This is a genomic window from Photorhabdus sp. RM322S, assembly GCF_042879395.1.
GTDB lineage: Bacteria > Pseudomonadota > Gammaproteobacteria > Enterobacterales > Enterobacteriaceae > Photorhabdus > Photorhabdus khanii.
On the sequence record NZ_JBHFKW010000009.1, the window covers coordinates 1 to 115,343 of the forward strand.

Below are 115,343 nucleotides of genomic sequence, written 5' to 3' on the forward strand. Positions count from 1 at the left end.
ATAGCTCAGTGTCTCAGCCCCACACACAAGTGCTGTCGCATTCGGTGTCCTTTGCACTTGCTGTTCAAATAACTGATGAATACATAACTGTTCCGGATAGGTGTGCTCCGTTGCATTCCACGTTTCCAGCTGCAACCTGCGCTCCTCTGATGTCAGAAGATCCACTTCATCTACCCGTTGATCGTGCTCTGCTACCATCGCTTTCAGCATTGTCTGCAAATACCCGGTATGCCGCTCTATTGTTGTGCGATCAAACAATGCTGTTGCATATCCCATACCGCCAACAATCCGACCATCCTCCTCGGATAAAGCCAATTCAATATCGAATTTGGCAGTATCATGCACTTGCTCCATCGGAGAAATAGCGATACCAGGAAGATGCAATTCCGCACTCTCATTGTTCTGTAAGACAAACATAACTTGAAACAACGGGGTATGCGCCAGACTTCTTACGGGTTGCACCACCTCTACAATTTGTTCAAACGGCAGCATTTGATTATCCTGCGCCGCCAGCACAGTACACCGCACCCGATTCAGTAACTCAGAGAAACTTGGGGAACCTGTTAAATCTATATGTAATGGCAACATATTGACAAAGAAACCTATCAATGACTCAGTTTCCAGCCGGGACCGGTTCGCACTCGGCGTGCCAATAATCAAAGCCTCTTGTCCTGACAAACGAGAGAGAACTGCGCCCCATGCCGCCAATAGTGTCATAAATAATGTGCATCCATGCTCTACACTCAGGTGTTTTAACGCTTGAGTCAGTTCCCTGTCCAAATTGATCGGAACCATATTCCCGGTAAATGACTGCTCAACAGTACGTTCCCTGTCCGTTGGTAAATCCAATAATGCAGGAACCTCTGACAGCTCACTGCGCCAGTAGTCTGACAGTTGTTTTCCACGTTCAACCGAGAGCCATTCACGCTGCCAAACCGCATAGTCCGGATACTGAATATTCAATAATGGCAGTGGATCAGGTTCCCTCTGTAAGAAAGCCGTGTAAAGTACGCTAAATTCCCGCAGCAATATCCCATACGACCAACCATCCGACACAATGTGATGCTGAGTCAGTAAAAGGACACTTTCTTTCTGATGCTCAAGGATTAACCGGCCCCGAATAAGCGGGCCATGGCATAGATCAAACGGTGCATGGGCTTCTTCATCAATGAAATGTGTTATTTTAGTTGCAGTATCTTTTACCCCCCGCAAATCATGCAGGTGCAGAAGAAAACCCCTATCCGGCGACAGAATCTGAACCTGCGGCTCCCCCCCAACACTGACGAATACAGTACGCAAACTTTCATGCCGGGCAAACAAAGTATCTAAAGCCCACTGTACAGCCTCAACATCAATATTTCCCTGTAAACGCAAAGCCAGAGGAATATGGTAAGCTCCGCTGCCTCCTTCAAGTTGAGCCAGAAACCATAACCGCTGTTGGGCAAATGAGAGTGGTAATACGCCGCTTCGCTTAACCGGCTTAATCGGTGGTAATATCCCTTCTGTCGGTTGCTGTTGTTTTCTAAAGAGTTCAGCAAACATAGCCAAAGAAGGCGCTGAAAATAATGAGGCTAATGGTAATTCCATGCCCAGCGCATTGGCACGATTCAACATTCTGACTGCAAGTAATGAATGGCCTCCCAGCACAAAGAAGTTATCATGCCGGCTTATCTGTTCTACCCCCAGTAACTCACGCCAGATAGCGGCCAATGTGCACTCGATTTCCCCCTGTGGCGCCTCATAAACCTTATGAGTCAGGGCAGTCTGCTCAGGAGCCGGCAGCGCCCGGCGATCCAACTTGCCGTTCCGGGTCAACGGGAAAGCATCCAACCTGACAAACGCTGACGGTATCATATATTCGGGTAATCGGGCTGACAGATACAGACGCAAGTGTTGAGCAAGCTCTTCCTCAGCCTCCACGACCACATAGGCCACCAGGTGTTTATCCTCTCCTTCACCGAGGAGGATAACCAGTGACTCCCGAACCGAAGGATATCCCATCAAACAGGCTTCTATCTCTCCCGGCTCTATACGAAACCCACGAATTTTCACTTGCTGATCATTGCGCCCAACATAAACCAGGTTACCATCAGGCAGATAACGGGCAAGGTCGCCTGTCCGATACATGCGAGCACCCGGGATCGCTGAGAATGGGTCATCCAGGAAACGTTCTGCGGTCAGATCCGGCCTGTTCAGATAACCACGGGCGACACCCGTTCCACCGAGATATAACTCACCCACCGCACCCAGCGGCACGGGCTGCCCCTGTATATCAAGCAGGTAGACCCGCATATTGTCTATCGGCCTGCCAATTGGCGGTGTATGACGCCAATGTGTCAAAGTCCCAGCCAATCGATAATCTGTCGCAACATGTGTTTCTGAAGGTCCATATTGGTTGTATAAATAACATTGGTGCTGCAAAACAAATGATTTGATTTCCGGCGAAATGATTAGCTGTTCGCCAGAAGCAATCAATTCTTTTAGGCTTGGGATTGAGATCTGCGCATCAATAAATGTGCTGAGAAAACCAGCCGGTAAATAAACACGTTCAACAGCATGTTTATTTAAATAATCAAACAGCGTTTTGATATTTAGTTTTATCTCAGAGGGGATCATGACTAACGTCAAACCAAAAGAAAGTGCAGTCAGGACTTCCTGTAAAGAGACATCAAATCCCTGAGCCGCAAATTGCGATGAGGATTTCACTTTCTGATAGCGTCGGTGCTGCCACTGCACCAGATTACTCAAGACCTGATGGTGTACCATGACACCTTTCGGCTGCCCAGTTGATCCTGACGTGTAAATCACATAGGCCAGATTTTGTGATGTTAACGCAGCCAAAACCGGATTACTCTCCGCCATGTCTGCAATAGCCGGACTGTTGATCGCCAGACCTGCCACGACACCATCAATAGCTTCCCCCAAAACCTCTTTGCCCAGTGCATCGTATAGCACCAAAACCGGTTCTACATCATGAAGAATATAATGTAAGCGTTCTTGCGGATAAGTCGGATCGAGAGGGATATAGCCTGCTCCGGCTTTTAATATCGCCAATAGACCAATCACCATTGTTACATTGCGATCAACGCAAATCGCGATCCGCTCTTCTGGCTTCACACCCTGTGCAATTAAATAATGGGCCAGTCGATTAGCCTGTTGATTTAATTCAGCGTAAGTCAACCGCTCATCGTTATAGACAACCGCGATCGCCTGTGGTGTTTTAACAGCCTGTTGCTCAAATAAGTGATGTACGCAGCCATCGTAATCATTATCAAAACAGGTCACATTTTGTGTTTCCAACAGAAACTGGCGTTCTGCATGAGGTAAAATATCCAGCGTATTTACTGCTCGTGCAGGTTCCCTGTTTAACCATAAGGCAAGCTGAGTCAATGCCTGCTGCATATAGCGACAAATTCTCTGTGCACTGAGAGAATTCACTGTTTGTGCCGTTAGCGCCAGCGTATCGCCATCATCATCAATGGAAAGAATAATGGGGTAATTAGTTTTATCCTCACCATCGATAATATCAATTCCCTGTAAAGATTGAGCATCCAACTCGCTGTCACTTCGATTATTGCGATAATTCAACAACGCCGTGAATAGTGGTGTTGATGCACTGACACCACTGCAACGCTGGGCTTCTAATAACGGCGTATGTTCATAGGAAAGTAACTCAGATAACCGTTCATGAGTTCGGTAAACCGCATCAATGACGGTCATATCATCAATATCCAAACGCAGGGGAAGCGTGTTAATAAACAGCCCCATTCCCTGTCCATTCCCATCTTCACCAAACAGACGACCAAATAAAACGGTCCCCGTGACTACGGCCTCCCGTGCACTGCATTTAGCTAATACGACTCCCCAAGCTAAATGACATAAACAGGCCAGACTGACACCTAATTGACGCGCTTGATTGCGTAACTGCTGGTTCACCTCTTCAGATAGGGCAATACGATCTTCATTAACTTTTCCCATATCGCCTTTTTCATCATAGATATTGAATGGCGCTGTCGGCTCATCAATATCACCGAGCATACGCTGAAAATAGGGCTGATAAGCTTTTTCTGCATTAGCCTGATTGACATAAGCAATAAAATGGCGAAAAGGGATAACCGGAGGCAGTGCTTCGGTCTTTCCTGACAAGATAAGGCTAATTTCCTTATGCATTACCGCCAGCGTCGTATGGTCACCAATTAAATGGTGCAAAATTTCCAATGCAAACCAACGTTGGCTTTTGGGATCTCGAGCAATAAAAAAACGTAACAGCGGCGGTTGGGATAAATCCATTCGATGCCGGTTCAAATCATAATGTTCAGCTAATTGGTCAATGTAAGGTTCAGTACCATCAGGATCAAGCGTCACTTCTGTCACCGACAAAATCGCCGTCCTTTGTACTACCTGCAATGACCCGCACGTTAAATTTTCCCAAAAAAAGCCGGTACGTAAAATATCATGCCGATCGACAACCTGCTGAATTGCTTGTAAATATGCGGTCAGGCGCTGACGATCACTGAATTCCATTTTAAAGATGACCTGATAAGGATCACCCTGTTTAGCTAAGAGATGATGAAATAGAATTCCATCCTGCAATGGAGAGAGTGAATAGATATCCTGAATATTGTTAATTCCGTTATCCACCAGAGAAACAACCGTGTCGATATCAGCTTGAGTCACCTGAACTAACGGCAACAATTCCGGTGTGATATGCGTGGTCTCTGGCCCGATCTGATTCGGAGGGATGGATATCTGCTGCGCTTTCCTGAGTAATGCAGCTTGCTGGAACAAGACCGGCGTTAAAAAGAGATCGCCTGCATTGATAGTATAGTGCCGCTGCTTCAACATGCTCATGAGTTGCACAACCAACAGGGAATGCCCGCCCAGCGTGAAAAAGTTATCGTGCCGGCCAATATTCTGTATTTTTAGCAACTGGCTCCAAATCGTTGCCAGCATGCGCTCGGTATCATTGATCGGTTCTTCATACGTTTGATGTTCATAGTCCGTATCTGCTGGCGCGGGTAATGCATGGCGATCCAACTTGCCATTCGACGTCAGAGGCAAATTCTCCAGCACCACAAACGCCGACGGCAGCATATAATCAGGTAACGTCGCTGACAGGTAATTGCGCATCAGTCCCGCTATCGGCCCCCTTTCTTCAGGAGATTTAAGCGTAATATAGGCAATTAAACGAGGGATATTATCATTTTCAAGCGTAACAACTGCCGCTTCACGAATAGCCGGATGGGTAACCAGCCGATGTTCAATCTCCCCCAATTCAATCCGAAAACCCCGTACTTTTACCTGATAATCGTTACGCCCAATGTATTCAATACCCCCATCCTGACAGTAACGCGCCAAATCACCACTTTTAAACATCCTGGCACCTGGCTGCGGATTAAAAGGATCAGGCATAAAACCTGCCGCTGTCATCTCAGGCTGGTTCAAATATCCCCGGCTAACACCACTACCACCAATATACAGTTCTCCTATCACCCCGAAAGGCACTGGACGTTCCTGTTTATCCAGTAAATAAATACGCGTATCAGCAAGCGGCCTGCCAATACAGTCAATATGTCTATCCTGTGATTTGGGAAAGTGTAATGTTGCTGTAATTGTTGTTTCCGTCGGCCCATAGCAGTTGACCAGTTTTATCCGGCTGGCACGGCTACTCAGCCAGGCTTTGATCGCACTGGCTGAAACTTTCTCTCCGCCGATACAGACACACTGCAAACTTGAGTGTTCTTGAGGAAATCCTGTTTCAATCAGCTTTCTCCAAAATTGAAATGGCAGTGAAACATGGGTAATAGCGTATTTTTCACACTCCTGCCAGAATTGTGTCAAATCACGTCTATTCTGATTATCAATCAGGTGAAGTGTGCCACCAGCAATCAACGGACCAAAGAACTCTGATACAGACACATCAAATGAGAAATTACAGAATTGCAGCACGCTGCTGGAGTGATTAATGGCTAATGCTTTTCCTAGTGTCAGCAATTTTTGCGCCGCAGAGACATGCTCAACCATCACCCCTTTAGGTTGCCCGGTCGATCCAGAAGTGTAGATAACATAGGCCAGATGGCGTGGGGTCAATAAGCTGATATCCGGGTTTTTCGTTGGCGTTTGTATTGCGGGAAAATGACACAGATCCAGCATGGGCAACTCTCGCCCACAAGTTAATGTCAGCGCTTTTGCGCCTGCATCGTCATGTAACACCCATCGCGGGGCCGCATCCTGGATAATACAATCCAGCCGTTCCTGGGGAGATTCCGGCTCCAAAGGGACATAAGCCCCTCCCGCTTTCAAAACCGCCAACAAACCTGCCACCATTTCCGGACTTCTGTCAGCGCAAATCGCTACCCGATCATCCGGCCTTATACCCTGAGAAATCAGAATATAAGCCAGCTTATTAGCTCTATCATTTAATTCCGCATAGGTTAACGTTGTGTCATTAAATACTAAAGCGGTTGCATCCGGTTCAATAGCAACACGCTGTTCAAATAAAGAATGAATAGTCTGTTCATGCGAATGGCTCACCACATGATTCCATTCGTTTAACAATAGATTGCGTTCTTTATCGGAAAGAAGATTGATATTTTCGATATATTGCTGACTATCCTGCGTAATCGCCTTAAGTACCGCATAATAATAATCAAGATGTCTGGCAATTATCCCCTTATCAAAAAGATCAACAGCATAATTGACGCCGCCGCTGATGCTACCAGCCTGATGAAATAAAAACAGTTCCATATCAAACTTGATGCTTTCAGCGCGATCTTCACACGCGACGACATCAATATCACTAAAAGTAATTTTGCCTTCGTCAAACTCCTGCCAGGAAAACAGTACTTGAAATAATGGTGAAAAAGACAAGCTCCGTTCAGGATTAATCAATTCTACGATACGATCGAAAGGAACATCCTGATTATCCTGCGCACTAATAATGCGAGCCTTCACTTGCTGCAAAAGCGTGCCTATCGTCATTTCCTGACTGAAATCAATACGGACTGGCAAAGAATTGACAAAAAAGCCGATCATTTTCTCAACTTCACTCATTCCCCGATTAGCGGAAGGCGTGCCAATAACAATACTATCCAAACCAGAAAGACGATGAAGAACAACCGACCAGGCAGCCATCATGATCATAAATAATGTCATTCCCTGCCGCTGACCAAGCTGCAATAATTCTTCGCTCAAGTGCTTATCGAGAGTAAAAGAAAGTGTTTCCCCCTGCTGTGAAGGCTTCTCCGGCCGGTCTGAGTGAGTAGGTAAAGTCAATAATGGAGGAATATCAGCAAGTTGAGACTGCCAATATTCCAGTTGGCTTGATAATCGTTCATCAGTCAAATAACGGTTTTGCCAAATTGCATAATCTGTATACTGTAATTCTACCGGAGCCAGTGAAATTTCTTTATGGTGAATAAGATCATCATAAAGAATACTAAGTTCGTTGAAGAAGATACCGATAGACCAGCCGTCTGTAATAATATGGTGCTGGTTTAATATAAATAGAAAATTCTCATCAGACTCTTTAATAAGATGAGTCCTGATTAAAGGCCCTTGTGTAAAATCAAATGACTCTGATATCGTCCTCTCAATAATTCCCTCTACTAACATCTGTCTGTTTTCTTCATGGCTTAGATCTGTAAACGCCAGAGGAAAACAGATATTCTCATTTAACAGGTTAACAAACGGAACACCTTTTTCTACCTTAAAGTAAGATCGTAGCGAATCATGCCTTTTAATAAGTTCGTCAAGTGATCGCCTAAAAACATCAACGTTCAGATTACCACCAAATTTATAGATTGAAGGTACATGGTAAGCGACTGAATGCTTATCCATTTCATAAAGTAACCACAACCTTTTTTGAACAAAACTCAAGGGAATATTAGTGACCACATTTGTTTTATTTATTATATTTATTTCATTACGTTCAATATTGAAATCGGTTTTATCATCGTAAAGTTCAATGCGATCTTGCTGTACTTTTTTCAATAGCGCACCAAGTTTAAATTTCTTCACTCCGTCATTCTGCATAATATTAAACACCTTACTTATAGAACATAATTGACATAGTAATAAATATCCATTTACCCAATGGATAATTTATTTTTCAAATTAAAGAGTGCGATGAATTAATAATTAAAACTTATTCACCACCATGAACAATTGACAACCGATATAGATATTCAGACATGCTTTTCAGCGTGGAATATTTAAATAAATTACTCATTGGAATTTTATATCCAATTTCACTTTGTAAAATAGATATCAGTTTTACCATACTTAAGGAATGACCACCCAGTACAAAGAAATCATCATTACGTCCAATTCTTTCTATATTAAGCAGTGCACTCCATATTTCAGCCAATATTTCTTCTAATTCGTTTTGCGGTGCCGCGTAAACTTGTTGTTCATAATCAGTATCAATGGGTATCGGCAACGCTTGACGGTCTAATTTACCATTCGGTGTCAATGGTAAATGCGCCAGGACGACAAACGCCGATGGAACCATATAATCCGGTAATGATGCAGACAAATATTGACGCAATATTTCGGCAAGTTGTGGTATTTCTTCTCCTTGCTTAAGCGTAAGATAAGCGACAAGTCGAGGAATATCATCAATATCACGACGGGCAATAACAGCAGTTTCATAAACAACGGGATGTGAAGTTAACAGTTGTTCGATTTCACCTAACTCGATCCTAAAGCCACGTATTTTTACCTGGTGATCATTACGCCCAATATACTCTATACCACCATCCGGATAATAACGGGCTAAATCACCACTCTTATACATGCGGGCCCCCGGTTGAGAGCTGAAAGGATCTGCCATAAAATGTTCAGCCGTCATTTGTGGCTGGTTTAGATATCCCCGGCTGACGCCGTTTCCACCAATATAGATTTCCCCGATCGCCCCCAATGGCACTGGTCGCTGATATTTGTCTAACAGATAGATACGGGTATCATCAAGGGGCCTGCCAATACTGTCGATATATTTATCGTGTCGCTCAGGGCAATATAATGTTGCTGTAATCGTCGTTTCAGTCGGCCCATAACAGTTAACCAATTTAATACTGCCGGCACGACTCTCCATCCACCTGTTGATGGCATCAGCCGGAATTTTTTCACCACCAATACAAATAGATAATAAGCTTGAGTTATGATCAGGGAACCCGATCTCAGTAAGACTATTCCAATACTGAAACGGCAACGACATATGAGTAATTCCCTGTTGCTTACACAACGCCCAAAATTGTGTCACATTCTGACGCGACTCGTTATCAATCAGGTGAAGCGTCGCACCACTGATTAACGGACAAAACAGCTCAGAAACGGATACATCAAACGAAAAATGACAAAACTGTAGGATATGACTGGCCCGGTTGATACCCAACGTGTGACTCAACGTCAGCAACTTTGGCACTATAGACGAATGTTCAACCATGACGCCTTTAGGCCGTCCGGTCGAGCCCGAAGTGTAAATAACATAAGCCAGATGATGCGGCAAAAATGAAGCAATCTGAGGGTTATGTTCTAATTCGGTGGTTTCTGCATGATCATCAAGCGACTGCATTGGCAATCCATGTTCCAGCCACTGTAACGCGCTTTTACCGACTTTATCGTGCAGTATCAGTACTGGAGCCGCATCCTTAACGATAAAATTGAGTCGATCCTGTGGATAATCAGGATCAAGGGGAACATACGCTCCACCTGCTTTCAAAATAGCTAATAAACCCATCACCATTTGCGGATTTCTGTCAGCGCAAATCGCTATCCGGCTATCAGCCTTGACGCCTCGGGCAACGAGTTGATGTGCCAGCCTGTTTGCCCGGCGATTCAGTTCTTCATAAGTGATGACCCGATCTTTAAAAGCAAGAGCGACAGCATCCGGCACCGCAGCGGCTTGCTGTTCAAACAGGAAATGAATACCACATTTGCGATAATCATTGGTCACCGGCGGATTCCACGTCTCCAGCAATAACGTCTGTTCCGCAGGCGGTAACACATCGATCAGACAAACCGGCTTATCCGGCTGCTCCTTCAACGCCCACGCTAACTGTGCTAAAGATTGCTGTAAATAACCACATAAACGAGAAGCCGAAAGCGGCGCTATCACTTGAGCAGTCAATGCCAAACTCTGACCATCATCATCAACGGAAAGCCCGACAGGATAATTACACTTCTCCTCTCCACCTTCCAGCATTTCAATATTCTTCCATCCTTCAGACGCGGTATCTTCGGTGTTGATTGCCCGGTTATGGCGATAATTGAGCAAGGCCGTAAACAGTGGTGCCGGCGCTGCTACACTACTGCATCGCTGGGCAGCGGCCAGAGGAGTATGTTCATAGTTAAGTAATTCCGACAAACGCTGGTGGGTTTGTTCTAACGCTTTCACCACACTGCTATTGTCAATGTCCAACCGCAGCGGCAACGTATTGATAAACAGCCCCATTCCTTGTTCAGCGCCACTCTCACCGTTTAAACGCCCAAACATTACCGTCCCGGTCACCACGTTGGTTCGCCCACTGCTTTTCGCCAATACCACTCCCCAACCTAAATGAATCAGGCTTGCCAAGCTAACGCCATAACGACGTGCCAACCCACGCAGCTCAGTATTACATTCTTCGGAAAGCGCAAGATGATACTCATCAATCTGACTATTCGCCTGCACGACGTTATAAAGACCAAACGGTGCTGTAGGTTCATCTATATCCGCCAACATACGCCGAAAATAAGATTCATAGGTTTTATGCTGGTTAGCCCTACGCGCATAAGCAATGAGATTACGGTAAGGCACCGCAGGGAGAAGTTGTTCTGCACGGCCTGATAAAATGTACCCTATCTCATGATGCATAACGTCCAAAGTGGTATGGTCGCCGATGAGATGGTGCATAACTTCCAGCGCCAGCCAGCGTTCACTGCCCGGTTCCTGTGCCACGAATAAACGCAGTAATGGTGCATCGGAAAGCGTCAGACGATGATCTGACAGCGTATGATGCGCAGCTAACTGTTCGATAAACGGTTTAGATTTATCGGTTGAGAGTGTTATTTCATTGACCGGCAATAACGCCTTCTTTAACACAATCTGTACTGGGCCACCGGATAACCCTTCACTAAAGAAAGCCGTTCGCAAAATATCGTGACGATTGATGACTTGTTGCAGCGCATCAATATAAGCATCCAAACCCGCCCGATCGTTAAATGCCAGACGGAATATCACTTGATATGAATCACCCTGATTTTCCAACAAGTGATGAAACATAATTCCATCCTGCAACGGCGAAAGTCCATAAATATCCTGAACGTTCTGGAGCCCTCCCGTTATCTGGTTGATAAGCCTATCAATGTCAGACTGATTTATTTCAGCCAGTGGCAGCATTTCTGGTGTAATGCATTCGATATCCCCGGTAATTTGGTTCGCCGGGATCACGGGTAAATTATCATTCTTCTTAATGAGCGCTGCCTGTTCAAACAATCTTGGCGTAGAAAATAGAGCACCAGCCGACACCGTATAAGCGTGTTTTCTGAGTAAGCCCATAAGTTGTATGACCAGCAAAGAGTGACCACCCAAAGCAAAAAAGTTATCATGCCGACCAATTTTATCCGTTCCAAGCAGCTCCCCCCAAATTTCGGCCAGTAACATTTCCATATCATTCTCAGGTGCTTCATAACGCTGATGTTGGTAAGCCAAAGCATCCGGTGCCGGCAATGCTCGACGATCAAGCTTACCGTTTGGTGTCAATGGAAAGTGAGCTAATGCCACAAAAGCAACAGGAACCATGTACTCCGGCAAACCAGACAGCAGATACTGGCGTAAAACTACCGCTGCATCATCGGCATTCAATTCAGCTGTCAGCACCAGATAAGCAACTAAACGTTTGTCTCCTCCTGCACCTTCACAAGCAATCACAACCGATTCCTGCACCGCAGGATGCGATTCAAGATGGGCTTCAATTTCACCCAGCTCAATACGAAAACCACGGATTTTTACCTGGTGATCATTACGACCAATATATTCGATATTACCGTCATAATTACCGTCATAGTGATAACGAGCCAGATCGCCAGTTCGGTACATTCTGGCGTTGGGTTGGTTACTAAAAGGGTCAGCAACAAAACGTTGTTCTGTCAAATCAGGGCGATTTAAATAACCGCGGGCCACCCCCACCCCACCAATATACAGCTCACCCACGCCACCTAACGGTACAGGTTGTTGACGGTCGTCCAACAAATAAATACGCGTATTCGCAATCGGTTTTCCGATCGGAACGGTTTGGCCGTTAAAATTTTCAGGACAATGCCAGTAGGTCACATCGATTGCAGCCTCTGTTGGGCCATATAAGTTATATAACCTGGTCCAGGGCAACAAAGCCTGACATTGTTTAACCGTACTGGGATGTAATACTTCGCCACTACAGAACAGATGTTTTAACGTTACACAACCAGAAAGGTTAGGCTGTTTTAAGAAGGCATTGAATACAGAAGGAACAAAATGCAGCGTCGTTACCCCATTTTGACGGATAATATCGGCTAGCTGCGAAAGATTTTTTTGCTGATGTTCAGTTGCCAGCACCATACTCGCCCCAACCATAAACCCCCAGAAAAACTCCCACACCGAAACGTCAAAACTAAACGTTGTCTTTTGTAATACGACATCATTTTGTGTCAATAAATAGGTTTGCTGCATCCAATGCAGTCGGTTTATGACGCCACGATGTTCGTTCTGAACACCTTTGGGGTTACCGGTAGAACCCGAGGTATAAATAACATAGGCAAGATGACGCGAATTCATCCCAAGAACGTGCGGGTTGACCTCTAAACAATCACCAAATGACGCTTTGTTCAAATCTACACACTGATATCCGACTAAAACATCTTCCAGTGCCTGCTTTCCTATTTCATCGTGCAGGATCAGCACTGGTTCAGTATCTTTAAGGATATAACCTAATCGCTCCTTCGGATACGCCGGATCAAGGGGAACGTAAGCGCCGCCAGCTTTTAAAATCGCCAATAAGCCAATGACCATATTAGGCGTTCTGCTTACACAAATTACGACCCGGCTATCAGGTACAACACCAAGATCGATAAGACGATGTGCCAATCGGTTCGCTTTACGATTCAGTTCGTCATAACAGATTATCTGCTGGTTAAACACCAGTGCCGGCGCATTCGGAGTCTTGATCACCTGCCGCTCAAATGTTTCATGAATCAAACACTCAGTTGGAAAGTCACTACGGGTTGAGTTCCAATGATTCAAAAGCAGCTCACGCTCTGCAATAGGCAAGATATCGATATCTTTAATACATTGCGATACGTTATTCGCTATGGATTCAAGCGCCATTAAGTAATAGCCTAAATGTCGCTCTATGGTCTCTTTATCAAATAAGTCTGTAGCGTAATTAATTGCACCAACAAGCGTGTTGTCCTTTTTCTGCAACGCAAATTCCAAATCAAATTTGGACTTAACGTTATCAGGCTGTATCGGTTCCAAAACAACATCAGCAAAAGAAACAGGCTCTCCATTATGTGACTCCCAGGAAAACATAACCTGAAAAACAGGCGTATAGGCAGAACTACGCTGTGGATTAACCGCTTCAACAATACGTTCAAACGGCACATCCTGATTATCCTGAGCCGTAATGATTTTATCTTTCACCTGTAAGAATAAATCTGTAATTTGAGTATCATTGTTAACATCAATCCGTATAGGTAACGTGTTGACAAAAAAACCTATCATCTTCTCAACTTCAGCCATTCCCCGGTTAGCCGAAGGGATCCCAATCACAATACTGTTTTGCCCTGAAAGCCGGCTGAGGACGATCCCCCAAACAGACATCAACATCATAAAAAGCGTAACGCCTTGCTGTTGGCTAATTTGTTCAAGTTTTTTTGTCGTATTACTGTCAATTGTAATCGAAACAATCTCTCCTTCTGACGATTTCTGTTTTGCTCTTGGTCTATCCGTTGGCAACGCTAATAATGGTGGTAGATCAACAAGCTGTGCTTTCCAATAGTCTAATTGTGTAGATAACTTCTCTTCTGTAATACTCTCCCGCTGCCAAACAGCATAGTCTGAATACTGCAATGGCAAAGGTTCCAGTGAAATTAACTGCTTATTAATAAGCTTATTATAAACATGTTCCATTTCTTTGAGAAAAATGGCGATAGACCAACCATCAGTAATAATATGGTGTTGATCTAAAATGAATATATATTTATTTTCATCGATATGGAGCAATTCAGGACGAATTAAAGGGCCGAGACTCAGATCAAAGTCCAAATTAATTATCTTATCGATAATTCTTAAAATATCCTCATCTCGCAGGGTTGAATTGCGCAAGTCGCTAACAACCAGCGGCACATGGGTATCCACAGGCAAAAGACGCACATTAGGTACCCCATCGTTTAAAACAAACGTAGAACGCAGAGAATCATGCCGCTTGAAGATAAAATTTATTGCTTCCTCAAATAGATCAATATCTAACGCCCCCGTTATTTTATATATAATGGGTATATGATAAGCGCCTCCCCCTTCTTCAAGCTGACTAATCATCCATAATCTATTTTGCGAAAATGATAATGGGAATATCTCTGCTTCAAATTTCTTATGAATAACTTGTTGCCCCTCTTTATTTTTCACCAAAGAATAAAACAACTCCCTTTCACTCCCATCAAGAGCACTTAAATATTCATCTGACATGTTTTTACCTTTAAATATAAATAAAATTAAAAAGTGATTGTAAACTATAATTCAAATTCAATATTTGTGATTAAGTCTAGTTGAAAAATAGCTGATAATATTTCTGTCTGATATAATGTAACCTCTGAATAACTGTTACAAATAATAGATTACTTAAAGGAATTTAATCCTAATTGGGCGATCTGTTCGATCGTGATCAGAAAAGACTCCGGCAGAGAAAAATGATTGCCAAAGTTTTTGCAGTTTTCAGAATAAACTTTTCCTGCCTTTATAATTTCCTTATTCTGTAAAAAATCCGATTTACGTCCTTATTAAAACTATTTCTTTTGTTTACTACTCGTTATACTTTTCTTTTCTAAAATCGTCTGGTAAACAGTTGAAATCTCCTTTTTCATTTGGTGATGTTGTGTTGCGTATAGTTATTTACCATGCTACCGCCCCCCTGGTTTTTTAGGATAAACCTTATCAAGATCAAGATTAAAATTAAAAAAATTCAATAACATAATAAATTAAAAAATCATCGTAACTTATTAATGTTAAATATGTAGATTGTCAATTTAAATTGAAATATTTTTTGATTTTGATGCTGTTTTTTTCATTAAATTATTTTAAAACAAATAAATATATTCGGTTTAATAAATTGTTATTTTAGTTTAATTATTACATATATTTATTTTTTAACTTTAACAAAATGTTAATATTTGTTTTATTATGATTAATATTGTAAACCACCAGCAAACCTGAGGTCACTTCGGCCAGAAACTGGTCGAGTTAGCTTTTGATCCGTGCAGCCCAGGCAGCGCACTTTCAACTTGAAATTCCAATGAAAGTGTCAAATTTACGTTAAACCACACCAAGCCTGATTAAATAACCGAACAAGATGAAATAAACGAAGAGAAAAATTAACGTCTATTTATAGCAATCTAATATGCTGTGACACATTTAATGATATTTAAAAACCACCAGGGGTCGGCTGGTAAATAAGTTCTCACACATATTAATTTAATGCAACATTTTACGGGATTAAATATAATATCGAAAACCATTTAAATTAACCTAACTGATTGTATTTAAAGGTTAAATTAAAAATAACACATTGTAATTAAACTGTGTTTTCATACTTGTCCTATTTTTCAAAATATTATTTTTAGCCGTAAGGTTCTGATTAGTCAGAAAAACAAAAATATAGGTGTAATTAAATGATTAATTATGACTTCCATCATGATCAACCAGAAATAGTTATATTGATAATCGATTTGTTAGATTTTAAAGTATTTAATAGGAATATTTTGCATAAGAATAATCATAAGTTATATGAAATCTATGCAAAATATCCGCCCTGTGAAATTCGCCAATTAACACTGAGTTATTAAATGGCTTATCTGAAACAACTATAACTCAAAATCTCTATACGCCTGATTAATAATGGCTTTTGCCATCCATTTAGTGATTTCAATAACCTTCTCGTTATCCATATTCCAAATATCTTTCATTACCAGAAAGACTTCAGAGCCATAAATCAGGGAAAAAGAACGAATGACATTTTCCAAAGTCTCCGGTGGGAAATGCCCTTTTAATGGTTCAACAACCGTTGCAAGGACCTCCTTACGATGCCCGCGTACCAGTTTCTTCTCCTGTTTATGCGCAGACAAATCACTCCCCTGAGCCCATTGCTGTAAGGAAACCAACAGAGCCGCCCGCAATGCGCCTTCATGTTGAAACATACGGGGATAGGCAAAATCCAATAGCTCAATAATCCGCTCTTCAGTTTTTTCACCGGAAGGCTTCCAGGTGAGAATCGGCCCAAGGCTGGCACCAACAATTGCGTCAATTAAATCACTTTGGGTCGGAAAATAGCGGTACGCCGTTGCTCTGGAAACACCAGCATACAGTGCCAATTCGGAAACCGAAGGTATCGCTCTCTGCTCAAAAAGTTCCAGTGCAGCATTTATCAGCAATGCATACGTTTTTTTCCGGGTCCCGGTAAAGTGAGGTTTAGTATTCGAATCCATCATTGCCACAACTCTTTCACAATAAAAATCTCTAGATAAAGCTTATGGTTAAAATTCTTCTTCGCTATCATCACTCTACTTAACTATCTACAAAACACCCAAATTGATTCAGTTTATTTATGGGTAAAATGAGATGATAGTCTCAATTTGGTAATATAATAGTGATACTAGAGTCTCATCTTGTCTATAATCTGTCCATGAATTAGTAGTCAGCACCAGGGAAGTATTCATAATTATAATGAAAAAAAGCCAAGGCTGTGTTTATATCGCCACTATTTTTGATACCAAGAGCGCAGAAATCTTCTACGTCAGGGATCTGATAGAAAAAGCTGGCCTTGCCGTTCGTACTGTGGATTTAACTACTAAATCTGGCCCGCTCGAAAGAGGTGCGGACATCACTGCATTAACAGTAGCAGAGCATCATCCACAAGGCAAAGATGCCGTTTTCTGTGGTGATAGGGGGAAAGCGATATCCGCAATGTCAGTCGCTTTTAATATTTTTTTATCAAGACAAACTGATGTTTTAGCGATTCTAGGTCTGGGGGGTTCCTGCGGGACAGCACTGATTACACCCGCGATGCAATCTTTGCCTGTCGGTATACCAAAACTGATGGTTTCTACTATGGCTTCCGGTGATGTTTCAGGTTATGTCGGTGTCAGTGATATCGCCATGCTCTATTCAGTCACTGATGTGTCCGGCCTTAACCGTATCTCCCGTCAGGTATTGAAAAACGCGGCCAATCAAATTGCAGGCGCAGTTTATTTCTACCAGGAGAACAATGTTGAAGATAAGCCGGCTATCGGTCTGACAATGTTTGGCGTCACAACACCTTGCATACAATTACTGACCAAAGAGTTAGAGCAACAGTATGACTGTCTGGTTTTCCATGCAACCGGCAGCGGCGGCAAAACAATGGAAAAACTGGCCGAAAGCCGTCTGCTAAATAGCCTGCTGGATATCACCACAACTGAAGTCTGTGACTATCTGTTTGGTGGTGCTCTACCCTGTGATGCAGACCGTTTGGGGGCGATAGCACGCACACAAATACCTTATATTGGCTCTTGCGGCGCATTGGATATGGTAAATTTCGGGCATCTGAATACTATCCCGGAACGCTACAAATACCGGCAATTTTACCGCCACAACTCTCAGGTAACATTAATGCGCACCGTACCAGAAGAGAACCGCCAAATGGGAATTTGGATTGCGGAAAAACTTAATCGGTGCGAAGGAAAATTAAAATTTATTATTCCTGAAGGCGGTTTTTCCGCTCTGGACATTGAAGGTGGCCCCTTCTGGAATCCTGATGCGACTCAAGCCTTTATCAACGCTTTTGAGTCTACATTTATAGAAACGGAAAACAGACAACTAATTAAAAACTCTCATCATGTGAATTCACCTGAATTCTGCCAACAGGTGATTAGCGAATACCAACAGATGATGATGACTTAAGTTGTGACTCAACACGAACAACCACTGAAACAGGAGTAAACATTAATGGGCCTGACCAGCAACGATAATACCGGTTCAGAAGCAGTACTTACACTGAAAGATTGTATACAACTAATTAATGACTAAGCAAAAAGTTGTCAAAATAGTGCATTCTGATGCTATTGTTCTATTAGTCACAGCTTCTTACGATATGTCTGTCAGGAGTTGTACTAAATAAAGCAGTCAGGTGCTCATGTTCTAAAGGGAAGCCATAAGAACTTCCTGTTAATAACCTTGCTGTAAGATGTTGGGAGTTAACAAACTAAATTAAAACATAAATACACCTGCTTTGTTTTCTTCCTTTTCGGAGCTTATCTCCGTCAACACCAGGCTCCTGCGGCACCCACCGCAGGAGTTTTTTTATGAATAAACGGGCAGTAGATTAAAACTTGATAAGATATGAGCAGTGACATTCAATACGCCAAACAGCAAAATCAAGCCGATCATCGCATTGCCGCCCCAAACCCGATAGGCTGGGCTACCAAACCGTTTACGGGATGCTCTGGCGAGTAAAGCGGGAACGATAGCAGCCCAAACTGTCGCAGCAAGGCCGGCGAAGCCAATCGCATAAATAAAACCATTCGGGTAAATCATCCCTCCAACCATTGGCGGAAGAAACGTTACCAATGCGGTTTTAAAACGCCCCAGTTTGGTATCATCAAATTTAAACAAGTCGGCCAAATAATCGAACAGTCCCAGCGTGACACCAAGAAATGAGCTGGCAACAGCAAAGTTAGAAAAAAGGGTCAACAATAAGTTCAATGTTGAACTGTTTAAGCCTCCACTTAATGACTGGACCAGAACATCAATATTTCCCCCTTGTTCCGCAACTTTAATAAAATCTGACCGGGGAATATTTCCCATTGTTCCAATCAACCAGACTAGATAAAGAACTAACGCCATTAACGTCCCAATAAACAGACATTTCTTTATTTTCTGAGGTTCTTTTCCATAATATTTCATCAGACTAGGAACATTGCCATGATATCCAAAAGAAGCCAGACAGAAAGGCAAAGTTGCTAATACATAAGGCCAATAAGTCGGATTAATCTCAACAGTATTAAATAAAACCGCAGGTTCAACGTTATAAATCAAGCCACCAAAAGTCATAAAGAAAGTTAATACTTTGGCACCAAGAATAATAGAGGTTATCCGGCTAACCGCTTTTGTACTTAGCCAGACAACAAACGCAACAGCAAAAGCAAACAAAAAACCAGCCAGTCGCGGCGAAAAATCTATCTCCATATCCCCTATGACATGCTGAATAATCGATCCACTGGCAGAAATATAAGCATAAGTTAGAATATATAAGACAAACGCAATCGTAATACCATTAATGATATTCCATCCGTTGCCTAAAAGATCTTTTGTTATCGTTCCGAAACTTGAGCCAATCCGATAATTAAGGTTGGCCTCCAATATCATTAATCCTGAATGCAACATGCAAAACCAGGTAAAGACCAAAGCAGCGATTGACCAGTAAAACCATGCTCCTGACATGACAACCGGTAAGGAAAACATGCCTGCGCCAATAATCGTTCCGCCAATGATCATTGCGCCGCCAAGTAAAGAGGGAGACGATTTTTTTATTAGTAAAGTAGCCATGTGCGTAATCCTAGCGTGGCTTTATGATATACGAAATAAAATTTGGGATGCTTTCAGATAGAAGCACCCCGTTTTTTATTATTTAATTGGCTTTAATCTTGCAACAAAATGCCGTAATACTGAAGGCTCATAAGTAAATGTTAATCCTCTAATTTGAGTCGCTCTCTCTTTCAGGGAAATAAAAGCCTCTGCAATATAATCCATATGATCATTGGTATACACCCGGCGAGGAATAGTTAAACGCAAAAGTTCCATTGGTGATTCTTTTTGCTTTCCTGTTTTCGGATCACGACCTAACAATAAAGAGCCAATTTCGACACTCCTTATTCCTGCATCCAGATACAGTTCATTATTCAATGCATGAGCAGGAAATTGCTCTCCTGGAATATGTGGCAATAATAATTTAGCATCAACGAATACAGCATGACCACCGGTAGGATACTGAATAGGAATACCCGCATCTCTTAATCTGTTGCCTAAATAAGCCACCTGATTAATACGATATGCCAGATAATCTTCATTCATACCCTCTTCAAGGCCAATTGCCAGAGCTTCCATATCACGCCCGGCAAGGCCGCCATAAGTAACAAACCCTTCCATTGGCACACAGCGGGTACGCACTTCGTTAAATAGATCTTCATCGTCACGGAAACAGCAAAGACCACCAATATTGACCATCGGGTCTTTTTTAGCTGACATTGTCAGCATATCACCATATTGATACATCTCTCTGACAATTTCTTTGACTGATTTATTCTCGTAACCTTTTTCTCTTTGCTTAATAAACCAAGCATTCTCACAGAAACGAGCGGAATCAATCACTACAGGAATATCGTATTGCTTCGCAATCTCATACACAGACTTCATATTAGCGATAGAGACAGGTTGACCACCAGAACTATTACAAGTCACGGTTGTGATAATTGCCACAATATTATCAGCCCCCTGTTCCGCAATCGTTTTTTTCAATTCATCAATATCAAAATCGCCTTTCCAATCGTAATACGTCGTTGTATCAAAGGCTTTTGGCGTAACAACGTTAATCGCTTTCGCACCATTTAATTCAACATGGGCAGCCGTGGTATCAAAATGGAAATTAGAAATAAAGACCGGATGTGTTGCGCCCCCTTGCGCTTTTTTGCGGGCAATCAATGATGGGAATAAAATTTGCTCTGCGCCACGGCCTTGATGGGTTGGAATAGTATATTGATAGCCAATCAGCGCATTAACTTTATCACACAAATGATAATAGTTGCGGGAACCCGCATAAGCCTCATCACCCATCATCATTCCCGCCCACTGGCGATCACTCATTGCACCGGTACCGGAATCTGTCAGCAAATCAATATAAACAGCATCACTTGGCAACAGGAATGGATTATATCCAGCCTCTTCTAATGCTTTTTCACGTTCCGCACGCGTAGTCATGCGGATATTTTCTACCATTTTAATACGGAAAGGCTCTGGAATACGTTTCATAAATATTTTATCCAATAATTGTCTATACTGCATAATTCAGGAAAGCCCCTGAAAAACACACAGAAATACGCCACAATAAATGCAGTGATTAAAAATAAAGATTTAATTAAAGATACAATTAGAGGAATTAATTAGGGAAATAGTTAGAAATACGGTGATCGACATTAAACCATGCCTGTATATTACAAGAATAAATAAAATGATAACGTAAAAATATAGAAATCATAAAATGAACTTATCCCCCAGTTAAAACTGTTCAATAAGATATAGATAATATTTAAATTATCCGTGACCAATCACGCAAAAAACAAAAATTATAAAAAATAGAAATTTATATACACCTCAGTAAATCGATTATATACTCAAGAAAAAACAGTTAATAAACATCGTATAAAAACCAATGAAAAAAATATAACAACACAATTAAACTAAATCAATAAAACTAAAAGTTAACACAATAAGAATATTTTTAATTTCTGCATTTTCCTATATAGTATAGCAATTACTACGAAAAACAGAGCTGTTCATAGAGTGAAAAATACTTATAATATCACAGAGCTAAAGAATAACGTATGAGCCAACATAAACCCTATTGGAATCGTATGGTCCCAGAACTGACCGTCACTGATTTTTCTCGATCTCTGGATTTTTATCAAAGAATCCTCGGCTTCCAATTACTTATTCGCCGAGATACCCCAGATTTCGCGTATCTAGAATTGGGCGAAGCACAACTAATGCTTGAAGCACTACATGATGATGGCTGGAATACTGCCTCACTAAATTATCCTCTGGGAAGAGGTGTGAATTTTCAAATTGAAGTTGATGATTTAACTCCTCTACTTAACAACTTAAAAGCTAATGGCATAAAACTATATCGAGAAGTTAAAGACAATCATTACCGTGTTGATGAAATACTGGCCTGCCAAAGAGAATTCCTGGTGCAAGATCCCGATGGCTATCTGCTACGTTTCAGCCAATTCATAGAAAACATAAACAATATACCAATAAACACATTACTTGTTATTGATTAATTATATTTCAGTTTAATAAATTGTTCTAATTACTTAAATCTAAAACAAACTCATTTAGATTATTTTCATTAGCTTAAATAGAACACCTTAGAGTCTGATTTATTTATAAAACCCGCCCTTATTAAAGGGCGGAATAGAAATAACAGAAATAGAATTCTGTATAGCACAATAACTGTGCTATCTGAAAATTAATTAATTCCAGTCTCGATTAATTATTTATTCTTAAATACAACAGGGGTTGATTGTTCAGGAGTTGAATTATTAGGACTATCAGAACCGATAATACATGTCGCCGTATGGGATGAAAAAATAACACATTTTATTGCGCATATAGGGAAATGTGGCTTTAATACACAAGCATAGGTAGATGCAGAAAAAGTAGAAAAAAAAGTCAACATCAAAATAGTCATTATTAATCGACGCTGTAGTCTATTTATCATCATATCACCTCGTTAAATGGTATATTTTTATTTCCATATATTTTACTCCTGCAACTGATTATAGAACAAAATTTAACCAGGTAAATTTTTTTATCTTTTCGTTGATGAAGCGTTTAAGTTTTAATGAAGAAATAAAATTATTTAGATAAGTTAAACTTTAAATATTACCCAAACACAAAAATACAGATATTATTTGGGAAATTTATCAAACATAAAAATAACAATCTCTAATTGTACCAACTTCTATATCAGTGTTAATCATATGAAAACGTTACCAAAACAATCAAATAAAACATATAAATTTTTTTACTTTCTACTGTTATCAGACAACAATCTACTTGATATAGATCTGAAATTATTCACAAATCTACCTGGTATCTCAACAGTCAGATACAGACAAATTGAAAAATAGCATTCACCTTTTTATTCTTATCCTCTCGCTGTTAACAGATGAATAAACCATGTACAATGTATGAATATTTTCTGAGTACGCTGCATCTCAAGAAATTACTTATTTTACCTTTTTCAATAAGCAGGTTTTTCAAATGCATCAAACTGATGTTACTGAGCGTTCGCTCTTTTCATTAAGCTGGCCGATTTTTATTGATATTCTCCTCCATCTGGCCACTTTATTAATTAACACCTATATGGTGAGCCATGTTTCTACTTCTTATCTGGCTGCCATGGCAGTAGGTAATCAGGTCTTTGACCTGTTTATCACTATTTTCAGCTTTATCAGTGTCGGTTGCAGTGTTGTTATTGCGCAATACATTGGTGCTGGCAAACAGAATAAGGCCAGTCAGGCAATCCATATTTCTATCGCATTCAACTTCTTACTTGGGCTTAGCTGTGCACTGATTACCCTCTTCTTCGGCTATAAGATATTACATATCATGAACATGCCAGAACACCTGATGGAAGACGGTTTCAGCTATCTGCACATTCTGGGGATCTGTCTGATCCCGGAAGCCATGTCGCTTATCCTGGCGACTTGTTTACGGGTTTACGGAAAATCCAAGCCGGCAATGTATGTCACGCTGATTGCTAACTTGCTGACGATATTAGGTAATATGATTGTCCTGTATGGTTTCTTCGGATTACCTCAATATGGTCTGGAAGGTGTTGCCTGGTCTACCGTCTTTGGCCGGATTGTTGCCGTTATCCTGTTATTCTGTCTGCTCAGTTATGGCCTGCGGATTAAATTTAAGTTGTCAGGTTTCCTGCGCTGGTCGAAGAATATGTTGGGCAAAATCTTACATATTGGGTTACCCGCCGCGGGTGAAAACGTGGTGTGGGTCCTGCAATATATGACTGCCATAGCATTTATTGGACTGATGGGTGAAACCTCACTGGCAGCACAAACCCTCTATTTCCAGTTGTCACTGTTTGTGATGTTGTTTGGAATTTCTATCAGTATTGGTAACGAAATTATGGTTGGCCATCTGGTCGGGGCCAAACGATTTGAAGATGCCTATATTCGCGGCTTTAACAGCTTGAAAATTGGTTGTGTCGTAACCATTGGTGTTGTCGCCATCTTCTGGCTGTTCAGAATACCGATTCTGCATTTCCTGACGCAAGATGAAGCCATTATTAAACTCCTATTGCCATTATTCTTGCTGTCCGTTTTTATGGAGCCAATTCGTACCGCTAATATCGTTATGGTGAACGCATTACGAGCATCCGGTGATGCCCGTTTCCCGTTATATACCGCTATGTTCTTTATGTGGTGTGTTGCTATTCCTGTGGGATACTTTCTAGGCATCAAGATGGAAATGGGGATCTTAGGTATTTGGATCGGTTTCTTCTGTGATGAATGGCTGCGTGGATTCGTTAATACCTGGCGTTGGAAATCTAAAAGATGGCAAACCAAGCGATTAGATATTTAATACAGATTATTGGTGATTGAAGTCACCATATAACCCCCACTCCTGGGGTCCCCTTCATCGGGAGCCCCAATGTTGTATCCTTCCCAATTGATGATTTTATAATTCCACTACCCTCTACAATGGAAGACACCTTTGTTTTTAATATCAACGAGGCAAGCAGAAAGTCGAGGATTAGATGGTCTAGGAGTAAAACCTAATACATCTCAAATGCATTGATTTTCGATTATTTCGTTTATTGTATATTTCGATTATTTCGTTTACAATCAAGGCAACACAATTAATTAGGAGATAACGATGACAACCAAGCAACTGACCAATGTTAATCTGCCGGACAAATTCGAAACGGAATTAGCCCAGCAAAGCCAACGCGAATTAGCGGCCTATCTGTCAACGAAACTGGAAACCCAGAAAATCGAGATTATGGGCGAAGACCAGCAATCTCATACAATCGAGCTTCCAACCTCAGCGATGATGTTGCTGATGGAAATTTTAGGTGAGCTAGCTGCTGGCAATGCGGTTCAGATCGTGCCAGTTCATGCAGAACTGACGACGCAAGAGGCGGCAAATATCTTGAATGTGTCACGTCCACATATGGTGAAATTACTGGAAGAAGGATTGCTGCCTTTTCATAAAACAGGCCGGCATCGTCGCGTATTGTTTGCCGATCTAATGGCTTACAAGCGTCAACGTGATCAGAACAGCCTAGAAGCTATGCAAGCGTTAGCAGAGCAAGCTCAAGAACTGGGGATGGGTTACTAATGAGACATTCGCCCTATCCTGTCCTTCTAGACGCCTGTGTTTTGTATCCGGCCAGACTGCGTGATCTGTTAATGCATCTGGGGATAATCGGCCTTTATCAACCTAAATGGAGTGCTCAAATCCACGATGAATGGCAACGAAACCTTTTAAAACAACGGCCTGAAATTACAGCGGAAGCTTTAACCCGAACTGTTCAATTGATGAACAGGGCACTGCCCGATGCCAACGTGGCGGGATACGAGCCTTTGATTACGGGTCTGACACTTCCTGACATGGATGACCGCCATGTACTAGCTGCTGCGATCCGAGCTAAAGCCGAAGTGATTGTAACGGTAAATCTGAAAGACTTCCCGGCAGAGGTATTAGCTGCTTTTGACATTGAAGCCTTGCATCCTGATGCCTTCATTTCTGATCTATTCGATTTAAATCCTGCGTTTGCTCTAGAAGCAGTCAGAAGACAGCGTAAGTCGTTGAAGCATCCCCCAATGGATGCCGACGAGTTTCTGAATATGCTCTTTAAACAAGGGCTGCCTATGACGGCTAAAGTCTTGGAAGGTTATAAGTATACGTTTTAAAAGAATTCTCTCGTATCGCATGGTTTTATGAATAATAACTGTCTTAACGATGGTTAATTTAAAAAAATAACAAAATTACAGGTAGGCGATAAAACTACATCTATTAACCGAGCTTATTTACGACTTATATTAAAGAAGCACAGGATACTCCTGTAAAAAAACTTAAACGAAATAACAGCAAAAAATAGTAAAAATATAACCATAATAATGAGCAGGATATTTACCTGCCCATTATCACCTTGTACCCATTACTTCGAAATTAAATGCTCTTCTTTACCATAATGCTCAGAACGGGGACCATAAAGTAAACCGCGACTACCGCCAGCTGTCAGTAAACGATTACTTGTAATGCCGGCAATTTCATGGCCTTTATCCGTAATGGTATTCGCGATTTGTGAAACGACCGCAGACACCAAGATTCCAATAAGACTACTATTCGAGTTATCTTGATTTTCAGTCGATGAGGCAACTGCCCGGCCATTCCACAATTGTTTACCACTACGCAGATCCACCAGTTTCGCGGAAGCCGTTACGCGGGTATCGCTGTTGATAATCTGATATTGCGTGCCGTACTCTTCAATATCCAGATAGAGCGCGGAATCTGCACCAAAAATATCATGCAGTTTTTTATAACTGATATTCTGAATATCCTGCGCCACTGTCACGCCATTTTGCTGAAATGTCTCTTCCACCACCGCAGCCGGAAAAACATAATAGCCAGATTCTGCTAATGGATAAGTCACTTGAGACATCAGGCTGTGACCTGCTTTTACTTCCAAAGATTTATTCACCGCCGGCAATACCAGAATGGATTTTGGCTTGCTCTCTTTAAATGCTGTGTAATCATAAGGAACAGATTTACTGCTACACCCAGTCAGCACAAGCGTAGCTAATAAACTTAACGCCACAAGAATACGGTTCATTGCATAGTTCCTTTATTTTTACTTAATAAAAAGTCCATAAATGGCGCTGATTCAGGAAACAGTTTTTTCTCTGCTTCAAACTGATGGAACGCGTCTGAAACACGACCCGTTTTGCTATACAGCAAACCCATCTGTGCATGCAACCCAGGCGGTACAGATTTATCTTTCGCTTTCGCTTTTTCAATCACTTTCTGCAAAGCCTGTAACTGTTCTTCAAACCCCATCTTATCCTGCTGATAATACTGATAAACTGTAGGTTCGTATTCATCCCATTCATAAATCGTTTTCGGCTGATTGATACAACCCGCCAAAACCATCGTAGCCAGTAATAAGCCCGCTTTTTTCATTAATACCATGAGAATATATCCCTATATTTCTTAGTTAGAAGGTTTCCATGCACCCGTTTCAATATTTTCGACCAAGCTATTTACCGCTTCACGAATTGCCAGATCCAGCACTTTACCATTCAGCGTGGAATCATAACTGGCAGTGCCACCGAAGCCGATAATTTCACGGTTGGATAATTTATACTCACCCGCGCCTGCCACAGAGAAAACCACTTCGGACGTTTCCACATTCACCACATTCAGCATGACTTTTGAATAAGCCACCTGTGATTTACCGCGTCCAAGCAGGCCCCATAACTGATGATCGCCGACTTCTTTACGGCCAAATTCAGTCACATCGCCGGTAATGACGTAAGTAGCACCTTTCAGCTTCTGTGATTTACCCTGTAAACCCGCTTCCGCTTTCAGTTCCGCCATGTTGGTACGTTCCAGAACGGTAAAGCGCCCGGTCTGCTGTAAATGGGTGATTAAAATCGTTTTAGATTGATTACCGAGACGATCAACGCCGTCAGAGAAAATCCCGTTTTGATAACTGGAACGGTTTTCAAACTTACCGATAGCAATTGGACTGCGCACACCTTGATATACAGTGTTATAAGCATTCACTTTTTGCACCTGAACGGTATTGGAAGATTCCGTTGCACACCCTGATAATATTGCCGAAGCCAAACAAATTGAAGATAAAATCAACTTACTCTGCATAAAACATATTCCTACATAAAATTATTCGCCTATCCACCTAAAATGCAAAAATAGGCAGATGACATATTCCAATGAACAACCCCGCCGCAAGCAGCGGGGTATCAAACCAATGGCCAACTACAGAGTAGTTCGCCCCAAGGGGCGGGGAATTAGACCCTAAGAGATTAAAAATCTATTTATATCAGAAATTATTATGAATAAGCCTGAGCTATGTGACCAGAATTTTATGCTAAAAAAATAAAAAACCATTCGTTATATCACACTTTCATTATTAAATTTTATTTCCCTAGCGAATAAAATCACATTAACTTAAATTATAATTTAAATATTTTATTAATATTTATACTGTTAATGAAATTATTGGTATTTGATATCAAAAAATCTATTTGTTGATGATTAAATATCGTTCAAAAATAACCAATTAATTAAGCTAAACAAGTAAAACAGGAATATTTCTATATATAGCAAACAAAATGGAGAAAAACATGAATATTGTTGATCGTTTTATTTCTTATACCAAAATCAATACCACCACCAATAGCAAGCAAGGGGCGGCAGGTATTATGCCCTCTTCTGAAGGTCAGAGAGTATTAGCTGAAAAATTAGGGAAAGAGCTCGAACAACTGGGATTACAGAATATTATTGTGCGTGATACCGCAATTGTCACTGCAACTCTGCCCGCCAATGTTGACTATTTCGTTCCGACGATCGCATTTTTTGGTCACCTTGATACCAGTGCCGAGCTGACCAATGATACCAAGGCTCAAGTCCTACCCTATAACGGCGGAGATCTCTGCCTGAACAACGCGCTGAATATTTACCTGCGCCAAAGTGAATTCCCTGAGTTAGCAAATTATATTGGTGACGATATTATTGTAACTGACGGCACCAGTTTGTTAGGTGCAGATGATAAAGCCGCTCTGGCCGCTATCATGAATATGTTGCAATACTTCCGGCAAAATCCTGATGTTAAACATGGCACAATAAAAGTGGGTTTTGTGCCTGATGAAGAACAAGGGCTGCTGGGTGCAAAAGCTTTTGATGTAAAAACTTTTGGTGCTGATTTTGCCTATGCCCTTGATTGCGGAGGAATTGGTGAACTGGTTTATGAGAATTGGAATGCCGGTGATGTAGAAATTATCTTCACCGGACAACCAGCACACCCAATGTTCGCTAAAGGCAAACTGAAAAACTCCCTGCTGATGGCACACAAATACATTGCCATGTTGCCAGGCGGTGAGGCCCCTGAATATACCGAAGGCCGGGAAGGTTATTATTGGGTAAAACAGATACAAGGAAACAACGCCTGTACTGTGCTGAAACTGGACGTCCGTGATTTTACTGAAACGGGTTATGAACATCGGATGACGTTCCTGAAAAATTTGTCAGATAGCTGTGCCGCCCTGTGGGGAGAAGGCAGTGTGCAATTCAAGATGACTGATCGTTACACCAACGTTTACAACAGTCTGCAAGGGGAAAACCGTTACCCAATTGATATCGCTATTGCCGCTTATGAAAAATGCGGTATTCCCCCCCGCCCGATTCCGATGCGCGGTGGCTATGATGGCGCCGTTCTTTCCCAAAAAGGTTTACCTTGCCCGAATCTCTTTACCGGCGCACATAATTTCCATTCAATTTATGAATATTTGCCGGTGAAATCCCTGCATGCAGCCAGCGAGGTTGTGAAAACGATAGTGGAACTAACGACAGCCCGATTTGCTCCGGGAGCGGATATATAATGCTAATCCTCTCGATACAGTCAGAATGATTTACTGGGCGATAAACATTGGGCAACTCACTTGGTTAAACTGCCCAAGTTTTTTTGGGGCAGTTTAACCACAGCCGGGAACAAGTGCTACCCGGCTATCTCCTGCATGGATTGCTTCACAAATTCCGCAAATGGCTTCACGTTCTTTCCTACCGAAGCCGATTCCAGCGCCGATAAATACTGAGTTCTATTTTTAAGCTTAATCACCGTCCAGGGGTATCCACCAATTACCAGCAAGAAGTTCATTAAAAATCTGGCAATGCGGCCATTACCATCAGGGAACGGGTGAATGTAACCCAGGAAAAGATGGCCCAAGATAGCCTTTACCGCAAAATACTCCTCATTAGCGATCAGCTCTTTCAGTACTTCCATACAGTCCATTAGCTGCTCACTGGCTGGCGGTACATGCATTGAAGTACGGATATAGATCGGCCCTTTCCGGAATCCCGCCAAATCCAGCCTGTTGATAATTCCAGCATCCACACAGGGGTTAAACAATGCTGTGAACCAATCAGTCAGGCCAACATCGACCAAATAGCGGATGTCCAGGCTCTCCCCATCCTCATGCGCCTCACGCAGCAGCTCTTTGACCTTATTGAAAGCATCGTAATAGCCTCTGGCAGCCAGTGCGTCCTTTTGCTCCTTATCCTTTTGGATTGTATCCGGCGACCAGTCACCATTAGATAAGCGCTCGATTAACTCTGGCGTAACTTTGTAACCTTCGATAGATAGCGAGTTGTAGGCATCGCTCACGTAGAGACTGCTCATCATCGCGTGTGTCTCTTCGATTGAGCGCACAAAGAAGTCAAAAGGGGGGAGGAAGCCGTCAAACACCTCAATAACGTCCTGTCTCATCTCTTGCCACAGAATCCGCACACGAACTGCACTTGGCGATTCTCCCCGACCAGCACCGACAATTATCGGAGCATGGTCAAATGGGTTAACCCGCTTAACGCCTTCAAAACCGGCTCCCTCCATAATGGTTTGTAGTTTCCGGCTTTCGGCTTTCATCTTTAATTGTTCGTAGGCACCAATTAACCTGTTTCCCGATGCAAGGTTCTTAGTTGTCAGCAACGCCTCTGAAAGCAAACTCAGATCAGCATTCCGGAGCGCCAATTGAATATTTAAGGGATTAGCTCTGAAGGTTTGTGGGCCAGTTTCAACTAACGCGCTTTCCAATGAATGAGCATTAATACCATTCACCTTGGCAGTCTTACAGGGAATTCTTCCCTTGATGATCACCATGCTCATGTTATGAGGCAGGTTAAGCGTACGCGGCGTCGTATCTGTGGTGTAGACGATCACTTGGTTTGATAAGGCGTTGTTTGCCGTATGCACGTCGAGAGAGGCTTCTGGACTCAGCCAATAGTCATCCCCGAAGATACTTTCAACGTACTGCCCTACAAACGACCAAATAGACTCATACCAAAGCACTGAGTCGCCAGCTTTCTCAGTCGTGAGGTCTGCATCCAGGAGATACCATCCCCTGATAATTTGCTTAAGATAGCCTTTCTTGACGAGAAAAGTGCGTTGCTTATCAGTGATTGATCTGGAGTTGAGCACATTGCCCACAGCCGCATTACTCGCCGCTTTCAGTGCTTCTGCTAACCTTTCGTTTCCAGTTTTTGCCATATTCTTTCCCCGCCAGATGCTTAATAATTAGCTGTTATGAGAATTCAAAATTAGTTTTTACACTATTACATTTATAGCTTTTATGCGCTTATATTTCTAGCTTTTACGATCTTACATTTCTAGCTGTTGCGCTAAGATGGGGTAGTGACCAGCTACCCGGTCACTCCCCCAAACTCCAGTAAACAAAAGGGGTTTAGCGTGCGCTGGAACACAAGCTTTTGACTCAAATATATCGCAATCTTGCTACCAACAATTACATAACATAAAAATAAAATATAGTTAACATCATAAATCATATTGAAACCATCTTATCCATATTTAGCAACATAATGCGCTTTATGATATTATGGATAATGATAACCTCAGGTAGTTTATAACTCATCAATGCAGTGGGTTCTTCGCGATACCCAGGAATGTTTTGAATGAAAAACGGGCCGGGCTATGAAAGCAATTTCGCCTGATTCGTCAAGGCATTATTGCATCAGAAGTAAAGCAATGTCGTCATTCAAAAAAATAAGGAGAAGACCGATGCAGGTCAGCAGAAGAGCTTTCTTCAAGATCTGCGCGGGTGGTATGGCGGGAACAACAATTGCCGCGCTGGGATTTGCTCCAGCCGTAGCGCTGGCTGAAACTCATCAGTACAAACTACTGCGCTCACGTGAAATTCGTAATAACTGCACTTATTGTTCCGTTGGCTGTGGCATTCTGATGTACAGCCTGGGCGATGGTGCGAAAAACGCCAAAGAAAGCATTTTTCATATCGAAGGTGATCCGGATCATCCGGTCAGCCGGGGTTCTCTCTGCCCGAAAGGGGCTGGAGTGCTCGATTATATTCGCAGTAAAAACCGCCTTCATTACCCCGAATACCGCGCTCCAGGTTCTGATAAATGGCAACGTATCAGTTGGGATCAAGCGATTGAACGTATTGCCCGTCTGATGAAAGATGATCGTGATGCCAACTTTGTTGAGAAGAATGAAAACAATGTCACCGTCAACCGTTGGCTGACTACGGGTATGCTCTGCTCCTCCGCTGCCAGTAACGAAACCGGTATTCTCGATCAGAAATTCACCCGCTCCATGGGCATGATCGCCATTGATTGTCAGGCACGCCTCTGCCACGGTCCAACGGTATCGGCCCTGGGGCCAACATTTGGCCGTGGTGCGATGACCAACAACTGGGTCGATATCAAAAACGCTAACGTTGTTTTGATCATGGGCGGAAACGCCGCTGAAGCGCACCCGGTAGGTTTTAAATGGGTGATTGAAGCAAAAATCAAAAACAATGCTCAAGTGATCGTGGTTGATCCGCGTTTCAATCGCAGTGCCGCCGTAGCTGATTTTTACGCGCCGATCCGTGCCGGCTCAGATACCGCTTTCTTACTGGGTGTGATCCGCTATTTGATACTCAACAACAAAATCCAGTCTGAGTATGTTAAGGCTTACACCAATGCGGGTTTGATTGTTCGTGAAGATTATCAGTTTACAGACGGTTTATTCAGCGGTTTTGATCAAGCCACCAAAAGCTATGACCGATCTTCATGGCATTATGAAACCGATGAACAAGGTTATGCCAAACGAGATGACACCTTGTCTCATCCACGCTGTGTCTGGAACTTGTTGAAAAATCACGTTGAACGTTATACCCCGGAACAAGTTTCCAGCCTGTGTGGGACTTCAAAAGAGGATTTCCTCTATATCTGTTCCCAACTGGCAAGTACCTCAGTCACCAACCGCACCGCAACCATTCTCTATGCACTGGGCTGGACTCACCACACTGGCGGTGCTCAGATTATCCGTGCCGCCGCAATGGTCCAGTTACTGTTAGGTAACGTGGGAATGCCGGGCGGCGGTGTTAACGCATTGCGCGGTCACTCCAATATTCAGGGCTACAGTGACCTTGGTTTATTATCGCTTAATCTGCCCGGTTATCTGCCTCTGCCGAGTGAAAAACAGCAGAACCTGGCAACCTATCTGGCGCAAACCACACCGAAAGCCTTGGTGCCAAATCAGGTTAATTACTGGAAAAACACACCAAACTTCTTTATCAGCTTGTTAAAAGGTTTCTGGGGCGAACACGCTACAGCAGAAAATGACTGGGGTTATGACTGGCTGCCTAAATGGGATAAAAGCTACGATATCCTGACTCAAGCCGAATTAATGACTCAAGGCAAAATGAACGGCTATATCGTTCAGGGCTTTAATCCGCTGGCAGCATTCCCGGATAAAAATAAATCAAGCAGAGCATTAGCTAAACTGAAATATCTGGTGGTGATCGATCCGCTGGTCACAGAATCATCTAACTTCTGGCAACACCACGGTGAGATGAATGATGTGAATCCGGCTGATATTCAAACCGAAGTTTTCCGCCTGCCCTCTTCCTGTTTTGCCGAGGAAAATGGATCGATTGCTAACTCAGGTCGCTGGCTGCAATGGCACTGGGCGGGTGCTCATCCACCGGGAGAAGCCCTGCACGACGGTAAAATTCTTGGCAAGTTGCTGATGCGTCTGCGTGAACTCTACCGTGAAGAAGGCGGCGCTTATGCCGATCCTATTATGAATCTGTCGTGGGATTACCAAAATCCTGAAGATCCGACACCAGAAGAGATTGCCCGTGAAGCTAACGGTAAAGCATTAGCGGATATTAAAGACGAAAACGGCAATATCATGCTGAAAAAAGGTCAGCAACTTTCCAGTTTCTCTCAACTGAAAGATGATGGTTCCACATCCAGCTTCTGCTGGGTCTACACCGGTTGCTGGACCGAACAAGGCAACCAGATGGCCCGCCGTGATAACTCAGATCCATCCGGTTTGGGCTGTACCCCAGGCTGGGCGTGGGCGTGGCCACAAAACCGCCGGGTGCTCTACAACCGCGCATCAGTTGATCCACAAGGCAAACCGTGGGATCCGAACCGTGAGCTGATCAAATGGGATGGCAGCAAATGGCATGGCTTTGATGTTGTTGATTACAGCAACGCCGCACCGGGAACCCATGTCGGGCCGTTTATCATGCAGCCAGAAGGCGTCGCTCGCTTATTCTCCATTGATAAAATGGCTGATGGGCCATTCCCTGAACATTACGAGCCGATTGAATCCCCTATCGGCACCAATCCACTCCATCCGAATGTGATCTCCAATCCGGTTGCCCGCATCTTTCATGCCGATGTAGCTTATATGGGAGACGCGAATGAATTCCCTTATGTCGCAACGACTTATTCCATTACCGAACTGTTCCGTCACTGGACAAAACACGCTCAGCTTAATGCTGTGATTCAGCCCGAACAATTTATTGAAATCGGTGAAAAACTAGCGGCAGAAAAAGGCATTATTCAGGGGGATGAAGTCAAAGTCTCTTCCAAACGCGGGTTTATCAAAGCCAAAGCCGTTGTCACCAAACGAATTCAGCAACTGACCATTAATGGTAAGCAAGTTGAAACCATTGGTATTCCTTGCCATTGGGGTTTCGCCGGGGCAACCCAGAAAGGTTTTCTGGCAAACACTCTCACACCTTCCGTGGGTGACGCCAACGCGTATACACCAGAATACAAAGCGTTTCTGGTGAATGTGGAAAAAGTCTAACAGGAGCGAATTATGGCAATGCAATCTCAAGACATTATTCGTAAATCTGCTACCCATTCCTTTACCCCAGCACCTGGTGTGCGTGATCATCAGGAACAAGTGGCAAAATTGATCGATGTCACCACCTGTATTGGCTGTAAAGCCTGTCAGGTGGCCTGTTCAGAATGGAACGATATCCGTGACGAAGTGGGTTTTAATGTCGGTGTTTATGATAACCCAACCGATCTGACCGCTAAATCATGGACCGTGATGCGATTCTCTGAGGTGGAAGAGCACGGCAAACTGGAGTGGCTTATCCGCAAAGATGGCTGTATGCACTGCGCGGATCCGGGCTGTCTGAAAGCCTGTCCGTCAGAAGGTGCGATTATCCAGTATGCGAACGGCATTGTGGACTTCCAGTCAGAACACTGTATCGGCTGTGGTTATTGTATCGCGGGTTGTCCATTCAACGTACCGCGGATCAATAAAGAAGACAATCGGGCATATAAATGTACCCTATGTGTTGATCGTGTTGGTGTCGGCCAGGAACCTGCCTGCGTGAAAACCTGTCCGACCGGGGCAATCCATTTCGGCACCAAAGAAGATATGAAAAATCTGGCGTCCGAACGGGTAACTGAACTGCAAGGCCGTGGTTATCAGAACGCCGGGTTATACGATCCCGCAGGTGTTGGTGGTACGCACGTTATGTACGTCTTGCATCATGCGGATAAACCGCAGCTTTATCACGGTTTGCCGGATAATCCGACCATCAGCCCAACCGTGACTTTCTGGAAAGGTATCTGGAAACCACTGGCAGCGGTGGGTTTTGCCGCAACATTCGCCGCCAGCCTCTTCCACTATGTCGGCATTGGTCCAAACCGCACCAGCGAAGAAGACGAAGAACATGCCCGTCAAGATGATGAGGTACCGACAAAATCAGCTAATCGGGAGGAGTTGTAATGAAAAAGAAGGATACGATTCTCCGCCACTCACCGATTGAACGGGTGAATCACTGGTCAGTGGTGCTCTGTTTTCTGTTTACGGGGATCAGTGGGTTGGGGTTCTTCTTCCCATCCTTTAACTGGTTAATGAATATTTTCGGCACACCTCAGTTAGCACGGATATTACATCCGTTTATCGGCTCCATGATGTTTTTCTTGTTTATCTTTATGTTTTTCAGATACTTCAAGCATAACTTTATCGACAAAGAAGACATTGTCTGGCTAAAAAACATCCATAAGGTCCTGAAAAATGAGGAAGCCGGCGATATCGGCCAATATAACCTGGGTCAAAAAGGTATTTACTGGTCTATCAGCGGCTGCCTGATCTTACTGGCTATCAGTGGCGTGATTATCTGGCGTCCCTATTTTGCCGATTTCTTCTCTATCCCGCTGATCCGGCTTGCGCTTCTGGTGCACTCTCTGGCCGGAGTTGGCCTAATCCTGCTGATTATGATACATGCCTACGCCGCATTTTGGGTGAAAGGCTCTATCCGATCGATGGTGGAAGGCTGGGTAACCCGCGGCTGGGCGAAGAAACATCATCCTCGCTGGTATAGAGAAATTCGTCAAAAAGAGCAGCAGGAAGAGAAAAACTCTTAGCCCATTTTCCTGCTGAATTTACCTGAACCATGCCATGTGAATAACTGACAGAGATATTCCAGCATGGTTCTTTATTTGCAACAATACCCGATACCGGCAGTGAAACATTTTGATATTTTATATTTAATTGACATAAATCATTATCTTATTCTGTTATCTCTGTTTAAACTATCTAATGTGAAAGCCACTTACCATTATTTTTTATAATTGTTGGTTTTTTTTGCTCAATTTTCTTCTTTTCACTGTTTATAACAGAATAAAAAGAAACTAAAATCAGTTAATTAAAATACTTCACTATGATCTATCAATTTATGTCATTAAAAAATAATTTCTATTTTTCACTTATACCTGATCGATTATTCTGTAACGCGAAAATGTACACCCGTTATCTTCTTACTGACGACTAATCTGCATAGTGAAATACACTGATATATACGAATCTCAAAAAATAGGGTTGGCATCATCATGCTGCATCTCTTCCCTATAACACTTACATTTTTAACGTAAATAATAAGCGAGAGCCATTTTGGAAACGGCAAAAAATAACCCTATCATGGTCGCAGATTCTCCTGCGGCAAAGCGGGCAAACATGACTGAAAATGAATGGCGGGAAGCTATCAAATTCAACAATCTTGATGTTGGCTGGATCATCATGAGCATCGGCATGGCAATCGGTGCCGGTATTGTCTTCCTGCCGGTTCAGGTTGGTTTGATGGGATTGTGGGTTTTCCTGCTGTCATCGGTGATTGGTTATCCGGCGATGTACCTGTTCCAACGTCTGTTTATCAATACGTTGGCGGAATCCCCCGAATGCAAAGATTACCCTAGCGTTATCAGCGGTTATCTCGGTAAAAACTGGGGCATTCTGCTGGGTGCGCTCTACTTTGTTATGCTGGTAATTTGGATGTTTGTTTACTCAACAGCCATCACCAATGACAGCGCTTCCTACCTGCAAACTTTCGGCGTCACTGAAGGTTTATTATCCGACAATCCTCTCTACGGACTGGTACTGATTTGTATTCTGGTTGCGCTTTCATCCTGTGGTGAGCGATTCCTGTTCAAATTATCCAGCTTTATGGTGCTGTCCAAACTGTTTGTCGTCGCGACGCTTGGCTTATCCATGATAGGTATGTGGCACTTATATAATATCGGCGCGCTGCCACCAGCAGGAACGCTGATAAAACAGGCGATCATTACGCTGCCATTTACCCTGACTTCCATTCTGTTTATTCAAACCTTAAGCCCAATGGTTATCTCTTATCGCCATCACCAGAAAAATCGTGAAGTTGCCCGCTATAAGGCATTAAGAGCGATGAATATCGCCTTTGGCGTCCTGTTCTGTACGGTCTTCTTCTATGCAGTTTCATTCACCTTAGCAATGGGACATGATGAAGCGGTTCAAGCTTATGAACAAAATATCTCTGCTTTGGCGATTGCGGCAAAATTCTTTCCCGGGGGCTGGGTAACGGCTATCAGTGTCTTGCTGAATATCTTTGCTGTGATGACCGCCTTCTTTGGCGTTTATCTTGGCTTCCGTGAAGCAACCCAAGGCATAGTGATGAATATTCTGGCGCGTATCATGCCAGCAGAAAGAATCAATAAAAACTGGGTACAAAAAGGCATCATGATTTTCGCTATCCTGCTGGCTTGGGGAGCGATTATTCTGAATGCACCGGTACTGAGTTTTACATCAATCTGTAGCCCAATATTCGGTATGGTTGGTTGCCTAATCCCGGCTTATTTGGTCTACAAAGTGCCAGCGTTGCACAAATATAAAGGAATATCGCTGATCCTGATTATCTTTACCGGATTCCTATTGTGTATCTCACCATTGTTGGCATTTTCCTGAATTAAAAAAATATTAATTGGGTGAATCGCAGTCTGTTACCAGACTGCGTTTACTCAATTACCCTGTGTTTTAATCCTTTATAATTAATCTTTCCAATAAGATTATTTCACATTATATGTTTTCAAATTAATGAAATTAAAAATATAAACCACCAACAAAGTGATTAATGAAATTACATATTCGTAATTATATTAATATTAATGATAAAATAGACACCTGTCATAATATATATGAATATAAACAGACAAAGCAACCAGCAGAATTAAATTATTTAAATTTATTCACTTACAGTCAATATGATTCATTTATTTAATACAGACTACAATATATAAAACATTTACCTAAAAAAAACAGCATTACTTATTGTTAGGTGATCAGCATATTGATTAAGAGTAATCAATCCTCCTATTTAAAATAAAGTCAGTGTTGATTTTCAGCACATTTCAACCGAACTTATATTTCTCCAATGACAAACTAACTCTTATTAAGTAAATTATTAATTAAACATGAGATTCAGCAACCGAATAAAGCCATATAATTTATTTAATTCGTTATAACTATGTTGAGAAATTTTTTCTTTCCATTACTATGAGTTGATGAACGATTAACTTGAATCATTAATTAATCTGTTCATTTTCAAAGAACCAAGAAGAATCTCTGTTAATTAAGTTACAACCTATAATTGAATTAATCACATATTGTTATTAGTTTATAAATTATATATTTGGGATTATTTAGGTGAATCTAATGATAAGTAAGGAAACATTTGAGGTCTTTCCCTCTGTTGATATTGTTGACGGCATAGCGATGACATCGAATTCTGCGATTCGATTAACCCGTGGTGAAAATTCAACATTGCGGAGACCTTTAGGTACCCCGGTAGAGGTCGCACTGGCCTGGCAAAATGCCGGGGCGAAATGGATACATGTTGTTGATCTTGATGCGGCATCAGGGCGAGGTTCAAACAGCCATTTGATTGCTGATGTTATTGCCGCAGTCGATATTCATGTCCAGGTCTGTGGCGGGATCAGAGATGAAGCGATTTTGAGCAAAGTATTAGCAACCGGATGCCAGCGGGTTAATTTGGGAACCGCCGCATTAGAAAAACCAGATTGGTGTGCCCGGGCTATTGCAGAGCATGGCGATAAAATCGCAATCGCCTTAGATGTAAGAAGCACATCAGAAGGTTATCAACTGACAACCCACGGATGGAATGTCAACAATGGCAATCTCTGGGATGTACTTGAACGCCTTGATAGACAAGGTTGTCAGCGCTACGTCGTGACCGATGTTGAGCGGGGCGGCATGATGAGTTCACCAAATTTCACCCTATTACGTGAAGTCTGTGCGCAAACTTCATCACCCGTGATTGCCGGCGGCGGGGTATCAAGCATAGATGATCTGCGTGCTTTAGCGGACATGTACACGCTGGGTGTTGAAGGTGCAATTCTTGGTCAGGCTTTACATATCGGTAAAGTTTCTCTCGAAGATGCCCTTGCCGCAACGCAATCGCCGAGGAGTTGAATATGTCCTGGACATTCTCTTTATCTCCGGCTTTGGATCTTCGCGCTATTGGTTTATTGGGTGAGTTGCGCGGCATACCTGAAGCAGGCTATTTAGCAAAAGAAGTCGTGTCGCTTCCGGGCTTACTCACAGAGACATCGGAATTCGTCGGTTCCCGCGGCGTTGCCTATTACGAACAAAAATCTTGCCAGGACCTATTAGCGACAGCGAAATATTACGCGGAGCACATCACTCAACTCCAGTGTACAGATGAGCTGTGTGCCACCCCATCAAAATATATATTAGCCGATCATATCCTGGCAAAGTTGCTCAGAGTTATTGATAGCTTATTAAGCTCTCCGCAAACCGTTAACGAAGATATTGTGCCGTTCATTGATGGGGTCAAAGAGTGCGCTAAAGTCGTCAGCTCAACACTGACAGGCACAGCATTCACTTTTTCATCCTCCTCGATCCGTGACCTGAAATTGCCGTTTTCTTCGGAACACAAAGTGCCCAGACCGTATATTGAAGGGGATAATCACCTGTTAACGTTAGCCGTGGCACAAATTGATGCATGCCCAAACGCCTCGGTTGTTGGCATTATGTTGGGAGGATCATCGGCGGCGGCAGTCACCGCAGCGGCATGGGGCAGCGATCTCAATTTAGTGAAAATCTCACGCTACGACGATGCATCTAATAAGAGCAATCGCCTGTGGGGACATGACATTCCGTCTGGGCAAACAGTGACGATTATTGATGATAATTGTGGAACAGGAGATACCTTACGTCAGGCGATCGACTTGGTGATAACGGAAACCGGGCAACGTCCGAAAGCACTAGCCATCGAACTACACTGGGAAAAACTATTACGTACCCGTACTTATGGGCATCCTGATCGTATATTTAGCCCCGAAACTTTAGATGTATTGACACCTTGGTGTTTCAGACATCATCGGGTACTAAACAGTTTGGTTACCCAGCTCTTAACTGATGGTAAATATGCTCATACAACCACTGCGGATTGGGTCGCCTATTCATACAGTTTGTTATCTGTCCTTCATGACACCCTGGCAGACTCAACATGGGCAACAAAATTATTGCGTTTTCTATCGAATCTGGAATCACAAACACCACTGAATTGTGAGCAACCAATAGATGCATTTAAGACCTTGGCACATCAATGCCCTGAATGTTCTGCTCGGAAAATTAGTTTGGAAAAGGGAAATAATTGATTATGGCAACAGCACATATTATTTGGGATTGGAATGGAACATTGCTTAATGACGTCAACGCAGCGTTAAATGCAACGAATTTTGCACTTGCTGAAATTGGCATTGGACCACTGACGCTGGAACAATATCGGGAATATTATTGTGTTCCGGTACAAGCGTTCTATAAACAAGTGATTGGGCGTGAACCCTCATCCTCTGAATGGTCAGTGATCGGAAACACATTTAATCTTCACTATCGACCGGGCCTGCAAAAAGCCAGTTTAACTGAAGGCGTAAGCCAGTTACTTGCTTCCCGCTATCAAGCTGGTGCTACTCAATCATTATGCTCACTGATGCAACATGATGAATTGTTGCCTATGATTGACAATCATGGCATTGGCAAATTCTTTACCTGTATAGATGGCAGAAATACGCCATTATTGACAACCGGCAAATCAGTGCAATTGGTTAATCACGTAAAAAACCTCAATATTTCCCCTGAGCAAAGTGTTGTTATTGGTGATGCTACTGATGATGCCATTGCGGCATTAGCGGCAGGTACTCATGCCATTCTATATACCGGGGGAACCCACAGCCGTATAAGTCTTGAAACCGCAGGTGTCCCCATTGTTGATACCTTAAGTGAAGCATTATTAATAGCCGATTCGCTGGTATATAAACAATAAAAAGGGATTTATTAAAAATAACTGCCAAAAATAACCATAATAAAAAGAAATCTGTTTGGTCATTTAAAAATAAATGATTAAAGATAAAGTTTAACTATTATCTATGCTAACTCCATAAATAAAAGGAATAAATTTATGTTAATTTCTGTCGTTGGACTCCAATTCGGAGATGAAGGGAAAGGAAAATTTGTTGACTATTTATCCGTTAATATTAATAACGTCGCCAGATTTAATGGCGGAGCAAATGCCGGCCATAGTGTACAATGTGGAAACATAAGAGGATCATTCTCCCAATTACCCTCATCATTGAATGAAAAAAATTTATATATATGTCAAGGAGCGTTAATTAGCCTACCGATACTCATTAAAGAGATTGATTTCATACAAAAAGAAAACATTAACTCTAACATATTTATCGATCCCCGCTGCCATATTGTTTTACCATTACATGCCGAGCTAAATAAAGCATCAGAGAAATATAAAGGTAAAAATAAAATAGGCTCGGTTGGTATCGGCGTCGGTGCCTGTGTTGAAGATAAATCTAATCGTCATGGTATCCGGCTTATTGATACCTTAGATAAAGAGAAATTAAGAACTAAATTAGAATTTCTTTGGGATATCAGGGAAAAACAGATTAATCATGTTTTTAATGAAGAAGCCACATTAGATTTTGAAGAGATGTTAGAAAAAACGCATCAATATGGCAAGAGAATAGAGCCTTATTTCACATTCACCAATGAAGTTATCGGTGATTTACTGAATGCTGGAGAAGATGTTTTACTTGAAACATCACAAGCCACTTTCTTAGATAATAGTTTCGGTACTTATCCTTATACCGTAGCGTATCAAACATTAGTTCAAACTTGTTTTGCTATGATAGGTATACCGGCGCAGAAAATACATATTGTCGGTGTGATGAAATCCTATATGATCCGCGTAGGCAACGGACCATTCCCCACAGAATTATCTGACGAGAAAGCTGACTATATTCGGGAACGTGGAAACGAATATGGTACCGTTTCAAAAAGACCAAGACGTTGTGGCTGGTTGGATTTATCTCTGATTAAACATGCGGTAAAACTCAATGGGGTAACCGAACTGGCAATCACGAATGTTGATGTTCTTGCTGGCTTACACGAAATAAAAGCGGCTATTGCATATGACATTGACGATGAAATCGTGAGTTGTGATAACGCATTATTACAGTTAGATAGAGCAAAACCTATCTATAAAACCTTTAAATGCTGGGGAGAGCTTAACGGATCATATACACACTTGGCAGAGCTTCCCACCGAATTGATTAACTTCTTGTCTTTTATTCAAGACTATGCTGGAGTTCCTATCAAGTACGTCTCATATGGACCAGATAGAAATCAAACATTAGTCATTCAATAATAATAGTGGAAAAAATAATGATTCATTATGTAACTGGATTTATGTTTTCTAAAGATAAAAAACATGTCGCTTTAATCTCAAAATTACAACCCAGTTGGCAAACAGGGAAACTTAACGGGATTGGCGGTAAAATAGAGGCAGGTGAAAACCCTCAACAGGCAATGGCAAGAGAATTCGCTGAAGAAGCAGGAATTGAAACACGCCCTGAAGAATGGCGACTATTTACTGTCTTAACTCGCCCTGACGTTTATCGGGTAAATTTTCTCTCTATGTGTGATGATCGGGTTTATTCTGCAAAATCTATTGAAAAAGAGATCGTCAATATCTATGAAACAAATGCATTACCCGATAATGTTATCTATAACTTACGTTGGTTAATTCCAATGGCTGCCGATGAGCATTTACGTTTCGATAAAGAAATTGAAATAACAGAAATGCGGGGTTAGATGCGGTGTTATTGGTATAATGTATATTTTATGTAATTAATACTGTTGCAAATACGGAAGCACCTGTATCTGAAATGGGTGCTTCCGTAGTCAGAGAACACATTTTTTAATGATGGGAATGTCAGATAAACACGCTGAGTATCACTCATCACAAAAAACCTTTAAAACAAAAAGCTTTCTAATTTTATCGTGGAATTTCAATAAAATAGAACAACCAACAAAAAACCAATAATTGCTTCTATGAATTTAAAAAAAATTGATAATACTCTTAATTTTTTCACTCTTGTGACTGCTCCCCGCCGTAAAGAGGGTGTCGTAAAAGCTCAATGAATCTTTCAGTTATATCATTAAATAAATCAACATCCGTATCATACTCTTTAACTGCTTCCTCACCATTGGCAAGTAAGAAAAAGTTGAATTCAAGTTTATTTGTGGGCACAATGTACTCACAACATAATGAGGAGGATATCATGCAAACAAGTATTAAGACACGGATCTCCGAAGAGCTGAAAAACAACGCTATGACTGTCCTGAATGATTGTGGCCTCACCGTCAGCAGTGCCATTCGTCTATTCTTAGAACAAGTTGTGCAATCTCAAGGGTTACCCTTTGAAGTTAAACGACGCCCCTCTACTAAGACACTGGCAGCCTTACAAGAAGCCAAAGAACTGGAAATAAAAGCAGAACATCGTTATCACTCTGTAGAAACCATGCTCAAGGGACTGAATGATAAACAACAAACGGAGTAAATTACCCCGACGGATAGAGTATACACGTACTTTTGCAAAGTCTTGGGAACGTTATAATCGGGCTGGTCGTAGAAATATGAACGATATGATTGAGGTTATGAAACTGATTTTTTCAGATAAAGAGTTACCGGAAAAATATCTCGATCATGAGTTAAAAGGAGCAGAATGGGAAGGCGCAAGAGAGTTACACGTTGGTGGTGACTTTATTCTAAAATTTCAATAAATATTTCAGTTATAGCATTAATGATTGTTAAAAAAATAAAATAAATAGATAAGAATAAACTATTCATTTATTGTGGCGATATCACTGACAAAAAACCATTAAAGTGACCGTTCCGTCGGTCACGAAACTCAGCCATCAACCGGTTTATATCTTCCCCCTATTTAAGCCATAATCAGTTAACATCCAAATTTACCCAATGTCGCTTCCGCAATAGGAATATATTGGTCTGTTAATTTACTGACGCTGTTATTGGTTGCAGGATAACAACAATCAAGGAAAAACCAGTTTATCGGTGTATCCAATATTGAAGCAATCTGCACCAAATGGGATAAATTAATGCGGTTTATCCCTCTCTCATAGCGTGAAAGTTGTTGTTGGCTGATAGCTATTTGCTCCGCCAATTTTACTGCGGTCATGCCTAATTCTTTCCTTCTTTTCTGAATACGCTTCCCTACTAATAGATGATCTTGTCTCATTTTCATCCCAACCTTTAGCTTAAAATAACACCCTATTTTATGGCATTGCCAAAATTATTGCCCCTGATCCAGAAAAAGGACCGGCTTCTACTTTGCCATTTTTCTGTAAAACTGATTTCACCATAACTGGTACGCTTCCTCCAGCCGGTACAAAAACAGAAACACCCTCTTCGCCTCTTCTATTATTTAATAACAACTGGGCTTTTAAACTACCATCACTTCTCAACGGTACGAATCCCCTATCAGGACCCGTCGCTGTCACAACAATCTCTATATCTCTATTACAGGTCACATTAATATTCTCAGTTCTGCTTGCGCCTTCCAATTCTGCTTCATCAATATTACCGTAATTAAGTTCAACTGACCCCTCACTTACTTGACAAAAACCTATCGGAGGGGGTGCAACACCACATAAAGATCCCGGCAATAGTCTCCCTCTAAAACCATTTCGATCAGTTTCATAAAACAACCCCACACATTCCTGATGAAACTGAATAGCCGGGCCAACATGTTTTGCAATTCCGGTAATTGGAAAACTGGTTTGTTTCAATATCTGAGCCTGAACTTGTTTCATCGTCCTGTATCTCTCTACACGGATATTGAATAGTTTATATGGCTGCCCTGAATAACCGTCTACACTATGACGATGGTTAACAGACACCCAACACGCAGAATAACCATAACAAGGATTTGGCGTAAAATCGTTTTCTTCGTCCCAACGTTCAATCACAAAAGTATAATAGGCATTTGTCGGAACACCTTCAGATTTAGTGATATATGAAAATATTGATGCCGCAGCACCTGATGAGAACAGCGATAAAAATACCAGACAAGCAGAGAATAATTTTTTCATTTACTTACCTAATAAAATAAAACCAAAACTGTGCGATTAGTCATAGTTGAGATTAAATGTCACAATAGCATGAAACACGCCCCGTTTTATCGTCTGGTTAACCAACGCCGTTGGTTCAGCCTGCACATACGCTTTCAGGATAATCACGTTTTCACCCTCTTTTAGCGGATAGGCATCCCCGTCTTTATTCAACGGCAACCGTTTGCCTTCAGCCGTTTCGATACCAATGGCAATCCCGGAAGCCTGGCTACCCGCGCCTAATGCTAATAAACCCGGAAGTTGTGTATTTTCCACCCCATTGAATGTCAGTTTAATAGATTTCCCCACACTCATATCACAGCCAGACAGCTTTAGCTGAAAAGGCTCACTATGGGTCCTGCCATGCATATACAAATATTTTTCAGCAATCGTGCCCAAATCGAGCCGGATATCTTCATCACCCGGTTTAATCGTGCAGGGTTCTTCAACCAATGCGCCGTAAAAACGCATATTATCCGCAGCCTGTACCAGCTGATTGCCATAAACCGCCGTAGTAACAATCATAAAACTAACGCGCAACACGAATAACTTGAAATAGTTCATTGGCTTTCCTTTCACTGGTATTCCGCCAGTAATGTCGCCGTCACTTCAAATGCCCCTTCTGGTAACGTGCTTCCCGGTTTTTTCACCGGCACAGCCTGTATCACCGGCAGTTTCTGTGATGTCACCGGAACACGTTTGTTAAGAGTGAATGCTTTACCATCCAAAGTCAGACGAATACCCAAATTGGTGATATTCGTTTTCAAAGCAGCAGCATCAAATGAAGTCTGTGGGCCAATCACCGTCAATCCTAAACTCCAGCCTGAAACATTAGGCGCACACACCAATTGATAATTCACCGGTTGGGTATAATTCACCCCATCCACCTGATGTATTCCAACGTTATGACCGAAATAGATGTCAATCATATTACCGTCATTAATAATGCAAGGGGGCGGTTCAAGCAGTGTGCCATGAAACCACATATTATCTGCCGCCTGCCCCGGCATCACGCTGATCAATCCCAGGAAAACCGTCCAGAAAGCACAATAAATCAAATGCTTCATCAGTGTCTCCTGTTCATTGGTATTCAACCATCATCGTGGCAGCTGCGCCAAAACCACCACCTTTCAATACTGCCGTCATATTTTTTACCGGCACCGCATGTAACTCAGGAAAATCCGGGTAGGTAAATTTCATCCAGTCATTGACGAGTAATCTCTGTCCGTTATGAATAACCGCGATACCAAGCCCAGAGTGATTGGTTTGTAACACTGCCCGGTCAAAACTGGCAGTGTTACCCGATATCATCATTTTCATCGCATTGGCCGGCATTTTTTCACATTTCACCGTGTACTTAACCGGCTTCATGTAATTAACCCCATCAATACGAGTAATCATCACTTCACCAAAATCCACATCAATAGTATTACCATTATTAATCACACAAGGTGGAGGCGCGATAACAACGCCATAAATATTGACCGGCGTTTTACCCGAAAGACTACTCACTGGCGTTGCTGCGACGTTTACCCTTTTTGTCGGTAAATCAGCCTGAACACCAGCACTCAGCAGACAACCCAGCAGTAATACAACCCATTTTTTTCGCCTGCGGTATGGCTTTCTTATTCGCAGAGGCTTAGTCATAATTCACCCTAAAATCCACCACTGCCCAGTAATGCCCGACCTCCAATGCTCCCGACGTTCGCACCGGCGTCACGTAATACACCAGACTATCCTGCCCCGCTGCCACAAAATGCGGGCGTCCCCGTTCTCCCAATCGGACATCATTGTTAGCAGTATCTGTGATCTGCAATCCCAACCCGGTGATACCCGCCACCCGTACCAGATGAGGATAATCCCGATCCGCCGCAGCCACAAAACTGACGGTCACCACCGGCTGCAAGTTACTCCACGTCAGATTGCCTGTCCGGGTATCTCGCACCGCCCCTTTGGTCCGTAAACAGTCGCGGAATTTCAGGGTGAACGGTATCGGCGTGCCTTTATCTCCCGGCTGGCGTAAATCACTGTTCAGCGTCGTCCCCAAACTCACTTCCTGCCACTCAGAAGTCATATCCAGACGGCACGCCGCCTCAGTTAACATACCAAACACATGCAGTTCACCGTGGTGACTATCTATATCCGCAACCCGGTTCTCCACCGCCTGACTCACCGTCACCGGTATCAGTAAGATCGCCAACACCAGTGCGCAACCTGCCCGCTTTATGTTCATTGTCGCTCCTCGCGGCTTCGCCCGTTACGACGAACGTTCAGCCACCTGACACTGGTTTCCTGCACAGCTAAAAGTCAGTTGTGGCCGGCCACCAAAATCATTGACGTAGGTCAGTACCGGCGCACTTCCCAAAGCCCCCGCACTCCCACTCAGCACCGCACTGCTTTTTGGCGCCACCATCAATGGCTTAAAATCCGCCACAGTTTTCCCTTTAAGCTGATTCGACGCATCCACCACGGTGATGTAATACGGAGTCGGGTTGTTCACCTGATATTGATCCCCCTGACGTGTCAGTGTCATCTTCTCCTGCCACGGGTTATCCAGATCAGTGCGACTGGCAAAAATCGCCTTTGGCCGATAGAACAGTTTTATCCGAGTTTGCAGCGCAATTTGCAATGTGTTCGGTTTCTTGCTGCGCGGCGGAATTTCACGCAAATTAAAATAGAACAGGCTTTCCCGGTCCTGTGGCAGCTGTGCTATTGCCGGCAGTGACTGTATTTTCACCTGGCTCTTTGCCCCCGGCTCCACTCGCTGCACCGGCGGTGTCACCACTAACGGACCATTGATTTTGTTACCCTGTTCATCTTCTATCCAGCCCTGAGCCAGGTACGGCAACTCTTTGTTCTGGTTGCTGATATCCATACTGGTGGATTTATCCTCACCGTTAAACACTATCCGGGTACGATCCAGTGCAATGGCCGCCATTGACTCACTGACCACTGACAAACTCAGGGCTGCGATCGTTACTGCATTCATTGTTTTCTTCAATTTCATGCTCAATTACTCATTCTCAGAATATGTCATTTCAGCGTCATTACGGGTCACCGCGATAAGTTCTGGTGACAGCAACAAGGTTTTCACGCTGCCTGTTAGTTGAAACTATGGCTGCTTATTACCGCCAGCCAACTGGCAAGGCAGTAATAACGAGGCCATCTCTTCGACTATTGATAATTCATGCGGCAGTTCAATCACACACTGCAACTCCCCATCCCAGCGTACATCCAGTTTCTCCCCCGGATTTATCCCGCTCAGGTAGGTATTCCCACCATCATTGACGATGCCAATCTCCCGTTTATCCTGATTCAATACGGTGGCCCCAAACGGAGGTATACTCCCGTCCGACAAACGGATCATGCTCATCGCTTTCTCACCGGATATCACCTGAAATTTACGGTAGCCAATCGCCCCTTCCGTCAGCGTCGCTTGTTGTACCGACCGTATTGCTTCCACATTGTCCGGTAGCTTATTCAAATCAATACTCGCACTGTTGCGGTAATAGTTGTTTACATCAGAGATCACCGCCTTACCGAACATATTGGTATGGGTAATCGCACCGAAGCCTTTCACCGGGACACCCCCGACACCATCGGTATCTACCATCAGACGCGTCGTACCCGGCGTATTGATGCGATGCAATGCCGCACCTTCTGACGTGACAGTCACCCCACCCTGAACAGCAAGCGCCGCCGAGGTATAACGCCCATCCTGATAACTCGCACTTGTCGTCAGTTGGGCAAGATCACCGTAATGGGTTAAATAGCCGTTAGCCGCTGCCTTACCGTCAATACTGGTACCCGCCGCTAAACGATAGCTGCTGTTTTCATTAATCCGGTCGTAATAACCTACCGTATTGGAATTACCTTTGCGGTTGACCATCGCGTTATAACTGATCGTTCCTGAATTCCCCCACGGCAGGGATAACGTCATATACATGCCATCGTCATTCTTACCTTCATATTTATTACGATAAGCCGATAGGTTCAGGTTAATATTCTTAATGGTTCCAATACCGAAATAGCGTGATACCGATATGTTGTAGCGATCATTGTTCGACTGGTTCCAGTAAGTCTGGTGGCTGTAGTTCAGATAAGTACTGATCCCTAAATCCGTGAACTGTTTATTCAACATAATGGTATAAAGTTCTTTATTACTCTCCGCATCCCCATCGTGATAACGGCGATCCAAATACTGGCTCATGCTCATGAAGTCACGTTCTGAGAAGCGATAACCCGCAAACGTCACCTGACTGTCATATTCCTCAAAACGCTTGGAATAACTGAGACGATAAGAGCCGCCGGTCAAAGTTTTACCCTCATCCGGTAAGCGGGCACGGGATTCAGTCACATCAAACGACAACGCACCGAAGGCCATCAGATCACGCCCTACCCCCAACGACAGCGCGTTATAATCTCCGGCCCCCAATAACCCACCATACAGTGACCAACCGTTGTTTATCCCCCAGGAAAATTCGCCCAACCCAAAGCCGTTCCCCTCACTATGGTGCTTCCAATTGGTCGGCTTACCCGCCGCCAGTTTGTACTGCACCCGGCCCGGACGGGTCAGATAAGGAATGCTCGCTGTATCGACCTGAAATTCCTGTATGCCACCATCCTGTTCTTCCACCCGGACATCCAGTTTGCCACTGACCGCATCATTGATGTCCTGAATACGGAATGGGCCGGGCGCAACCTGAGTCTCATATAACACCCGGCCCTGCTGACGAATGGTCACTCTGGCATTGGTTTTCGCCACGCCAGTCACCTCCGGCGCATAACCACGCAGGTTTGGCGGCAACATATTGTCATCCGTCACCAGACTCGCCCCGGTAAAACGAAAGCTGTCAAAAATACCTGAATTGAGATAATCCTCACCCAGTGTCAGTTTGGCCTGCCAATGCGGTATCGCCCGATACATATAGTAACGGCTCCAATCCCAATTTCTCTCTGTACTCCCTTCCCGTCCAGTGATGTGGTTATATTGTGACTGCCAATCTGCCCGCAGACGCCACGCCCCAAAGTTTATCCCGGTTGTGCCGTTGGCACTGATATTATGATTCTCATTTCCCTTAGCCGGCTTAGATACCTGAGCGTTGACGTTATAATCAAACATCATTCCCAAAATCCCTTCATCCCAACGTGATGGCGGATCCCAGTCTGATGAGCTGTATTCAAGATAAGCTTGCGGCACACTCAGATATAACGTATCGCTGCCCAAATCGCCGCGCACCATCATTCCTGGCAGCGTGTTAATTTCCAGACACTGATTATTGTTCCACCAAGTAATCTTTGATTCCCATTCCGCCCGCAGTCCTAGCTGCTTCACCATATCAGGCGGCAGACAGGCCACACTGCCCTTCGGATCATCCGGTGGCACCATAAAAGTCACCGGCATCTCAGACAGCTCGTTTTTATTCAGGCGTATCATCATCTGGTAATCCCCCGGCATAATATAACCAGCACGGGAAAACTCTTTTAAATCAATCCGCGAACGATCCTGAACATCCAATACGTCGGTATTAAATTCAATTTCTTCTTCCGCATACGCAACATGAGTCCCAACCAAGGCAAGTAATCCCAAAACAGTAAAAGAATTCAGGACACGCCGAACCGGGACCACCCTGTCATGTTCGGCGGTCAAACCAAAAAACAAAACCATAACATTCTCTGATCGATGATTAGTGATAATCCAGCTTGAACCGGACAGTGGTTCGATACTGCCCCGCCTGCAATAACTGGTGATTACCCACCAATCGCATCGCGTAACTAAGAGTCATATGCCCTTCCTGTAAATCCCCCACAGGTAATGGCGTTCCCGGATAAGCCTGATTGCCGTATATGTCAGTAATTTGCAACGCGACACCTCGTGCTACACCATACAATCGAAAATTATTCCCATCAGGCATGCCGTCAAACGTCATCTGAAAGCGATGCCAGTCAGGCTTCCCCAATGTGGCAGAGGTCAGTACGCAATTAATCAGGTGGATGGAAAAGGGGCGAGCAGGTACCTGTCCATCATGTACTATCCGGCTTACCGGAGCCGTGGCTAACGCGATCGTCTGGTCACGACTACCTGCGTCAATCGCACAAGCCGAATCAATAATGGCGCCTTGCATGCTAACGCGACCATGCCCTTGTGTTCCTCGTGGTACAGTCGCTTCAGCGCCGGCAGCAATGCAGGAAAACATTAGCAGGCAGGGCACCACCACAACGGCAGAATATCGGCTCATGACTTCTCTCCGACCAAATTCATTCAAAATTTTTGATTAGGAAACACCTGCCTCCCTGTAGGCGTTTCCATGCATGAAAGAGTTATTGATAAGTCAGTTGGAAATTGGCAATGCCGGTGAAATCACCCGGAACAACTGCATCAAGCCCGGTATCACCCTGAAGATAAGCAGCGAAGTTCAGATCATTACTACCATCATGCAGTGCTACTGCGGGAGAAGGGGTACCCAGTTTAATCTTATTGCCACCCCCATCAGTGATCGCAATGCCTGCGCCTTTAGCCGATCCTTCAATACCCAGCAGATCATCACCGCCAGTGATACTGGATTTGGCACCGGTAAACGTGGTTGTTACTGTATTTATCGTTTCAGTCGTGCAGTTCTCTAAAGAAATTTTGAACGACTTAGAAGAAGAACGACCGCCGTTTTTCAAAGACGCGTTAGAGATAGAACCCAATGGTACAATCTGATCAACCGTTTCCGGGGTGATTGAACAAGGCGCATCAATGATAGAACCCGTAAAAGTCACAGTCCCATGACCTTGGCTAGGATTAGCCGCATTTACAGAACCCGCGACCAAAGCCATGCCCAATCCCAGAGCCATAACCAATTTATTCAATTTCATGTAAATTAATTCCTTGAATTTAAGGATAAAATACCCATAACCATAAAAAAATAGCAGCGCAGGATTCCCGATCCATGCACCCGATATCCGGCACAAAATAGGGTTTCAAAATTTCGGATTAATATTTTTTAAAACCAAACAAAATGCACCAAACTGTTTTATTTGGTTAAAAATACTAATAAGACATAATAATTTAGAGTAAAAATTCAAAATTTCATATTATTTAAAATTAATAACCCAAGTAATTAATTAATATCTGACTGAATTCAGATGAATTGACTGATATTTTACAATGTAATTTAAATTACTTACTGAAAATAGTAAAAAATATCTAAGAAAATATATATATTATAAATAGTTAAATATTGGCAATCTGGAATTACACTAAATTTGACTTAAGAGGTAGTTTTGTAGGAACATATTTACAGTTTGGTGCATTCTGTTTAGTTTCTTTTTATTGTCTAATAGTTTCCAAATATATAATTACAAAGTTTACAAGCTGATATTTTCTATTAAAAAATGACGATTTATAACTATCTGAAAAAGGTATTTATAGATTTTGTCCAAAATAAATAGAATTACCAGCCAATAATTTTATAAAAGCTCTATTAATTGATATATTCCGGTAGATTAATATTATTTTCTACCAATAACTATCTGCTCAAATTTCACAGGAACTATTTTCATGAAGAAGCGTAAATTCTTAACAAGACATGAAATTAATGCGATTTTAGAAAAAGCACGTCAAGGTCGTCACGCTGAGAGAGATTACTGCATGATACTCATGTGCTTCATTCATGGGTTTAGAGTCAGTGAACTCTGTAATCTAATGCTATCCGATCTTGATCTTAACTCGGAAATTATTCATGTAAGGCGGCTAAAAGGAGGATTATCAACAACACATCCACTGGTTCCAGAAGAAATCAGCGCGTTAAATCAATGGCTTAACATAAGGAAGCAGTGGAGAGAATCAGATACATCGTGGGTCTTTTTATCGCAAAAATCAGGTGCGATTTCACGCCAGCAAGTTTACGGTTTATTAAAACGTTATGGCAAGCAAGCATTAGTTAATATTTCACCTTACCCACATATGTTAAGACATGCTTGCGGTTATGCTCTCGCTGATTTGGGAAAAGATACACGCCTTATTCAAGATTACCTCGGGCACAGAAATATATCTCATACCGTTATTTACACAGCAAGTAATGTAAAACGGTTCTCCAGAATATGGGAAACACCTTCAAAAGGGCTCGACTAATCTCAATTAACGCAAGAAAAGTTGGCTCAAGTCATAGTGTTAACAAAATGCGGATGATGGTAAGAGGACTTTTTCTCCCTGAATTTTATTCAAGGAGAAAACCCGCTCACCTCATTTAATTTTACACAACAGTTTAATAATCAATAAAATTATTATTTAAAATAATTAAAAATAGATTAATGACTATTTTTCACCGAGACGAATTGTGTATCGAGGAAATCTTCATTCAACTCATCATAATCTTTAACTTCATTTTCAAATGTAATAATCTTACCTTGCCCACTACATTGGCTATTAGATATCATATTGCAATCATCGGGGATCTTTTTTTCCTTTATTCCAATCCATTGAGAAAATAAAGTTAGAAAATGTAATCCACTTCTTTGCGCTGTTATTTTTTCACGATGAAAATAATCGTTTCCGGTAATAAAAAAAGGCACCTGAAAACTCTGTTTATTCTTGTCATTATGTGTCAGATTTTCCTGCTCGGTTCCTTCATCAACATGAGAAAGACCATGATCTGAAAAATACATCATAGTCCATTTTAAATGATTATCATTCGCCTCAGACACAATTTCAGAAAGAAGCTTGTCTGTATTAGCGATACTTTTTATATAACAGGAAATTTCTTTCGATTGTAAAAAAAGATCATATTTTCCATTAGTTCTGACGCATGCCTGTGGATGAGACCCCATCAGATGAATAACAATCAGCTTTTTCTTCTTTTCTGACATTAACGCCTTTTTAATATAAGGCATCAATTTATCATCAGGTAAATAAAGCCTGTCATCAGAACTGCCGCTTTTCAGAAAATTAAAACTATCTGCCTGCTGCCCAATTAAAGCGACCGGAGAATCAAAAGCACTCTTCATACCTTGGTTAGATATCCAATAAGTATAAAACCCTGCTTTTTTCGCCAACGTTATGACACTGTTGTTTAAATTGATAGTATTGTCGTCTTTCAGAGCAAGTGAGTTCGTCAAAGACAGCTGGGTAGACGCCGATGATGAAATATAATTTGTAAATATCTTGCCATTGGCTTTGTCCAGCCACGGCGTATTATTATAAGGAAAACCATATGTATTCATAAAATCTTTTCTAACACTTTCACCAATTACCATTATATATGTTTCATATTTATCCTCTTCCACCACCGGCTGCCATGAATCCTTCTGTTTTATTATTTCAGCAAATTTAACCCTTTCAGAATTAACTTCATTATAGCTCTCCACCAGATCGCTAAAAAATCTGACTTCAGGTAAACCAGAAGCTAATATACTAAAATCAGGATTAAAATCAGACTTTATATATCCTCTCACCGGTGACCAAAAAGCTGACAATACAAAAAAAAGAGACAGAAATATGACACTATTTCGCTTAAAAGTTATTTTTAGCTTGAAAGAAAAAAACATTAAGACAATGATTGCCAACGCAACTAAATAGGTAAACAAAGGAAGCCCACTGATGAATTCAATAGCTTCATTTTTGTTGGTATAAATTAAAGATCCTACTGAATTAATATCAGGATAACCATAAGTCAACCCTACTGGAGAATAAACCACACCAGTTAATCCAATAGCAAGTATAAAGATACAATATATAGAGAAGCTAAAATTAGATAACAATATTAGAATCGAAAAAGCACTGAATACATATATAAACTTTAATTGATACCCAAGACTTAAATGGGCTAAGGTGAGAAAGCTAAATAAGCACACCAAAGTGAACGCGTCTCGGAATTTTTTACTTAATAACATAACTAACTCGTTTCCTTAATTTATAGAAGAGATACTCAAAAATTTATAATTTTTTCTTACCAATATGGATAATTTTGCAAAATTAAAATATCTATGGTTGATCAATCCCCAGCTTGAATGCAATCCGTTGTGCTAATATTTTGTTCAACACGATTATATTCCACATATCATCTATTCTTTATGCAACTTTAAACGACATCACTCAGATTTTTATACTAAATAGTAAAACGAATACCTAAAAAACACTTTATCATCTCTCTGTCGTTTAGTTCAGAACTTCTTTAGTCAGTTAGGATATAAGATTTTTAGTTATTGATCTGCAATATTTGATTAAAAATATGTAAATAAATTGCGTTTTCCTATTAATAACAAAAATTCTGGGATTTTCTGGTTGTGCTCATTATCTGTGAGCTATAATTATGCACATAAATTATGATCTGGAGTGTGTTATGAAAACAGCTGCAAGTAGTAGAAAAAAGGGTCAAAATCAAAGATAAATAATGTACTTAATCCATAAGATCTAAAAGCCCTGGCGTTCACCATCAAAAAATTGCCACTATGATAGCAAAAAATGGCAAAAATACCCTATTTTTGCTATCATAGTAGCAATATTTCCAATTCAATAGGTGCTGAAATGCTATCACTAAATACCCCATACGACACTCAGATTGCGTTTAAGACATATCTGAAGAAAGTTCGCAAAAACCGTAAGTTATCCATTGAGGCACTAGCGCAACATTCCGGTGTCCCTAACAGTACGATTCGAAAGTTTGAAGCAACAGGTAATATCTCTTTAAGACAATTCTTAATGCTTTATGATGCACTGTGCAATCTCAATGATATTCATCAGATAACCAAAATAAAACCCCATCCCCAAAGTATCGAAGAGGTTTTAAAACATGCTTAATATCCCTTTACTGGTAAAGCGCAGATTCAGTAATGGAAACGTGGAGAACGTCGGTAAATTAGCTGAAAACAGCAGCGGAGTTTACTTTCAATACGATGATAATTATTTATCAGCACATAAAAGCTCTATTGCTCCATTTAATCTCGAGTACGATGATTCATTGCAAAAAGCACCCTATCAACCTCACTACGGATTACATGGCGTTTTTGGTGATAGCTTGCCCGATGGATGGGGATTATATTTGATGAATCGCGTTTTCCGCCAAAATGGTTATATTCCCCAAAATATCACAGCATTGGAAAGACTGGCGTTTATCGGCAATCGTGGCCCTGGCGCTTTATCCTATGAGCCTGAAATACAAATTGAAAACAGAGACAAATATCAAGATATAGAACTCATTACATTAGGTACAGAAGCCGTTAAAGAATTTGAAGGAACGGAATCTCACCTAATAGCACACCTAATGAACGCAGGGAGTTCAGGTGGTGCAAGACCAAAACTTAATGTAACCAAACTGGCAAATGGGACTTTTACCACAAAACAAGATGCTATTGGCGAAAAACTGATTATCAAATTGACCTCAGAAAAATTTGCGCTAGGGCATCATGAAAGCCTTGTTGAATATATCTATATGAAAATAGCAGAACGCGTAAATATTGAAGTTTCCGATTTTGAGTTATTTGATGCCGGGAATGGGCAATATTGGTTACAGCAATCCCGTTTTGACTGTATAGGTGAACAAGGGCGTTTTCATATGATTTCTGCTTGCGGGTTACTGGATGCTCCTTTCAGAGAACCTTCGCTGGATTATATCGAATTGATCAAAGCGACCCGAATGTTATGTAACACTAATGAAGCCAAGAAATTTCTCTACAGAGCCATATTTAACTATCTGATGATAAACCAAGATGACCATGCAAAGAACTTCGCTTTCCTGGCCGACGATAATGATAACTGGCGTATTTCCCCTTTCTACGACATTATGTATAGTCCATCACGCTATAATGAACATATGACAGCTTTCAATGGCTATGGCTCGAAAATAACAAAACAGACAATGGGATTAATGGCAGGTCAGGCCGGGTTAGCAGGCGCAAAAGCGATTATGAATATAGCCGCTGAAATTTATGACATAGCCAAAGATTTTCATACAGAAGCAGAACATGTTGGTATTCCAGCAATTTTAGCCAGAGAAATTCAACGAAATATTGACAACAGATGGAACACATTGAAAGAATAATCCTACAACTATAGGAGATTAGTAATGAACGAGAAATTCTATCAGTTAAAAATAACGCTTACAGACTCACAACCCGCTATCTGGCGACAATTTGTCGTTCCCGCCTCTATTTCACTCGACAGGCTGCATGATGTGATACAAATTGTTATGGGATGGCAAGATAGCCATCTACATGAATTTCGTATTGGCAAACTGCGACTAACAGAAATGCCAGAAAGCCCGTCTGATAGCAAGGAAGAATGTTTATATCGCTTGGTTGATCTGATTAAACAAAAAGGTCGAGCGTTTACCTATCTCTATGATTTTGGCGATAACTGGGAACATGAAATTGTTTTAGAAAACAGTCATTATCCTGAGAATGATCTTCCGCTGCCTTTTTACTGTCTGGATGGTGCCCGCGCATGTCCTCTTGAAGATACCGGTGGTATTTATGGCTATGAAAACCAAATAGAAATACTTAATGATCCTGACCATGAAGAATATGAAGAAACACTACAATGGATAAATGAATCGCTTGGTTTGCCTGAAAATGAACATTTCGACCCAGAGCAATTCTATCCGGACAATATTAATGCCTTTTTAGCGCTCTATTATCGCTGGTCACGAGACCGTCACTATCCCTTATGGAACTACGAAGCCTAATCATAGGATAAACCTATCATCACAGAGAAAAATTTCAGATGAATCACTACTACGGACACTGGTGCTTAATTTGAACTTATTTTTCTCACGGAATAGGTGATACATAATTCAGTATCGAGTGCAGTTTCAGTGGTGTTTTCAGAGTACTGCCAGTCAAACTGCACCTGCACTTTACACAGCGTCATACCTTCCATAGCGATGTGAAAGAGATATATCGTCATTCCTCTTGTTTAGGCTGCCCAATCGCATCCCGACAACGATTAATGCACGTCCAGAACAGTAATAATATTGCTGCAATGAAAATATAATTGGAATGAACCAATAATTGCGGCCAAAGTGCGATACATATCCCATAAACACCCAGTAAGAAAGCCCGATCGCTTTTCCCTAGAGGTCCTTTATAACTGCGTATACCAGTCAAGGTCTGCGCAACAACACCACAAAACTCAGTAGATATGGCAAATATCACAGTAAAAATAACTAACCAAAGCGATGTATTCGCTAAAAGAGCAAAAGGTAAATATAACGCAAAATCAGACACGATATCACCTATTTCATTTAATACGGCACCCAATCGGGATTGCTGATTAAACTCTCTTGCCAACATGCCATCAATAGCATTAAGCGCCATACGGAAAAATAGAAAAAGAGGTAAGAGAAGAAAAAGATGTGGATAAGGAAAAAATGCCAGAATTCCGCCTACAATCACCGAGGTTATCATTGCACACAGCGTCACCTGATTAGCAGTAACACCACGTTGATAAAGGCGTATCACCCAAGGTCTGAGTAAGTTTTGAAACTTTGGTTTTATATCATATAATGTCATAATTCACCTATTGTTAAAGTTTCTTAAATAATAGTGTATAAATCGCCGATAACTTTCATTGTTTTTACTATCATCATTAAAGATAAATCAGATTCATCAAAATACCATGAAAGAGACGTCATTAGATCAACAAAAGATTTTTATATCTCGCAGATTGTTTTTTACTGAATAGGTTATTATTATCATTTTCATACTTCATCAGATTTACGATAAAGGAATCCATATGAATTATGAATGACATGTTCTCCGAATCAACGGAGATGAACCATAAATGATGTGATAATTCGATTGACTTCAAATACTGTTCCTCGCGTCCACGGGGATGAGAATTCATTGGCATCCGTTTTTGCTTCATCGATGACTTTTCTTACAAGCCGCCATTGCTTTCAGCGTAAATTGTGCTATGCACGGCAACCAATCTCAGGTTATCTGTATTTCTCTCCACGAAAATACATGAGATAACCTCAGAATCCTTATTACCGACAGGATGACTTTCGGCGTCTGCCGGCTATTTTATTTCAAGAGGGTGGATAATTTTTACTCCTGTTTCTACTGTCATCACCAAAGGGTAATATCCTTACTTACCCCCGGTATTTAATGAATAATGAGATATTAGTGAAACAATTAAATAGATAACGTTATTGGTTATCACAACAGGTTGGGGAAAGTATATTTTTTTGATTAAAAATCAATGTATTATTCTACCAAAATGATAATTTGACGGAATTTAAATGAATGAGAAACTGTTTTATCTATCGTGGATTATTTTTCTGATAAAATAGTATATTACTGTCCTTTTTATAGCTTATTAGATTGAAAATAATTGAATCCGTACTGAGTTTGTAACATTTCCTTACAAATTTATATTTTTGTAAATTTATAAAAAACGCTTGCTATCTGATGAAAATTTAATAACTATTACTTTAATTTACATCATATGAACAATATGAAGGGAATTTCAACTTCTGTTCCCTTTATTCAAAGGGATTAATCGATTGGAATACATTGCTGTCTTCCTGTCGTTCAATTTTTTATTACTCACGGCATAGAGCTGGGCTTTCTGTCTGTGGTAATAGGATTTTTGCTACCTTTAATAGCAAGCAGAGGAAACAACACTGATGAGTCAATTAGATCCGCGTGAATGTCTTGATTGCAGGCGTTTGAAACACTGGGTGGAATTTCAGTTGGTGGATGAGCAGGGAAAACCGCTCATCAATGTGCCTTATAGCCTGATAAGCCGGGGACTACCGAATCATGTACGCAAGGGGACGACGGATGGTTTCGGGGTGCTCAGGGAAGAAGACCTGTCAGCTTATCCTGTGACCTTGTATATTCACGCCCAATCGTTAGCGGATGAAATGGAACAGCGCCCGTTGCGGGAAATACGCGGTGAGGAAGCGTCGATGGTGAAGCCGAAAGCGGAAGCGGAAGGCCATTACTATCACTATGTGACTATCGGGCAGATCAGTGATGGGCTGCCGAAGATTGATGATTGGAATGATCCTAAAAAAATTCCACCTCCCTATCATTTTCCGGATCCGGAACCCAAAGGGTTTTATTCCCGCCATCTAAACTGCCGACATGTTCTGGAAATATGCCCGTTTCGGGCTTGGGTATTACAACTACATCATCAAAAAGAGTATTCCATTGTCAATGCGCATAACCAGTGTTTAATGAGTGTGCTGGCCTATGCCGGTGGGGATGTTGATGTTGAAGGTTCTGTGACTCATTTCTTTAACCGGCAGATGGTGGATATTTCGAAGCTGCCTTATAAGGTGGAAAAAATATCAGCCACTCCTGTGGTTTATGATGTGCCGTTCAGTGAGCGTTATACCCGGGTAGAGTTTATTGATTCAAAAACGGCAGATAAACAGGGTGATACCCGACTGTTTTATGTAGCCAGTCAAAATGATGTTCTTGTCAGCTGGCGGGGCACTATTAGTCTGGAGAATGTCCTGACTGATATCACCTTTCGGCCGTTAAGTTTGAGTTGCGACGATGAAAAAGCCCTATGCAGCGAGTTTATTCACTGTGGCAAAGTACATAAAGGGTTCTGGGAAGCATTCAATCTGGTTGGAAAGCTGAAAGTCCCCGGTGATAAAAATATAATAGTATTCAGTGATATTCTGGACTTGGTTAAAGAAAAAAAGCTATTTATTTGTGGTCACAGCTTGGGAGGCGCACTGGCATTACTGCACAGTGCACAACTGAAAGAACACAATCCTTGCCTCTACAGTTACGGGATGCCGAGAACATTAACCCGCAGTGCAGTAGAGGAATTGTCTTCCATTACCCATTATCGTCATGTAAATGAAGATGACCCTGTTCCTTCGGTGCCCTTTGAGAAAGATATGGATAATGGTTTTTTCAATTACTGGGCACCGGTGGGGTATGACTGGGAAATAATGAAGCTGGTTTCTCCGTCACCGATTGTTAAAGCCATTAAACAAGCGACAGCCAGTAAAGAAATTTATCTGCATCATGGCAAAGTGGTTCATTTTTTAAAAGCCGGTGCCTGCCCGGAATGGCTGATTGCCGCCAGTAATGTCTCGTTGATAACCAGATTAAGTGCAGAGGACATGTTAAGTAATACGACAAAGCTGTATTTAATTCCTGAGCTGGATAAAGAAACAGAACACTCTTTCGCGCAGGCAGGTGAACAGCAAAACGCCCTGTTTAACCAGCTCACCCCGCAAGAAAAGGATAAACTGTTTGCTGAAAATAAAAATCCTGAGTTAAAAGACAAATTAAGTATTCTTAACCACTTTTCATCTAAATATGCCGGTTATATTAATGCACGTCTTAAAGAGCTATGCGAACCGGATAAAATGACGGTTTATCAGGACAGTCAACGTCAATTTAAGGAGAAAATGGATGTTTATAAGAGGCTGATCCCAGATGCTATTTACTACCGTAATCTCTGTTTTCTGGAAATAGACAAACAGTTAATAACATCATTGGCCGTTAGTCAGCAAACAGAGAAGGGGAAACTGGCTTTACAGCATTATTGCGATAGTAAGGAACTCCCAGTATGAAAATATTAAAGGTCTCGTTGTTATTGTTATTGCTGTCTTTTATTTACTGGGCTTTTAGCGATACCTTTTTTAACTGGCTTTTTCCCTTTTCATCTGCGGGAAAGGGGCCATGGATAACCGTGGAGGGTGTTGCGCCGAAATACACCGAGCCGTATATATCGGCTGTGTATAAATCAAAAACTTGTCTTGATTATGAGGTTGATTCGCAGATGTCCCCTCATAAGGTACCGACCTATAACGGATTAAGTCTCGATGTGAAAGCTGATCCAAAAACCGGCCATTTTCAGGCTAAATTACCCTTCAGTGGTGGAGGGTGGTGTAAATGGAAAATTGACCGGGCGTTTGTGTCCGTAAGTTATACCAATGTCAGCCACCTGGTAAAAGATGCTATACCCTATGGAGGAACGGGTCTAACGGCCTTTATCAACGATGCAGCGCGAACAAATTATTCTGAAGCCTCTGAGACTCGTGCATTGAATACTATAGACTTCAGCCCGGTTATTTACCCTGTGTTGAAATTAGTTGAAGGGAGGCCAAAAAGAATTTCCTTACAGGGTGTGGTGCGTTTGTTTCCTTTTCGGCTGGAATTAACTCCAGGAGAGGAATGGAAAATTACCTTTAAGCCTAAACTGGATGAAACCAAAATGCCGAAGATCACCGTGACTGACGGGAAAGGAGAATGGGTTGAATATCCAAATGGCCGAATCGACCTTAATCGGCAATCAATAGATTACTGGAAAATAACGTCATCAAAATCAAAGCTTCCAGAAAAATAAACGGGGAAATATAGCCTTAATACGCTATACGGATAACACTGTAGGAATTGAGAAAAACTGACCATGATAAATATCAAGCAATGCTTATTAGTTTTGTTAATCACATTAATATCAGGTTGTGCTGACCCAAATGAGCCGCTTTCTCCTCCTAAAAAGAATCAGTGGATCACGGTAGAAGGCGTCGCGCCGAAATACACAAAACCGTATGTGTCGGCAGAATATAGTTCAAAAGATTGTCTTGAATATGAGCTTGATACAGGTATGTCGCTTTATAAGGTGCCAACCTAACCAAGGCCATGACTCATTTACCTAAACACTAACACCAGAAATAAGGAGTCCATATGAACGATGAATGACATGTTCTCCGAATCAACGGAGATGAACCATAAATGATGTGATAATTCGATTGACTTCAAATACTGTTCCTCGCGTCCACGGGGATGAGAATTCATTGGCATCTGTTTTTGCTTCATCAATGACTTTTCTTGCAAGCCGCCATTGCTTTCAGTATCAATTGTATTCTGCACGGCAACCCATCTCAGGTTATCTGTATTTCTCTCCACGAAAATGAATGAGATAATCCCAGAATCCTGCTTACCGACAGGATAACTTTCACGACTTCTGGCGTCTGCCGGCTATTATTTGTCAATATAGTAGATAATTTTTACTCCTGTTTCTACTGTCATCATCAAAGGGTAATATCCTTACCTACCCCCGGTATTTAATGAAGAATGAGCTATTAGTGAAACAATTAAGCAGATGGCGTTATTAGTTATCACAACAGGTTGGGGAAAGTATATTTTTTTGATTAAAAATCAATGTATTATTCTGCCAAAATGATAATTGGACGGAATTTAAGTGAATGAGAAACTGTTTTATCTATCGTGGATTACTTTTCTGATAAAATAGTATGTTGCTATCCTTTTTATAGTTTATTAGATTGAAAATAATTGAATCCGTACTGAGTTTGTAACATTTCCTTACAAACTTATATTTTTGTAAATTTATAAAAAACGCTTGCTATCTGATGAAAGTTTAATAATTATTAATTCAAGTTCCATCAGATAGACAGTATGAAAGGGACTTCAACTTCTGTTCCCTTTATTCGAAGGGATTAACCGATTGGAAAACATTGCTGTCTTCCTGTCGTTCAATTTATTATTACTCACGGCATAGAGCTGGGCTTTTTGTCTGTGGTAATAGGATTTTTGCTACCTTATTTTTAGGGTGGTGAGATCCATTATTTTAATTCCTGACGGGATATTTATGCTGAAAAATATCATACGACAAGGGGATAAAACCTCTCATGGCGGCTCTGTTTTAGCGGGTGATGACAGTTTCCAGATCCTGGGTAAAGGGGTGGCACGGATTAACGATCCGGTGTCCTGCCCAAAGTGCGGTGGAGATCAAACTATTGTGGAAGGCACTTCGGCTGCAATGGGAACCCATCAACAGGGGCTTGCTCTGGAAGGCATGAAAACCTCTTGTGGCGCTACGTTGATCGCTTCGCAGACACTTTTTCAGGTCAAAAATATATAAGGGCAGAGTGTGATGAACAGAAGAATGTCGCTTTTCCTGCAAGAACTGAATTATATGCGGCAACTGGCGCAGGAAGCCGGAAAAGAACACCCTCATTTAGCCGGTTTTTTGTCCGAAGGGGCCGGTGATCCGGACGCTGAACGGGCAATACAGGTCTATTCCCTGTTCGCTTCCCGTCTTCGCCACAAAATTGAGGATGATTTTCCTGAGGTGACGCTAAATATGCTAACGCATATTTGGCCGCAAGCGCTGCGCCCGCTACCGCCAACGAGTCTCGTTCAATTTTCACCGCAAGAAGGTAATCACCTGGGAGCGACGACTCTGCCGGCGGGTACGCCAGTTTTTGCCGGCGAAGGCGAACAGGAAATACGTTTTGAAACCTGTTGTCCTCTGCATATTGAGCCCCTGACGGTGATTGACCGGCAATTGAGCGCCACCGCAGAGTACAGTGAGATAACGTTAAAACTGCGCTGTTCGGGTAATACCCTGGAATGGCAAAGTCAGCCGCTGCATTTCTTTTTGGGCCGTGATCGTGAGCAGGCGGCACTATTAGCCTTATGGCTTGATTTTCATCTCTGTGATATCCAGTTACGGACGCAGGACAAAACCGTCACGCTGCGTGACAGCTACCCGGTATCGGCGTGGTGGGGGACAGAGCGGCAGGTGGCCATTCTTCCTGCCAGGGAAAACTCACCATTTTCCATTTTGCAACTGATGATGGAATATTACTATTTCCCGCATGTGCATGATTTTGTGACGATTGATATCAAGGAGGGTTGTTCGTCAGTGACGTTGAACGCTGACCGGACATTCGAGCTGATTTTGCGGTTTGAAGGCAGTCTGGAACTGACTGATATTGCCCAAACCTTTCTGCTGGATTGCGTACCGGTCAGACAACTGGAGCAGATGACCAGTGCGGCAATCCCGGTGAATAGTGGCATCAGCGATTATGACATCCCATTAGAGCCGACAAAACGACTGTTCAGCCTGGATCAGGTTTACGTATCGACAGAGCCGAAACTGGAACGTGGGCAGCCCTATCGCTATCTGCCGGTGAAACAATCTACCCTAACCTCTCATTTCCTGCCGGATGCGGAGTTTCTCTATTATTATCAGTTGAATACGGAATGCGATATTTTGCAACATACCCGCTATCAGCTGCGTTTCTTTGACTGTCATGGTAAAGCGGCGAATAACCTGCCGTCGCAGTCCATTTTTTGCCAGTTTACCGGCTATCAGTCGCAGGCGGCTGACCTGGGTATCGGCGATATCAATCTGTCGGGCGAAAGTGCCACCGGGTTGACGGTCAGCAATATCACCCCGGTTTCCGCCTGTTATCCTTCCATGATAGAGGAAAGATCAGCCTGGCCGTTGATTTCCTGCTTTGCCGGCTCGCCCTGGATAATATTTCAAACCCACTCGTTACAAGAGTTTCTGAAAATATTTGATTTTTCACCTGATCAGGCCTTAAGCCGACGTCTCCAGGCCCATATTAGCGGTATCGTCCGGCTGGAGAACATCCCGATAGATCGCCTCGACAAGGGGGTTCCTGTGCGGGGTCATCAGCTTATCCTGACGCTGAACCCGGATTGTTTCACCAATCAGGGGGAGATGTATCAGTTCTGCCTGGTGGTGACACGCCTGATGACCTTTTTCATCAGCATGGGCGCGTTTCTGATGATGAAGGTAGTTGATGGTCAGACAGGCGAAGTCTTGTGGGACTTTCAAGAGATGATGTTCGGGCTGCGGGCCTATATTTAATGTTAAAAGAAGGAAATAAAACCCATGGGTATATCCGATCCGCGTTTATGTTTCGATTGTAAGCGGTTTTTGAAAAACTGGGTAGAATTTCAGTTGGTGGATGAACAGGATAAGCCGCTGGTCAACATGCCTTATCGCCTGATCAGTCGTGGAACCCCAGGTTATGTGCGTCAGGGGGTAACTGATGGTTTCGGGGTGCTTAGGGAAGAGATGCTGTTACCCCATCCGGTAACACTGTATATCGCGGCTCAACCCTTGGCGGATGAAATGGAACAGCGCCCGTTACGGGAAATACGCGGTGAAGAAGCGTCGATGGTGAAGCCAAAAGCGGAAGCCGAAGGTCATCAATATTGCTATGTGACCATTGGGCAGATCAGTGATGGGGTGCCGGCGCTAGACGATTGGAATGATCCTAAAAAAATTCCGCCTCCCTATCATTTCCCAGACCCGGAGCCAAAAGGCTATCAGGTTCACCCGTTAAATCGACGTTATGTACTGGAAGTATGTCCTTTTCGGGCCTGGGTTCTGCTGCTGCATTATCAAAAAGAGTATTCCATTGTGAATGCTTATAACCAGTGTTTGATGAGTGTATTGGCCTATGCCGATGGGGATGTTGATATTGAAGGTTCTGTGAAACACTTTTTTAACCGGCAAATGGTGGATGTTTCGAAGCGGCCTTATAAGGTGGAAAAAGCATCGGCCACTCCTGTGGTTTATGATGTGCCGTTCAGTGGACGTTATTCCCGGGTGGAGTTTATTGATTCAAAAACGGCAGATAAACAGGGTGATACCCGATTGTTTTATGTAGCTAGCAACAGTGATGTTCTTGTCAGTTGGCGGGGTACAATTAGTCTGGAGAATTACCAGACTGATTTTACCTTTCAGCCGTTAAGTTTGAATTGCGACGATGAGAAAGCCCTGTGCAGCGAGTTTATTCACCGAGGTAAAGTGCATAAAGGGTTCTGGGAAGCATTCAGCTTGGTTGAACGGTTAACAGTTCCCAGTAATAAAATCAAAACTATGACAGTATTCAGCGATATCTTAGATTTGGTGAAAAACAAGCGGTTATTTATTTGCGGGCATAGTCTGGGTGGCGCACTGGCATTACTGCACAGTGCACAACTGAAAGAATATAATCCTTGTTTTTACAGTTACGGAATGCCGAGAACATTAACCCGCAGTGCGGTAGAGGAGTTGTCTTCCATTATCCACTATCGCCATGTTAATGAAGATGACATAGTTCCTGCTATACCATTTGAGCAGGATATGGATAATGTTTTTTTCAATTACTGGACATCAGCAGGGTATGACTGGGAAATAGCGAAGCTAGTGTCTTCGTCACCGATGGTTAAAGCCATTAAACTTGCGACAGCCAGTAAAGAAATCTATTTACATCATGGTAAAGTAGTTCATTTCTTTCAAGCCAACAGTTGCCCGGAATGGCTGATTTCTGCCAGGAATCTCTCCCCTATAACAGGTGTGGCTAAAGAAATACTGAATAACACCACAAAGCTCTATTTAATTCCTGAATTAAACCAGGAAACAGAAAAGGATTTTTCTCTGGCCGGTGAACAGCAAAATGCGTTGTTTAATCAGCTCAGTCAACAAGAACAAGACCAATTGTTTGTTGAGAACAGAGGTGCTGATTTAAAAGGAGGATTAGGCTTTTTTAATCATAGCTCGTATAAATATGCCGGTTATATTGATAAGCGGCTCAGAGAGTTATGCGAACCAGATAAGATTACGGTCTATCAGAACAGTCAGCGTCAATTTAAGGCAAAAATGGATAATGAGAAGATGCTTATTCCTGATAATATTTACTACCGTAACCTCTATTTTCTGGATATGGACAAACAGTTAATAACATCACTCACCGTGAGCCAGCAGGAGGAGCAAGGAACACTGGCCTTACAACATTATTGCGATGGAAAAGAACTTTCAGTATGAAAATAGTAAAAATCACGCTGTTATTGTTACTTTTGTATTTTATTTACTGGGCGTTAGGCGATACCTTTTTCAACTGGCTTTTTCCTTTTTCATCTGCTGAAAAAGAACAGTTGATTACCGTGGAAGGAATCGTGCCGAAATACACAAAACCGTATGTATCCGCGGAATATATCTCAAAAAACTGTCTTGAGTATCAGTTGGATGCAGGAATGTCGCCTTTTAAAGTACCGACTTATTATGAATTAGACTTGGATATAAAAGCCGATCCGCAAACAGGTTACTTTCAGGCGAAATTACCTTTCAATGGTGGAGGGTGGTGTAAATGGAAAATCAACCGGGCGTTTGTGTCCGTGGGTTATGCCGATGTTAGCCACCTGGTGAAAGATGCTATACCCTATGGAGGAACGGGTCTAACCGCCTTTATCAACGATGCAGCGCGAACAAATTATTCTGAAGCCTCTGAGACTCGTGCATTGAATACGATAGACTTCAACCCGGTTATTTACCCTGTGTTGAAACTAGTTGAAGGTCGGCCAAAAAGAATTTCCTTACAGGGTGTGGTGGGTTTGTTTCCTTTTCGGCTGAAATTAACTCCAGGAGCGGAATGGAAAATTACCTTTAATCCTAAGCTGGATGAAACCAAAATGCCGAAGATCATCGTGACTGACGGGAAAGGTGAATGGGTTGAATATCCTGATGGCAGAATTGATTTAAACAGAGATTCCATTGATTACTGGAAAATAAAATAACGTCACCAAGGCCATATTACGACTTGACCTAAACATCAACACCCGAAATAAGGAGTCCCTATGAACGATGGGTTACACTTTCTCTGTCAGATTACCGATTTGCCGGAGAAAACATTTGCGGTAGCGGAATTCTCTTTACAGGAAGAATTATCCGAACTGTTTACCCTCTCTTTAACTCTGGTCAGTAAACGGGCGGATATTGACCTAGAATCACTGTTATTACAGTCGGTGAAATTCCGGGTGGTTTTCAACGGCGTTGAGCAACGCCAAGTCAGCGGCATTATTGCACAGGCTGTACTGGGTGACACACATACTCACCGTACCGTTTATTACCTCACCGTCCGGCCTGCGCTCTGGCGGATGAACCTGAATCAGGACAGCCGGATTTATCATCGGCAAAGCGTACCGGAAATCCTCAACAGCTTACTGAAAAAACACTATATTCTGGCCGATTCCCAACTGAATGAGTTTCATTACACACGCGAGTATGTGACGCAAAAGCGCGAGTCCGATTATGACTTTTTAGCCCGGTTAGTCGCCGAAGAAGGGCTGAATTTCTGGTTTGAAGACGACAAATTGTTTTTCAGTGACAGCCACTTAGGCATGACGGCCAATTTACCGCTGGTCTACAACCCTCAGGCAGAGTTAGCCACTGAAATGAATGTGATTAATCAGGTGCGTCTGGGTGTCTCCATGACCCCGCAACGGGTGATCTATAAGGACCGAAATCCTCAAAATCCCGCTTACCGCCTGACACACCGGGCCAATGTCGATCCGCGTGTTATGGGGCAAGAAACCCTGTTTTCAATTTTTGAAAGCTACGGCCGTTTTCAGAAAGACGCGGAGGCGAAACCGTTTGTCCAGCGCCGTCAGCAGGCAGTCCAGAATCAACGTCAGTCCGGCAGCGGGCAAAGCAACTGTTTTAAACTAATGCCCGGTAAAATCTTTGATCTCAGCGAACATCCGGTTGATGCCATGAACACCCGCTGGCAAATCGTGACCATTCACCATTACGGCAAGTGTCCGCAGGCACTGCAAGAAACCGGTGGCGGCTCAGGAACTTCTCTGCATAACGAATTCAGTTTTATTTCCGGCTATAAGGACTGGCGAGCGCTTTATCGTTATAAACCGTTGGCGGATGGTGATGAAGTCGCGACCGTGGTGGGCCCGGCAGGGGAAGAGATTTATGTCAACAAAGAGGGTTGTATTCGCGTCCATTTTCACTGGGATCGTTATGATAAAGCCGATGAAAACGCGTCTTGTTGGGTCCGGTTCGCACAGGGCTGGAATGGCAGCGGTTACGGTTTTATGGCGGTTCCCCGTATCGGTCAGGAAGTGATCATCTCCTATTTGAACGGCGATATTGATCGGCCGATTGTCACCGGCTGCACCTACAACGGCTTAAACCGGCCCCCGCTGGATTTACCCGCCGAGAAAACCCGCACCACGTTTAAAACCCGGACCCACAAAGGTGACGGTTTTAACGAATTGCGGTTTGAGGATGCCAAAGATCAGGAAGAGATTTATCTGCACGGGCAGAGAGATCTGACCGCCCATATTCAGCACGATGCTTACTGGCATATTAAACACGACCATAAACAAAGGATCGATAATAACCGGTACAGTGAAATCCATGCCGATGACCACCGGAAAATCGCCGGCTCCGGTAAATACAGTACCGATGGGGATGTATCACACCGTATCACCGGCAGTCAGCATTTACAGACCGGGGAGGCGTTGATCGCTGAAAGCGGTCAGGAAACGCACCTGAAAAGCGGCGGTAAAATTGTGTTGGAAGCCGCGTCAGAAATTACCTTAAAAATCGGCGGCCATTTTATCCGGTTAACGCCCGGCGGTATTCTAACCTCCCCCAATTTATCCGTCGGGCAAGGCGCTGCCGGTGTCGGACGTGGTTTGTCTCTGCAATTACCAGAAGGTGTAGAACCGCTGCCTGATGTGAAATCTCCAGTCAAACCGATTTGTGCCTTACAAGCCCAGAGGGACGTTAATTTGACTATCAATAACCAGGAGGATAAATGAACACTTCCATAAACTGGCAACAATGGCTGACCACGCCTAATAAGCCGCCTGTTTTCTTTATGCTCAATTCATTGGCAGAACCTAACCCAATCGGTCGCTTTTACAAAAACAACTGGGTAGAACAGGCTTTTCCGCTATACAGCGGTACACCGATGGATCACCTGTTAGCACAAAGCCCCTGGCTGGTTCAGCCCAAGTCAGGCTATCTGTCAGTCATCGGTCATCTGCTTGATAACCATACCCTGAGTGATAACAGTTGGGGCTGGGCTTACCGCAGTGAGGATTTATGGCCCCAACAGCTTAATCACTGGCGTTCACGCCAACAGGTGATATTGCGGGAGAGGCAGATGATTTTACGCAGTATGGATCCCCGAATTCTCAGTCAGTTATTACCGGCAATGATAATCAGCGATTGGTCAGCATTTTTGACACCGGTAAGTGAGTTAATGATCGACGCACCTGAGCCCCAGTGGTATTCCCGTCCTGAAAATTGTGGTCACGGTGGCAATGAACAACCCTTCGTTCTGGGTAGTCATTTACTACATGCCTGGCATCATTCCGATTACGCCCTTAAAGGGATGGCATCTGTGATTGGTGATAATTTATGGGAAAACCACGGAGAATTAGCTGAAAAACTGGATGAGCCAGAGGGGCGGTTAGTGGAACAGATTATTCATTGGCTGAAAGCGCATTTAGAAAACGGCGATGACATTAGCAACCTGACCAGTGAGGATTATTCGCAGGCGCTCAATGAACAACACACAACTACGCTATCCCCGTAAGTACAGGAAACATGTCATACTCGTTGCCCAAATTGTTTCTATTATCGGGGTTATCCCCGCAAGCACGGGGAACCTTTTTACTCTACTACCACCACAAAACCAGAATCTGGTTAATCCCCGTAGATACAAGGAACTTCAGCACTATTGCGGGAATTTCCCTCCCCGATGACGGTCCATCCCCTCAAGTTGCAGGGAACGCAGTGACAACAGACGAAAATGACTCTGTATTTAGCGGTTTATCCCCGTAGCAACAGGGAACATGTATGTTTCCGCTAACTCAACCGCTAACTGTTCGGTTTATCCCAGTAAATACCGGGAACGTTTTTCCAAACCAGATATACAACAGTATCAGTTCGGTTCATCCCCGTAAACGGGGATACTTTATTAACTGCCTTTAGCGGTAATATCCAAAACAACTTATCCCTGTAGATACAAGGAACACCGATTACCACCCATTACGCCCCTGTTACTGTCCGGTTTATCCCCGCAGGTTACAAGGAACTTATTCCTGGCTTTTATGCTATTTGGAGCACTGCTAGGTTCATCCCTGTAATGACAGGGAACGTTTAGTGAATTTACTAAAGCATCACTCATGACGCGGTTTATCCCCGCCAATGCAGGGAACATATAAATTCGTTCATTGATAAGATTTATCGAGTTAGGTTCATCCCCGTAGGCACAAGGAACATTCACCAACACGACCTTCTTATGGTTAATTATAGCGATTTATCCCATTAAGCAAAGGGAGCATATTCTTCCTGGTTTAAATGCATACCAAAATTCGGGTTTATCCCCACAGATGTGAGGAACACAGTAATCATTTTATCAATACTTTTAGAGTAGCGACTGCACCCAACGCGACAGAATATCGCGGCACGAATACATTAATTAACAATATCGCCTTTTACCCTGCTTTCAAAGCATAACACGAACACCTAATAGCACAAATGAACTATCTTCAACAATCAATCCCCTTAAGGCGATTATATTACGATCCCCAACAGAAATAGATTTAAATGAAGTCAATACCATTATACTGTTCTGATTAACATCAATCCGCATCCCATCGCTTTAGATCGACCAAAACCTCTTGCATACTGTGCCAAGAATAAATCACCATTGGTAATCGTCAGAAGCCCCTGAAAATCGACACTGGAGAACTGGATTTTTTGTCCCTTCTTTTTTACGCTTCGATGCTGAGTATAACCTTCAATATTCAGTAAATCATCAAACTGGATACCCCATTGTTGCATACGACGATTATCCAGGAGCCAATTACGGGCGGCATCCTCCATCATGACCTTTATTTTTCCCTGTTCAATTTCACCTTGCCGTCTTGCCTGAAATTTAGCATGCATCAAGACATCATGACGTCGACGTTTTCCAGAAGTATCGGTAACACAGATTGTTGGATTAACACGTAATTTGAAAGCTAAACGCTGTCCCTCATGCAACAGAGGGTAAAATGATTTCGTTTTAACATCAAACAATGGCGACTGCATTTGAGGTGATGTTTTAGATAAAACATAGAATACAGGTAATCCCATTATTCCGATTTCTTGCCGGAATAGAAATTGACGCTGTACGTCTTCCGAAAATAATTTCCATAGCAATTGATGAGAGGTATAAACTCCATTTGCACCAAGCTTCGCCAATATGTTTGCAGTCTGGCCTGATTGCCGAAGTGTAATTTTAGACAAATACATTAACACCCTCCTCGACAGAAAGTTGATACATAGTACGTTGCCTGAATTGCCAACGCCCCCGGTTGATCGGCTCATCCCAAGGATGGCTTATTAAGATATTTGAAGAGATAATTTCATCTCTCTTTCCCTCCCAAAAATAAGTAACAAGACCATTTGCTCCCAACCATAACTTATCTTCTTCATTAGAATGAATCAGTGGTGGAAAAGAGATATCCAACGCCGCTTTTAATATCGTTCTCTCAGTTAACTTAGGACAGAGAGGTAAAGCAGGTGGGCAAGATTTACGTCCAAGATGCAAGACAAATACCGGTTTAAGTAAAGCATCCCGCAATTGTTCCAGAGTAAAAGAAGCATGTCGGGTTAATGCAATGGCAACGATCCAAATACCATCACAACGATAGTCACGATTAGACAATATGGTATTCAGTTTATCTGAACTTAATTCACTTTTACGGCTCTGATGAATCACATTATTCTCGTGGGTTGGTACCTGCGTCGTATGGTAATCACGGATTAAAGAACTGGGAACAACTTGCTTAATTGCAATCAACACACTTTCTCGTAATTTGGTTAATTCAGACTCATTATCCCGCCGAATACCTAACGCTGCCCCTAATAACCCCAAAATCGCAGAGCGACCAGGATATAATCCCGTTGGCCTTTCCCCACCAACCGCAGGCTGGCCCCAACTTGCCATCGGGCCATATAATCGAAAGACTAAATACGCTTTCATTATGCCCCCATTACTGCACAACAAACTCAAGCAGCTTGATCAAACTTCCTTCCCCTGTAAATGTGTTGAATTTATAGCGGGCATCGGCACATGTACCGTAAACCAGATCAATATTGTGCATTTGGCTTTCTAATGCATGAATTGCCGATGGGCCCTGGTCACTGTCATGAATCGGTTTTAAAAATGCGACAGATAAAGAACGCGGTTGTTGTTCGCCTTTTTCAGCGAGAGCAAAACTGGCATAAGCACGGGAAGCAAAACTACTTTGTTTACCCGTCGGCGAGACTTTCACCGCCGCTTCTGTCAATGCTTTAATCGCTTTATTAGCAAGTGCTTTGTTACCATCCAAATTCTCTATTAATTGCGTTTTATTAATGCAGATATAACTGTAGAACAACGCAGCCGCAAAACCCGATTCCCCTATATGGGCCGAACCGGTGTCTTCCTTACCATCATTTAAATCATCCACCGCCGTAAAATAATCATCTTCAACGACAACACTGTGCACACTAATCGCATGAGCAACCTGGCAAGCGGCTTCGACGTTAAATGCAGGGCTTGAAGCTAACATTCGACCAAACAAAGCAATATCCACAGCGGTTTGTTCAGTTTTTAACAGATTAAGCTCTTCCGATGTTGGTGCCCGGCCTTCTTCTGCCAGCACAGCGACCAGCGACATGACAGACCGCTGCTCTGCCGGGCTGATATGTGCCAATTGTTCAGTCTCTAAAGCATCTTTTTTAGTTTTGCCAAAAACACCGGCAATACTTGCAGCCAATGCCTTAGCTGATTTTTCTTTCACGCCGGCACTGATCAAGGCTTCAAATACCTTGATACCAAAGCGCTTTGTGCGAATACCAATATTCTCTGATAACGCTTGCTCAAATAATTCAGAAGTGCGCCAGTGACGTTTCAAACTTTGAGAACTCACACGTAAACGTTCAAAACCACCCATTTTCGCGGTCTTAGGCCGGCCTAAATCATCACGATTAAGATTAGATGGTGCATAGGAGGTTAATAGGTGTAATTGAATAAACTGACTCATAGTCATTCTCCTAAATTTGATTAATAAGAATCTGATAAATCAACCCATTTACTACTGGCAGCACAGTAATAATCCATCACCCACTTTACATTGATACGTTTATTCGCTTTACATGGCCGTAATTGTCCATATTCAGCAAACCATTCCTCAATATCCTGAGCTAAAGCCAGAACAGAAATATTGCCTTTTACTTGCTGTAGGATCCGACGTAATCGACGTAATAATTCGTTCGGTGTTTTCGCATTTTGTAACTGTGAGAATCGCAATTCACTGACAACCGGTTTATTCCCCCCCCCTTTCTTACCCGCCGCGACCGCCAATTTAATGCCATTGTTGTTTCTGACATAAACTAATACCGCCGCCATCGTAGCCCAATATTCTATTTTTACCGGGTTATCAGATAAACTAATCTCGTCAGGTAAACTGAGCCATAAAGCCCGAAAACCTTCAGTTAACATCGCCATTTCAACATTTTCACAGCGCTTTAACTGGGCTCTATAAGTAGAAGGAACTGGAATAATATCTTTCTCTTTTAACTGCTTTGGTGACAGAAACATACTTTGCCACCAACGCAATAATATCATTTCAGTCTTACTGTCCATTACGCCTCCTCTTTGCCAGAGTTAATATGATTATTGGTAATAAATGTTTTGATCTCTTTTAAAGCTTTTTGCCCATATAACCCCATGATTAACTGCTGACGCGCTCTTATACGTTTCGCCATTGAACGCTCATTACCAAGTTCAGATAAAGCAGCATGTTCATCAAATAAACCCAGACAGAGATGACGCAAAGTATTGAGCCAATGTTTGGCCTGTTCCGGGGTAAGAAAAGGATCATTCGAACGTGCATTGTCGATAATTTGATGAACCACTGAAAAAAATAACGATTCACTTTGTTGCCAAAAAGCAAGGTCAATAAAAGAAGTGTCTCCTTTCACCTCTGCGGGCTTTTCAAACCAGGCAGCTTTTATTTGGTTTCGGCATAACCAAATTATTGTGGTTGCCAGCTTTTGTAGATCTTTAACTTGACACAGAATATCTTCCTGCTGTTCAGGTAAGACAAAAAACAGCGGCATGATAACGGAATACCAGCAACGTGCTTTCATATTATCCATATCGTAGCCAAACACCCACAAATAAGGCATGGCACTTTGAAGTTCAGCAAAATCACGACATAAAGAATAAAAATGGCTCACTACCGGCGCACAGCGTTGCCCTCTTTCATGATTGCTAAATACCAAAGTATCCCAAGTTTTGTAGGTCACGCCTCCTGGCTGACCTTTAACAGATAAATGTTCCGCTGATTTTTTGGGGTCCCATTTATAGGGCGTTAATGGATGAAACCAATCACCTGAATAATTGCCACCATAATTCTGTGTGCGATATTCAGAAACAGTTAATGCAGAATGCTTGCCTGAAATTTTACAAACCTGTTCCTTCTCTTCCACCACAAAACGTATACGTCTTGGCATCGCCCAATACATATGTAAGGGATGAACATCTGAAAAATAAATTTCCGTTCCTTCCTTAACACTTGCTTTTGTTGGCGCTAACCAGGGAAAAACCTGAGCACTGGTTAAATCAGGTTCGACATAACGCCATCCATTTCGATTAATGACGTTTAACCACAGTTTTTGCCATAGTGTTACATCAGCCTGGCCTGGCAATATTAACGTAGTTAATGGCCCTCCCCCCCGCAACCCGACCCGATGTCCCACCCCGCCCGATGGCGCGTTAATTTGTAAGGTAAAAAGCGCCAAAGCGGCCATTTCAAGAGACATCACATCACCAATGCCACGCTTAATGAAATGATCAGTATTCAGTCTTAAACCATTGGCTCCTGGCGCTTCAATTAACAGTCCAGCGACAGTGGTTGATTTTACCTTTCGCAGAGGATCAAAATCCTGCATAAAAAGGGGCCCTGTACCGGTAATATTGAAAGCATGTTCAGCTTTATCAAAAGCCTGTTGTAATGCTTTCTTATCAGGCGATGTTTCATACAGGGAATGCCATTGATATTGATCTTCCGGCGCAAAAACAGTTTGCAATAAGCCAATAGCGAATTGACAAGCCGCTCCCTGAAAATCAGCTCTCGGTAAAGCAAAGTCCATAACATCATGGTCACATATCGCATTAATGGGCAGTACTTTTTCACTGCCATCACGTAATCGGAAAGGCAACCACGGGTCCTGAACTAAGTTCATAACACCTCCTGCTTTTATTTTTCACAAAAGCCCATTGTTGAAGAATAAGTAAAGTTTGGGTCCTGTTCTGGCAACCAAGGTTGCAAGTATTTAATTTGGCGATATCTCTGTTGTAATGCATGGAGAGCGGGAATTAACTTCCTTGGAATTGGCGCTAATTTATCCGCATATTTATTTTTAGATAATGTAACCGTACTCAATAACACTGAAAATTCGGCGGAATTTACCCAAGGTACAAGTTGTCCAGAATCAGTCTTTTTCAGTAATAACACCTCAACGGTTTCAATATCGCTGTAGCGGGTATGAATATCGGCATCATCTTCATACCAATTATCAGCACTTCGATCACAATAACCATATAACTGCCACTGTAACCAATAAGACTTCGCTTTGGCTTCCTGACTTCGTTCCTCATCAATTAATACATTTTCCTGACGCTTTAACTTTTCAGGCGCTTGCTCATAAGCATGACCATAAACCTCATCAATTAACTTACGGGTTTCCGCAGGCATGCGTATTGCACCCAGCTTTCTCAACACACGCATGCTTAACCACAAACGAGCAGGCGAGCGATAAACATATTGTGTGCTACGGAAATTATGGCTTAACCAATCTGATTCGGGTTGCTCCCTCCACTCAGGCGCGTGGATAAAGAGTATTGGCGCAGAACGTGAATCTTTAATTCCATGTTGATAAACGCCATCACTATCACGAGTATGGCGTTGCAAACGCCCTGCTCGCTGAATCAGGTCATCAATAGGGCAAATATCTGAAATCATCACATCGGCATCAGCATCCAAACTTTGCTGGAATACTTGTGTAGCAATTAACGCTTTACCGCGGCGTATCTCACTATGACTATTTTTACCAAAAATCGTCATGACATGATTTTCAATTTCTTTCCGGTGTTGCAATACAAACCGGCTATGAAATAACAGACAACGTTCAGGTTCAGTGAGCAAGCTTCGTAGCGTCTGATAAGCCTCAATGGCATCGTCTACTGTATTTCGGATCCAAACAACACATTGCCCTTGTACAATCGCAGCCAATACTTTTTCAACACAACAGACAAAGCTATTTAAGAAATCAACTTTAACTTCCCGGCTAACATCTTTTCGACTTGATAACGGTTGTTCAATAACAGGCGATATGGCATTCAAGCTTATTTTTGTCGCTAAAGGAAAATCCGTTTTTTGCAATAGTTGTGAGCTTAATCCACCGGCGTTCAACCAAATATCCGTTAAACGTTGACGCTGTTTCAGGGTCAGTGTCGCTGTCAGCAAAATAGCCGAACCACCTTGATAAAGATGCAGAGCTAATAAATTTTCCAATAAATTAAACATAAACTCATCAGCGGCATAAACTTCATCAACGATTAATACCTTACGATTAAGCCCAAATAATCTCAGTGCCTGATAACGCCTTGGTAATACAGCCAATAAAGCCTGATCAATAGCGCCTATGCCAACAGGCGCTAACAATGCTTTCTTGCGTGGATCCGCCAGCCATTGATTGCACTGCGCTGAAGTGGTGATATCTGTTTCACCATAATTTCTGTCTAAGTGGCCTAGCGCCAGAATGGCTTCACGAAATTGATCATTCATCTCTCGTGCACCATGAGCAAAAATAATACCTGGCTTGCTGCCATCATCTGTTAATAGCATTTGCTGATAATATTCAGCAATCCGGTGAAACATTGCATTGGAAGACGCCATATCAGGCAAACCGAAATAAAAACCATCGGCTGCTTTTATTTGCATTAAACGATGTGTCAGCGCTAATGCCGCCTCTGTTTTTCCTGCCCCGGTAACATCTTCTAAAATAAAGAGTTGAGGAGAATCATCTACAGGTATTGATTCAGCCCACTGCTGCAATGGCGTCGCAGCAAAACCGTAATAGTCCTGAATAGAAATAAATGGCTTTACTACCGGCGCTTTGCCTAAATTTGTCGCCATCACCGCTTTTTTTGCCATGGCTTTAGCATGTTGCCAATAATCTGTTAATGGCATAGGTTCGGATTGATATACAAAATAGTGATTATCAGAACCAATCCAATCCGCCAATATCGCAATACCAGCAAACTGCCAGCTTACTTGCTCTAATCGCCGTCGCCATTCTTTGGATTGCAATTTTTCAATAGGAAACTCAGGTTGGAGTAGTTCAATTAAATGATGAACAAAGAGTGTGGCGGCATTGAGATTATGAGGCTCAGTAAAATATTCGATAGCTTTATAGTCTGTTTTATCTATTGGCTGACCATGATGTCCTAATGCACAGTCCATCAGCACCATTAAGGTATCGAAAATCTCTTGCTGTTCTCTCCGTTTAACATCCTCAATATTAATCAGATTTTTAAGCAGCTTCGGTTTGATATTTTCCCAAAAATACAGCCCCATACGGTCATGACAAAAATAACGTCCATCATAGCCTTTACAGCAATAAGGTCGATACAGACCGGCTGACTGACCAGGCAATAATTTTTGAAAAGCAGATGCGAATTTACCAATATCGTGCAACGCCAGTACAAAAGAGACAATACTTTGTAACTGCTTTGTCGATAATGCTAAAAAATTAGTGAGATCTTTAATCAGCGATCTTTCTAAAGAAAGTAACTGCATGCCAACAGCAGCCACGTCCAAACAATGATAAGGAAGTAGATGATAATCTGTACTCTCAGATTCTGATGTTCGCTTCGCCTTACCCCAGTATTGAAAATAAATTGGTATTTCCATTTAAAATCCTTACTTAAACATTTCTTTTGCCTACTTTTAGAACATCATGCGAAAATTTAGATCAAAAAAACACTACTTTCTGTTTTTTTAGGATAATCCTGTATAAAGATGCCTTACTTAAACAGATACACTTCCGGTTTATCTGTTTAAGCACAAACCAGAATTAAAGCGACATCGTATTGCAAAGAACAACTTGATAACGTGACTAACCTTATCCATCCATTTGATAAGTAAGTAAAATATTTGTACCGTTTCATCAAGGATTCATTGATGCCAGCAACCCTGTATATATAATGTCTGACCGAGCTGAGATGAAAATACTGATGGGTGTTTAGCGATGTCAATACAATCATATGCGAATTGCTTTCAGTCTTTAGCGGTGCAAGCGTAAATCCTGATGGGATAACATAGCGAAAAGGCTAATTCACTAACAAAAACAATTTAATAGAATGATTAATATAGATATTTTCACGGACGAACGACTATTTAATGAAGTTAACGCAAAGATTATCTGCGTTTTCCCCTCCATTCTTCAAATTGCGAAGGCCGGAGACCATACCTTGCCAGAACACCTTCATGTAATCGTCGTAACTCCTCAATAACCAATGCCTTTAACGTGTCACGTTCAGATTGACTTAATTGATTGGAAATTAATTTATCTATAACCTCAATCGAATCCATTTCCGGAGCCACAACAACCTGATAAACAATTTGTTTAACGGTATTTCGATATTGCAATCTTAATGGGTCTGGTTCTGCTATTTCTTGTCTAAGAGCCAAATATTCTTGGGTAGAACGTTCGTAAGCCCATAGGTAGAGATCTCGTAGCAATTCAACTCTGGTCATTTCATAAATACCGAGCATTGCACGGCTATATGCCTCTTCTGATACATCCAGAAAAGTCAACGGACATAGGTTTGAACGGAGCAACGGCAAATTAGCCGCCAAGCGGGAAGTTCGTTTATTTATATCTGCAAAAGGTTGTAAGTATGGCAAGTGAACCATGATAAAAAACGATTGCTCAAATGGATCTGAAATAACTTGTGCTTTCGCAAGCAACGAATCCAAAACCTCACTAATATGAACCTCTCCTGATAACGATCTGAAAACACTTTTTCCTATTTCAACCTGATGCTGGCGGATACGTCCTTCATCTATAGGATTGGGCAGTAAATTTTCAGATAATGTACTATGCAAATTGAGAATGGTATATCGATTAAAATCAGCTTCAACTATACCATCAACAAGTAATTCAATAGCGGATTTATGGTTGAGGATCATTTGAGTTTCAATCGCATCTTTTCCTACAGCAACCTTTCCATACTCAATTAATTCGATCGTATCTAATCGACTGTAAGTATTTCCTTCCAAACGACTTGAGGCCCATGATAGATCAATGAGCAAACGATCCAGAATAGCTCTACCATAAGTTCCCGCTGGCTGTGAGGTCTGTTTTGTTCCTCCCATTCTCCAAAGCTGATTACGAATTGGAACTGACAGATAATGAGTCACATTGGGTTCATACGATTCCAGAAATTCTCGTTGATAACCAACTGGCACCCTGGCTTTCATGGGTTGATCAATATAACGGAGAACATCCTTACTATCTTCAGACAATGGAATATAGCTCGGGAAATCGCCGGATTTTTCTGTTACCTGCTTTAATGTTTCTCGCTCAGAAATAACATAGCGACGACCCCGTCCTTCTCCCAAAGCGTGTACTTTTCCATCTTCAACAAGCTGTCCTAGCCAACGTTGGACAGTCCTTCTGGGAACAGAAGGATGCTCCACTAATAAATCCGAAACAGACATAGGCTGTGATGCAACACACAAGGTCTTATGAATATTAGTAATTGAACTCATAGTAAACGACAAATTTCAGTAAGAATATGGCGCGATTATGGCGCAATTCAGATAATCGCGCCACTTTTGTGCCATCAATATGGCGCGATAAGAACTTCACTCTTTCTTACGGCAGCTTTCCTTATTTGTAGGAGGCGACTTAATCGATATTTACATCCAACAGGATTTCAATGGCACCGCTACGTAAAAAACGTTGAGTTTTAGGTGTAACACTCACTTTTTCACTCACAGGAAGAACTTCAATACCTGTGCCTAAAAATACCGGGATCGTGGTTAAGAATATTTTCTGTAATTCACCGACCTCGGCAAAATACGCAGCAGTTTTACCGCCTCCCACCAACCAGACATTCTTACCATTAGCCGTTTTCTTCGCCACAGCAGCAATATCTCCCGCTGCTTTATCGGTTATGGTGATATTCAGCCCTTCAGGCGTTGGCAATGCCCGATGAGAAAGAACAAATGCGGGAATATTTTTGTATGGCCAATCATCCGATGAATTTGCCATTATCCATTCGTATGTTCCCGAACCCATAATCACAGCACCAATACCTTGGTAAAAATCATCATAAGGTGTTGCGTCATCTCCCAGCACAAACTCATCCAACCAATCCAGACCGTGGTTATTATTAGCAATATAACCGTCTATTGTCGCAGCGACATAATAAATTAGTTTCGGCATTATCCCTTCCTATCAAACACGATGTTAAGACACTATATTCCCGGCTTTATGACAATCAAAATCCTTTTAAAACCACACAAAAAGGTAACGTATATTTTCAGGGAGTTATCCCTCGATATATATATTAACATATAGATTTATTCGTACCATTTTATATCCTATCCAACACGCCATATTGCAAAGAGAAACACCGAAACACAGCTCTTCACACCCGCAAACGTAAATCTCATCGTTTGTTCGATGTATCCTGAATACAGATTTAAAAATTCTCAGGATTAAAATAAGAAGTAAAATTACCCCATGTTATAAACTCGTCGATGGATCTAAAAAAATTTACAGAAAATAATTATAACAATCTAACCATTGATAATAAAATACGTAAATTATCATGATATTTATCTAATCTTCTTTCATAATTGGAATTGTCTAAATATATCAATAAAAGAATAATATATTTAAAAAGCACATGTAAATATTCAATTATATTTACATGTACAATTAGAAATCATGGTAGGAAAAACATGCTTAGAATAAACATTACTATAATAATAACAACACATCCTATCACTGCTATAAATTCAAAAGGGAATAGCCAAATCCAAAATATACAAAGACATAAGGTTATTCCTATATGTATTACTTCCCTAAATTCACGGTAAAGAAAAACAAAGAAATTTTTAATGAAATAAAACAAATTTTTATCATTATTTGATCTGTTTGTTGAGCTCATAAATTATCCTCTCGTCCATTTCGGTAGATAAATCACCGGAGCAATACATTTCAATTAAGTTTCCTAAGTATGGTTCAATAAAATAATACATCATATCTAAATTATCTTTTCTTAATTTATAATATAATTTAGGACATTTTCTTCTTAGTCTTTTTGAAGCAGAGCTAACTTTATCAACTAATCCATAAATTGAAAAAGCTGATAACGGCCAAGCAACAAATTTTTTTACTGCTTCTTTTTTTGTTATATCTTTGATTATTTTTTGAGCTATATAATATGATATCGCATATACAATAGCTTTAGTTGTTGCATACTTCCCCATAAAACTTACAATAGGTTTTTGTACTGCTCTTGCATAATTTTCTACTTTCTGTTTCCTTATTTCTGTTGAGGAATCAATAAGGTCATCAATAATAACCTCTACTGCAAACTCAATATATTCTGGCTTTGATATAATGCTTATTAATAAATTAAATATTCTGCGGTCTTCTTCTTTTACTTCCCGGCCATATTGATTATAAACTGCTTTTTCGAATTCTGCATAGGAATCACCTAAGATATCACGAGGTAAGAACCAATGGGCTGTCCTTTTAACTGCTCGTTTAGCACCTAAATAAACACTTTCCCCAATATCACTGATTGTACCTGCCAATCCACTATTAGCTACATCTAATGGATCTATGAGTTCTCCGTTTTTGTTCCTGTATATCCATCCATCATCCCATCCTTCACTCCATTCGTTTCTATTCATTTTTATAGCCTTATATGATATTGAATGCTCAATATCATAGTTTATTATTCACTCATTTAAAATATAAATTTTCTTAAAATCATCGTAATTTGACCACTTTTTAAAGTAGAAATTCAGCTCTATTAGTTTTGCACTTTTAGTTAAAACTGAATAGTGATATACCCGCTTAACTTGAAGATGCAGGATTCAGAACCTGGAAGTTGTCATTAATACGGCACGACAGGTTCCCGGCAAGCTCCGGTAATATTTCCGTAAAAAAGCGATGTATTGCTTGCCTGAACAAGGTCGTCGAAGCGAAGTAATGGTTATTTCTGACCTTTTCATTCATCACCTTCCATAACCTTTCTATCGGGTTCAGATTCTGGCTGTAGGGCGGTAAATAATGAAGGTCTATATTCATCACATAAGCCCAGTCTTTCACCAGCTCACTTCGATGGTAACTGGCTCCGTCAAGGATAATATGAACCTTCTGACTGACCGGATAGGTTTCACGGATAGCAATGAAGAACTCTGCGATGTGATAACTGTCGATACGGTCATATTCGCGGACCCCCGTTTTACTGATATCGGCCAGATTCAGGGCACCCATCAGGTTCAGCCGGGTACGGCTTCCCGTGGTTTTCACTGCGGTTTTCTGGCCTTTTCGCATCCAGCCATAAGCGAGTTTCGTCCCCTGTGTGGGATGGGCGCCATCAATGAACAGGATGGGGCTTCCTGCTTCAGTTTCCCGTAGGTTTCTACAAAGGCTCGTTGCTGTTCCGCGTTTGAACTTGTGTGGCACGGTTTTTTGTCACTGAATCCATTATGGTGCAACCATTTATTCATGCCGGGAACGGTGTAACTGATATCCCCCCCTTCTGAATATTTTCATGACTGATATACCCGTTATCTTTCAAGTTGCCTCTTTGTTGGCTGCACTCGCTCACCCTGGTCACATAGTTCGCTATGTTCCCAGGGATTCGCTCCCTTGCCGTCTCGAAGCATCTTGAAATCCATAGGGTATACCATGATCCTCATTTTGGGGAAAATCAAGCAGTTTCAATGAGCACGGGTATAGCTCTATCGTGCACAAGCATAGTCCGAAAAATATAATACAACTCCATTACCGAAGATTTGAGTGTTGCTGCTGCAACCGAGCTGGAAAGTTAGTAGGGAGTTTAGTCAGATTAATCGTGAGTGTATTTCATTTACAGGGAGGGATTTCACTTTATTCAAAAAACAACCAACAGACGAATATTGATAATCTTGTCCATCCAATACGCCTTTATCAATAGGCTTTTAGAGCTTTAGAATGTGTTTTTTGAGCTTTAATTGATTTTTTTAAGCAAAATGTCCATATTAAAAATGTTAGATCTCGCCATGTTTACATTTATGCGATAAGGTTAACTGTTTATTACAATTTTTTCATTGAAATTCATGGAAAAAAGTTCAAAATCGTAAATGGAATAAAAAATGAATAGGAGATAAATGATATGGCAAATATGATTTACTTGACTTTAAAAGGTAAGAAGCAGGGGATTATATCTGCTGGATGTTCAACGATAGAATCTATTGGAAATAAATCTCAAATTGGTCGTGAGGATCAAATATTTGTTATTGAGTTTAAAGGCTCAATAACAAGAGAGCAACATGTTACTCACCACCCGATAGATTTCATAAAACCTGTAGATAAATCATCACCATTATTATTGATAGCGATATCTAATAATGAGGAGTTAACATTGGAATTCGATTTTTATAGAACATCTCAATCAGGTATTCAAGAAAAATATTACTCGATATTACTTACAGGGGCTTCAATTGTTGATTACTCCAAAAGATATCCTCATAGTATTAATCATGCAGGTGCTCAGCCGGAAGAATTGTTATCTGTCATATATGCTAATATAACAGAGCGTCACCATGTAGCTGGAACCTCTGGATACAGTATTAGAGAGCAGCAAGTTTATTAAATAAACTAGCCTATCTCGTTTAATGTGAAATAACCGAGATAGGCCCTACTGATATCATTGAATGAATCATTAAGCTAGAGTTCAAGGCAATATGAATACATTCAGGGAAAGCATAATTCACAGCAATAATTTACGTGTTTTTTCTAATTATTTTTATAGATTTTACTATTATATTTACTTTACCCTTCGGTGTAATTAATTTAATTTTTGAAAAATATTCCAAACTAAAATCATTCAAAAAAAAACAATAATATTTCAGAGGAAAATAATTTAATTCTGTCACACTAAAAAGCAATACCTATCTTAAATTCCCGATCGCCTATTGAGCGCTTTTATAATTTAGCCCTGCTAATGATAAATAAAATCCCATCTGAACAACATATCTCCGCAAATTATTTATTGGTAACGGAGAGTAATTACCTGTAACATACCAAAAATGATAATGATTTGCATTTACATTGTGAAATGGCATGAAAATGACCGTTAATGCTTTAGACACTCAAAAGATCCAGTGGATGTACGTCCACAATCATAATTGGCTATTCCGTTGGCTTAAGCATCGTCTTAACTGCGATGAAACCGCCGCAGACTTGGCTCAGGATACTTTTGTCAAATTACTTCGCTCGCCCCTGCCACAGCAGTTAAATGAACCTCGTGCCTATATCGTCACTATCGCTAAGGGGTTGATGATTAACTGGTATCGCCGTCGATCACTTGAACAGTCTTATCTGGAGCTGCTCGCCAGCCTGCCCGAGCAGCTTATTCCTGCTCCAGAGCAGAGGCTTATTATTCTCGAAACGCTTCAAGAAATTGATATTATGCTTAGTCAACTCCCCACGCCGGTACAGACTGCCTTTTTGCTCTCCCAGATAGAAGGAATGAAATATGAAGATATTGCAAATCACATGAATATTTCACTATCTACGGTCAAACGCTATATGAAACAAGGCTTTTATCAGTGCCTGATCGCTATGGCATAGAGAGATTTATCTATGGCTGCCACCAATACATCTCATTCATCAAGTACAACCTCTGAAACGATACTTGCAGAAGCCGCAGAATGGCTGACCATTCTGAATGACAGTCATGTCAGCGAAGCTGACCGGAACGCCTGTGCCGCCTGGTGTGCACAAAGCCCAGAACATGCTCAAGCCTGGGAGCGGGCACAGTGCCTGTTAGCACGGTTACATCATCTGCCACCTCATATCGCATCACCCTTGTTGAACAATAAACGCACCCTTGCCCGCCGGGAAGCTATCAGAAAACTCACTCTTATGTTGTTAATTCCGACTGGAGCATCGTTCTTCTGGCAATCCGATCAATTTAAGCTTCTGACTGGCGATTATCACACCGCTACAGGACAAATACAGCACTGGTCATTACCAGACAGCGGTCAGCTAACGTTAAACACACAAAGTTCAGCAGATGTTCATTACGACGATACCCAGCGGCTTGTTCATTTAAAATTGGGGGAAATGTATATTGAAACCCATAAAGACAGCCACCAGCCGGTACGCCCATTTAAAGTACGAACTAAACAAGGCACCATTGTGGCGTTGGGAACAAAATTCAGTGTCCGCCAGCAAGCCTCCCATACTCAGGTGGAAATAGCAGAAGGGGCAGTTCGTATTATTCCAGATAATGGTTCACCACAAATATTGTATGCCGGAAAAGTAACATATTTCACTCCGTTTGCCGTTGCTCCACCACACCTCAGATCAGCAACATCACTAAGTTGGTTACAAGGTATGATAGTGGCCGATAACTTACCGCTGGCAACGGTGATTGCAGAACTGAATCGCTATCGCTCCGGTATGATCCGCTGTGATGATGCAGTAGCAAATCTGCGGGTTTCTGGTGCCTTTCCTATACGGGATACGGATCTGGCGCTGCATATGCTATTACAGACCTATCCGCTCTCAATGCGCAGCCTGACTCGCTATTGGATTACCCTCTACCCACCCAATGAATAAAAATAATTATTTTTACTGACACTTTTTTCAATCTCATACGGCATAGAGACAAAAGAAGCTTAAAAAGCATGGAGAAATTGCCTATGCCATATCATGTTAACCGCCAGGGATCACAACCACGCCGGCAAAAAAAGTCCTTAACCACATTGTTATTTCCATTGATTCTGCTGTCGGCACAACCCATTTATGCCGCCACACAAACCGCGACCGTTTATTCCGTTAATATTCCGTCGGGGGCATTGGGAAATTCTTTGTCCCGTTTTGCTGCTCAAACAGGTACGGCGTTCTCCTTTGATCCGAATTTAACCAATGGACTGACAGCACCTTCATTAAATGGCAGCTTTACCGCCCATGAAGGTTTGGTACAACTGCTCACAGGCAGCCATTTACGACTTTCCCAACGCGCCGATGGCAGCTACACGTTAGTAAAAATAGCAAAAAATACGACCAGCAAAGGTGCAATAACACTGAGTCCCCTTGCGGTAACAGGCAGTCGCGGGTACTCAGGTAATGAGCCATTGCGTTTCGATAGCACCACCATCAAAGGTAAAGATATCGAAAAATTTGGTGTGATCCATCCTGTTGATATATTTAAAACAACCCCAGGCGTATTGTCTGGTGAAGCACGCAGTTCAGGCAGCCTGGATGTGAATATACGGGGTCTGCAAGGGCAAGGCCGGGTCTTAACCACCGTTGATGGCGCATCTAACCAGACTGCCCTGTATCGTGGTTATCAAGGTGTCTCCAACCGTTCCTTTATTGACCCCGATTTCATTGGCCGGGTAGATATCAGCAAAGGCCCGACAGGAAAAGGCGGTATCGGGGCCATTGGCGGTGTCGTGGAGATAAAAACCATCGAAGCCAGCGATATCCTGCTTGATGGACAAAAAATCGGCCTTCGTTTGAAGGGAAGTCTATTGAACAACCATTCTAATCCTGACGATTATCAACGTAATGACTGGCCATCCCCATCAAAAAACGCTTTCTTTGATGCCAAGAATCGAACTGGGAGTATTGTTTTCGCAGTGGCCGAACCTTCCTATGAATTGCTGTTTGGTGCTTCTCAGCGCAAGCGTGGCAATTACCATTCGGGTAAACACGGGCCAGGAGCCAAAGAACGTGGGATGCCGGGTTACCTGTGTCAAAGCGATCCGCAAGATTGTCTCATTCCACAATTCAGTGAACAGATGGCAGGTTATTCGCTGTATGCAATGGGAGATGCCGTACCTAACACTTCTGAAGATAGCCAATCGTTACTGGGTAAAGGAAAAATTCGTTTTGGTGATGGTCATGAAATCTCCGCTATCGTTAGTCATTATCAAAATCTCTACGGAGAATCTTATGTTGCAGATATGGCAAACCTGAGCCAAACATTCATGATCTTAGATCAGGGCCCACTGACACGGCTCAACATGAACAGGCACAGCCTCAATTATAAATGGGAGCCGTCATCAAATCCCTGGATTAATTTGGACATAGGCGTGTGGCAAACACGGGTTAACGATCGCCCCCGAACTTCAAATAATACCCTCGGGGATAAAAAATTCATGCGCACAGTAGGGATGAATCTGAGTAACACCTCATTATTTGAACTTTCAATGCAAGATATTGAGTTGAACTACGGGGCCAGCTTTATTCGTGAACGCACAGGCCCAAGCAAAGGAAAATGGGAGTATGCCGTTAATCGGGAAGGAGAGCGTAAGGAAGGCCATCTTTTCCTAAACGGCAGCTATATGCTTACCGGACGCCTTACCTTAATGGGTGGATGGGATTACAAATCCTATCAAGTCGAAGATTATAGTCCAGTACCTTCTCTTCGTCGGAAACTAGCCTCAGGAAAAGTAAACAACAAGCAGGATCACGCTCATGGTTACTGGGCAGGCGCTAAATTTGAACTGAATAATGAAACTGCGCTACACGCCAAATATACCTATGCGCCACGCTTTCCATCAATGGTTGAAGGTATTCGTGGCTACATGATGAGTGTTGACGATTATATAAAACCTGAAATTTCAAAAAATATAGAATTCGGGCTGACATCACGTTTCCCGGGTGTGATTGCTGACAATGACAGTTTCGATATCAAAATATCCTACTTCGATAATCGGGTGAAAGACTATATCAACCGGTCATGGATGGATGATTACTGGAGTATGTATATCAGCAATATTAAAGCCGCGAAATTCGCAGGATTAGAATTAGCAAGTGTTTACCACAGTGATCATTTTGATGCGCGTTTATCTATGAATTACTATACGAAAGTCAGATTCTGTACTGAAAATGAAGGTTGTGTCGCTCGCAGCCTCCCTTCGGATTATGCCACTAACCATATTCCGCCTAAATATGCTGTATCACTCGATCTGACACGAAAATTTCTAGATGACAAAATGTCCATCAATGCAAGAGTCTCACATTATGGTCAACGATCTGTACCCGCAGCAAAACCGGGGCAAGGTTCCGCCGCCTTGCTGGCCCCCATTATTTGGCGACCCGCAACAGTGGCAGATATCTCGCTGACCGCCCGAATGAATAAACATGTCGAGTTTGAGTTTGGTGTGGATAATATCTTCGACAAATATTATATCCAGCCTCTCAGCCTAGGTTATATTCCATCGCCGGGAAGGACATTCCGTGCCGGGATCACAACTTACTTTTAAATCAATTAGTTAAAATAAAGGCATATCACTGAGCTGATATGCCTTTTTCTGACAGAACCCTATTTATCCCCGTGAACACAGGGAACACTTTTCGATTCTATCCTTAATACATAAAAGATAAGGTCCATTCCCGAAAATACGGAAAACACACACAAGTGGCTTATTTATAAATATCTTAATAGAATAAAAGTTTTACTAAGTTTTTAAAGGACTACATAGCAATAAATTTGAAAATCAAAACCAAATTTACAAATTAAATCCAAATTCTACCTATATAAGATTATAGAACGCACAAGTAATTATTTTATTTAAGTTATTATTATCAAGCCATTAATAAAAATAATTTCAAATAAATCTACCAAATAATTTCGTTTTGCCATTAACCATTCCCGTTTAATTTTAATATGTATCAAAATTTTTTTATCAATATAGGAAAACCATTCTTCCCTGATTGGATAAATTTCCCCTCCTCATTAGCCGTTTCCTGTATCTGACAACTCTTATTTCGAATAAAAACAGAATAACCATGATATATACCCTATAGATTTCAAGATGCATCGCGACGGCAAGGGAGCGAATCCCCGGGAGCATAGTGAACTATGTGACCGGGGTGAGCGAGTGCAACCAACAAAGAGGCAACTTGAAAGATAACGGGTATAAATATATTATTAATAGAAATGCAGGGTGACTTTCAAATAAGAAATAGTTTATGTGTAATTAATCATTCTTAGATGATCGTATGCAAAAATACATATTAACACATAGGGTTTTATAAAATAGAATCACGTTTATTGGACACTTAATAAATTAAAAATTAGCTTCAAATAAAGTATTAATCATTTCTCTTCTTAATAAAAAACAATATGCATAAATGAGAATATCAATCTACAAAATTAAATATCTCGTTCATTAAATTACTATCAAGTTAACCTGAAAAATTACTTTTTTAATAAGGCATACATATGAAAATAGACTCTGTAGATACATTAAATTTAGATAATGCCCAAAATTATGTCACTGCATTATCCGGAATTGTCTCAGTGACAGGCAACGCCTATGGTCGGCTCGAGGTTTTCGGGATAGGTACTGACAACGCAGTGTGGCGTAATCGGCAAACAGTACCAAACACCGACTCTTCCTGGTCCGGCTGGAGCTCGCTTGGTGGAGGAGTCACCAGTAAGCCCGCTGTTTACCTCAATGTGGACGGTCGATTGGAAGTATTCGTACGTGGCACAGATAATGCGCTATGGCATAACTCGCAAACCGCCCCCAATGCGGGTTGGTCAGGCTGGCAGTCACTGGGTGGTGGGATCACCAGCAACCCGGCAGTATATGTCAACTCCGATGGCCGGCTTGAAGTCTTTGTGCGCGGCGGTGATAACGCTCTCTGGCACATCTCACAAACCGTACCCCATTCCAGTTCGTGGTCGAGCTGGCACTCTCTGGGTGGTACGATCACCAGCAACCCAGCGGTACATATCAACTCCGATGGCCGGCTTGAAGTCTTTGCACGCGGTGCCGATAACGCTCTCTGGCACATCTCACAAACCGTACCCCATGCCGGTCCGTGGTCGAGCTGGCACTCTCTGGGTGGCGGGATCACTAGTGATCCAGTGGTAGTCGGCAACTCTGATGGTCGGCTCGAGGTTTTTGTGCGCGGCGGCGATAATGCTCTCTGGCACATCCGGCAAACCATTCCCCATGCCGGCCCATGGTCAGCCTGGCAATCACTGGGGGGCCGGATCACCAGCAACCCAGCAGTATATGCCAACGCCGACGGCCGGCTTGAAGTCTTTGCACGCGGTGGCGATAACGCGCTCTGGCATATCTGGCAGACAACAGCGCACACTGGCCCGTGGTCTAACTGGGCCTCATTGAATGGCGTAATTACCAGCGCCCCAGTCGTGGCGAAAAACGCTGACGGCCGGCTTGAAGTCTTTGCGCGCGGCGGTGATAACGCGCTCTGGCACATTTGGCAAACCACATCATCGTGGTCTGCTTGGGCAACCCTCGGCGGTACCTTGATCGACGCTTCAGCGATCAAATAATCTGGAAAAAGCCAGCTTCGCATAAGATAAGCGTCACCTTCTGGCCCGGTGCACAAGGAAAACATTTACTGAGTCGCATCGGGCCAGTGGTACTTAAAATAGATTCTTGGTTGAATATGTCTGAGAAGCAATCTCTAACAGAGTAACCGCTTGGTTGTCAGTTTTTTTAATAAAATTAAAAGGTAGATTCACATAATAATTACGACAAAAATATATTTTCAAACATAAGAAAAATTAAATTTTAAACCGGTAAAAACAATTCATTTATAATTTATTATTTTTTAATTACTGTATGTAAAATATATATAAACGCATGGAATTTTATAATGTAATATCACATTTGCCAGGCACCTTAAAGATCAGAGATCAGCATCAAATAAAATATTTACCATTTCTTTTATTAATAAAAAACACAAGCAAGGATATTAATATAAAAATTAAATATATTGCTTATTACATGACTATTTATTGAGTCTAAAAAAACCATTCCCAAAGAGAATATATATATGAAAAAAGAATCTATTAATACATCAATTCCAGATAATACCGAGTCATATGTTACAGACGAAATAAAAATATCCAACGAAAGTTCCTGGATGGCATTATCCGAAATTATCTCAGTAGCAGGCAACGCCGATGGCAGGCTCGAGGTTTTCGGTGTGGGCACCGACAATACGGTGTTGCACAATTGGCAAACGGCACCAAACACCGGCTCTTCCTGGTCAGGTTGGAACTCGCTTAATGGCAGAGTGACCAGCAAACCCGCCGTTTACATTAATTCAGACGGCAGACCGGAAGTATTCGTACGTGGCACAGATAATACGCTATGGCACAACAGGCAAATCGCGCCCAATTACGGTTGGTCAGGCTGGCAGTCTTTGGGTGGTGCGATCACCAGCAACCCGGTGATATATGCCCACTCCGATGGCCGGCTTGAGGTCTTTGCACGCGGCTCTGATAATGCTCTCTGGCACATCTGGCAAACAGCCCCCCATTCCGGTCCATGGTCTGGTTGGCAATCACTAAATGGCGTGCTCACCAGTGATCCAGCGGTACATGTCAACGTCGATGGTCGGCTTGAAGTCTTTGCGCGCAGCAACGATTACGCTCTCTGGTACATCAGGCAAACGGCTTCTCATACCTATCCCTGGACAAACTGGCAGTCACTGAGTGGCGTGATAACCAGCAACCCGGTGGTGATTAGCAACGCTGATGGTCGGCTTGAGGTCTTTGCGCGCGGCTCTGATAACGCGCTCTGGCACATCTGGCAGGTCGCTCCCAATTCAGGTTGGACAAACTGGCGGTCACTGTCTGGTGAAATAACCAGCAATCCAGCGGTATATATCAACGCCGATGGCCGGCTTGAAGTCTTTGCTCGTGGTGCCGATAACACACTCCAGTACATCTGGCAGACGGTAGCATCTGGTTCATGGTCTGACTGGGCCTCATTGAATGGCGTAATTACCAGCGCCCCAGTGGTGGCGAAAAACGCTGACGGCCGGCTTGAAGTCTTTGCACGCGGCGGTGATAACGCACTCTGGCACATCTGGCAAACCACATCATCGTGGTCTGCTTGGTCCTCCCTCGGTGGCACCTTGATCGACACTTCAGCGATCAAATAATCTGGAAAAAGCCAGCTTCGCATAAGATAAGCGTCACCTTCTGGCCCGGTGCACAAGGAAAACATCCACTGCACTGCATCGGGCCAGTGACATGTAACGAGGATGGCAGCGACACACTCGAGCCAAGTCTAAGGCGATGGGAAAAAGGTTTTTTATGCTCTCTTCGTTAGGCTGCACGGTCGCATCACAGGATTGTCAAAGATGTTGCGAAATATACCACTTATGGTATAGTGAATTTATACCATACCAGAAAAGGTATAATCAGGATGGGGCTACAAGGTGAAAAGCCGCTAGTGTGGATTGGCAGCAGCAAGAAAGATTTGCTGGATTTGCCGAAGGACGTGCAGCGCTTTTTTGGCTTTGCACTGGACTTTGCGCAGCGTGGCGAAAAGCATGATGCGGTGAAGGTAATGAAAGGGTTTGGCGGCGCCGGCGTTCTTGAAGTGGTCGAGGATGATATAGGCGGTACCTACCGTGCCGTGTACACGGTGAAATTTGACGAGGGGGTCTTTGTGCTGCACGCGTTCCAAAAGAAGAGTAAACACGGCATAGCGACGCCGAAAGAAGATATGGACATCATCCGCAATCGACTGAAAGTGGCCGCTGTGATGGCCCAGGAAATGAAAAATGAAAGAGAAAACCATTAATGGCGTAGCGGTTGAAATCAGCTCCGGTAACGTGTTTGCCGACCTGGGGTTCGCCGATGCCGAAAAACAAAAAATCAAATCTGGCCTGGCCGTTGAGATCATCAAATCTATCAAACGACTGGGGCTGACACAAACCACCGCCGGCGAACGTATGGGGATCAGTCAGGCGAAGGTATCCCACCTGTTCCGGGGCGACTTTTCTAACCTGTCAGAGCGTAAGCTGATGGAGTGTCTGAACCGGCTGGGCTGCGACATCGAGATCACCGTTAAGCCGACCACCGCCGAAACCGGGCATTTAATCCTGGCACATAGCGGGTAAGCTCATATGCCCCTGCTTTGAAAATAGGGGCAAACCGAGGGAAAGCCAATGGACTTATTTCATGGTATTTATTCTCAGTATTTAGGCTTGCCGTTTATGGGGTCCAGTGGAAGACAATGGCATTCGGTTAAGGAAACAACGATGTGATAAAATAGGATTTAAATGAGCAAAGGGGAATGGATCATGGATTTATATCAATGCCTAAACAAAACCTTTTTTAATTCATGTTCGACGATTGATAAATCGTGGAAAAAAAGAAAAAGAACAATAGATACAAAATTGATTGCCTTATTCCTCATGAAAATTATTTCAGGAAAAAATAATCATGGATATGCTTATATCATCAATGAAATATGGGATGACTGCGTTCATGAAAATATACCTCTACCTCAGTGCAGTCCTATTTCAGCCTCATCAATGTGCGAAGCCAGAATGAAATTACCTGATGATGCCATCAAAACCATTAATAAAGATATTGTGGCTGTCTGGGAGAAAAACACTCTCCCGACAACATGGAAAGGACACCGAATTTTTGCCATTGATGGATCAAAGCTCAATGTCCCCAGAAAACTTATCAATAATGGCTATCGTGTCACACAACGTACGTCCAGACATTATCCCTATGCCATGATGAGCTGTCTCTATGATGTGTTGAATTCAATTGTATATGATATTGATTTTGTTAACCATAATAATGAAAGAGCTTGTGCGGAAAAACATTTTCACTGCCTGAATACCCATGATGTCATTATCTTCGACAGGGGATATTTTAGTTATTATATGTTACATCAAGTCATAAAAAATAACTTGAATGCCATATTCAGAATGCAGGAAGGTAATAGAAATAAAGTGGTTAGAGAATTTTCTGACAGTCATTACGATGATGCGATTGTGACTTATGTTCCCTCTGAGGCGGTAAAATCGGACCTTAGAAAAAGAAAACTACTTTCAGCATTCCCTGCTATAACGTTACGGCTAATAAAGTATTTTCATGAAGATGTTGAATATATTTTTGCCACGACTTTAACCCATCAAGACCATTATAAAATCGAAGACTTCGGTGATTTATAGAATCAGCGATGGGAAATAGAAGAATTATATAAATTATCCAAATCAATATTATATGTTGAAGATTTCCATTCACATAATGAAAAAGGGGTCAACCAAGAACTTCAGGCACATATTTTATTACTTAACCTGGCAAGAATATTAGGAAATGATTGTTATCACAAAGACGATGAGGGTATCAATGACAAGGATAATAGGGATAATGAACGGAAACTGAACTTTAAAAACTGTTTATTTTTTATTGTCAAACACCTCCCTCTGATCATTCAAAGTAGGTTAAAAAAGCATTTTAAATCATTTTATTACCTACTTCACAAGTATATAACAAAGATGACCCAACGGGTGTGGAACGAAATTGACCGTCCTCTTGAACGATACAGGCCAGTTCGCACTAACCGCTTCAATCCAAAGAACTTCAATTTTCCTTAGCGGGTGTTATTGCAGAAATGACCACAGAACCCCCACTGGGACGGCACGCAGTGGGTAACGGACAAAGACGCGCAACGCGCGGCAGAGGTGGAAGCGGCGAAGGCGAAGCTGAAACAACTCGAAAATGAGGCCGACGAGGTCATTGAGCGGCTGAAACGAGCCATCCGATACGACATGGCCACCGACGAGGAAAAGCCCAACTCGAGGCCTGGGAACGCTACAGCGTGCGGCTGAGTCGCATCAACCTAGAGGATGCGCCGGATATTATGTGGCCGGATAGGCTAAGTGTTGCATTTGCTATTTGAATCTCTGAGGGTCGCATCGCCCCCATTGGGGCGACATACCATGTAATTGATTGTGGTTTTGATACCCCGCAGCTTGCAGCGGGGTTGTTCATTATGGTTTTTTAGTCCATGGTTCCACTCTCGGTGGCATGTCACTGTTGTTACCAAACCAATCCGTCTGCTGAACACGTTCAGGTTTGCCAGTAAGCCCGTTATATGCGGTTACCGTTATACCGGAATTATCGACTGAAACAAGGAAATACTCTCCGTTAAATAGGGCTCCCGAAGTGAAATTTCGCACACCATAAATATTACCAGGGTTAATATTTGTGACGTGTGTATGGCCCGTAAAAATGAAATCCCCCATCCCTAACAATTTTGAGAGTTCTTCTGTCTGCGGGCATTTTACGTAGCTGTCGTTTTTACCCTTGCTTTGATAATCCCATGCAGTATGATAGTTGAGAATTACTTTGTATCCAAATTTATGAGCATTATTGATGTCATCAGTTAGCCATTTTAGGGAGTCAGAAATGTGTATATTGTAATCTGCAATACTGAGATCAACCGTATAAGTTGGACACATATTTAATTGTATGAAATGGACACCTCCATATTCGAAAGAGTACGCTAAACTACCATCTAACTGATACTTACCAGAACCTTTAGGTGGTGTGAGTTTATAGTCACTACGGACTATGTTCAATCCCGCAACTCCTCCATAGTTGCTTAATGGAACTCTATAGCCGAATTTCATCCATAGCTTATTAACAACGGAATTTCCTGCGCAATTATCAAAGTATGTATTTATTCCATCCGAACAGTCATGAACGTTGTTATTGTAATCATGATTTCCAAGGCCATATAGTATTGGAATACCCGCTTTAGAATAGGCCGCTTCCGTATCACGCCAAGTATTATCACGCCCATATTCCGTCATATCACCATTAACAATAACAAATTTTGCATCAAGATATCGCATGCTTTGATATGTTGGCTCTGTTCTGCTTTTCCATAAAGCTTCATTTTTAGATGAATTGGGGTCGCCATTATAACCTTCCTGATGATCATTTAGACGCCACGGCTGCGGATCTGAACCAATAATAAAGATAAATTTTTCCACTGCATATGCAGCGGGATTAAAATTGAATAATAACAAACAACATGCTATTGACTTGATTGATTTATTGCGCATCTTTTTTGTATCAGGAAATGAATTTATTTTCATCATGGTAACCTAAAGATAAACACCAAAAACTGCTTTTACTTGCCATATTTCAATATATAGGCTTGTGAATTCAACTTCAAAGTGCAACGCTAGGCCGCCTTTCTTAGTGCTGAAAACACAGGGCAAGAAAATGAGCGTTTTTGAGCGTGATTTGATATCAAAACAACGCCATTACCAGTCCGATCTTTTGGACTTCAAGGGAAAAATGGAGCACTATTCCTCGCAGCTATTTAGCAGGTTTAACAGTAAACAGCCTGCATCTAAAAATTACCGGAAACGAGCTCGACGAACATATCCAACACCTCAGTGCTGGATATGAGTACAGTATAATAGAAATTTATGAAGTTCAATACTTACGCACCATTTTCATTGCGAATTCGTTCATGGTTAGCGATTTGGAAAAGCGTTTTATAAAAATGCAGACCATTAAAATGGTTTTGCGGAGCTCCATAAGAGCATAAAAAATCTATGGTTCCCCTCGTTTTTGCAACACTAATTTTTGATGAATTTTAGGCTTGCTTAAATCTATCCGGCGTCACTGTAGGCAAGGAGCCTGCGCCTCGATGAGTTCCGCGCCTGATGAACCTTAAAACCTTGTCGGCTTGAAAGAGCCATTTTTTATGTTAGGTTTCTCATCAGGCCGGTAGGCCGTTCATGTCATCAATAATCAGTCTTCGCAAAACCAGTGGGGTAACATTTAAATAGGTTCACAATGACGCCAGCTTTAGGCGACAAATACCGTGTGTTGTGTCGTAATGGCCCACGCTATCCGGGCGAGTTTATTAGCCAATGCACAGGCCACGATATTAGAGTGCTTTCGTTCAAGCTGCTGCTTAACCCAGTCAGCCAGTTTTCCCTGCCGGTGCTCAATCTGTTGCATGAATGACCGGGCGCAGAGTACCAACAGTTGCCGGAGCGTCTTATTACCCCGTTTACTGATACCCAATAAGGTCGTCCTTCCCCCGGTGCTGTACTGGCGGGGAACCAAACCCGTCGAGGCCGCAAAATCCCGGCTGCGAGAATATTGTTTTCCATCACCCAGTTGTGAGGAAAGCACACTCGCCGTGATGGGACCAATACCGGGGAGCGTCATCAGCCGTTGTCCGGTATCATCCTGAATGATTTCCTGTGACAGTGCGGTCTCAATCTCGGTGATTTGCCCAACCAGATAGTGATAATGCGCCTGTAACCGTAGTAATATTTGCACCAAATAAGGTGGAAGAGGATGTTCGGCCAAAACAGTGGAGAGTCGTTTTATCACGGCAATCCCCTTGGGCATACTGATGCCAAACTCAAGCAGGAAAGCTTGCATCTGATTGGTGGTTTTGACTTTATCCCGGACCAGTGATTCCCGGACACGATGCAACGCTCGCATGGCTTGTTGGGCTTCCGTTCTGGGCTGAACAAAACGCATTGAAGGTCGTGAGGCGGCTTCACAGATGGCTTCCGCGTCAATAAAATCATTCTTGTTACTTTTGACAAAAGGACGGACAAACTGCGGTGAAATCAGCTTAGCCTCATGCCCCAAATCAGCGATCCGCCTTGCCATGAAATGCGCGCCAGCACAGGCTTCCATCACAACCGTTGCCGGAGAGCAATCGGCTAAGAATTCCATCAATTTAGTTCGGGTGAATTTTTTACGTAGCAGAGCTTTTCCCGATTGCTCCTGACAATGGACATGAAAAGAATGCTTGCCGAGATCGATGCCAATCAGTGCGATAGTGTTCATGATGGTAGCCTCTTATCAAAGATAATCACTCTGCTAATATACTGCCGTTAGAGTGAGGGGAACCATCTCATTACCTTGGGGCACCCCGTTCATCTGATGGTATAGTGAGCGGATTAGCAGCTTTTTACTATATCATTCAGGTTGCTCAAGGATGGCATGACGACCACCTTTCACGATATCCGTATTGAAACTATTATCGATAATTCTCGCCTGAAATGGAGCCTGTTGTGGTATGGCTATAGCGGATAGGTGCGATTGATATCCATAAAGGTATACCTTTTCAGTTCGTATTAAAAATAAGCCAATAGCTCTCTATAAACATCGAAAAAGTGAACTTTATAGATTATTCTATAATTCTTTATTATGTTTAGAGACTTTTGAGGGGAATATGCACTATGCCTACATCCGGGTTAGCTCGGTTGATCAGCATATTGAACGCCAGAAAGAGGCATTGTTTGCATCCGGTTTTGAAATTGACAAAATGATGATCCCGAATTACGGTGAAATGTACCGGTATGGTGAACCCATTTCCTCTTTATTTGTTGAATCAACGATCAATGAAGTGATTGCCAAGCGCATGGTGAAAAAACAGCAAATGCAATGGAGTCAACAAGGTGCACATTATCTACTCCAGACACGAACAGCAGTACTCAATCATGATTTAAAAACGCGATTTGAGCACTGGTATCCGGGGATCAAATTAAGCGAAGAAACAGCTCACTATTTGGCAAAGACTATTGCTGCATGAGTGCCCCAAGGTTTTTTATGCTCTCTGTAAATTTTTACAATTTAACCAGACCAAAATTACAACTAAATTTGCGCATTACTTCCAGATTTTACTTGTGTAAGTTTAAAGCTTGGTGCGATACCATAACAAAAGAATTAATTCACAAATTTAACGTAAGACAACTGCATGATTAACACAGAAACTTTTGATACCCACACGCCCATGATGCAGCAATATCTCCGTCTTAAAGCACAGCATCCCGATATCCTGCTGTTTTATAGAATGGGGGATTTCTATGAACTCTTTTATGACGATGCTAAAAAAGCCGCAAAATTGCTGGATATTTCGCTGACCAAGCGAGGCCAATCGGCTGGTAACCCTATTCCAATGGCAGGCGTGCCACATCATGCAGTAGAAAACTATTTAGCTAAACTGGTTCAATTAGGTGAGTCAGTCGCTATCTGTGAGCAAGTTGGCGATCCTGCCACCAGCAAAGGCCCGGTTGAGCGTAAAGTCGTTCGCATCGTTACCCCCGGTACCGTGACAGATGAAGCTTTATTACAGGAACGGCAAGACAACCTGCTCGCAGCCATCTGGCACGATAATCAGGGATTTGGCTATGCCACGCTGGATTTAACATCCGGCCGTTTCCAAATATCCGAAACGGCAGAACAGGAAACGATGTCAGCCGAATTGCAACGTAGCCGTCCTGTTGAATTGCTCTATCCTGAAAGTTTTGAGCATATGGCTTTGATTGAAAATTATCATGGCCTGCGCCGCCGCCCTTTATGGGAATTTGAACTGGATACAGCAAAGCAGCAACTTAATCTGCAATTTGGTACCCGTGATCTGGTCGGTTTTGGTGTGGAAAAAGCAACACTCGCTCTGCGCGCCGCGGGCTGCCTGTTGCAATACGTCAAAGATACTCAGCGCACAGCGTTGCCTCACATCCGTGGCATCACGGTGGAACGTCAGCAAGATACGGTTATTATGGATGCGGCAACCCGCCGTAATCTGGAGCTGACACAAAACCTGTCTGGCGGTACTGATAATACCCTCGCTTCTGTTCTTGATCTGTGTGTTACCCCAATGGGTAGCCGAATGTTGAAGCGCTGGTTGCATGCTCCCGTCAGGGATCGCCAGATACTGGAAAACCGTCAGCAGGCCATTGCTACCTTGCAGGAAATTGGGTTGGAGTTGCAGCCATTTTTACTGCAAGTCGGTGATCTGGAACGTGTATTGGCCCGCTTGGCTCTACGCTCTGCCCGGCCACGGGACCTGGCAAGAATGCGCCATGCATTCCAGCAACTACCAGATATCCATCAGATTATGGATTCATCCGATTCGCCATATATCAAACAATTACAGCGAAATATTGGTAATTTTGCTGAGTTACAGGAATTGCTTGAAAAAGCGATTGTAGAAACACCACCGGTATTGATTCGGGATGGTGGCGTAATCGCACCGGGTTATAACAGTGAACTGGATGAGTGGCGCACACTGGCTGATGGTGCCAGTAACTATCTGGAACAGCTAGAAATCCGCGAACGAGAAAAACTGGGTATTGATACTCTGAAAGTCGGCTTTAATGGTGTTCATGGCTACTATATTCAAGTCAGTCGTGGGCAGAGCCATCTGGTGCCCATTCATTATGTCCGCCGCCAGACACTGAAAAATGCTGAACGTTATATCATCCCTGAGTTAAAAGAATATGAAGATAAGGTTCTGACTTCGAAAGGCAAATCCCTAGCAATAGAGAAAGCCCTGTATGAAGAATTATTCGATCTATTACTGCCTCACTTAGCCGCATTACAAACCAGTGCCGAAGCACTGGCTGAACTTGACGTACTGGCAAATCTGGCAGAACGGGCTGAAACCCTGAATTATGTTTGCCCAACATTGAGTGATAAACCGGGAATTCAAATCACCGGTGGTCGTCATCCGGTTGTTGAGCAAGTTCTGCGTGAGCCATTTATCTCCAACCCGCTCTCTTTATCCTCGCAGCGACGTCTGCTGATTATTACCGGTCCAAATATGGGCGGTAAAAGTACCTATATGCGTCAGGCCGCACTTATTACACTTCTGGCTTATATCGGCAGCTTTGTGCCTGCTGAAAAAGCGGTAATCGGCCCTGTTGATCGCATATTTACCCGTGTGGGCGCTTCCGATGATCTGGCATCTGGCCGTTCAACCTTTATGGTGGAAATGACGGAAACTGCCAATATCCTGCACAATGCGACCGAACAAAGCCTGGTGTTGATGGATGAAATTGGCAGAGGAACATCAACTTACGATGGTCTTTCTCTGGCATGGGCATGTGCAGAAAATCTGGCAAACCGCATTAAAGCAATGACTCTGTTTGCAACTCACTATTTTGAGCTGACCACGTTGCCGGAAAAACTCGAAGGTGTAGTTAATATTCATCTGGATGCGGTAGAACATGGGGATACCATCGCCTTTATGCACAGTGTACAAGAGGGTGCAGCCAGTAAGAGTTATGGGCTGGCCGTTGCTTCCCTCGCTGGCGTTCCCCGTGAAGTGATTAAACGGGCGCGCCAGAAACTTAAAGAGCTGGAATCCCTGTCCAATAATGCAACTGCAAGTCATGTGGATACACCGCAACTTGCGTTGTTAACAGAAGAAACCTCACCGGCGGTTGAAGCATTGGAAAATCTCAATCCAGACTCCCTGACTCCCCGTCAAGCATTAGAATGGATTTATCGGTTAAAAGATATGGTGTAAGAACGTAATTGATTCAAAATCTAGATAGCGATTTTAAATTCCACAGTGGTATCCCTGTAACTTGAATATAACATTGATTAAAAAAGGTGAGCTTATACTCACCTTTAAACCAATGACGAAGCATGAGGTGATTCAAAATTAGGGGCATTAAAATTATTAATCAAGCTATTTGCAATCGATGAAGGTGAGATACATCAATATGCTGTTTTGCCTGCCATAAATCGTAATCCACCTGCATTCCCATCCAAACTTGAGGTGAACTGCCAATAACAGCAGATAATTTCAGTGCCATTTCTGGCGAAACATCAGACTTACCAATAACCAAGCGTTGCACAGTTGATGGTGCTACACCCAGTGCCTTAGCCAAGCCTCTGGCGCTCAAATTCAAAGCTTCCATAGCCTCTTTAACCAATATTCCGGGATGCGGGGGGTTATACATCATAGCCATTAGTGGTAATCCTCATAGTTCACAATGTAGACATCACCATCATACAACTCAAAGGTAATTCGCCAATTCCCTGTCACAGTAATAGACCATACGCCATTTCGGTTCCCTGTAAGTGGATGTAAGAAAAAGCCAGGGATATCTACATCTTCAATTTTTACAGCTCTATTCAACACCTCAAGACGGGTAGCAATCTTTGGAGCTTGCATGGCATTAACACCGGCTGTAGAACCTGTTTTGAAAAACTTTTTCAACCCTTTATGTTTAAAATTCTTAATCATATCCGTCTGCTAAACGGTGATGCTCGGTACAATTATCATACGCAATTGCCGCGCCATACGCAACATTTTTATACGTCAAAGTGAGACTTTAAAACCATCTGTGATTTGGTATGGAATTGCGCTGACAATAAAAGGTAAGACAAATTTAATCTCAATAGGCCGGATATAATGTGGTGTATTGAGATCAATTATATTCAAACGAAAATAAGGGTAGAGCTATCTGATGACAGTAATGCACTTGTCCCCTTGAAAAGGAAAATTATTGGAAGAGGATAATGAAGCGTCCTAAATTAGTCGACCACTGTAATTTAAATATCAAAAATCTTTGATTGAAATTTACTATCATCATCCCAGACAATTAGAGTCATTCTACAGGGTACTGAAGAACCTGATAATACCAAGCATCAACAATGCAAAAATACGGACAATAGTTCTTCAGAACCCAAGTAGCCAAACTATTCAACAACTAAGTACGAAACAACGCTTCAATATTCAAACCTTGAGTTTGCATAATATCTTTCAGACGCCTCAAGCCTTCGACCTGGATCTGACGTACCCTTTCCCTCGTCAACCCGATCTCTTTGCCCACATCTTCCAGCGTTTCGGCTTCATATCCTAAAAGACCAAAACGACGCGCTAATACTTCACGTTGCTTCGAATTCAACTCAAACAGCCATTTGACGATACTCTTTTTCATATCATCTTCCTGCGTTGTTCCCTCCGGCCCTGTTTCATTCTCATCAGATAAAACGTCCAATAATGCTTTATCGGAATCGCTGCTAATGGGTGTATCAACCGAAATAATACGTTCATTTAACCGCAACATACGGCTTACATCATCAACCGATTTATCCAGCTGTTCTGCTATCTCTTCCGGGCTAGGTTCATGATCTAATTTATGAGCCAGTTCCCTTGCTGTACGCAAATAGACGTTGAGCTCCTTAACAATATGGATTGGCAACCGGATTGTGCGGGTTTGATTCATAATCGCCCGTTCAATAGTTTGCCGAATCCACCATGTTGCATAGGTAGAAAACCTGAACCCGCGCTCCGGGTCAAATTTTTCAACAGCACGGATAAGACCAAGATTGCCTTCTTCAATCAAATCAAGAAGCGCTAATCCCCTGTTACTGTAACGACGGGAAATTTTGACAACCAATCGCAGGTTACTCTCGATCATTCTCTGGCGGGCCAAAACATCACCACGTAATGCCCGCCTGGCGAAAAAAACCTCTTCTTCCGCGGTCAACAACGGAGAAAAACCAATCTCGCCGAGATAAAGCTGTGTCGCATCAAGAACCCGCTGGTTCATACCCTGCAATACATCTAAATCACTCTCAAGATCAGTTAGGTCATCCTCATCATTCTTCAATAATTTCTCATCGAAGTCGTCAACTATACCACTTTCATCTAAATCCGCATCATCATACAACTCGTTAACTTTCAGCGTATTTTGGCTCATAAGCTGCCCCTACCCATGATAATGCAGGCAGAATTCAGCATTCTGCCCAGTTTATCGCTGCGGAAGATAACGCAGCGGGTTTACGGATTTTCCCTTGTAACGAATTTCAAAGTGTAATCTTACAGAGCTGGTACCCGTGCTACCCATAGTGGCAATTTTTTGCCCCGCCTTAATGTCCTGTTGCTCACGAACCAGCATTGTATCGTTATGAGCATAGGCACTCAGGTAGTCATCGTTATGTTTTATAATTATCAGATTTCCATATCCACGTAAGGCGCTTCCGGCGTAGACAACTCGACCACCTGCTGTTGCGAATACTGACTGACCACTGCTACCAGCAATATCAACCCCTTTGTTACCCCCTTGGGTATCAGAGAAATTTTCAATCACTTTGCCTTCAGCTGGCCACATCCAACTGCTGACAGCACTGTTTCCACTGCTTGCGGTTGTCGTCGGTGATTTTACATACGTATTGTTTACGGTTGACGTAGTTGCTTGTGGCAACATTTTTACACTTTTCTGTTTTCCGGAATTTGCAGGATACGCATTAGTTGATTGAGAATCAACCAGCGTTGTTTGAATTTGATTATGGCTATAAGTGGTTAATATCCCGCCGCTGCCGGTCCTCAAAGTCTGTCCCACCGTCAGGCTATAAGGTTCTGAAATATTATTTTTGCTCGCAAGATCACGAAAATCACTCCCCGTGATCCAAGCAATATAAAACAGAGTATCACCGTGCCTTACGGTATAAGTGTTGCCGTTATAGCTACCTTTAGGAATACTTTCATAATCACGGTTATAAATAATTCCCCCTTGTGAATTGCTACCGCTAGCACTCATTGATGAAGGCGAAGATGGCATTGGTGTAGATATAGCAGAGCTGTCTGAAGAGATTACCGGACGACTGATACCCCTGTTTTGTTCCTGATTAATACTGGTGATAGGCGCTGGGCGAGTTGGCGGATTTGTACAACCGACTAACCAGATTCCCATCAATGAACAAATTACAATCCGCTGTATTTTCTTCATTGGGCTTCCCGAATTCATACTTTCTTCCCCCATAACGGCAAATAATAAGCGTAAAAATCAATAACTCTTAAAGGTTATACATAACCACAAAAATTTCCAAACGAAAATAATTTCGCTTATTAAAGCGCATATAACCATTAATTGAAAAATAGTTGCAATAGACTACGAATTTAAGCCAGTTCCCCTTGCACAAGAGGCACAAAACGTACAGCTTCGATCACTTCACTATGAAAACCATTGCCATGACGTTTCACAGATTTAAGAATTTGTGTATGTTCACCAACGGGCAAAACCATAACACCACCATCAGCAAGCTGGAGCATCAGTTCTTGTGGGATATATGGAGGAGCCGCGGTCACGATAATAGCATCAAATAACCCACGCGATGGCCAGCCTTGCCAACCATCCCCATGACGGGTTGAGACATTATGTAAATCAAGCTGTTTCAATCTGCGTTTAGCCTGCCACTGCAAACCTTTTATCCGTTCTACCGAAAAAACATGTTTGACCAAATGCGCTAATATCGCCGTCTGATAACCAGAGCCTGTACCAATTTCCAATACTTTAGCATCAGGTGTTAACTGAAGCAGTTCTGTCATACGGGCGACAATATAAGGCTGAGAAATCGTTTGCCCATAACCAATAGGCAAAGCCGTATTTTCATACGCTTTATGTGCCAATGCTTCATCGACAAAACGCTCTCTGGGCACGGCGGAAATGGCTGCAAGTAAACGTTCATCTTCTATTCCCTGCTGGCGTAATTGTGTCAGCAAATTTTTCATTGCCCGACTTAGCATGCTCCATCAACCTCAGCTTTAGCTAACCAGTCTCTGACTAACCCCTGCGCTTTATACGCAGTTAGATCGACCTGCAATGGCGTAATAGAGACATATCCCTGTTCTACAGCCGCAAAATCTGTTTCAGGCCCCGCATCATGTTTATCTCCCGGCGGCCCCAGCCAGTAAAGCATGTTTCCTTTCGGATCTTGCATAGAGTAGACCTCCTCCGCTGCATGACGGCTACCACAACGCGTCACCCGAAAACCTTTAATTTGCTCAAGAGGCAGATCAGGCACATTCACATTCAGAATATTACCCGCTCTCAAAGGTGTTGTTTGTAACATTTGCAGCAAACGGCATGTGATTTCTGCCGCCGTTTCATAATGCGATTGGCCATCAAGTGAAATGGCCAATGCCGGCAAACCCAGGTGGCGGCCTTCCATCGCGGCAGCAACAGTACCTGAATAAATCACATCATCCCCAAGGTTGGGTCCACGGTTAATACCAGAAACAACAATTTCCGGACGCGGAAGGACTAAGCGATTAACACCGAGATAAACACAATCTGTTGGCGTGCCATCCAGCACCGAGATATCCCCATTCGCCAGCGTATGAATTCTTAATGAACGATCAAGTGTCAGTGCATTAGATGCACCGCTCCGGTTACGATCAGGCGCAACAATCTGTACATGATAGCTTTCCCGCAATGCTGTCGCTAAAACCTGAATACCTGGTGCAGTTACACCGTCATCATTACTCAGCAATATTCGTAACATTATTTTGATCCTGATTGATGATTTCCCTGACCACACTGGTAGCAAAACTGCCGGCAGGCAACCAGAAACTGATCTTTACCGTGCTATTATCCAGCCATTCCCAACACAGATCCTGAGGCCGAACCAGAATAGCCCTACGGGTGCAATCCACTCTTTCCCGTTTGATAAGTTCCCACAATGATTCATAAGGCTGTAAATATTGCCGTTCAAAATCCGCAGATTGATGCAGTGTTCCCAATTCACCACTGCCAGGCAGTGGCGCGGTTATCTGTAACTCTCCATCGGTGACCCGCTGCTGCAATAAAGGCAACTCGGCTTCGTCAGCAACAAACCAACTACCACGCCCCGTTAATTGTAAGGCGTCACCATTAATGACCTGCTGCTGCTGTCCAAGAGCAATCCGCGCACTCGCCACCGCATTAAACATAGCACTGCGACTGGCTGAAAGATAAAAGCTGCGTTTATTTCTCTCTTTTACCCGGATCTCATTATCCGCCCAGCGTTGCGCCTGAACCAGATTCTGTCCATCCCGCCCAAAACGCTGTTCACCAAAATAGTTAGCAACCCCACCTTGTTGAATCAGTTGTAATCTGTTTTCAACAAACTGGTGATGATTGATTTCCCGCAAGATCAGAGTAAATGAATTTCCTTTCAGTGCTCCAATACGCAGTTTACGTTTCTGACGATCTGTCGCCAGAACCTCACATCCTTCAAGCTGAAACGATGAAAAATCAGGATCCTGTTTACCCGGTAAGTGTAAGCAAAACCATTGTTCTGTTACTGCGTTACGGTCTTTCAAACCTGCATAACTGACCGATCTAGGCGGTATTCCCGCGAAACGGGCGAGATTATCTGCAACAAATTGGGTATTACAACCCGTTTTACGGACATGCACCATCAAGTGCTCACCTTCCCCATCAGGAGAAAAACCTAAATCTTCGCGGACGATAAAATCATCCGGTGAAGCTTTTAATATCCCCGTCGCTTCCGGTTGCCCATACAACCAATTTAATTCAGCTAATGCCATCAATTATTCCTTAACCAGCAAAGCCACCGCTTCGCAAGCAATACCTTCTTTACGTCCAACAAATCCCAATTTTTCGGTCGTTGTGGCTTTAACATTGATATCATCAATGTGGCATTGCAGATCTTCCGCCAGATTGACTCTCATTTGTGGGACATGGGGCAGCATTTTTGGTGCCTGAGCAATAATCGTAATATCCAAATTACCGATCCGATAACCCTTTTCTCTGATACGACGATAAGCTTCACGCAATAACTTACGGCTATCCACACCTTTAAATGTCGGATCAGTATCCGGGAACAATTTCCCGATATCACCCAATGCCGCCGCCCCTAACAAGGCGTCAGTCGCTGCATGGAGAGCAACATCACCATCAGAATGCGCCAATAGCCCTTGTTCATAAGGGATACGGACACCACCGATAATAATCGGCCCTTCACCACCAAATTTATGCACATCGAAACCGTGTCCGACTCTCATGATGTCTGTTCCTTCATTTTCTGGACAGATAAAATTCTGCCAATACCAAATCCTCGGGGCGCGTAACTTTTATATTGTCAGAACGCCCGTTAACCAATACCGGTTGATAGCCACAATATTCCAGTGCAGAAGCTTCGTCAGTGATATTAGCGTGTTGTGACAGTGCTTTTGATAAGCTATCCCTCAGTAACACCAGTGGAAAAAACTGCGGTGTTAGCGCATGCCAGAGATCTTGGCGCTCTACCGTATGGTCAATAACCTGACCAACACGTCCACGTTTCATCGTATCGCTGACCGGAGATGCCAGAATACCACCACATGCCCTATTTCCCTGTTCATCCGCTTCTGCCAATTGTAGCAAACGTTCAAGATCGTCACGGTGTAAACAAGGACGGGCCGCATCATGCACTAAAACCCAGCGATTATCATTCCCGGCCAAATTAGCCAGATAATTTAAACCAGCCAATACAGAATCTGCCCGCTGCTTCCCACCGATTACCGTCGTAATGCGCGGATTTGATGCAACCTCAAGAGATTGAAACAGTGTATCAGCCGGATTTAAAACAACCACAACGCGTTGAATGCGGGGATGATCAAGTAATGCAGCCAGAGTATGTTCAACAACAGTTTTTCCGGCAATAGACAGATATTGCTTTGGGCAATCCGAATTCATTCGGCTACCAATGCCCGCTGCGGGTACCAAAGCAATAATATCAGCACAGGAATGCAATAATAGATCGTTCATTTTAATTATTGAGTATTATTTGGAGTCGAGGGACGTGAATTATTTTCTTTAGATTTATCAGTGACTAAACGATAGAAAGTTTCACCTGGTTTGATCATACCCAATTCATTACGGGATCGCTCTTCAATGGCTTCCTGTCCGCCAGTAAGATCGTCAATTTCCGCCGATAACTGATCGTTACGCACTTTAAGTTTGCTGTTTTTGCTCTCTTCCATAGCAACATCATTCTTAACCCGTACATAATCATGAATACCATTTTTACCAAGCCACAGTGAATACTGTAACCATCCGAGTAAAACCACTAATAGTAGCGTCAGCTTACCCATTTCCGCCCCCTGAAATATCCGTCAATCATCCCATAACTCAAAGAGCGACGCTACTATCACAAAACAGGATGGGGGAAAAATAGTTGAGAGTAAAGTTATGACATAAGCACATCACCGAAGATTCAATAATGTGCTTATGTTGATGTTATACGCCATTAACCCCTGAACGTATAATGCCGTTCTTTTTCAACTCCGCCAGCAACTGCTCCACTGATACTTCAATAGGTTGTTGGCCTGAAAGATAAATTTCCGGGTTATCGGGAATCTCATAGGCTGAATCAATCCCTGTAAAATGACGGATTTCACCCGCACGGGCTTTTTTGTACAATCCCTTAGGATCACGGGATTCGCAAATTTCCAATGGTGTATCGACAAAAACTTCAATAAATTGCCCTGATTCCAGCAATTCACGAACCTTTTGCCTCTCTGCTTTATGAGGAGAAATAAAAGCGGTCAATACGACTAACCCCGCATCCACCATCAGATTGGCAACTTCACCCACACGGCGGATATTCTCCTGTCTGTCCTGTTCTGAGAAACCCAAATCACTGCAAAGGCCATGACGCAAGTTATCACCATCAAGCAGATACGTTTTTATTCCCCGTTGAAACAGGGCTTGCTCTAAAGCCCCAGCCACCGTGGATTTACCTGAACCAGATAAACCCGTGAACCAAATAACCAATGCGGGATGCTCATTTTCGGCTTCCCGTCGCTCTCTGGTCAGTTGATATCTATGCCAGACAACATTTTCTGACGCCAAATTTTCAATTCCTTCTGCCAATTTATTTACCTCCCAGTAAATCTCTGGCCCCCCAATGGGGGAAATGGTGGCGAATTAACCGGTTCAACTCCAGTTCAAATTCGCTGAATTCTTTTGGCCCTTCATAAACATCTGTCTGAATTTCACGCACCAAACCAGCGCCAACCGTGACATTAGTCAGCCGATCAATAAAGATAATGCCGCCAGTGTCACTATTTTGCTGATAACTATCAAGCATTAATGGCTCTTCAAAAGAAAACTCCACTGATCCGATGGCATTCAATGGTAAATCAACAGCCACCCGTTGTGTCAGGTTCGTAATATCCACCTGATACTGGATATTCTCAACTTTCCCACGGCTCTTTTTACCCGCCACTTTGATATCAAGATTTTGTCCCTGCACCAAAGGCTGTTCAGACATCCACACAACATCCACCAACGCATGCCGGGTAACCGTCATCTCATCATCAGCAGAAATCAGGAGATCGCCCCGGCTGATATCAATTTCATCTTTCAGCACCACGGTAATTGCTTCACCAGGGACAGCAAAATCCAAATCACCATCAAAAGTCACGATCCGCTCTACTTGCGAGGTGACACCAGATGGCATGACTTTAATCTTCTGCCCTTTGCGTAAAATCCCAGATGAAAGTGTACCGCTGTAACCACGAAAATCGAGATCAGGCCGACTGACATACTGTACCGGGAAGCGCAGTAACTGCTTCGAAGCCTCTTTCTTTACATCTGCGGTTTCAAGAATATCCAACAACGCTGGCCCTTCATACCAGACCATATTGGTACTTCTGGTGACAATGTTATCGCCATCAAGTGCAGAGATCGGAACAAAATAAATTTTCAAATCTGTCGGCAACTGCGCGGCAAAGTTCAAATAATCTTGTTTGATCAGGTCAAAAACCTCCTGCCTGTATTCCATCAGATCCATTTTATTCACCGCAACCACCAAGTGGCGGATCCCCAGCAAGGTACTGATAAAACTGTGACGACGGGTCTGCTCCTGAACACCTTTACGGGCATCAATCAACAGAATCGAGAGATCACAGGTCGATGCGCCTGTCGCCATATTACGCGTGTATTGTTCATGTCCCGGCGTGTCGGCAATAATAAATTTGCGTTTTTCGGTGGAAAAGTAACGATAAGCGACATCAATGGTGATGCCCTGTTCGCGCTCTGCGGCGAGACCATCCACCAGCAAAGCCAAATCCAATTTTTCACCCTGAGTACCGATTCGTTTACTGTCATTCTGCAATGTTGAAAGCTGATCTTCGTAGATCTGACGGGTATCATGTAACAGACGGCCAATCAGGGTACTTTTGCCATCATCCACGCTGCCACAAGTCAGGAAACGCAATAATCCCTTATCCTGTTGAGCACGCAGATAGGCTTCTACACCCCCCTGTTGTTTAATTTGATCAGCAATAGCTTCATTTTGTGCAAGTGCGGACATGGTTGTTCTCCTTAGAAATAACCCTGACGTTTTTTCAGTTCCATAGAAGCAGACTGATCACTGTCAATCAGCCGCCCTTGCCGCTCACTTGTCGTGGATATCAGCATCTCTTCAATAATTTCCGGCAATGTTTCAGCATCAGATTTCACGGCTCCCGTCAGCGGCCAGCAACCAAGAGTACGGAAACGAACTTTGCGCTGACTGATAACTTCGCCGGGTTTCAAATTGATCCGGTCGTCATCAACCATAATCAACGTGCCATCACGCTCTATTACCGGACGCGGTTTGGCAAAATAGAGAGGAACGATATCAATTTGTTCCAGATAGATGTATTGCCAAACATCCAGTTCAGTCCAGTTGGAAAGTGGGAATACGCGAATGCTTTCACCTTTGTTAATCTGACCGTTGTAATTGCGCCACAATTCAGGACGCTGGTTTTTAGGATCCCAGCGATGTGAGCGATCACGGAATGAATAAATACGCTCTTTGGCACGTGATTTTTCTTCATCACGCCGGGCACCACCAAAAGCCGCATCAAAACCATATTTATCCAGTGCCTGTTTTAACCCTTCCGTTTTCATGATGTCAGTATGTTTGGCACTACCATGCAAAAATGGGTTTATTCCTATCGCTTCCCCTTGCGGGTTGCGATACACCAATAGTTCAAAACCGTAATTCTTGGCGGTACGATCACGAAACTCGTACATTTCGCGGAATTTCCAGCCCGTATCCACGTGCAGCAAAGGAAATGGTAAGGTTCCCGGATAGAACGCCTTGCGTGCAAGATGAAGCATGACCGAAGAATCTTTACCAATAGAGTAAAGCATCACTGGGTTTTCAAACTCTGCGGCCACTTCCCGTATAATATGGATACTTTCAGCTTCAAGTTGCTGCAAGTGTGTCAATCTTTTCTCGTCCATTACCACTCCTTATGCAAAATCGACTACTGCCGGACGGCTTATCTTGGCAATAGGTTGTTGCCCAAACCAGGCTATCTGATGGTGGAGTTGAGCTACCTCTCCCACTACCAATAATGCCGGTGACGGCGCTTGCTGTGCTAACTGTTCCAATTCAAGCAAAGTGCCTGTTAACACTTGCTGCTCTGGACGAGTACCACAACCGATAACAGCTACGGGTGTATCTTCTGCCCGCCCATGTAAAATTAATTGATGACTTATCAAGGCGGATTTCACCGTCCCCATATAAATCGCCAGAGTCTGATTGCCTTTGGCCAAAGCCTGCCAATCCAGCTCATTACCATTTTCCCGGCAATGACCTGTAATAAAAGTGATACTCTGCGAATGCTCCCGGTGAGTCAGCGGAATTCCCGCGTAAGCAGTCGCTCCAATAGCGGCGGTAATTCCCGGTACGACTTGAAAAGGAATACCTGCTGATGCTGCAACCTGCAACTCTTCACCACCACGGCCAAAGATAAAGGGATCACCGCCTTTAAGGCGAACCACTTTTTTCCCTTGTCTGGCAAATTTCATTATCAATTGGTTAGTTTCTTCCTGAGAAACCGAGTGATTACCGGCTCTTTTGCCAACGCAAATTTTATCTGCATCCCGGCGAACCAGATCCAGCACTTCGCTGCTGACCAGATGATCATAAAGCACCACATCAGCCTGCTGAATAACCTGTAATCCTCGCAATGTCAGTAATCCCGGATCGCCTGGACCTGCACCGACCAGAGCCAATTCTCCCGGTGAATCAGGCTGTTCCAGTTGTTGTTCAAGCTGCTCTTCCGCCTGTCGGATCTGACCATTTGCAACCAACATAGCGAAACGGCCATTAAAAGCCTGTTCCCAAAAAGAACGACGCTGGCGCATGGAAATTAATCGCTGCTTCACTCGCTCACGCCAATTCC

At 42.6% G+C, this 115,343-nt stretch carries 86 protein-coding genes and 4 pseudogenes (1 of these 90 running past the window's edge); 42 read left to right on the forward strand and 48 right to left on the reverse strand.

Features of this window, described 5'->3' with window-relative positions:
• The 3 genes from ACGF63_RS07485 to ACGF63_RS07495 all read right to left on the reverse strand — a co-directional run.
• A partial coding sequence (locus tag ACGF63_RS07485) for an amino acid adenylation domain-containing protein (protein WP_387629847.1) occupies nucleotides 1-8,034 on the reverse strand: 8,034 nt, incomplete at its 3' end.
• A 112-nt stretch (nucleotides 8,035-8,146) separates the two neighbouring features.
• The gene (locus ACGF63_RS07490) at nucleotides 8,147-14,701 is read right to left on the reverse strand and encodes an amino acid adenylation domain-containing protein (RefSeq protein ID WP_387629849.1); all 6,555 of its coding nucleotides are present in this window, start codon (nucleotides 14,699-14,701) and stop codon (nucleotides 8,147-8,149) included.
• Between the two features lie 1,391 nt (nucleotides 14,702-16,092).
• Complete coding sequence (locus tag ACGF63_RS07495) at nucleotides 16,093-16,716, reverse strand: TetR/AcrR family transcriptional regulator (RefSeq protein ID WP_036849697.1); 624 nt, start codon at nucleotides 16,714-16,716, stop codon at nucleotides 16,093-16,095.
• A gap of 235 nt (nucleotides 16,717-16,951) precedes the next feature.
• Between ACGF63_RS07495 and ACGF63_RS07500 the strand changes: the two genes are divergently transcribed.
• Nucleotides 16,952-18,166: a Tm-1-like ATP-binding domain-containing protein gene (locus ACGF63_RS07500; RefSeq protein ID WP_036849696.1), complete on the forward strand. Its 1,215-nt coding sequence runs from the start codon at nucleotides 16,952-16,954 to the stop codon at nucleotides 18,164-18,166.
• A 399-nt stretch (nucleotides 18,167-18,565) separates the two neighbouring features.
• Here the strand turns inward: ACGF63_RS07500 and mtr are convergent, their stop codons facing one another.
• The 3 genes from mtr to tnaC all read right to left on the reverse strand — a co-directional run bounded on the left by mtr (nucleotide 18,566) and on the right by tnaC (nucleotide 21,515).
• Nucleotides 18,566-19,810, reverse strand: a complete 1,245-nt coding sequence (mtr, locus tag ACGF63_RS07505; protein WP_036849695.1) for a tryptophan permease — start codon at nucleotides 19,808-19,810, stop codon at nucleotides 18,566-18,568.
• 78 nt (nucleotides 19,811-19,888) lie between these two features.
• Nucleotides 19,889-21,289 (reverse strand): tryptophanase, encoded by a 1,401-nt coding sequence (gene tnaA / locus ACGF63_RS07510; RefSeq protein WP_387629854.1) that lies wholly within the window; start codon nucleotides 21,287-21,289, stop codon nucleotides 19,889-19,891.
• 127 nt (nucleotides 21,290-21,416) lie between these two features.
• Nucleotides 21,417-21,515 (reverse strand): tryptophanase leader peptide, encoded by a 99-nt coding sequence (gene tnaC / locus ACGF63_RS07515; protein WP_387629857.1) that lies wholly within the window; start codon nucleotides 21,513-21,515, stop codon nucleotides 21,417-21,419.
• A 346-nt stretch (nucleotides 21,516-21,861) separates the two neighbouring features.
• Here tnaC and ACGF63_RS07520 point away from each other — a divergent pair, with 346 nt between their 5' ends.
• The 4 genes from ACGF63_RS07520 to ACGF63_RS07535 all read left to right on the forward strand — a co-directional run bounded on the left by ACGF63_RS07520 (nucleotide 21,862) and on the right by ACGF63_RS07535 (nucleotide 25,980).
• A complete protein-coding gene (locus ACGF63_RS07520) occupies nucleotides 21,862-22,320 on the forward strand; it encodes a VOC family protein (RefSeq protein ID WP_051477464.1) in 459 nt (152 codons plus the stop codon).
• Nucleotides 22,321-23,305: 985 nt separating this feature from the next.
• Entirely contained in the window at nucleotides 23,306-24,646 is a 1,341-nt protein-coding gene (locus ACGF63_RS07525; protein WP_036849694.1) for an MATE family efflux transporter, read from the forward strand.
• Nucleotides 24,647-24,940: 294 nt separating this feature from the next.
• Nucleotides 24,941-25,405 (forward strand): helix-turn-helix domain-containing protein, encoded by a 465-nt coding sequence (locus ACGF63_RS07530; protein WP_036849693.1) that lies wholly within the window; start codon nucleotides 24,941-24,943, stop codon nucleotides 25,403-25,405.
• Nucleotides 25,405-25,980 (forward strand): PIN domain-containing protein, encoded by a 576-nt coding sequence (locus tag ACGF63_RS07535; RefSeq protein WP_132354698.1) that lies wholly within the window; start codon nucleotides 25,405-25,407, stop codon nucleotides 25,978-25,980. Before ACGF63_RS07530 ends, ACGF63_RS07535 begins: the two co-directional genes overlap by 1 nt.
• 248 nt (nucleotides 25,981-26,228) lie before the next feature.
• Here ACGF63_RS07535 and ACGF63_RS07540 read toward each other — a convergent pair whose 3' ends face one another.
• The 3 genes from ACGF63_RS07540 to ACGF63_RS07550 are packed head-to-tail and all read right to left on the reverse strand — an operon-like array spanning nucleotide 26,229 to nucleotide 27,952.
• Nucleotides 26,229-26,903, reverse strand: a complete 675-nt coding sequence (locus ACGF63_RS07540; RefSeq protein WP_152963134.1) for a DUF799 domain-containing protein — start codon at nucleotides 26,901-26,903, stop codon at nucleotides 26,229-26,231.
• Complete coding sequence (locus ACGF63_RS07545) at nucleotides 26,900-27,259, reverse strand: DUF4810 domain-containing protein (RefSeq protein WP_036849690.1); 360 nt, start codon at nucleotides 27,257-27,259, stop codon at nucleotides 26,900-26,902. Before ACGF63_RS07545 ends, ACGF63_RS07540 begins: the two co-directional genes overlap by 4 nt.
• A 21-nt stretch (nucleotides 27,260-27,280) precedes the next feature.
• The gene (locus tag ACGF63_RS07550; RefSeq protein ID WP_152963135.1) at nucleotides 27,281-27,952 is read right to left on the reverse strand and encodes a CsgG/HfaB family protein; all 672 of its coding nucleotides are present in this window, start codon (nucleotides 27,950-27,952) and stop codon (nucleotides 27,281-27,283) included.
• 485 nt (nucleotides 27,953-28,437) lie between these two features.
• Between ACGF63_RS07550 and pepT the strand changes: the two genes are divergently transcribed.
• The gene (gene pepT / locus ACGF63_RS07555; protein ID WP_387629862.1) at nucleotides 28,438-29,691 is read left to right on the forward strand and encodes a peptidase T; all 1,254 of its coding nucleotides are present in this window, start codon (nucleotides 28,438-28,440) and stop codon (nucleotides 29,689-29,691) included.
• A 116-nt stretch (nucleotides 29,692-29,807) separates the two neighbouring features.
• On the opposite strand, the gene ACGF63_RS07560 is transcribed toward pepT, so the two are convergent.
• Entirely contained in the window at nucleotides 29,808-31,058 is a 1,251-nt protein-coding gene (locus tag ACGF63_RS07560; protein ID WP_387629864.1) for a Fic family protein, read from the reverse strand.
• Nucleotides 31,059-31,880: 822 nt separating this feature from the next.
• Between ACGF63_RS07560 and fdnG the strand changes: the two genes are divergently transcribed.
• From fdnG to ACGF63_RS07615, 11 genes are all read left to right on the forward strand, one after another.
• The gene (fdnG, locus tag ACGF63_RS07565) at nucleotides 31,881-34,928 is read left to right on the forward strand and encodes a formate dehydrogenase-N subunit alpha (RefSeq protein ID WP_387629867.1); all 3,048 of its coding nucleotides are present in this window, start codon (nucleotides 31,881-31,883) and stop codon (nucleotides 34,926-34,928) included.
• A gap of 12 nt (nucleotides 34,929-34,940) precedes the next feature.
• A complete protein-coding gene (gene fdxH, locus ACGF63_RS07570) occupies nucleotides 34,941-35,867 on the forward strand; it encodes a formate dehydrogenase subunit beta (protein ID WP_152963139.1) in 927 nt (308 codons plus the stop codon).
• On the forward strand, nucleotides 35,867-36,508 hold the full coding sequence (fdoI, locus tag ACGF63_RS07575) for a formate dehydrogenase cytochrome b556 subunit (protein WP_036849685.1): 642 nt from the start codon (nucleotides 35,867-35,869) through the stop codon (nucleotides 36,506-36,508). Before fdxH ends, fdoI begins: the two co-directional genes overlap by 1 nt.
• Nucleotides 36,509-37,034: 526 nt before the next feature.
• Nucleotides 37,035-38,357, forward strand: coding sequence for an amino acid permease (locus ACGF63_RS07580; RefSeq protein ID WP_036849684.1), 1,323 nt, complete (start codon nucleotides 37,035-37,037; stop codon nucleotides 38,355-38,357).
• A 747-nt stretch (nucleotides 38,358-39,104) separates the two neighbouring features.
• Entirely contained in the window at nucleotides 39,105-39,881 is a 777-nt protein-coding gene (locus ACGF63_RS07585; RefSeq protein WP_036849683.1) for a HisA/HisF-related TIM barrel protein, read from the forward strand.
• 2 nt (nucleotides 39,882-39,883) lie between these two features.
• Nucleotides 39,884-41,092 (forward strand): phosphoribosyltransferase, encoded by a 1,209-nt coding sequence (locus ACGF63_RS07590; protein WP_152963142.1) that lies wholly within the window; start codon nucleotides 39,884-39,886, stop codon nucleotides 41,090-41,092.
• A 2-nt stretch (nucleotides 41,093-41,094) separates the two neighbouring features.
• Nucleotides 41,095-41,757 carry an HAD family hydrolase gene (locus ACGF63_RS07595; protein ID WP_152963143.1) on the forward strand — a complete coding sequence of 221 codons (663 nt, stop codon included), beginning with the start codon at nucleotides 41,095-41,097 and terminating at the stop codon, nucleotides 41,755-41,757.
• A gap of 135 nt (nucleotides 41,758-41,892) precedes the next feature.
• Nucleotides 41,893-43,152 (forward strand): adenylosuccinate synthase, encoded by a 1,260-nt coding sequence (locus tag ACGF63_RS07600; protein ID WP_152963144.1) that lies wholly within the window; start codon nucleotides 41,893-41,895, stop codon nucleotides 43,150-43,152.
• A gap of 17 nt (nucleotides 43,153-43,169) precedes the next feature.
• The gene (locus tag ACGF63_RS07605) at nucleotides 43,170-43,598 is read left to right on the forward strand and encodes an NUDIX domain-containing protein (RefSeq protein ID WP_152963145.1); all 429 of its coding nucleotides are present in this window, start codon (nucleotides 43,170-43,172) and stop codon (nucleotides 43,596-43,598) included.
• A gap of 470 nt (nucleotides 43,599-44,068) precedes the next feature.
• Entirely contained in the window at nucleotides 44,069-44,347 is a 279-nt protein-coding gene (locus tag ACGF63_RS07610) for a type II toxin-antitoxin system RelB/DinJ family antitoxin (RefSeq protein ID WP_036849677.1), read from the forward strand.
• Entirely contained in the window at nucleotides 44,325-44,570 is a 246-nt protein-coding gene (locus ACGF63_RS07615; protein WP_081738274.1) for a type II toxin-antitoxin system YafQ family toxin, read from the forward strand. Before ACGF63_RS07610 ends, ACGF63_RS07615 begins: the two co-directional genes overlap by 23 nt.
• 176 nt (nucleotides 44,571-44,746) lie before the next feature.
• Here ACGF63_RS07615 and ACGF63_RS07620 read toward each other — a convergent pair whose 3' ends face one another.
• The 10 genes from ACGF63_RS07620 to ACGF63_RS07665 all read right to left on the reverse strand — a co-directional run bounded on the left by ACGF63_RS07620 (nucleotide 44,747) and on the right by ACGF63_RS07665 (nucleotide 52,778).
• A complete protein-coding gene (locus tag ACGF63_RS07620) occupies nucleotides 44,747-45,052 on the reverse strand; it encodes a helix-turn-helix domain-containing protein (RefSeq protein WP_132354721.1) in 306 nt (101 codons plus the stop codon).
• Nucleotides 45,053-45,083: 31 nt separating this feature from the next.
• Nucleotides 45,084-45,899: a hypothetical protein gene (locus tag ACGF63_RS07625; protein ID WP_036849675.1), complete on the reverse strand. Its 816-nt coding sequence runs from the start codon at nucleotides 45,897-45,899 to the stop codon at nucleotides 45,084-45,086.
• 36 nt (nucleotides 45,900-45,935) lie between these two features.
• Nucleotides 45,936-46,481, reverse strand: a complete 546-nt coding sequence (locus tag ACGF63_RS07630) for a fimbrial protein (RefSeq protein ID WP_152963147.1) — start codon at nucleotides 46,479-46,481, stop codon at nucleotides 45,936-45,938.
• Nucleotides 46,482-46,492: 11 nt separating this feature from the next.
• Complete coding sequence (locus tag ACGF63_RS07635; RefSeq protein WP_387629878.1) at nucleotides 46,493-46,984, reverse strand: fimbrial protein; 492 nt, start codon at nucleotides 46,982-46,984, stop codon at nucleotides 46,493-46,495.
• Between the two features lie 13 nt (nucleotides 46,985-46,997).
• Nucleotides 46,998-47,564 carry a fimbrial protein gene (locus ACGF63_RS07640; RefSeq protein ID WP_036849672.1) on the reverse strand — a complete coding sequence of 189 codons (567 nt, stop codon included), beginning with the start codon at nucleotides 47,562-47,564 and terminating at the stop codon, nucleotides 46,998-47,000.
• Nucleotides 47,557-48,150: a fimbrial protein gene (locus tag ACGF63_RS07645; protein ID WP_166291024.1), complete on the reverse strand. Its 594-nt coding sequence runs from the start codon at nucleotides 48,148-48,150 to the stop codon at nucleotides 47,557-47,559. Before ACGF63_RS07645 ends, ACGF63_RS07640 begins: the two co-directional genes overlap by 8 nt.
• Before the next feature lie 24 nt (nucleotides 48,151-48,174).
• On the reverse strand, nucleotides 48,175-48,906 hold the full coding sequence (locus ACGF63_RS07650) for a fimbria/pilus periplasmic chaperone (protein WP_198539188.1): 732 nt from the start codon (nucleotides 48,904-48,906) through the stop codon (nucleotides 48,175-48,177).
• A gap of 123 nt (nucleotides 48,907-49,029) precedes the next feature.
• Complete coding sequence (locus ACGF63_RS07655; protein ID WP_036849669.1) at nucleotides 49,030-51,585, reverse strand: outer membrane usher protein; 2,556 nt, start codon at nucleotides 51,583-51,585, stop codon at nucleotides 49,030-49,032.
• 19 nt (nucleotides 51,586-51,604) lie between these two features.
• Nucleotides 51,605-52,156 carry a fimbrial protein gene (locus ACGF63_RS07660; protein WP_387629881.1) on the reverse strand — a complete coding sequence of 184 codons (552 nt, stop codon included), beginning with the start codon at nucleotides 52,154-52,156 and terminating at the stop codon, nucleotides 51,605-51,607.
• Nucleotides 52,157-52,238: 82 nt separating this feature from the next.
• A complete protein-coding gene (locus ACGF63_RS07665) occupies nucleotides 52,239-52,778 on the reverse strand; it encodes a fimbrial protein (protein ID WP_152963152.1) in 540 nt (179 codons plus the stop codon).
• A 685-nt stretch (nucleotides 52,779-53,463) separates the two neighbouring features.
• Here ACGF63_RS07665 and ACGF63_RS07670 point away from each other — a divergent pair.
• Nucleotides 53,464-54,036, forward strand: a complete 573-nt coding sequence (locus tag ACGF63_RS07670) for a tyrosine-type DNA invertase (protein ID WP_152963153.1) — start codon at nucleotides 53,464-53,466, stop codon at nucleotides 54,034-54,036.
• A gap of 176 nt (nucleotides 54,037-54,212) precedes the next feature.
• Here the strand turns inward: ACGF63_RS07670 and ACGF63_RS07675 are convergent, their stop codons facing one another.
• The gene (locus tag ACGF63_RS07675; protein WP_157890163.1) at nucleotides 54,213-55,598 is read right to left on the reverse strand and encodes a phosphoethanolamine transferase; all 1,386 of its coding nucleotides are present in this window, start codon (nucleotides 55,596-55,598) and stop codon (nucleotides 54,213-54,215) included.
• Nucleotides 55,599-56,427: 829 nt separating this feature from the next.
• Here ACGF63_RS07675 and ACGF63_RS07680 point away from each other — a divergent pair.
• The 3 genes from ACGF63_RS07680 to ACGF63_RS07690 are packed head-to-tail and all read left to right on the forward strand — an operon-like array spanning nucleotide 56,428 to nucleotide 58,582.
• The gene (locus ACGF63_RS07680) at nucleotides 56,428-56,700 is read left to right on the forward strand and encodes a helix-turn-helix domain-containing protein (protein WP_036849665.1); all 273 of its coding nucleotides are present in this window, start codon (nucleotides 56,428-56,430) and stop codon (nucleotides 56,698-56,700) included.
• Nucleotides 56,693-57,940: a type II toxin-antitoxin system HipA family toxin gene (locus ACGF63_RS07685; RefSeq protein ID WP_387629885.1), complete on the forward strand. Its 1,248-nt coding sequence runs from the start codon at nucleotides 56,693-56,695 to the stop codon at nucleotides 57,938-57,940. The genes ACGF63_RS07680 and ACGF63_RS07685 overlap by 8 nt, the downstream gene beginning before the upstream one ends.
• Before the next feature lie 24 nt (nucleotides 57,941-57,964).
• Nucleotides 57,965-58,582, forward strand: a complete 618-nt coding sequence (locus ACGF63_RS07690; protein WP_036849663.1) for a plasmid pRiA4b ORF-3 family protein — start codon at nucleotides 57,965-57,967, stop codon at nucleotides 58,580-58,582.
• A gap of 217 nt (nucleotides 58,583-58,799) precedes the next feature.
• On the opposite strand, the gene ACGF63_RS07695 is transcribed toward ACGF63_RS07690, so the two are convergent.
• Nucleotides 58,800-59,408, reverse strand: a complete 609-nt coding sequence (locus ACGF63_RS07695; protein ID WP_387629887.1) for a CDP-alcohol phosphatidyltransferase family protein — start codon at nucleotides 59,406-59,408, stop codon at nucleotides 58,800-58,802.
• Nucleotides 59,409-60,526: 1,118 nt separating this feature from the next.
• Here ACGF63_RS07695 and ACGF63_RS07700 point away from each other — a divergent pair.
• The 9 genes and pseudogenes from ACGF63_RS07700 (at nucleotide 60,527) to ACGF63_RS07740 (ending at nucleotide 72,037) form a co-directional block, all read left to right on the forward strand.
• A complete protein-coding gene (locus tag ACGF63_RS07700) occupies nucleotides 60,527-62,443 on the forward strand; it encodes a lipase family protein (protein ID WP_152963156.1) in 1,917 nt (638 codons plus the stop codon).
• A complete protein-coding gene (locus tag ACGF63_RS07705; RefSeq protein WP_152963157.1) occupies nucleotides 62,440-63,219 on the forward strand; it encodes a hypothetical protein in 780 nt (259 codons plus the stop codon). Before ACGF63_RS07700 ends, ACGF63_RS07705 begins: the two co-directional genes overlap by 4 nt.
• A 63-nt stretch (nucleotides 63,220-63,282) precedes the next feature.
• Nucleotides 63,283-63,504, forward strand: a pseudogene (locus tag ACGF63_RS07710) (hypothetical protein); the annotation flags it as partial.
• Nucleotides 63,505-64,485: 981 nt separating this feature from the next.
• Entirely contained in the window at nucleotides 64,486-64,758 is a 273-nt protein-coding gene (locus ACGF63_RS07715) for a PAAR domain-containing protein (protein ID WP_152963158.1), read from the forward strand.
• A gap of 12 nt (nucleotides 64,759-64,770) precedes the next feature.
• Entirely contained in the window at nucleotides 64,771-66,519 is a 1,749-nt protein-coding gene (locus ACGF63_RS07720) for a type VI secretion system baseplate subunit TssF (protein ID WP_387629892.1), read from the forward strand.
• Nucleotides 66,520-66,543: 24 nt separating this feature from the next.
• The gene (locus tag ACGF63_RS07725; RefSeq protein ID WP_387629894.1) at nucleotides 66,544-68,466 is read left to right on the forward strand and encodes a lipase family protein; all 1,923 of its coding nucleotides are present in this window, start codon (nucleotides 66,544-66,546) and stop codon (nucleotides 68,464-68,466) included.
• On the forward strand, nucleotides 68,463-69,215 hold the full coding sequence (locus ACGF63_RS07730; RefSeq protein ID WP_387629896.1) for a hypothetical protein: 753 nt from the start codon (nucleotides 68,463-68,465) through the stop codon (nucleotides 69,213-69,215). The genes ACGF63_RS07725 and ACGF63_RS07730 overlap by 4 nt, the downstream gene beginning before the upstream one ends.
• A gap of 60 nt (nucleotides 69,216-69,275) precedes the next feature.
• A complete protein-coding gene (locus ACGF63_RS07735; protein WP_387629899.1) occupies nucleotides 69,276-71,255 on the forward strand; it encodes a type VI secretion system Vgr family protein in 1,980 nt (659 codons plus the stop codon).
• Nucleotides 71,252-72,037 (forward strand): DUF4123 domain-containing protein, encoded by a 786-nt coding sequence (locus tag ACGF63_RS07740; protein WP_152963163.1) that lies wholly within the window; start codon nucleotides 71,252-71,254, stop codon nucleotides 72,035-72,037. The genes ACGF63_RS07735 and ACGF63_RS07740 overlap by 4 nt, the downstream gene beginning before the upstream one ends.
• A 1,031-nt stretch (nucleotides 72,038-73,068) precedes the next feature.
• On the opposite strand, the gene cas6e is transcribed toward ACGF63_RS07740, so the two are convergent.
• The 10 genes and pseudogenes from cas6e to ACGF63_RS07790 all read right to left on the reverse strand — a co-directional run.
• Nucleotides 73,069-73,743 (reverse strand): type I-E CRISPR-associated protein Cas6/Cse3/CasE, encoded by a 675-nt coding sequence (gene cas6e / locus ACGF63_RS07745; RefSeq protein ID WP_152963164.1) that lies wholly within the window; start codon nucleotides 73,741-73,743, stop codon nucleotides 73,069-73,071.
• Nucleotides 73,730-74,476 carry a type I-E CRISPR-associated protein Cas5/CasD gene (cas5e, locus tag ACGF63_RS07750; RefSeq protein ID WP_036849654.1) on the reverse strand — a complete coding sequence of 249 codons (747 nt, stop codon included), beginning with the start codon at nucleotides 74,474-74,476 and terminating at the stop codon, nucleotides 73,730-73,732. The genes cas6e and cas5e overlap by 14 nt, the downstream gene beginning before the upstream one ends.
• 10 nt (nucleotides 74,477-74,486) lie before the next feature.
• Complete coding sequence (gene cas7e / locus ACGF63_RS07755) at nucleotides 74,487-75,521, reverse strand: type I-E CRISPR-associated protein Cas7/Cse4/CasC (RefSeq protein WP_036849653.1); 1,035 nt, start codon at nucleotides 75,519-75,521, stop codon at nucleotides 74,487-74,489.
• 20 nt (nucleotides 75,522-75,541) lie between these two features.
• Nucleotides 75,542-76,123 (reverse strand): type I-E CRISPR-associated protein Cse2/CasB, encoded by a 582-nt coding sequence (gene casB / locus ACGF63_RS07760; RefSeq protein WP_036849652.1) that lies wholly within the window; start codon nucleotides 76,121-76,123, stop codon nucleotides 75,542-75,544.
• Nucleotides 76,123-77,727, reverse strand: coding sequence for a type I-E CRISPR-associated protein Cse1/CasA (gene casA / locus ACGF63_RS07765; protein WP_036849651.1), 1,605 nt, complete (start codon nucleotides 77,725-77,727; stop codon nucleotides 76,123-76,125). Before casA ends, casB begins: the two co-directional genes overlap by 1 nt.
• 14 nt (nucleotides 77,728-77,741) lie before the next feature.
• Nucleotides 77,742-80,459, reverse strand: coding sequence for a CRISPR-associated helicase Cas3' (cas3, locus tag ACGF63_RS07770; protein ID WP_387629906.1), 2,718 nt, complete (start codon nucleotides 80,457-80,459; stop codon nucleotides 77,742-77,744).
• Nucleotides 80,460-80,966: 507 nt separating this feature from the next.
• Nucleotides 80,967-82,271, reverse strand: coding sequence for a Fic family protein (locus ACGF63_RS07775; RefSeq protein ID WP_239002458.1), 1,305 nt, complete (start codon nucleotides 82,269-82,271; stop codon nucleotides 80,967-80,969).
• A 190-nt stretch (nucleotides 82,272-82,461) separates the two neighbouring features.
• Nucleotides 82,462-83,001 (reverse strand): dihydrofolate reductase family protein, encoded by a 540-nt coding sequence (locus ACGF63_RS07780; protein WP_152963168.1) that lies wholly within the window; start codon nucleotides 82,999-83,001, stop codon nucleotides 82,462-82,464.
• Between the two features lie 704 nt (nucleotides 83,002-83,705).
• Nucleotides 83,706-84,482 carry a hypothetical protein gene (locus ACGF63_RS07785; RefSeq protein WP_152963169.1) on the reverse strand — a complete coding sequence of 259 codons (777 nt, stop codon included), beginning with the start codon at nucleotides 84,480-84,482 and terminating at the stop codon, nucleotides 83,706-83,708.
• A 166-nt stretch (nucleotides 84,483-84,648) separates the two neighbouring features.
• A pseudogene (locus ACGF63_RS07790) lies at nucleotides 84,649-85,331 on the reverse strand (IS630 family transposase); the annotation flags it as partial.
• 623 nt (nucleotides 85,332-85,954) lie between these two features.
• Between ACGF63_RS07790 and ACGF63_RS07795 the strand changes: the two are divergent.
• From ACGF63_RS07795 to ACGF63_RS07840, 10 genes and pseudogenes are all read left to right on the forward strand, one after another.
• Nucleotides 85,955-86,434 (forward strand): Hcp family type VI secretion system effector, encoded by a 480-nt coding sequence (locus ACGF63_RS07795; RefSeq protein ID WP_152963170.1) that lies wholly within the window; start codon nucleotides 85,955-85,957, stop codon nucleotides 86,432-86,434.
• Nucleotides 86,435-86,910: 476 nt separating this feature from the next.
• Entirely contained in the window at nucleotides 86,911-87,414 is a 504-nt protein-coding gene (locus ACGF63_RS07800; RefSeq protein WP_269149771.1) for a sigma-70 family RNA polymerase sigma factor, read from the forward strand.
• A 12-nt stretch (nucleotides 87,415-87,426) separates the two neighbouring features.
• Complete coding sequence (locus ACGF63_RS07805; RefSeq protein WP_387629911.1) at nucleotides 87,427-88,407, forward strand: FecR domain-containing protein; 981 nt, start codon at nucleotides 87,427-87,429, stop codon at nucleotides 88,405-88,407.
• Between the two features lie 83 nt (nucleotides 88,408-88,490).
• Entirely contained in the window at nucleotides 88,491-91,064 is a 2,574-nt protein-coding gene (locus ACGF63_RS07810) for a TonB-dependent receptor domain-containing protein (RefSeq protein ID WP_387629914.1), read from the forward strand.
• Between the two features lie 962 nt (nucleotides 91,065-92,026).
• Nucleotides 92,027-93,112, forward strand: coding sequence for a hypothetical protein (locus tag ACGF63_RS07815; RefSeq protein ID WP_036849642.1), 1,086 nt, complete (start codon nucleotides 92,027-92,029; stop codon nucleotides 93,110-93,112).
• A 506-nt stretch (nucleotides 93,113-93,618) separates the two neighbouring features.
• On the forward strand, nucleotides 93,619-94,734 hold the full coding sequence (locus tag ACGF63_RS07820) for a hypothetical protein (RefSeq protein WP_387629917.1): 1,116 nt from the start codon (nucleotides 93,619-93,621) through the stop codon (nucleotides 94,732-94,734).
• A gap of 266 nt (nucleotides 94,735-95,000) precedes the next feature.
• Nucleotides 95,001-95,381 carry a type II toxin-antitoxin system RelE/ParE family toxin gene (locus ACGF63_RS07825; protein WP_387629919.1) on the forward strand — a complete coding sequence of 127 codons (381 nt, stop codon included), beginning with the start codon at nucleotides 95,001-95,003 and terminating at the stop codon, nucleotides 95,379-95,381.
• Nucleotides 95,362-95,700, forward strand: a complete 339-nt coding sequence (locus ACGF63_RS07830) for a helix-turn-helix domain-containing protein (RefSeq protein ID WP_152962838.1) — start codon at nucleotides 95,362-95,364, stop codon at nucleotides 95,698-95,700. Before ACGF63_RS07825 ends, ACGF63_RS07830 begins: the two co-directional genes overlap by 20 nt.
• Before the next feature lie 162 nt (nucleotides 95,701-95,862).
• On the forward strand, nucleotides 95,863-96,771 hold the full coding sequence (locus ACGF63_RS07835) for a transposase (protein ID WP_387629922.1): 909 nt from the start codon (nucleotides 95,863-95,865) through the stop codon (nucleotides 96,769-96,771).
• Nucleotides 96,772-97,284: 513 nt separating this feature from the next.
• Nucleotides 97,285-97,502: pseudogene (locus ACGF63_RS07840) on the forward strand (tail fiber assembly protein).
• Nucleotides 97,503-97,593: 91 nt separating this feature from the next.
• Here ACGF63_RS07840 and ACGF63_RS07845 read toward each other — a convergent pair.
• Together ACGF63_RS07845 and ACGF63_RS07850 are read right to left on the reverse strand one after the other, a co-directional pair.
• The gene (locus tag ACGF63_RS07845) at nucleotides 97,594-98,709 is read right to left on the reverse strand and encodes a metallophosphoesterase family protein (protein WP_387629924.1); all 1,116 of its coding nucleotides are present in this window, start codon (nucleotides 98,707-98,709) and stop codon (nucleotides 97,594-97,596) included.
• Between the two features lie 721 nt (nucleotides 98,710-99,430).
• The gene (locus ACGF63_RS07850; RefSeq protein WP_387629927.1) at nucleotides 99,431-100,435 is read right to left on the reverse strand and encodes an IS110-like element ISPlu13 family transposase; all 1,005 of its coding nucleotides are present in this window, start codon (nucleotides 100,433-100,435) and stop codon (nucleotides 99,431-99,433) included.
• A gap of 475 nt (nucleotides 100,436-100,910) precedes the next feature.
• Here ACGF63_RS07850 and ACGF63_RS07855 point away from each other — a divergent pair.
• Together ACGF63_RS07855 and mutS are read left to right on the forward strand one after the other, a co-directional pair.
• Nucleotides 100,911-101,183, forward strand: a pseudogene (locus ACGF63_RS07855) (ISKra4 family transposase); the annotation flags it as partial.
• A 165-nt stretch (nucleotides 101,184-101,348) separates the two neighbouring features.
• Nucleotides 101,349-103,904: a DNA mismatch repair protein MutS gene (gene mutS, locus ACGF63_RS07860; RefSeq protein ID WP_152963176.1), complete on the forward strand. Its 2,556-nt coding sequence runs from the start codon at nucleotides 101,349-101,351 to the stop codon at nucleotides 103,902-103,904.
• A gap of 160 nt (nucleotides 103,905-104,064) precedes the next feature.
• Here mutS and ACGF63_RS07865 read toward each other — a convergent pair whose 3' ends face one another.
• From ACGF63_RS07865 to cysG, 14 genes are all read right to left on the reverse strand, one after another.
• Nucleotides 104,065-104,352 carry a HigA family addiction module antitoxin gene (locus ACGF63_RS07865; RefSeq protein WP_152963177.1) on the reverse strand — a complete coding sequence of 96 codons (288 nt, stop codon included), beginning with the start codon at nucleotides 104,350-104,352 and terminating at the stop codon, nucleotides 104,065-104,067.
• Nucleotides 104,352-104,630, reverse strand: a complete 279-nt coding sequence (locus ACGF63_RS07870) for a type II toxin-antitoxin system RelE/ParE family toxin (RefSeq protein WP_152963178.1) — start codon at nucleotides 104,628-104,630, stop codon at nucleotides 104,352-104,354. Before ACGF63_RS07870 ends, ACGF63_RS07865 begins: the two co-directional genes overlap by 1 nt.
• Nucleotides 104,631-105,096: 466 nt before the next feature.
• Complete coding sequence (rpoS, locus tag ACGF63_RS07875) at nucleotides 105,097-106,092, reverse strand: RNA polymerase sigma factor RpoS (protein WP_132355939.1); 996 nt, start codon at nucleotides 106,090-106,092, stop codon at nucleotides 105,097-105,099.
• A 51-nt stretch (nucleotides 106,093-106,143) separates the two neighbouring features.
• Nucleotides 106,144-107,139 carry a murein hydrolase activator NlpD gene (nlpD, locus tag ACGF63_RS07880; RefSeq protein ID WP_132355938.1) on the reverse strand — a complete coding sequence of 332 codons (996 nt, stop codon included), beginning with the start codon at nucleotides 107,137-107,139 and terminating at the stop codon, nucleotides 106,144-106,146.
• 152 nt (nucleotides 107,140-107,291) lie between these two features.
• Nucleotides 107,292-107,918, reverse strand: a complete 627-nt coding sequence (locus ACGF63_RS07885) for a protein-L-isoaspartate(D-aspartate) O-methyltransferase (protein WP_021323170.1) — start codon at nucleotides 107,916-107,918, stop codon at nucleotides 107,292-107,294.
• The gene (gene surE / locus ACGF63_RS07890; RefSeq protein WP_036849634.1) at nucleotides 107,912-108,676 is read right to left on the reverse strand and encodes a 5'/3'-nucleotidase SurE; all 765 of its coding nucleotides are present in this window, start codon (nucleotides 108,674-108,676) and stop codon (nucleotides 107,912-107,914) included. Before surE ends, ACGF63_RS07885 begins: the two co-directional genes overlap by 7 nt.
• The gene (truD, locus tag ACGF63_RS07895; RefSeq protein WP_387629935.1) at nucleotides 108,654-109,703 is read right to left on the reverse strand and encodes a tRNA pseudouridine(13) synthase TruD; all 1,050 of its coding nucleotides are present in this window, start codon (nucleotides 109,701-109,703) and stop codon (nucleotides 108,654-108,656) included. Before truD ends, surE begins: the two co-directional genes overlap by 23 nt.
• A gap of 3 nt (nucleotides 109,704-109,706) precedes the next feature.
• The gene (gene ispF, locus ACGF63_RS07900) at nucleotides 109,707-110,180 is read right to left on the reverse strand and encodes a 2-C-methyl-D-erythritol 2,4-cyclodiphosphate synthase (RefSeq protein WP_152963180.1); all 474 of its coding nucleotides are present in this window, start codon (nucleotides 110,178-110,180) and stop codon (nucleotides 109,707-109,709) included.
• Nucleotides 110,181-110,193: 13 nt separating this feature from the next.
• Nucleotides 110,194-110,925 carry a 2-C-methyl-D-erythritol 4-phosphate cytidylyltransferase gene (ispD, locus tag ACGF63_RS07905; RefSeq protein WP_387629938.1) on the reverse strand — a complete coding sequence of 244 codons (732 nt, stop codon included), beginning with the start codon at nucleotides 110,923-110,925 and terminating at the stop codon, nucleotides 110,194-110,196.
• 5 nt (nucleotides 110,926-110,930) lie between these two features.
• The gene (gene ftsB, locus ACGF63_RS07910; RefSeq protein WP_036849631.1) at nucleotides 110,931-111,251 is read right to left on the reverse strand and encodes a cell division protein FtsB; all 321 of its coding nucleotides are present in this window, start codon (nucleotides 111,249-111,251) and stop codon (nucleotides 110,931-110,933) included.
• Nucleotides 111,252-111,396: 145 nt separating this feature from the next.
• Nucleotides 111,397-112,032 carry an adenylyl-sulfate kinase gene (gene cysC / locus ACGF63_RS07915; protein ID WP_207627028.1) on the reverse strand — a complete coding sequence of 212 codons (636 nt, stop codon included), beginning with the start codon at nucleotides 112,030-112,032 and terminating at the stop codon, nucleotides 111,397-111,399.
• Between the two features lies 1 nt (nucleotide 112,033).
• On the reverse strand, nucleotides 112,034-113,476 hold the full coding sequence (gene cysN, locus ACGF63_RS07920) for a sulfate adenylyltransferase subunit CysN (RefSeq protein WP_387629942.1): 1,443 nt from the start codon (nucleotides 113,474-113,476) through the stop codon (nucleotides 112,034-112,036).
• Nucleotides 113,477-113,487: 11 nt separating this feature from the next.
• Nucleotides 113,488-114,396: a sulfate adenylyltransferase subunit CysD gene (cysD, locus tag ACGF63_RS07925; RefSeq protein ID WP_152963183.1), complete on the reverse strand. Its 909-nt coding sequence runs from the start codon at nucleotides 114,394-114,396 to the stop codon at nucleotides 113,488-113,490.
• A 9-nt stretch (nucleotides 114,397-114,405) separates the two neighbouring features.
• Nucleotides 114,406-115,343, reverse strand: partial view of a siroheme synthase CysG gene (gene cysG / locus ACGF63_RS07930; protein ID WP_387629946.1) — the 3' portion only. It continues 475 nt past the right edge of the window; only the last 938 of its 1,413 coding nucleotides appear in the window; the start codon falls outside the window, past its right edge — the gene reads right to left on this strand; its stop codon occupies nucleotides 114,406-114,408.

Bases quoted from the DNA above. Each gene is read 5' to 3' on its own strand.
- ACGF63_RS07815 (WP_036849642.1), top strand. From the start codon at position 92,027: ATGAAAATAGACTCTGTAGATACATTAAATTTAGATAATGCCCAAAAT.
- casA (WP_036849651.1), bottom strand. From the start codon at position 77,727: ATGAACTTAGTTCAGGACCCGTGGTTGCCTTTCCGATTACGTGATGGC.
- ACGF63_RS07715 (WP_152963158.1), top strand. From the start codon at position 64,486: ATGCTGAAAAATATCATACGACAAGGGGATAAAACCTCTCATGGCGGC.
- ACGF63_RS07530 (WP_036849693.1), top strand. From the start codon at position 24,941: ATGACAACCAAGCAACTGACCAATGTTAATCTGCCGGACAAATTCGAA.
- ACGF63_RS07845 (WP_387629924.1), bottom strand. From the start codon at position 98,709: ATGATGAAAATAAATTCATTTCCTGATACAAAAAAGATGCGCAATAAA.
- cas6e (WP_152963164.1), bottom strand. From the start codon at position 73,743: ATGTATTTGTCTAAAATTACACTTCGGCAATCAGGCCAGACTGCAAAC.
- ispF (WP_152963180.1), bottom strand. From the start codon at position 110,180: ATGAGAGTCGGACACGGTTTCGATGTGCATAAATTTGGTGGTGAAGGG.
- ACGF63_RS07615 (WP_081738274.1), top strand. From the start codon at position 44,325: ATGATAAACAACAAACGGAGTAAATTACCCCGACGGATAGAGTATACA.
- ACGF63_RS07705 (WP_152963157.1), top strand. From the start codon at position 62,440: ATGAAAATATTAAAGGTCTCGTTGTTATTGTTATTGCTGTCTTTTATT.
- ACGF63_RS07645 (WP_166291024.1), bottom strand. From the start codon at position 48,150: ATGAACATAAAGCGGGCAGGTTGCGCACTGGTGTTGGCGATCTTACTG.
- ACGF63_RS07540 (WP_152963134.1), bottom strand. From the start codon at position 26,903: ATGAACCGTATTCTTGTGGCGTTAAGTTTATTAGCTACGCTTGTGCTG.
- ACGF63_RS07885 (WP_021323170.1), bottom strand. From the start codon at position 107,918: ATGCTAAGTCGGGCAATGAAAAATTTGCTGACACAATTACGCCAGCAG.
- rpoS (WP_132355939.1), bottom strand. From the start codon at position 106,092: ATGAGCCAAAATACGCTGAAAGTTAACGAGTTGTATGATGATGCGGAT.
- ispD (WP_387629938.1), bottom strand. From the start codon at position 110,925: ATGAACGATCTATTATTGCATTCCTGTGCTGATATTATTGCTTTGGTA.
- ACGF63_RS07780 (WP_152963168.1), bottom strand. From the start codon at position 83,001: ATGCCGAAACTAATTTATTATGTCGCTGCGACAATAGACGGTTATATT.
- ACGF63_RS07625 (WP_036849675.1), bottom strand. From the start codon at position 45,899: ATGAAAAAATTATTCTCTGCTTGTCTGGTATTTTTATCGCTGTTCTCA.
- ACGF63_RS07700 (WP_152963156.1), top strand. From the start codon at position 60,527: ATGAGTCAATTAGATCCGCGTGAATGTCTTGATTGCAGGCGTTTGAAA.
- ACGF63_RS07520 (WP_051477464.1), top strand. From the start codon at position 21,862: ATGAGCCAACATAAACCCTATTGGAATCGTATGGTCCCAGAACTGACC.
- ACGF63_RS07740 (WP_152963163.1), top strand. From the start codon at position 71,252: ATGAACACTTCCATAAACTGGCAACAATGGCTGACCACGCCTAATAAG.
- ACGF63_RS07630 (WP_152963147.1), bottom strand. From the start codon at position 46,481: ATGAACTATTTCAAGTTATTCGTGTTGCGCGTTAGTTTTATGATTGTT.
- ACGF63_RS07535 (WP_132354698.1), top strand. From the start codon at position 25,405: ATGAGACATTCGCCCTATCCTGTCCTTCTAGACGCCTGTGTTTTGTAT.
- cysD (WP_152963183.1), bottom strand. From the start codon at position 114,396: ATGGACGAGAAAAGATTGACACACTTGCAGCAACTTGAAGCTGAAAGT.
- tnaA (WP_387629854.1), bottom strand. From the start codon at position 21,289: ATGAAACGTATTCCAGAGCCTTTCCGTATTAAAATGGTAGAAAATATC.
- ACGF63_RS07680 (WP_036849665.1), top strand. From the start codon at position 56,428: ATGCTATCACTAAATACCCCATACGACACTCAGATTGCGTTTAAGACA.
- ACGF63_RS07835 (WP_387629922.1), top strand. From the start codon at position 95,863: ATGAGCAAAGGGGAATGGATCATGGATTTATATCAATGCCTAAACAAA.
- ACGF63_RS07775 (WP_239002458.1), bottom strand. From the start codon at position 82,271: ATGTCTGTTTCGGATTTATTAGTGGAGCATCCTTCTGTTCCCAGAAGG.
- ACGF63_RS07870 (WP_152963178.1), bottom strand. From the start codon at position 104,630: ATGATTAAGAATTTTAAACATAAAGGGTTGAAAAAGTTTTTCAAAACA.
- ACGF63_RS07585 (WP_036849683.1), top strand. From the start codon at position 39,105: ATGATAAGTAAGGAAACATTTGAGGTCTTTCCCTCTGTTGATATTGTT.
- ACGF63_RS07685 (WP_387629885.1), top strand. From the start codon at position 56,693: ATGCTTAATATCCCTTTACTGGTAAAGCGCAGATTCAGTAATGGAAAC.
- ACGF63_RS07830 (WP_152962838.1), top strand. From the start codon at position 95,362: ATGAAAGAGAAAACCATTAATGGCGTAGCGGTTGAAATCAGCTCCGGT.
- cas7e (WP_036849653.1), bottom strand. From the start codon at position 75,521: ATGAGTCAGTTTATTCAATTACACCTATTAACCTCCTATGCACCATCT.
- fdoI (WP_036849685.1), top strand. From the start codon at position 35,867: ATGAAAAAGAAGGATACGATTCTCCGCCACTCACCGATTGAACGGGTG.
- ACGF63_RS07730 (WP_387629896.1), top strand. From the start codon at position 68,463: ATGAAAATAGTAAAAATCACGCTGTTATTGTTACTTTTGTATTTTATT.
- surE (WP_036849634.1), bottom strand. From the start codon at position 108,676: ATGTTACGAATATTGCTGAGTAATGATGACGGTGTAACTGCACCAGGT.
- ACGF63_RS07850 (WP_387629927.1), bottom strand. From the start codon at position 100,435: ATGAACACTATCGCACTGATTGGCATCGATCTCGGCAAGCATTCTTTT.
- ftsB (WP_036849631.1), bottom strand. From the start codon at position 111,251: ATGGGTAAGCTGACGCTACTATTAGTGGTTTTACTCGGATGGTTACAG.
- ACGF63_RS07825 (WP_387629919.1), top strand. From the start codon at position 95,001: ATGGGGCTACAAGGTGAAAAGCCGCTAGTGTGGATTGGCAGCAGCAAG.
- mtr (WP_036849695.1), bottom strand. From the start codon at position 19,810: ATGGCTACTTTACTAATAAAAAAATCGTCTCCCTCTTTACTTGGCGGC.
- ACGF63_RS07605 (WP_152963145.1), top strand. From the start codon at position 43,170: ATGATTCATTATGTAACTGGATTTATGTTTTCTAAAGATAAAAAACAT.
- mutS (WP_152963176.1), top strand. From the start codon at position 101,349: ATGATTAACACAGAAACTTTTGATACCCACACGCCCATGATGCAGCAA.
- ACGF63_RS07650 (WP_198539188.1), bottom strand. From the start codon at position 48,906: ATGAATGCAGTAACGATCGCAGCCCTGAGTTTGTCAGTGGTCAGTGAG.
- ACGF63_RS07735 (WP_387629899.1), top strand. From the start codon at position 69,276: ATGAACGATGGGTTACACTTTCTCTGTCAGATTACCGATTTGCCGGAG.
- cysN (WP_387629942.1), bottom strand. From the start codon at position 113,476: ATGTCCGCACTTGCACAAAATGAAGCTATTGCTGATCAAATTAAACAA.
- ACGF63_RS07595 (WP_152963143.1), top strand. From the start codon at position 41,095: ATGGCAACAGCACATATTATTTGGGATTGGAATGGAACATTGCTTAAT.
- tnaC (WP_387629857.1), bottom strand. From the start codon at position 21,515: ATGATTTCTATATTTTTACGTTATCATTTTATTTATTCTTGTAATATA.
- ACGF63_RS07655 (WP_036849669.1), bottom strand. From the start codon at position 51,585: ATGGTTTTGTTTTTTGGTTTGACCGCCGAACATGACAGGGTGGTCCCG.
- ACGF63_RS07865 (WP_152963177.1), bottom strand. From the start codon at position 104,352: ATGGCTATGATGTATAACCCCCCGCATCCCGGAATATTGGTTAAAGAG.
- ACGF63_RS07725 (WP_387629894.1), top strand. From the start codon at position 66,544: ATGGGTATATCCGATCCGCGTTTATGTTTCGATTGTAAGCGGTTTTTG.
- ACGF63_RS07545 (WP_036849690.1), bottom strand. From the start codon at position 27,259: ATGGTATTAATGAAAAAAGCGGGCTTATTACTGGCTACGATGGTTTTG.
- ACGF63_RS07490 (WP_387629849.1), bottom strand. From the start codon at position 14,701: ATGTCAGATGAATATTTAAGTGCTCTTGATGGGAGTGAAAGGGAGTTG.
- ACGF63_RS07660 (WP_387629881.1), bottom strand. From the start codon at position 52,156: ATGAGCCGATATTCTGCCGTTGTGGTGGTGCCCTGCCTGCTAATGTTT.
- pepT (WP_387629862.1), top strand. From the start codon at position 28,438: ATGAATATTGTTGATCGTTTTATTTCTTATACCAAAATCAATACCACC.
- ACGF63_RS07620 (WP_132354721.1), bottom strand. From the start codon at position 45,052: ATGAAAATGAGACAAGATCATCTATTAGTAGGGAAGCGTATTCAGAAA.
- ACGF63_RS07495 (WP_036849697.1), bottom strand. From the start codon at position 16,716: ATGATGGATTCGAATACTAAACCTCACTTTACCGGGACCCGGAAAAAA.
- ACGF63_RS07785 (WP_152963169.1), bottom strand. From the start codon at position 84,482: ATGAATAGAAACGAATGGAGTGAAGGATGGGATGATGGATGGATATAC.
- truD (WP_387629935.1), bottom strand. From the start codon at position 109,703: ATGGCATTAGCTGAATTAAATTGGTTGTATGGGCAACCGGAAGCGACG.
- ACGF63_RS07550 (WP_152963135.1), bottom strand. From the start codon at position 27,952: ATGCAGAGTAAGTTGATTTTATCTTCAATTTGTTTGGCTTCGGCAATA.
- ACGF63_RS07720 (WP_387629892.1), top strand. From the start codon at position 64,771: ATGAACAGAAGAATGTCGCTTTTCCTGCAAGAACTGAATTATATGCGG.
- ACGF63_RS07795 (WP_152963170.1), top strand. From the start codon at position 85,955: ATGGCAAATATGATTTACTTGACTTTAAAAGGTAAGAAGCAGGGGATT.
- nlpD (WP_132355938.1), bottom strand. From the start codon at position 107,139: ATGAATTCGGGAAGCCCAATGAAGAAAATACAGCGGATTGTAATTTGT.
- ACGF63_RS07590 (WP_152963142.1), top strand. From the start codon at position 39,884: ATGTCCTGGACATTCTCTTTATCTCCGGCTTTGGATCTTCGCGCTATT.
- ACGF63_RS07820 (WP_387629917.1), top strand. From the start codon at position 93,619: ATGAAAAAAGAATCTATTAATACATCAATTCCAGATAATACCGAGTCA.
- ACGF63_RS07665 (WP_152963152.1), bottom strand. From the start codon at position 52,778: ATGAAATTGAATAAATTGGTTATGGCTCTGGGATTGGGCATGGCTTTG.
- casB (WP_036849652.1), bottom strand. From the start codon at position 76,123: ATGGACAGTAAGACTGAAATGATATTATTGCGTTGGTGGCAAAGTATG.
- ACGF63_RS07610 (WP_036849677.1), top strand. From the start codon at position 44,069: ATGCAAACAAGTATTAAGACACGGATCTCCGAAGAGCTGAAAAACAAC.
- ACGF63_RS07600 (WP_152963144.1), top strand. From the start codon at position 41,893: ATGTTAATTTCTGTCGTTGGACTCCAATTCGGAGATGAAGGGAAAGGA.
- ACGF63_RS07670 (WP_152963153.1), top strand. From the start codon at position 53,464: ATGAAGAAGCGTAAATTCTTAACAAGACATGAAATTAATGCGATTTTA.
- ACGF63_RS07635 (WP_387629878.1), bottom strand. From the start codon at position 46,984: ATGAAGCATTTGATTTATTGTGCTTTCTGGACGGTTTTCCTGGGATTG.
- cas5e (WP_036849654.1), bottom strand. From the start codon at position 74,476: ATGAAAGCGTATTTAGTCTTTCGATTATATGGCCCGATGGCAAGTTGG.
- fdxH (WP_152963139.1), top strand. From the start codon at position 34,941: ATGGCAATGCAATCTCAAGACATTATTCGTAAATCTGCTACCCATTCC.
- ACGF63_RS07810 (WP_387629914.1), top strand. From the start codon at position 88,491: ATGCCATATCATGTTAACCGCCAGGGATCACAACCACGCCGGCAAAAA.
- ACGF63_RS07695 (WP_387629887.1), bottom strand. From the start codon at position 59,408: ATGACATTATATGATATAAAACCAAAGTTTCAAAACTTACTCAGACCT.
- ACGF63_RS07500 (WP_036849696.1), top strand. From the start codon at position 16,952: ATGAAAAAAAGCCAAGGCTGTGTTTATATCGCCACTATTTTTGATACC.
- ACGF63_RS07525 (WP_036849694.1), top strand. From the start codon at position 23,306: ATGCATCAAACTGATGTTACTGAGCGTTCGCTCTTTTCATTAAGCTGG.
- ACGF63_RS07805 (WP_387629911.1), top strand. From the start codon at position 87,427: ATGGCTGCCACCAATACATCTCATTCATCAAGTACAACCTCTGAAACG.
- ACGF63_RS07690 (WP_036849663.1), top strand. From the start codon at position 57,965: ATGAACGAGAAATTCTATCAGTTAAAAATAACGCTTACAGACTCACAA.
- ACGF63_RS07640 (WP_036849672.1), bottom strand. From the start codon at position 47,564: ATGACTAAGCCTCTGCGAATAAGAAAGCCATACCGCAGGCGAAAAAAA.
- ACGF63_RS07800 (WP_269149771.1), top strand. From the start codon at position 86,911: ATGACCGTTAATGCTTTAGACACTCAAAAGATCCAGTGGATGTACGTC.
- fdnG (WP_387629867.1), top strand. From the start codon at position 31,881: ATGCAGGTCAGCAGAAGAGCTTTCTTCAAGATCTGCGCGGGTGGTATG.
- cas3 (WP_387629906.1), bottom strand. From the start codon at position 80,459: ATGGAAATACCAATTTATTTTCAATACTGGGGTAAGGCGAAGCGAACA.